Source organism: Microbacterium sp. WHRI 7836 (assembly GCF_040223885.2).
In the GTDB taxonomy this organism is placed as follows: domain Bacteria; phylum Actinomycetota; class Actinomycetes; order Actinomycetales; family Microbacteriaceae; genus Microbacterium; species Microbacterium oxydans.
In genome coordinates this window covers 1,802,277-1,914,348 of sequence record NZ_CP168171.1, presented here as the reverse complement: position 1 = coordinate 1,914,348, position 112,072 = coordinate 1,802,277, and the positions used below count along the sequence as shown (strand labels likewise).

General features: G+C 67.8%; 114 protein-coding genes, 5 tRNA genes and 1 pseudogene (2 of these 120 only partly in view). 53 read left to right on the top strand and 67 right to left on the bottom strand.

The features are described from left to right. The 4 genes in view from gatB to ABRP18_RS09195 are tightly spaced (at most 47 nt apart) and all read left to right on the top strand, a layout consistent with a single transcriptional unit that may run on beyond the window. Positions 1–134: the end of an Asp-tRNA(Asn)/Glu-tRNA(Gln) amidotransferase subunit GatB gene (gene gatB, locus ABRP18_RS09210; protein ID WP_349884524.1), read on the top strand. It extends 1,381 nt beyond the left edge of the window; 134 of the gene's 1,515 nt are visible here — the last part of the coding sequence; its start codon lies off the left edge, out of view; the stop codon is at positions 132–134. A 47-nt stretch (positions 135–181) separates the two neighbouring features. After that, positions 182–1,438, top strand: coding sequence for a DNA polymerase IV (dinB, locus tag ABRP18_RS09205; RefSeq protein ID WP_349884523.1), 1,257 nt, complete (start codon positions 182–184; stop codon positions 1,436–1,438). 37 nt (positions 1,439–1,475) lie between these two features. After that, complete coding sequence (locus tag ABRP18_RS09200; RefSeq protein WP_046747046.1) at positions 1,476–1,793, top strand: hypothetical protein; 318 nt, start codon at positions 1,476–1,478, stop codon at positions 1,791–1,793. Then, the gene (locus ABRP18_RS09195) at positions 1,777–2,358 is read left to right on the top strand and encodes a hypothetical protein (RefSeq protein WP_082738362.1); all 582 of its coding nucleotides are present in this window, start codon (positions 1,777–1,779) and stop codon (positions 2,356–2,358) included. The genes ABRP18_RS09200 and ABRP18_RS09195 overlap by 17 nt, the downstream gene beginning before the upstream one ends. Here the strand turns inward: ABRP18_RS09195 and ABRP18_RS09190 are convergent, their stop codons facing one another. The 6 genes from ABRP18_RS09190 to orn form a co-directional block, all read right to left on the bottom strand. Continuing rightward, positions 2,359–2,856, bottom strand: a complete 498-nt coding sequence (locus ABRP18_RS09190) for a DUF2017 family protein (RefSeq protein ID WP_193761796.1) — start codon at positions 2,854–2,856, stop codon at positions 2,359–2,361. Next, positions 2,853–3,149: an ATP-dependent Clp protease adapter ClpS gene (gene clpS, locus ABRP18_RS09185; RefSeq protein ID WP_046747044.1), complete on the bottom strand. Its 297-nt coding sequence runs from the start codon at positions 3,147–3,149 to the stop codon at positions 2,853–2,855. Before clpS ends, ABRP18_RS09190 begins: the two co-directional genes overlap by 4 nt. Next, the gene (locus ABRP18_RS09180; RefSeq protein ID WP_046747043.1) at positions 3,146–3,493 is read right to left on the bottom strand and encodes a metallopeptidase family protein; all 348 of its coding nucleotides are present in this window, start codon (positions 3,491–3,493) and stop codon (positions 3,146–3,148) included. Before ABRP18_RS09180 ends, clpS begins: the two co-directional genes overlap by 4 nt. 26 nt (positions 3,494–3,519) lie before the next feature. Continuing rightward, positions 3,520–4,149 carry a LysE family transporter gene (locus ABRP18_RS09175; protein WP_349884522.1) on the bottom strand — a complete coding sequence of 210 codons (630 nt, stop codon included), beginning with the start codon at positions 4,147–4,149 and terminating at the stop codon, positions 3,520–3,522. Between the two features lie 89 nt (positions 4,150–4,238). Next, positions 4,239–4,313 (bottom strand) — tRNA-His (locus ABRP18_RS09170). Between the two features lie 35 nt (positions 4,314–4,348). After that, on the bottom strand, positions 4,349–4,975 hold the full coding sequence (gene orn, locus ABRP18_RS09165) for an oligoribonuclease (protein ID WP_113681940.1): 627 nt from the start codon (positions 4,973–4,975) through the stop codon (positions 4,349–4,351). Positions 4,976–5,062: 87 nt separating this feature from the next. On the opposite strand from orn, the gene ABRP18_RS09160 reads away from it, so the two are divergent. Continuing rightward, positions 5,063–5,138: transfer RNA gene (locus ABRP18_RS09160), tRNA-Arg, on the top strand. Between the two features lie 55 nt (positions 5,139–5,193). Here the strand turns inward: ABRP18_RS09160 and ABRP18_RS09155 are convergent. After that, complete coding sequence (locus tag ABRP18_RS09155; RefSeq protein WP_052748636.1) at positions 5,194–5,463, bottom strand: hypothetical protein; 270 nt, start codon at positions 5,461–5,463, stop codon at positions 5,194–5,196. A gap of 205 nt (positions 5,464–5,668) precedes the next feature. Between ABRP18_RS09155 and ABRP18_RS09150 the strand changes: the two genes are divergently transcribed. The 4 genes from ABRP18_RS09150 to ABRP18_RS09135 all read left to right on the top strand — a co-directional run bounded on the left by ABRP18_RS09150 (position 5,669) and on the right by ABRP18_RS09135 (position 9,003). Further along, positions 5,669–6,175, top strand: coding sequence for a single-stranded DNA-binding protein (locus ABRP18_RS09150; protein WP_179516019.1), 507 nt, complete (start codon positions 5,669–5,671; stop codon positions 6,173–6,175). 94 nt (positions 6,176–6,269) lie between these two features. Beyond that, positions 6,270–6,767 carry a hypothetical protein gene (locus ABRP18_RS09145; RefSeq protein ID WP_058631141.1) on the top strand — a complete coding sequence of 166 codons (498 nt, stop codon included), beginning with the start codon at positions 6,270–6,272 and terminating at the stop codon, positions 6,765–6,767. A gap of 63 nt (positions 6,768–6,830) precedes the next feature. Continuing rightward, a complete protein-coding gene (ettA, locus tag ABRP18_RS09140; protein WP_046747038.1) occupies positions 6,831–8,510 on the top strand; it encodes an energy-dependent translational throttle protein EttA in 1,680 nt (559 codons plus the stop codon). Between the two features lie 7 nt (positions 8,511–8,517). Then, a complete protein-coding gene (locus tag ABRP18_RS09135) occupies positions 8,518–9,003 on the top strand; it encodes a thioesterase family protein (RefSeq protein WP_046747037.1) in 486 nt (161 codons plus the stop codon). Between the two features lie 113 nt (positions 9,004–9,116). Here ABRP18_RS09135 and ABRP18_RS09130 read toward each other — a convergent pair whose 3' ends face one another. Continuing rightward, on the bottom strand, positions 9,117–10,007 hold the full coding sequence (locus ABRP18_RS09130; protein ID WP_349884521.1) for an acyl-CoA thioesterase II: 891 nt from the start codon (positions 10,005–10,007) through the stop codon (positions 9,117–9,119). A gap of 50 nt (positions 10,008–10,057) precedes the next feature. On the opposite strand from ABRP18_RS09130, the gene ABRP18_RS09125 reads away from it, so the two are divergent. Further along, positions 10,058–10,723: a hypothetical protein gene (locus ABRP18_RS09125; protein ID WP_046747035.1), complete on the top strand. Its 666-nt coding sequence runs from the start codon at positions 10,058–10,060 to the stop codon at positions 10,721–10,723. Here ABRP18_RS09125 and ABRP18_RS09120 read toward each other — a convergent pair. The 5 genes from ABRP18_RS09120 to pepN all read right to left on the bottom strand — a co-directional run bounded on the left by ABRP18_RS09120 (position 10,654) and on the right by pepN (position 18,153). Next, positions 10,654–12,153, bottom strand: coding sequence for a serine hydrolase domain-containing protein (locus tag ABRP18_RS09120; RefSeq protein ID WP_349884520.1), 1,500 nt, complete (start codon positions 12,151–12,153; stop codon positions 10,654–10,656). The genes ABRP18_RS09125 and ABRP18_RS09120 overlap by 70 nt on opposite strands. Before the next feature lie 119 nt (positions 12,154–12,272). Next, positions 12,273–13,937, bottom strand: a complete 1,665-nt coding sequence (locus tag ABRP18_RS09115; RefSeq protein ID WP_349884519.1) for an FAD-binding dehydrogenase — start codon at positions 13,935–13,937, stop codon at positions 12,273–12,275. Continuing rightward, positions 13,934–14,383 carry a globin gene (locus tag ABRP18_RS09110; protein WP_141369589.1) on the bottom strand — a complete coding sequence of 150 codons (450 nt, stop codon included), beginning with the start codon at positions 14,381–14,383 and terminating at the stop codon, positions 13,934–13,936. The genes ABRP18_RS09115 and ABRP18_RS09110 overlap by 4 nt, the downstream gene beginning before the upstream one ends. Beyond that, the gene (locus ABRP18_RS09105; protein WP_058631146.1) at positions 14,380–15,453 is read right to left on the bottom strand and encodes a mechanosensitive ion channel family protein; all 1,074 of its coding nucleotides are present in this window, start codon (positions 15,451–15,453) and stop codon (positions 14,380–14,382) included. Before ABRP18_RS09105 ends, ABRP18_RS09110 begins: the two co-directional genes overlap by 4 nt. Before the next feature lie 147 nt (positions 15,454–15,600). Further along, positions 15,601–18,153, bottom strand: a complete 2,553-nt coding sequence (gene pepN / locus ABRP18_RS09100) for an aminopeptidase N (RefSeq protein ID WP_349884518.1) — start codon at positions 18,151–18,153, stop codon at positions 15,601–15,603. A gap of 179 nt (positions 18,154–18,332) precedes the next feature. On the opposite strand from pepN, the gene ABRP18_RS09095 reads away from it, so the two are divergent. Genes ABRP18_RS09095 through ABRP18_RS09075 form a run of 5 tightly spaced genes read left to right on the top strand, consistent with a single transcriptional unit; the run spans position 18,333 to position 23,220 of the window. Next, entirely contained in the window at positions 18,333–19,517 is a 1,185-nt protein-coding gene (locus tag ABRP18_RS09095; protein WP_061016723.1) for a ferrochelatase, read from the top strand. A gap of 38 nt (positions 19,518–19,555) precedes the next feature. Next, positions 19,556–20,041, top strand: a complete 486-nt coding sequence (locus tag ABRP18_RS09090) for a ribose-5-phosphate isomerase (RefSeq protein WP_061016721.1) — start codon at positions 19,556–19,558, stop codon at positions 20,039–20,041. 1 nt (position 20,042) lies between these two features. Beyond that, positions 20,043–21,041: an Fpg/Nei family DNA glycosylase gene (locus ABRP18_RS09085; RefSeq protein WP_061016718.1), complete on the top strand. Its 999-nt coding sequence runs from the start codon at positions 20,043–20,045 to the stop codon at positions 21,039–21,041. Positions 21,042–21,079: 38 nt separating this feature from the next. Further along, positions 21,080–21,727: an FMN-binding negative transcriptional regulator gene (locus tag ABRP18_RS09080; protein WP_046747028.1), complete on the top strand. Its 648-nt coding sequence runs from the start codon at positions 21,080–21,082 to the stop codon at positions 21,725–21,727. Then, positions 21,724–23,220 carry an amidohydrolase gene (locus ABRP18_RS09075; protein WP_061016717.1) on the top strand — a complete coding sequence of 499 codons (1,497 nt, stop codon included), beginning with the start codon at positions 21,724–21,726 and terminating at the stop codon, positions 23,218–23,220. The genes ABRP18_RS09080 and ABRP18_RS09075 overlap by 4 nt, the downstream gene beginning before the upstream one ends. Before the next feature lie 75 nt (positions 23,221–23,295). Here ABRP18_RS09075 and ABRP18_RS09070 read toward each other — a convergent pair whose 3' ends face one another. After that, positions 23,296–23,781: a Dps family protein gene (locus ABRP18_RS09070; protein ID WP_046747026.1), complete on the bottom strand. Its 486-nt coding sequence runs from the start codon at positions 23,779–23,781 to the stop codon at positions 23,296–23,298. A gap of 130 nt (positions 23,782–23,911) precedes the next feature. On the opposite strand from ABRP18_RS09070, the gene ABRP18_RS09065 reads away from it, so the two are divergent. The 3 genes from ABRP18_RS09065 (at position 23,912) to ABRP18_RS09055 (ending at position 24,915) form a co-directional block, all read left to right on the top strand. Further along, a complete protein-coding gene (locus tag ABRP18_RS09065) occupies positions 23,912–24,448 on the top strand; it encodes a gamma carbonic anhydrase family protein (RefSeq protein WP_061016715.1) in 537 nt (178 codons plus the stop codon). A 30-nt stretch (positions 24,449–24,478) separates the two neighbouring features. Further along, a tRNA-Ile gene (locus ABRP18_RS09060) sits at positions 24,479–24,552 on the top strand. Positions 24,553–24,606: 54 nt separating this feature from the next. Continuing rightward, positions 24,607–24,915, top strand: a complete 309-nt coding sequence (locus ABRP18_RS09055) for a hypothetical protein (RefSeq protein ID WP_349885378.1) — start codon at positions 24,607–24,609, stop codon at positions 24,913–24,915. A 90-nt stretch (positions 24,916–25,005) separates the two neighbouring features. Here the strand turns inward: ABRP18_RS09055 and ABRP18_RS09050 are convergent. Beyond that, positions 25,006–25,179, bottom strand: a pseudogene (locus ABRP18_RS09050) (helix-turn-helix domain-containing protein); the annotation flags it as partial. A 106-nt stretch (positions 25,180–25,285) separates the two neighbouring features. Between ABRP18_RS09050 and ABRP18_RS09045 the strand changes: the two are divergent. Next, on the top strand, positions 25,286–26,530 hold the full coding sequence (locus ABRP18_RS09045; RefSeq protein WP_265333148.1) for a globin domain-containing protein: 1,245 nt from the start codon (positions 25,286–25,288) through the stop codon (positions 26,528–26,530). 116 nt (positions 26,531–26,646) lie between these two features. After that, positions 26,647–26,907, top strand: a complete 261-nt coding sequence (locus ABRP18_RS09040) for a DUF6458 family protein (RefSeq protein WP_046747022.1) — start codon at positions 26,647–26,649, stop codon at positions 26,905–26,907. 111 nt (positions 26,908–27,018) lie between these two features. On the opposite strand, the gene ABRP18_RS09035 is transcribed toward ABRP18_RS09040, so the two are convergent. Together ABRP18_RS09035 and ABRP18_RS09030 are read right to left on the bottom strand one after the other, a co-directional pair. Then, positions 27,019–27,336: a hypothetical protein gene (locus ABRP18_RS09035; protein WP_046747021.1), complete on the bottom strand. Its 318-nt coding sequence runs from the start codon at positions 27,334–27,336 to the stop codon at positions 27,019–27,021. A 217-nt stretch (positions 27,337–27,553) separates the two neighbouring features. After that, entirely contained in the window at positions 27,554–28,465 is a 912-nt protein-coding gene (locus ABRP18_RS09030) for a helix-turn-helix transcriptional regulator (protein ID WP_061016708.1), read from the bottom strand. Positions 28,466–28,603: 138 nt separating this feature from the next. Here ABRP18_RS09030 and ABRP18_RS09025 point away from each other — a divergent pair, with 138 nt between their 5' ends. Beyond that, positions 28,604–29,503 carry an alpha/beta fold hydrolase gene (locus ABRP18_RS09025; RefSeq protein ID WP_058631156.1) on the top strand — a complete coding sequence of 300 codons (900 nt, stop codon included), beginning with the start codon at positions 28,604–28,606 and terminating at the stop codon, positions 29,501–29,503. Here the strand turns inward: ABRP18_RS09025 and ABRP18_RS09020 are convergent. Next, entirely contained in the window at positions 29,475–29,948 is a 474-nt protein-coding gene (locus tag ABRP18_RS09020) for an Lrp/AsnC family transcriptional regulator (protein ID WP_045265266.1), read from the bottom strand. The genes ABRP18_RS09025 and ABRP18_RS09020 overlap by 29 nt on opposite strands. A 171-nt stretch (positions 29,949–30,119) precedes the next feature. On the opposite strand from ABRP18_RS09020, the gene pdhA reads away from it, so the two are divergent. Genes pdhA through ABRP18_RS09005 form a run of 3 tightly spaced genes read left to right on the top strand, consistent with a single transcriptional unit; the run spans position 30,120 to position 33,609 of the window. Beyond that, positions 30,120–31,235: a pyruvate dehydrogenase (acetyl-transferring) E1 component subunit alpha gene (gene pdhA, locus ABRP18_RS09015; protein WP_058631157.1), complete on the top strand. Its 1,116-nt coding sequence runs from the start codon at positions 30,120–30,122 to the stop codon at positions 31,233–31,235. 2 nt (positions 31,236–31,237) lie between these two features. Beyond that, the gene (locus ABRP18_RS09010) at positions 31,238–32,248 is read left to right on the top strand and encodes an alpha-ketoacid dehydrogenase subunit beta (protein ID WP_045265268.1); all 1,011 of its coding nucleotides are present in this window, start codon (positions 31,238–31,240) and stop codon (positions 32,246–32,248) included. Further along, positions 32,245–33,609: a dihydrolipoamide acetyltransferase family protein gene (locus ABRP18_RS09005; RefSeq protein ID WP_349884517.1), complete on the top strand. Its 1,365-nt coding sequence runs from the start codon at positions 32,245–32,247 to the stop codon at positions 33,607–33,609. The genes ABRP18_RS09010 and ABRP18_RS09005 overlap by 4 nt, the downstream gene beginning before the upstream one ends. Here the strand turns inward: ABRP18_RS09005 and ABRP18_RS09000 are convergent. Then, positions 33,602–34,210: a TetR/AcrR family transcriptional regulator gene (locus ABRP18_RS09000; RefSeq protein WP_058631159.1), complete on the bottom strand. Its 609-nt coding sequence runs from the start codon at positions 34,208–34,210 to the stop codon at positions 33,602–33,604. The genes ABRP18_RS09005 and ABRP18_RS09000 overlap by 8 nt on opposite strands. Before the next feature lie 112 nt (positions 34,211–34,322). On the opposite strand from ABRP18_RS09000, the gene ABRP18_RS08995 reads away from it, so the two are divergent. Genes ABRP18_RS08995 through ABRP18_RS08975 form a run of 5 tightly spaced genes read left to right on the top strand, consistent with a single transcriptional unit; the run spans position 34,323 to position 40,271 of the window. Continuing rightward, positions 34,323–35,876, top strand: a complete 1,554-nt coding sequence (locus ABRP18_RS08995; RefSeq protein ID WP_349884516.1) for a carboxyl transferase domain-containing protein — start codon at positions 34,323–34,325, stop codon at positions 35,874–35,876. 11 nt (positions 35,877–35,887) lie between these two features. Then, positions 35,888–37,819 carry a biotin carboxylase N-terminal domain-containing protein gene (locus ABRP18_RS08990; protein WP_374168977.1) on the top strand — a complete coding sequence of 644 codons (1,932 nt, stop codon included), beginning with the start codon at positions 35,888–35,890 and terminating at the stop codon, positions 37,817–37,819. Positions 37,820–37,821: 2 nt separating this feature from the next. Continuing rightward, entirely contained in the window at positions 37,822–38,970 is a 1,149-nt protein-coding gene (locus ABRP18_RS08985) for an acyl-CoA dehydrogenase family protein (RefSeq protein ID WP_374168976.1), read from the top strand. A 9-nt stretch (positions 38,971–38,979) separates the two neighbouring features. Then, positions 38,980–39,468: a MaoC family dehydratase gene (locus ABRP18_RS08980; RefSeq protein ID WP_061015221.1), complete on the top strand. Its 489-nt coding sequence runs from the start codon at positions 38,980–38,982 to the stop codon at positions 39,466–39,468. After that, positions 39,465–40,271 carry a CoA ester lyase gene (locus ABRP18_RS08975; RefSeq protein WP_349884514.1) on the top strand — a complete coding sequence of 269 codons (807 nt, stop codon included), beginning with the start codon at positions 39,465–39,467 and terminating at the stop codon, positions 40,269–40,271. Before ABRP18_RS08980 ends, ABRP18_RS08975 begins: the two co-directional genes overlap by 4 nt. Here ABRP18_RS08975 and ABRP18_RS08970 read toward each other — a convergent pair whose 3' ends face one another. Next, positions 40,272–40,859 (bottom strand): histidine phosphatase family protein, encoded by a 588-nt coding sequence (locus ABRP18_RS08970; RefSeq protein ID WP_046747010.1) that lies wholly within the window; start codon positions 40,857–40,859, stop codon positions 40,272–40,274. After that, complete coding sequence (locus ABRP18_RS08965; protein WP_308431926.1) at positions 40,856–41,689, bottom strand: Sir2 family NAD-dependent protein deacetylase; 834 nt, start codon at positions 41,687–41,689, stop codon at positions 40,856–40,858. Before ABRP18_RS08965 ends, ABRP18_RS08970 begins: the two co-directional genes overlap by 4 nt. 120 nt (positions 41,690–41,809) lie before the next feature. Between ABRP18_RS08965 and ABRP18_RS08960 the strand changes: the two genes are divergently transcribed. Continuing rightward, the gene (locus ABRP18_RS08960; protein WP_061015224.1) at positions 41,810–42,610 is read left to right on the top strand and encodes an RNA methyltransferase; all 801 of its coding nucleotides are present in this window, start codon (positions 41,810–41,812) and stop codon (positions 42,608–42,610) included. A 3-nt stretch (positions 42,611–42,613) separates the two neighbouring features. On the opposite strand, the gene ABRP18_RS08955 is transcribed toward ABRP18_RS08960, so the two are convergent. Then, the gene (locus ABRP18_RS08955; protein WP_058631166.1) at positions 42,614–43,441 is read right to left on the bottom strand and encodes an SGNH/GDSL hydrolase family protein; all 828 of its coding nucleotides are present in this window, start codon (positions 43,439–43,441) and stop codon (positions 42,614–42,616) included. Positions 43,442–43,588: 147 nt separating this feature from the next. Between ABRP18_RS08955 and ABRP18_RS08950 the strand changes: the two genes are divergently transcribed. Further along, entirely contained in the window at positions 43,589–45,331 is a 1,743-nt protein-coding gene (locus ABRP18_RS08950; protein WP_349884513.1) for a DEAD/DEAH box helicase, read from the top strand. A gap of 146 nt (positions 45,332–45,477) precedes the next feature. Next, the gene (locus ABRP18_RS08945) at positions 45,478–46,575 is read left to right on the top strand and encodes a VIT1/CCC1 family protein (RefSeq protein WP_058631167.1); all 1,098 of its coding nucleotides are present in this window, start codon (positions 45,478–45,480) and stop codon (positions 46,573–46,575) included. Positions 46,576–46,687: 112 nt separating this feature from the next. Here ABRP18_RS08945 and ABRP18_RS08940 read toward each other — a convergent pair. Beyond that, a tRNA-Leu gene (locus ABRP18_RS08940) sits at positions 46,688–46,770 on the bottom strand. Positions 46,771–46,881: 111 nt separating this feature from the next. On the opposite strand from ABRP18_RS08940, the gene ABRP18_RS08935 reads away from it, so the two are divergent. Both ABRP18_RS08935 and ABRP18_RS08930 read left to right on the top strand, forming a co-directional pair. Further along, positions 46,882–48,177: a M20/M25/M40 family metallo-hydrolase gene (locus ABRP18_RS08935; RefSeq protein WP_193761807.1), complete on the top strand. Its 1,296-nt coding sequence runs from the start codon at positions 46,882–46,884 to the stop codon at positions 48,175–48,177. 41 nt (positions 48,178–48,218) lie between these two features. Beyond that, positions 48,219–49,043: an undecaprenyl-diphosphate phosphatase gene (locus tag ABRP18_RS08930; protein WP_017830635.1), complete on the top strand. Its 825-nt coding sequence runs from the start codon at positions 48,219–48,221 to the stop codon at positions 49,041–49,043. Between the two features lie 7 nt (positions 49,044–49,050). Here the strand turns inward: ABRP18_RS08930 and ABRP18_RS08925 are convergent, their stop codons facing one another. Then, entirely contained in the window at positions 49,051–49,899 is an 849-nt protein-coding gene (locus ABRP18_RS08925) for a PAC2 family protein (protein ID WP_349884512.1), read from the bottom strand. An 80-nt stretch (positions 49,900–49,979) separates the two neighbouring features. Here ABRP18_RS08925 and ABRP18_RS08920 point away from each other — a divergent pair, with 80 nt between their 5' ends. From ABRP18_RS08920 to lnt, 9 genes are read left to right on the top strand one after another with little or no spacing between them, the layout of a single operon-like run. Next, on the top strand, positions 49,980–50,672 hold the full coding sequence (locus tag ABRP18_RS08920; protein ID WP_371861856.1) for an HAD family phosphatase: 693 nt from the start codon (positions 49,980–49,982) through the stop codon (positions 50,670–50,672). Then, positions 50,669–51,688, top strand: coding sequence for a tRNA (adenine-N1)-methyltransferase (locus ABRP18_RS08915; RefSeq protein WP_058631169.1), 1,020 nt, complete (start codon positions 50,669–50,671; stop codon positions 51,686–51,688). The genes ABRP18_RS08920 and ABRP18_RS08915 overlap by 4 nt, the downstream gene beginning before the upstream one ends. Before the next feature lie 10 nt (positions 51,689–51,698). Continuing rightward, positions 51,699–52,610, top strand: coding sequence for a hypothetical protein (locus ABRP18_RS08910; RefSeq protein ID WP_282846624.1), 912 nt, complete (start codon positions 51,699–51,701; stop codon positions 52,608–52,610). Further along, on the top strand, positions 52,610–53,602 hold the full coding sequence (locus ABRP18_RS08905) for a YafY family protein (RefSeq protein ID WP_058631171.1): 993 nt from the start codon (positions 52,610–52,612) through the stop codon (positions 53,600–53,602). The genes ABRP18_RS08910 and ABRP18_RS08905 overlap by 1 nt, the downstream gene beginning before the upstream one ends. After that, a complete protein-coding gene (locus ABRP18_RS08900) occupies positions 53,599–54,582 on the top strand; it encodes a WYL domain-containing protein (protein ID WP_349884511.1) in 984 nt (327 codons plus the stop codon). The genes ABRP18_RS08905 and ABRP18_RS08900 overlap by 4 nt, the downstream gene beginning before the upstream one ends. 44 nt (positions 54,583–54,626) lie before the next feature. After that, positions 54,627–54,863, top strand: a complete 237-nt coding sequence (tatA, locus tag ABRP18_RS08895) for a Sec-independent protein translocase subunit TatA (RefSeq protein ID WP_021200561.1) — start codon at positions 54,627–54,629, stop codon at positions 54,861–54,863. Between the two features lie 57 nt (positions 54,864–54,920). Beyond that, positions 54,921–55,679 carry a twin-arginine translocase subunit TatC gene (tatC, locus tag ABRP18_RS08890; protein WP_045265395.1) on the top strand — a complete coding sequence of 253 codons (759 nt, stop codon included), beginning with the start codon at positions 54,921–54,923 and terminating at the stop codon, positions 55,677–55,679. After that, positions 55,676–58,150: an RNA helicase gene (locus ABRP18_RS08885; protein ID WP_058631173.1), complete on the top strand. Its 2,475-nt coding sequence runs from the start codon at positions 55,676–55,678 to the stop codon at positions 58,148–58,150. The genes tatC and ABRP18_RS08885 overlap by 4 nt, the downstream gene beginning before the upstream one ends. A gap of 1 nt (position 58,151) precedes the next feature. Further along, on the top strand, positions 58,152–59,684 hold the full coding sequence (lnt, locus tag ABRP18_RS08880) for an apolipoprotein N-acyltransferase (RefSeq protein ID WP_374168975.1): 1,533 nt from the start codon (positions 58,152–58,154) through the stop codon (positions 59,682–59,684). Here the strand turns inward: lnt and ABRP18_RS08875 are convergent. From ABRP18_RS08875 to ABRP18_RS08860, 4 genes are all read right to left on the bottom strand, one after another. Continuing rightward, a complete protein-coding gene (locus ABRP18_RS08875) occupies positions 59,681–60,064 on the bottom strand; it encodes an RNA polymerase-binding protein RbpA (protein WP_021200565.1) in 384 nt (127 codons plus the stop codon). The genes lnt and ABRP18_RS08875 overlap by 4 nt on opposite strands. A 123-nt stretch (positions 60,065–60,187) precedes the next feature. Then, on the bottom strand, positions 60,188–60,964 hold the full coding sequence (locus ABRP18_RS08870) for a glycerophosphodiester phosphodiesterase family protein (protein WP_113681958.1): 777 nt from the start codon (positions 60,962–60,964) through the stop codon (positions 60,188–60,190). Beyond that, positions 60,961–61,890: an SPFH domain-containing protein gene (locus ABRP18_RS08865; RefSeq protein WP_046746996.1), complete on the bottom strand. Its 930-nt coding sequence runs from the start codon at positions 61,888–61,890 to the stop codon at positions 60,961–60,963. The genes ABRP18_RS08870 and ABRP18_RS08865 overlap by 4 nt, the downstream gene beginning before the upstream one ends. 9 nt (positions 61,891–61,899) lie before the next feature. Further along, positions 61,900–62,373 (bottom strand): NfeD family protein, encoded by a 474-nt coding sequence (locus ABRP18_RS08860; protein WP_046746995.1) that lies wholly within the window; start codon positions 62,371–62,373, stop codon positions 61,900–61,902. Positions 62,374–62,496: 123 nt separating this feature from the next. Between ABRP18_RS08860 and ABRP18_RS08855 the strand changes: the two genes are divergently transcribed. Then, complete coding sequence (locus tag ABRP18_RS08855) at positions 62,497–63,261, top strand: SDR family oxidoreductase (protein ID WP_046746994.1); 765 nt, start codon at positions 62,497–62,499, stop codon at positions 63,259–63,261. A gap of 67 nt (positions 63,262–63,328) precedes the next feature. Here ABRP18_RS08855 and ABRP18_RS08850 read toward each other — a convergent pair whose 3' ends face one another. Continuing rightward, positions 63,329–63,925: an HdeD family acid-resistance protein gene (locus tag ABRP18_RS08850; RefSeq protein ID WP_046746993.1), complete on the bottom strand. Its 597-nt coding sequence runs from the start codon at positions 63,923–63,925 to the stop codon at positions 63,329–63,331. 195 nt (positions 63,926–64,120) lie between these two features. On the opposite strand from ABRP18_RS08850, the gene ABRP18_RS08845 reads away from it, so the two are divergent. Genes ABRP18_RS08845 through ABRP18_RS08830 form a run of 4 tightly spaced genes read left to right on the top strand, consistent with a single transcriptional unit; the run spans position 64,121 to position 67,811 of the window. After that, complete coding sequence (locus tag ABRP18_RS08845) at positions 64,121–64,519, top strand: helix-turn-helix transcriptional regulator (protein WP_349885348.1); 399 nt, start codon at positions 64,121–64,123, stop codon at positions 64,517–64,519. 5 nt (positions 64,520–64,524) lie between these two features. Then, positions 64,525–64,935 carry a VOC family protein gene (locus tag ABRP18_RS08840; protein ID WP_113681959.1) on the top strand — a complete coding sequence of 137 codons (411 nt, stop codon included), beginning with the start codon at positions 64,525–64,527 and terminating at the stop codon, positions 64,933–64,935. A 43-nt stretch (positions 64,936–64,978) separates the two neighbouring features. Beyond that, positions 64,979–67,336, top strand: a complete 2,358-nt coding sequence (locus ABRP18_RS08835) for an excinuclease ABC subunit UvrA (protein WP_349884509.1) — start codon at positions 64,979–64,981, stop codon at positions 67,334–67,336. A gap of 4 nt (positions 67,337–67,340) precedes the next feature. Next, on the top strand, positions 67,341–67,811 hold the full coding sequence (locus ABRP18_RS08830) for an NUDIX domain-containing protein (RefSeq protein WP_193761810.1): 471 nt from the start codon (positions 67,341–67,343) through the stop codon (positions 67,809–67,811). A 104-nt stretch (positions 67,812–67,915) separates the two neighbouring features. On the opposite strand, the gene ABRP18_RS08825 is transcribed toward ABRP18_RS08830, so the two are convergent. Then, positions 67,916–68,455: an MOSC domain-containing protein gene (locus ABRP18_RS08825; RefSeq protein ID WP_061015923.1), complete on the bottom strand. Its 540-nt coding sequence runs from the start codon at positions 68,453–68,455 to the stop codon at positions 67,916–67,918. A 64-nt stretch (positions 68,456–68,519) separates the two neighbouring features. Here ABRP18_RS08825 and ABRP18_RS08820 point away from each other — a divergent pair, with 64 nt between their 5' ends. Together ABRP18_RS08820 and ABRP18_RS08815 are read left to right on the top strand one after the other, a co-directional pair. Beyond that, positions 68,520–68,990 (top strand): HIT family protein, encoded by a 471-nt coding sequence (locus ABRP18_RS08820; RefSeq protein WP_374168974.1) that lies wholly within the window; start codon positions 68,520–68,522, stop codon positions 68,988–68,990. A 37-nt stretch (positions 68,991–69,027) separates the two neighbouring features. Next, entirely contained in the window at positions 69,028–69,576 is a 549-nt protein-coding gene (locus tag ABRP18_RS08815) for an AAA family ATPase (protein WP_349884507.1), read from the top strand. Between the two features lie 72 nt (positions 69,577–69,648). On the opposite strand, the gene ABRP18_RS08810 is transcribed toward ABRP18_RS08815, so the two are convergent. Both ABRP18_RS08810 and ABRP18_RS08805 read right to left on the bottom strand, forming a co-directional pair. Beyond that, positions 69,649–70,104 (bottom strand): GNAT family N-acetyltransferase, encoded by a 456-nt coding sequence (locus ABRP18_RS08810; RefSeq protein ID WP_349884506.1) that lies wholly within the window; start codon positions 70,102–70,104, stop codon positions 69,649–69,651. 48 nt (positions 70,105–70,152) lie between these two features. Next, positions 70,153–70,521, bottom strand: a complete 369-nt coding sequence (locus ABRP18_RS08805) for a VOC family protein (protein ID WP_046747108.1) — start codon at positions 70,519–70,521, stop codon at positions 70,153–70,155. Positions 70,522–70,593: 72 nt separating this feature from the next. On the opposite strand from ABRP18_RS08805, the gene ABRP18_RS08800 reads away from it, so the two are divergent. Then, positions 70,594–71,919, top strand: a complete 1,326-nt coding sequence (locus ABRP18_RS08800; RefSeq protein ID WP_058631184.1) for a nitrate/nitrite transporter — start codon at positions 70,594–70,596, stop codon at positions 71,917–71,919. 27 nt (positions 71,920–71,946) lie between these two features. Here ABRP18_RS08800 and ABRP18_RS08795 read toward each other — a convergent pair whose 3' ends face one another. The 7 genes from ABRP18_RS08795 to polA all read right to left on the bottom strand — a co-directional run bounded on the left by ABRP18_RS08795 (position 71,947) and on the right by polA (position 81,270). Beyond that, a complete protein-coding gene (locus ABRP18_RS08795) occupies positions 71,947–72,759 on the bottom strand; it encodes an arginase family protein (protein WP_349884505.1) in 813 nt (270 codons plus the stop codon). Between the two features lie 81 nt (positions 72,760–72,840). Next, positions 72,841–73,587: an SUMF1/EgtB/PvdO family nonheme iron enzyme gene (locus ABRP18_RS08790; protein WP_349884504.1), complete on the bottom strand. Its 747-nt coding sequence runs from the start codon at positions 73,585–73,587 to the stop codon at positions 72,841–72,843. Positions 73,588–73,612: 25 nt separating this feature from the next. Beyond that, on the bottom strand, positions 73,613–74,368 hold the full coding sequence (locus ABRP18_RS08785; RefSeq protein WP_174799774.1) for an SGNH/GDSL hydrolase family protein: 756 nt from the start codon (positions 74,366–74,368) through the stop codon (positions 73,613–73,615). Positions 74,369–74,429: 61 nt separating this feature from the next. Beyond that, positions 74,430–75,782 (bottom strand): MFS transporter, encoded by a 1,353-nt coding sequence (locus ABRP18_RS08780; protein WP_061015916.1) that lies wholly within the window; start codon positions 75,780–75,782, stop codon positions 74,430–74,432. A gap of 47 nt (positions 75,783–75,829) precedes the next feature. Next, positions 75,830–76,864 (bottom strand): LLM class flavin-dependent oxidoreductase, encoded by a 1,035-nt coding sequence (locus tag ABRP18_RS08775; RefSeq protein ID WP_349884503.1) that lies wholly within the window; start codon positions 76,862–76,864, stop codon positions 75,830–75,832. Positions 76,865–76,918: 54 nt separating this feature from the next. After that, complete coding sequence (locus tag ABRP18_RS08770) at positions 76,919–78,595, bottom strand: DUF885 domain-containing protein (RefSeq protein WP_349884502.1); 1,677 nt, start codon at positions 78,593–78,595, stop codon at positions 76,919–76,921. A gap of 41 nt (positions 78,596–78,636) precedes the next feature. Beyond that, positions 78,637–81,270, bottom strand: coding sequence for a DNA polymerase I (gene polA / locus ABRP18_RS08765; RefSeq protein WP_179516028.1), 2,634 nt, complete (start codon positions 81,268–81,270; stop codon positions 78,637–78,639). Positions 81,271–81,315: 45 nt separating this feature from the next. Here polA and ABRP18_RS08760 point away from each other — a divergent pair, with 45 nt between their 5' ends. After that, positions 81,316–81,744 carry a hotdog fold thioesterase gene (locus ABRP18_RS08760; RefSeq protein WP_349884501.1) on the top strand — a complete coding sequence of 143 codons (429 nt, stop codon included), beginning with the start codon at positions 81,316–81,318 and terminating at the stop codon, positions 81,742–81,744. On the opposite strand, the gene ABRP18_RS08755 is transcribed toward ABRP18_RS08760, so the two are convergent. Together ABRP18_RS08755 and ABRP18_RS08750 are read right to left on the bottom strand one after the other, a co-directional pair. After that, positions 81,719–82,294 carry a GNAT family N-acetyltransferase gene (locus ABRP18_RS08755; RefSeq protein WP_113681967.1) on the bottom strand — a complete coding sequence of 192 codons (576 nt, stop codon included), beginning with the start codon at positions 82,292–82,294 and terminating at the stop codon, positions 81,719–81,721. The two genes, ABRP18_RS08760 and ABRP18_RS08755, sit on opposite strands and share 26 nt — an antisense overlap. A gap of 2 nt (positions 82,295–82,296) precedes the next feature. Next, positions 82,297–82,917, bottom strand: a complete 621-nt coding sequence (locus tag ABRP18_RS08750; protein WP_017830602.1) for an ANTAR domain-containing response regulator — start codon at positions 82,915–82,917, stop codon at positions 82,297–82,299. A 101-nt stretch (positions 82,918–83,018) separates the two neighbouring features. On the opposite strand from ABRP18_RS08750, the gene ABRP18_RS08745 reads away from it, so the two are divergent. Further along, a tRNA-Leu gene (locus ABRP18_RS08745) sits at positions 83,019–83,101 on the top strand. A 51-nt stretch (positions 83,102–83,152) separates the two neighbouring features. On the opposite strand, the gene ABRP18_RS08740 is transcribed toward ABRP18_RS08745, so the two are convergent. The 26 genes from ABRP18_RS08740 to ABRP18_RS08615 all read right to left on the bottom strand — a co-directional run. Then, positions 83,153–83,809, bottom strand: coding sequence for an alpha/beta hydrolase (locus ABRP18_RS08740; protein ID WP_349884500.1), 657 nt, complete (start codon positions 83,807–83,809; stop codon positions 83,153–83,155). A gap of 109 nt (positions 83,810–83,918) precedes the next feature. Next, positions 83,919–85,367 (bottom strand): pyruvate kinase, encoded by a 1,449-nt coding sequence (gene pyk, locus ABRP18_RS08735; RefSeq protein ID WP_193761818.1) that lies wholly within the window; start codon positions 85,365–85,367, stop codon positions 83,919–83,921. Positions 85,368–85,425: 58 nt separating this feature from the next. After that, on the bottom strand, positions 85,426–86,892 hold the full coding sequence (locus ABRP18_RS08730; RefSeq protein ID WP_046747120.1) for a glutamate synthase subunit beta: 1,467 nt from the start codon (positions 86,890–86,892) through the stop codon (positions 85,426–85,428). Then, positions 86,885–91,408 (bottom strand): glutamate synthase large subunit, encoded by a 4,524-nt coding sequence (gene gltB, locus ABRP18_RS08725; RefSeq protein WP_349885347.1) that lies wholly within the window; start codon positions 91,406–91,408, stop codon positions 86,885–86,887. Before gltB ends, ABRP18_RS08730 begins: the two co-directional genes overlap by 8 nt. A 143-nt stretch (positions 91,409–91,551) precedes the next feature. After that, positions 91,552–92,577: a prolipoprotein diacylglyceryl transferase gene (gene lgt, locus ABRP18_RS08720; RefSeq protein ID WP_113681970.1), complete on the bottom strand. Its 1,026-nt coding sequence runs from the start codon at positions 92,575–92,577 to the stop codon at positions 91,552–91,554. Positions 92,578–92,587: 10 nt separating this feature from the next. Then, positions 92,588–93,391, bottom strand: a complete 804-nt coding sequence (gene trpA / locus ABRP18_RS08715; protein WP_046747123.1) for a tryptophan synthase subunit alpha — start codon at positions 93,389–93,391, stop codon at positions 92,588–92,590. Next, positions 93,388–94,656 carry a tryptophan synthase subunit beta gene (trpB, locus tag ABRP18_RS08710; RefSeq protein WP_046747124.1) on the bottom strand — a complete coding sequence of 423 codons (1,269 nt, stop codon included), beginning with the start codon at positions 94,654–94,656 and terminating at the stop codon, positions 93,388–93,390. The genes trpA and trpB overlap by 4 nt, the downstream gene beginning before the upstream one ends. After that, on the bottom strand, positions 94,656–95,426 hold the full coding sequence (trpC, locus tag ABRP18_RS08705) for an indole-3-glycerol phosphate synthase TrpC (protein ID WP_171010952.1): 771 nt from the start codon (positions 95,424–95,426) through the stop codon (positions 94,656–94,658). Before trpC ends, trpB begins: the two co-directional genes overlap by 1 nt. Positions 95,427–95,428: 2 nt before the next feature. Next, the gene (locus tag ABRP18_RS08700) at positions 95,429–95,659 is read right to left on the bottom strand and encodes an HGxxPAAW family protein (protein ID WP_046747126.1); all 231 of its coding nucleotides are present in this window, start codon (positions 95,657–95,659) and stop codon (positions 95,429–95,431) included. Positions 95,660–95,706: 47 nt separating this feature from the next. After that, positions 95,707–96,294 (bottom strand): Trp biosynthesis-associated membrane protein, encoded by a 588-nt coding sequence (locus ABRP18_RS08695; RefSeq protein ID WP_113681972.1) that lies wholly within the window; start codon positions 96,292–96,294, stop codon positions 95,707–95,709. Next, a complete protein-coding gene (hisI, locus tag ABRP18_RS08690) occupies positions 96,291–96,671 on the bottom strand; it encodes a phosphoribosyl-AMP cyclohydrolase (RefSeq protein ID WP_349884499.1) in 381 nt (126 codons plus the stop codon). Before hisI ends, ABRP18_RS08695 begins: the two co-directional genes overlap by 4 nt. After that, positions 96,668–97,429, bottom strand: coding sequence for an imidazole glycerol phosphate synthase subunit HisF (gene hisF, locus ABRP18_RS08685; RefSeq protein WP_349884498.1), 762 nt, complete (start codon positions 97,427–97,429; stop codon positions 96,668–96,670). Before hisF ends, hisI begins: the two co-directional genes overlap by 4 nt. Next, positions 97,429–98,271, bottom strand: coding sequence for an ATP phosphoribosyltransferase (gene hisG, locus ABRP18_RS08680; protein WP_046747130.1), 843 nt, complete (start codon positions 98,269–98,271; stop codon positions 97,429–97,431). The genes hisF and hisG overlap by 1 nt, the downstream gene beginning before the upstream one ends. 38 nt (positions 98,272–98,309) lie before the next feature. Next, positions 98,310–98,573 carry a phosphoribosyl-ATP diphosphatase gene (locus ABRP18_RS08675; protein WP_045265324.1) on the bottom strand — a complete coding sequence of 88 codons (264 nt, stop codon included), beginning with the start codon at positions 98,571–98,573 and terminating at the stop codon, positions 98,310–98,312. Continuing rightward, entirely contained in the window at positions 98,570–99,250 is a 681-nt protein-coding gene (gene rpe / locus ABRP18_RS08670) for a ribulose-phosphate 3-epimerase (protein WP_046747131.1), read from the bottom strand. The genes ABRP18_RS08675 and rpe overlap by 4 nt, the downstream gene beginning before the upstream one ends. Before the next feature lie 4 nt (positions 99,251–99,254). Beyond that, positions 99,255–100,754: a transcription antitermination factor NusB gene (locus ABRP18_RS08665; protein WP_349884497.1), complete on the bottom strand. Its 1,500-nt coding sequence runs from the start codon at positions 100,752–100,754 to the stop codon at positions 99,255–99,257. Next, positions 100,751–101,671, bottom strand: coding sequence for a methionyl-tRNA formyltransferase (fmt, locus tag ABRP18_RS08660; protein ID WP_349884496.1), 921 nt, complete (start codon positions 101,669–101,671; stop codon positions 100,751–100,753). Before fmt ends, ABRP18_RS08665 begins: the two co-directional genes overlap by 4 nt. Before the next feature lie 18 nt (positions 101,672–101,689). Next, positions 101,690–103,648: a hypothetical protein gene (locus ABRP18_RS08655; protein WP_046747133.1), complete on the bottom strand. Its 1,959-nt coding sequence runs from the start codon at positions 103,646–103,648 to the stop codon at positions 101,690–101,692. A 16-nt stretch (positions 103,649–103,664) separates the two neighbouring features. After that, the gene (gene metK / locus ABRP18_RS08650) at positions 103,665–104,858 is read right to left on the bottom strand and encodes a methionine adenosyltransferase (protein WP_046747134.1); all 1,194 of its coding nucleotides are present in this window, start codon (positions 104,856–104,858) and stop codon (positions 103,665–103,667) included. Between the two features lie 88 nt (positions 104,859–104,946). Continuing rightward, the gene (gene rpoZ, locus ABRP18_RS08645) at positions 104,947–105,201 is read right to left on the bottom strand and encodes a DNA-directed RNA polymerase subunit omega (protein ID WP_017204385.1); all 255 of its coding nucleotides are present in this window, start codon (positions 105,199–105,201) and stop codon (positions 104,947–104,949) included. Positions 105,202–105,266: 65 nt separating this feature from the next. Then, positions 105,267–106,178 carry a guanylate kinase gene (gmk, locus tag ABRP18_RS08640; protein ID WP_058631200.1) on the bottom strand — a complete coding sequence of 304 codons (912 nt, stop codon included), beginning with the start codon at positions 106,176–106,178 and terminating at the stop codon, positions 105,267–105,269. After that, positions 106,171–107,016, bottom strand: a complete 846-nt coding sequence (pyrF, locus tag ABRP18_RS08635) for an orotidine-5'-phosphate decarboxylase (RefSeq protein WP_141369551.1) — start codon at positions 107,014–107,016, stop codon at positions 106,171–106,173. The genes gmk and pyrF overlap by 8 nt, the downstream gene beginning before the upstream one ends. Beyond that, positions 107,013–110,300, bottom strand: coding sequence for a carbamoyl-phosphate synthase large subunit (carB, locus tag ABRP18_RS08630; RefSeq protein WP_046747137.1), 3,288 nt, complete (start codon positions 110,298–110,300; stop codon positions 107,013–107,015). The genes pyrF and carB overlap by 4 nt, the downstream gene beginning before the upstream one ends. Further along, a complete protein-coding gene (gene carA, locus ABRP18_RS08625) occupies positions 110,300–111,478 on the bottom strand; it encodes a glutamine-hydrolyzing carbamoyl-phosphate synthase small subunit (protein WP_046747138.1) in 1,179 nt (392 codons plus the stop codon). Before carA ends, carB begins: the two co-directional genes overlap by 1 nt. Continuing rightward, positions 111,475–111,987 carry a hypothetical protein gene (locus tag ABRP18_RS08620; RefSeq protein WP_046747139.1) on the bottom strand — a complete coding sequence of 171 codons (513 nt, stop codon included), beginning with the start codon at positions 111,985–111,987 and terminating at the stop codon, positions 111,475–111,477. The genes carA and ABRP18_RS08620 overlap by 4 nt, the downstream gene beginning before the upstream one ends. Then, positions 111,984–112,072, bottom strand: partial view of a dihydroorotase gene (locus tag ABRP18_RS08615; protein ID WP_058631202.1) — the final stretch only. 1,216 nt of this gene lie beyond the right edge of the window; 89 of the gene's 1,305 nt are visible here — the last part of the coding sequence; the start codon falls outside the window, past its right edge; its stop codon occupies positions 111,984–111,986. Before ABRP18_RS08615 ends, ABRP18_RS08620 begins: the two co-directional genes overlap by 4 nt.

Here is a 112,072-nt window from a genome sequence, read left to right as displayed (position 1 = left end):
ATGTGATGGCCAAGATCAAGGACGGTAAGGTGCAGGCCGCCGGCGCCGTGATCGGGGCCGTCATGAAGGCGATGAAGGGCCAGGCGGACGCCGCCCGTGTCCGTGAGCTCATTCTCGAGCGCGCTGCGCAGTAGCGCGCCGTCCCGGGCCTCGTGTCGGAGGCCCGGGGGAGAATGGTCGTATGGGACACGGTGACGGGCGGGGGCGGATCGTATCCGCCCCCGACGCCGACGACTCCGGCACGCGGATTCTCCATGTCGACATGGACGCGTTCTACGCCGCCGTGGAGGTGCTCGACGATCCTTCCCTCCGCGGACTGCCTCTGATCATCGGAGCTCCCGATGGGCGTTCCGTGGTGTCGAGCGCATCGTACGAGGCGAGACGCTACGGCGTCCGGGCGGCGATGCCGGTGTCGCAGGCCCTTCGACTGTGCCCGACCGCGCGCATCGTCCCGCCGCACTTCCACCGCTACCAGGAGGTCTCCCGGCAGGTCATGGCGATCTTCGAGTCGTTCACCCCGCTGGTCGAGCCGCTGTCCGTCGATGAGGCGTTCCTCGATGTGCAGGGTGTGCGTCGACTCTGGGGGAGCCCTGCACGCATCGCCGAGCTCATCCGACAACGAGTCCTCGACGAGGTGGGAATCACCTGCAGCGTGGGAGTGGCGGCGACCAAGCACGTCGCGAAGATGGCCTCGACGATCGCCAAGCCCGACGGGATGCTCGTGGTCGCAGCGAGGGACACCCTCGACTTCCTGGCGCCGAGATCGGTCCGGGCCATGTGGGGCGTCGGTCCGAAAGCCGCGGAGGCTCTGGAGGCGCGTGGTATCCGCACGGTGCAGGACGTCCGCGATGCGCGCCCCGGTATGGTCGAACGCGCCGTGGGCACGGCCCTCAGCATGCGTCTCGGAGAACTCGCGAGGGGGGAAGACCCGCGAGCGGTGCACACGGAGCGGGTGGAGAAGAGCATCGGCCACGAGGAGACGTTCGACCACGACATCCTCGACCGTCCGTTCCTGCGAGCCGAACTGCTGCGGCTGGCCGACCGGGTCGCGGCTCGGCTCCGGCGCGCGGAGTGGGAGACCTCGACCGTCGCCGTCAAGATCCGCTTCGACGACTTCCGCACGGTGAACCGCTCCCAGACCTTGAGCGAACCCACCGCGGTGGGGCAACGCATCGGCGAGGCCGCGCAGTCGCTGTTCGAGCTGATCGATCGGCGAGACCCCGTCCGGCTCGTCGGTGTTCGCGCCGAGAACCTGCGTGCTGCCGGCGGCGGGGGCCTGGCTCTCTGGGACGAAGACGAGGACTGGCGCAAAGTCGAGGGGGCCGTCGACGAGGCCGTCGCTCGGTTCGGCACGGCGACGATCAGTCGCGCGCGGCACATAGGTCGCGGAGACGGTCGGGGAGCCGCTCAGCATCCGAAGGCCCATGGCGTGAATTGATCCCGCACCGGCGCGGTTCCTGGACTAGCGTGGGGGTATGCCGAACATTGCACTGGAACTCGGAAAGCAGGCTGCGTCCTTCGGCGTGAAGAGCGCATACGGAGAACCACAGGACGTCGGTGGAGTGAGTATCACCCCGGTGGCGTTCACGTACTCCGGTTTCGGTGGCGGCAGCGGCGACGGCGGCGAGGGTGGCGGCGGCGGTGGCGTCTCCGTTCCGGTCGGCGTGTACGTGCGTCGCGAGGAGGGTCTGCGCTTCGAGCCCAACATCATCACGCTGCTCGTGGTCGCTGTCCCCTTCGTCTGGGTCGCCGGACGGGCGCTCACTCGCATCATCCGTGCCCTCAAGAAGTGACGATCCGGTCGCGGCTGCACTGGAGCACGCCGCGGCACTGATCGAGCAGGACGTCCGTGCCGTGGCCGCGGCGAACCCGGTCGTCCTCATCGACGGCGGCAGCGGGGCCGGCAAGTCCTCTCTCGCGGCATTGCTGGTGAGACGTTGGCCCGTGGTCGGGCACGTGCAGCTCATCGCCCTGGATTCCCTCTATCCGGGGTGGGACGGACTCGACGGCGGCGCGGAGCGCGCCCGCGAGTGGATCCTCGGTCCGCACGGACGCGGCTACATCGGCATCTGGCGCCGCTGGGATTGGGAAGAGCAGTCCGAGGCGGAGAGTCATGCCGTCGACCCCTCCCTCGGAATGATCATCGAGGGGAGCGGCATCCTTCGCCCCTCCACGGCGGGTCTCGCCGATGTCAGAGTCTGGGTGGAGTCGGGGGAAGCCTCGCGGAAGGCGCGCGCCCTCGCTCGCGACGGGGACACCTATCGCCCGCACTGGGACCGCTGGGCCGCGCAGGAACGCCGTCACATCGAGCGGGATGATCCTCGCTCCCTGGCGACGCGTATCGTCGAGGTTCCCTGACTACGCGCCCGACTCGGCTTCGTCTGCTGCCTGGATGAGAAGCTCCAGGCGATAGCCCAGCCAGTCGTACACGTCGTGACGTCTGTCCGACATCGCGTGCTGGTCCGTCGTGATCCCCAGACGATCAGCGATCACGAGGCGCAGGGCCGTCACGGTGCGGAGCCACGATTCCAGATCGCCCAGGGTGATGGAGAGGTCACGAGTGCGAACCGCTTCTGCATCCGTGAGGCCCGCAGTGGGGGCAGAGACCTCTTCAAGCGCAGCACGCATGCGACGCGCGTCCGCGAGGCGCCGATCGAGCAGATCCTTCCGCGTGCTCCCGGCGAAATCGGCAGCGGCGTCGGGGTCATCGGGATACGGGTTGGGCGCCAGGCGGTCGACGGCCGGGTCCTCGCCGTTCCGCGATTCACCGATGAGCTCGATGAAGTCGTCGAGCAGCATCGCCAGGTGATGCTCCTCGATGGCGCTGATCGTGACGGTGATGCGGTCTGAGGTCATGGGGAGGCTCTTCTGACCGTCGCCCAGAGGCCGTAGTCGTGCATCGCCTGCGCGTGGACCTCCATGGTCTCCCGGGGACCCGTGGCCACGATCGCGTGCCCGTCGTTGTGCACCGCGAGCATGAGCGCTGTCGCGTGGTCGAGCGAGTAGCCGAAGTACTTCCGGAAGACGCGGACGACGTAGCTCATGAGGTTCACCGGATCATTCCAGACGACGACCTGCCACGGCTCCAGAGGTGCGGCACTGAGTTCGATCGTCTCCTCGAGATCGGGGACTGCCGTGGGCATCGTCATGCCCAGCCCAACTCGTGCAGCTGCGCATCATCGATCCCGTAGAAGTGCGCGATCTCATGCACCAACGTCGTGTGGATCTCGTCGCGGAGTTCTTGCTCCGTCTCGCACTGCGCAAGATGCGGTTCGCGGTAGACGACGATGCGATCGGGGAGTTCGCCCATCCCGTACTGCGTCCGCTCCGTCAGCGCCAGTCCGTCATAGAGACCGAGCAGATCGAGGCTGCCGTCCTCCGGGCGGTCCTCCACCACGAACACCACGTTGTCGAGCCCTTCGACCATGTCGTCGGGGAGCAGATCGAGCTCGTCGATCACGAGCTCTTCGAAGGCGGCCGCATCCATGTCCATCCCCTCCAGCCTAGGGGCGACAGCCCTCAGTGGAGGAGAACGAGAATCGCGGCGACCGCTATGAAGAGCGTGCCGAAGACCGTGTTGAGCACTCGCTGTCCGCGCGCGGTTCGCGTGAGGCGACGGAACGGACGCGCGGCTGCTGCGAAGAACCCCCACATCACGATCACGTCCACCACGATCACGGTCGCGATGAGCGTGAGGTACTGGGGGAGCGGGGGCTGATCCAGTCTGACGAATTGGGGGATGAACGCAATGAAGAACACGATCGCCTTGGGATTGAGCAGGTTCACCCAGAAGCCGCGGCGGATCATCGACCACGGGCTCTCACGGGAGTCGACCGGAACGGGTGCGTCCTCGACCGCCACGGTCGGCTTCGTCAGGATCAGCCGGACGCCGAGAAACACGAGGTAGGCCGCTCCGGCGTAGCGGATCCCGTTGAAGAGAAGCTCCGAACGGGACACGAGGAGCCCGACTCCCGCGGCGACGACCGCCACATGGACGATCAGGGCGATCTGCTGCCCGACGATGCCCCAGATGGAACGACGCCATCCCTGATTCATCGCATTCGACATCGTGTTGATCGCGCCGGCCCCCGGCGTGAAGCTGATGACGACGGAAGCGGTCAGCAACGAGAACCAGACCGCGAGCGACACGTCGTCAGTCTAGGGCTTCGCGGGGGCGCATCATACGAGGCACAGATGCGAAGAAGGCCCGAACCTTGCGATTCGGGCCTTCTTCTGGAGGGTGAGTAACGGGACTCGAACCCGCGACATCCGGCACCACAAGCCAGCGCTCTACCAGCTGAGCTATACCCACCATGTGCCCACCGGAGCGGGCAACCATACGAGTCTATTACATGTTCGGAGTGAACTCCGACACCGTACGCGAAGCGATCTCGCGAGCCTCGTCGCTGGACGGACCCGGCTCATCGACGAACACGGCCTCCCGGTAGTAGCGGAGCTCCCTGATCGACTCCAGGATGTCAGCAAGGGCGCGGTGACCGCCGTCCTTCGGGGGAGCCTGGAAGAACACCCGCGGATACCAGCGGCGCGACAGCTCCTTGATGCTCGACACGTCGACGTTGCGGTAATGCAGCCACTGATCGACCTGGGGCATGTACTTTGCCAGGAACATCCTGTCCGTGCCGATCGTGTTGCCTGCCAGAGGAGCCTTCCGCTCGAGCGGAACGAAGCGCTTGATATAGGCGAGAGTCTGCGCCTCCGCCTCTTCGAGCGAGAGACCGCCTGCGATCTCGTCGATGAGCCCCGAGGTCTCGTGCATGTTCGTGACGAAGTCATTCATGTGATCGAGGGCCGCTTCGCTGGCTCTGATCACCACCTGGAACCCCGCATCGACGGGGTTGAGTTCGAAGTCGGTGATCACGACCGCAATCTCCACGAGTTCGTCGACTGCGAGATCGAGGCCCGTCATCTCGCAGTCGATCCATACGAGACGGTCGTTCTCGGACGCAGATACCATGTCGCCATCCTATCGACGGTCCCGACATCCCCGACCGGAACCGGCGTCATGATCGTTCGGCAGGAGCGCGATACTCTAGACGCGTGCGCCTCCGTAGCTCAGGGGATAGAGCAGGAGCCTTCTAATCTCTTGGTCGCAGGTTCGAATCCTGCCGGGGGCACCACGCAGCATCGAATCCCGGTGAGAGACGCGGAAGGGGACCGGCCTCCTGGCCGTCGTCAGGAAGCACGCAGAGCCGCGACCGCGTCGTCCACACGCCAGAACTCGCCGACGACGCGGAACACGCCCGTCGCGAGGTGCAGCCGTTCGGCGCGGTACCGAAGCCCCAGCGGATCGGCGACGATCCGGAGATGACCCAGGATGTGCTCCCGGCGATCCTGGACCCTCCAGAGGTGATCGGCAGCGCGGACCAGATGCTCGCGCGCAGAGGAGAGTCGAGGCGTGGCGAACGGGACGTCGGGTAGGGAGGTGGTCAGGTGGTCGGACATCGGTACTCCTTTCATGATTCGAAGATATGACCGACCACCGACATTCGCCGTCGCAGGTTCCGTCGCTGTCATCGGGGCTTTCTCTCCACCGTCCGCGCGATCTGCAATCTGTCCACCGGTTGCGTCTTCACCGCATCCGCGGCCCGAGGCTCCCGCGCAAGCTGGAGAAAGCCGGAAGAGACCCGGCGATCGAGAGGATACGAACATGATCGACACCCTGACCATCGTGGGACGAGTCGCCACCGACCCGGCGCAGACACAGACAGGCGGAGGGGTCCCTGTCACCAACTTCCGCCTTGCCACCACGCACCGTCGCTTCGATGCCGCGACGCAGACGTGGACGGATTCGGGCACCAACTGGTACTCGGTGGCGGCGTTCCGCCACCTCGGAGAGAACGCCAAGGCGTCGCTGCGCACGGGAGACAGCGTCATCGTGACGGGGCGTCTCAAGATCCGCAACTGGGAGAGCAACGGGAAGCACGGCACCAGTGTCGACATCGAGGCAGATGCGATCGGCCATGATCTGCGGTGGGGAACCACGGCGTATCGCCCGCAGCCGCGTCCGCAGACGGGTACTCCCGACACGTCGACCGAATCACCGGATACGCGTGTCTCCGAGGATGACGTCGATGCGCTGGGCTCGGGGAGCGATTCATCCGCGTTCGCACTCTCCTGGTCGGCACCGGACGTAGAGGTGGCCGGGAGCGCGTGACGGGCGCTGCCTCGGCGACGGCGCACGGCTGCGCGCGTGAACGGGGGCACGAGGACGGCGCAGGTGTGATGAGAAGGCGACGTAGACTCGGCACGTGCTTCGTCGATCGGTCCTTCCTCCGCCGCGCACAGCCGGTGCACTAGCCGCCGCCGCTGTCGTCGCCATGCTCCTCTCCGGCTGCACGCCGACCGCCGCACCGTCTCCCTCCGCCACGGCCTCCGCCTCACCGGACGCGGAATCGACGGCACCCGTCGGGCCCGTTCTCGTGCCGGATGGCAGCGCCGGCGACAATCTGCCGCTGTTCACCGCTACCGCGGAGGGCGTTTGGGCGACCGAGCAGCGCGGCGAAGGTCGGGCATACATCGACGCGCTGATCGGCGCAGGATTCGATCGCGATTCGATGCAGGTGACCCAGGACCTGACCACGGTGGGCAACCCGGCGGAGAGTCTGCAGTTCTCGGTCCGCTGGGGCAATGACGAGTGCCTCGTCGGCCAGGTCGGTCCTTCCACCGGTCAGGTCGTCACGGCGGTTCTCCCGCAGCTCGCGGAGGGGCGCTGTCTCGTCGGCACCACACGTCCGATCGACTGGTGAGATGCCAGGGGGCCGGTAGGCTGGAGTGTCGATCTTCGACGCCAACAGAAGGAGCGGTTTTCGGTGGCTGAGTACATCTACTCGATGGTTCGTGCGCGCAAGGCGGTGGGCGAGAAGCTCATCCTCGACGACGTGACCATGGCGTTCCTCCCCGGGGCCAAGATCGGCATGGTCGGTCCGAACGGCGCGGGTAAGTCGACCATCCTCAAGATCATGGCAGGACTCGACACCCCGTCGAACGGCGAGGCGAAGCTCTCCCCGGGCTTCACGGTCGGCATCCTGATGCAGGAACCTGAACTCGACGAGACCAAGACCGTTCTGGAGAACATCCAGGACGGGATCGCGATCAAGGCCAAGCTCGACCGGTTCAACGAGATCTCCGCTCTGATGGCGGATCCCGATGCCGACTTCGACGCTCTCCTCGCTGAGATGGGCTCGCTTCAGGAGGAGATCGACGCGGCAGACGGTTGGGACCTCGACTCGCAGCTCGAGCAGGCCATGGACGCCCTCCGCACCCCTCCGGGAGACGCGGCCATCGCACCCCTGTCGGGTGGAGAGAAGCGTCGTGTGGCGCTGGCGAAGCTGCTCCTCCAGAAGCCCGATCTGCTGCTGCTGGACGAGCCGACCAACCACCTCGACGCCGAGAGCGTGCTCTGGCTCGAGCAGCACCTCCAGGCATACAAGGGCGCCGTCATCGCCATCACCCACGACCGGTACTTCCTCGACCACGTGGCCGAGTGGATCGCCGAGGTCGACCGCGGCCGTCTGATCGGCTACGAGGGCAACTACTCGACGTACCTGGAGAAGAAGGGCGAACGCCTCGAGATCCAGGGCAAGAAGGACGCCAAGCTCGCCAAGCGCCTCAAGGAGGAGTTGGAGTGGGTGCGTTCCAGCGCGAAGGGTCGCCAGACCAAGTCGAAGGCGCGTCTCGCCCGATACGAGGAGATGGCTTCCGAGGCCGAGCGGACCAGGAAGCTTGACTTCGAGGAGATCCAGATTCCGGCGGGCCCGCGTCTCGGAAGCGTGGTCATCGAGGCCAAGAACCTGAAGAAGGGCTTCGACGGGCGCTCGCTCATCGATGGACTCAGCTTCAGCCTCCCGCCGAACGGCATCGTCGGCGTCATCGGGCCGAACGGTGTGGGAAAGACCACCCTGTTCAAGACCATCGTCGGGCTCGAGCCGCTCGACGGCGGAGACCTGAAGATCGGTGAGACGGTCAAGATCAGCTACGTCGACCAGTCCCGCTCCAACATCGACCCGAACAAGACGCTGTGGGAGGTCGTCTCCGACGGCCTCGACTACATCACGGTCGGCAAGACCGAGATCCCGTCGCGCGCCTACGTGTCGAAGTTCGGCTTCAAGGGCCCCGATCAGCAGAAGAAGGCCGGCGTGCTCTCCGGTGGTGAGCGCAACCGCCTCAACCTGGCGTTGACCCTCAAGGAGGGTGGCAACCTGCTTCTTCTCGACGAGCCCACGAACGACCTCGACGTCGAGACCCTGAGCTCGCTGGAGAACGCGCTGCTCGAGTTCCCCGGCTGCGCCGTGGTGATCACCCACGACCGGTGGTTCCTCGACCGCATCGCCACGCACATCCTCGCCTACGAAGGAACCGACGAGAAGCCGGACCAGTGGTATTGGTTCGAGGGCAACTTCGAGGCGTACGAGGAGAACAAGATCGAGCGTCTCGGAGCCGATGCCGCCAAGCCGCACCGCTCGACCCACCGCAAGCTGACGCGCGACTGACTCCGTCATGACCGCGACGCCGGGGCCCCGCCTGCACATCCCGATCCAGCTCCGCTGGGGCGATCTGGATGCGTTCAACCACGTCAACAACACCTCGATGCTGAAACTGCTCGAGGAGGCTCGCGTGCGAGCGTTCTGGCGTGCGGGCCCCGGCGAGGAGGCTCCATCGACGGCGGTGCTCGATTCGGGCATCGAAGAGGGGATCCTCACGCTGATCGCGCGCCAGGAGATCGAATACCTCGCGCCGGTGCCGTATCAGCGGCGACCGCTCGAGGTGCAGATGTGGTTCGGCAAGCTCGGCGGATCCAGCGTCGAGGTCTGCTACGAGGTACACAACGATCCGACGGCGGAACCTCGTCAGATCTACGCGCGCTCGACGGCGATCATCGTCCTGGTCGACGCGCAGACCGGTCGCCCGACCCGCCTGACCCAGGAGATGCGCGACGTCTGGGAGCCGTACGTCGGCGAATCGATCGAGTACACCCACCGCTGACACCGGCCGCGGTCCCGGTCGCAGCGCGCCTCGACCGAAGCTGCCAGCTCTTCAAGCCGGTCGGGCCAGTCAAACCCGGCAGACGCTTCAGCGCTGCTGGTCAGTGCTGCTCGTCAGTCCTGATCGTCAGGGAAGCGGATCATGATCTCCTGCGCGACGCTCGCCACGAACTCGCCGTCTCGGGTGAAGATCCGGCCGGTGGCGAGTCCCCGTCCGCCGCGCGCGTTCGGCGACTCCTGCACGTACAGGAGCCACTCGTCCACCCGCGCGGGCCGGTGCCACCACATCGCGTGATCGAGGCTCGCGACTTTGAGACCGGGAAGCGCCCAGTACACGCCGTGCGCCCGAAGGATGGACTCCTGGATCGTCATGTCGCTGAGGTAGGCGAGGGCTGCGCGATGCAGACGCGGGTCGTCGGGGAGCGGAGCCCGCAGGCGCATCCACACGGCCTGCTGCGGTATGCGCTCGTCGTCACTGGGCAGATATAACGGCGAGTCGACGTGACGGATGTCCGCTGCTCGCTCGCTCAGCATCCGGGCCGTCCCGCCGGGGAGCCCCTGCACGCGGGCCTCGTCCGGAGCCAGGTCTTCCGGTGCGGGAATGCCCTCCGGCATCGATGCCGCATGTTCGACACCGGGGTCCGCGTCCTGGAAGGAAGCGATCATCGAGAAGATCGGCACACCGTTCTGGTACGCCTGGGCACGGCGCGTCGAGAAGGAACGTCCGTCGTGGATGCGGTCCACAGAGATCGTGATGCCCTGGCTCGCGTCGCCGGGGCGCAGGAAGTAGCCGTGCATCGAGTGCGCAGCCCGATCCTCGGGGAGCGTGCGTTCGGCAGCCAGGAGCGCCTGAGCGAGGACCTGGCCACCGTAGATCCGTCCGCTCGGCATCGGGTGCGAAGAACCCGTGAAGATGTCCTCCGTGGTCCGTGCCTGCGTCGAATCGAGATCGAGCACCTCGAGCAGTCGCTCGACGGTCCGGGTGGCGTGCTCGTCCGTGCTCATCTGTTCCTCTCCGCGCCCCGAGGCGCCGCTCCGTTGGTAGTTTAGAACGCGTGCCGCATCACCTCCTCCTCGCCGACCCGGACACAGCGAAGGACGTCCTCACGTTCGTGGGACGCGCGTCACGGATCACGGACGAGGGAGTACGGTTGCAGGCGGGGAACGGTGTGCTCGCCCTCACGACCGCGGCGCTCGCTCCCCATGGACTCTTCGACCAGACACCGACGATCCTCGCGATGCGGATCGTGCACGCCGACCCCGAGCTCGAGTGCGACATCGTGGTCGACCAGCTTTCGCAGACCGATGAGCCGCAGCGGCTCGGTCTCCCGGAGACCGGGATGTCGCCCGCCTGGGCCGGGGTGGCTCCGCCCCGTGGCTCTTGGGAGCCCGTAGGGGAGCTCGACGCATCTGTGATCGCGCAGCGCGCGCAGTGGGGAATCTCCGCCGTCGCCCGCGGCGCAGCCCCGGGATCCGGCGAAGAGGCCGTACGCGCCCTGCGTGCGGCGATCTGGGGCGAACCCGACGAGGACCTCGACGGCCTCCCTCGGGGAATCGCCTTCGCTGCCGACGCGATGGGGTTCATCTCCGGTGAGGAGCAGGTCCGCGTGTCGAAGTCGGGGCGGTGGACACGTCTCGCCTTCCGACGTGGTCACGTGCTCTCGCGCGGTCCCGTCGCATCGGGTCTCACGAGCGTCCGGGACACCGGCTCCGCGGGCTGAGATCCTCCGGGCGCCCGCGAGTCCAACCGCAGCGCCACGATCCTGCTCACCAGCGCGCTTGTGCCACCCAGTACGAGCACGAGTCCTAGAGCGTCCAGGAGCGGGAACAGCCAGAGGTCGATCACCCAGTACTGCCAGTTGACGGATCCCCCGAGCAGCCCTGGCACCAGGGGGACGAAGAACCCCGCCACGATGACGAGCGCGAACGGAACGAGCCGGACACCGGCACGCGACCTCCCCTCTCCGCGCATCCGCCTGGCCCAACGCGGAGCCCTCAGCGCCGTGACGAGCAGAACGATCGACGCGAACGCTGTGACACCCAGGAGGATCCTGTTCGCGATATCCAGCGGATTCTCGTACGTCGCCGCGGACGCGTCGCCTTCGATCAGGTGACGCACCAGCTCGCCGGGGGAGCCCACCCCGTTCGTCAGCACCACGGCTGCGGTACCGGTGGTGGTGTCGAAGGCCATCGACCCGCCGAACGTCGCGAGAGTACCCCCGTGCGACAGGACGCCGGGCGCTGGTGCTCCGTCCGGACCGAGGTTCTGCCATCCCAGGGCATACGACACGGCGCCCGGTTGCACAGAATGCAGTTCCTCCCGCAGCACCGGATCCAGGATGTCCGCACCGACGTCACCCTGGTTGAAACCCAGCCATTGCACCATGTCGGAAAGCGTCGAGACCACACCACCGTTCCCGCCGCACCGGCCCGGCATCTCCGGCATGACATAGGCGACCCCGAGCACCACGGAGTAGCCGGGTGTGAGCCCGTCGACGCTCTGATCACAGGCGTCGACGCTTCGAGAGTCGAGCATCCCGAGCGGGGCGAAAAGCCGCTGACGGAGGAACTCGTCGAGGCTCTGCCCGGAGACGACCTCGACGATGCGGGCCGCGAGCGAGTAGTTCGTGTTGTGGTATTCGAAACGAGCACCCGGATCCGCGACGAGTCGTCGTCCTGTGAGTTCAGCCACCACCGCCCGCGTGTTGCGCGGCGCCGGCAGCGAGAACTCGTCGTTCGTCTGCAGCGAGAGCCCCGACGTATGAGACAAGAGCTGTCTGATCGTGATGTCCCGATGCCTGGGGTCGGCCATCGTGAATTCAGGGAGCCGCTCGACGACGAGGTCGTCGAGCGCCAGCGCTCCATCCTGCACGAGGAGCATGATCGCGGTCGCCGTGATCGACTTGCTCATCGACGCGATCCGGAACGGCGTCTGCGGAGTGATCGGGTCGCCCGCTCCGTCACGGCCGTGCACGATCAGGTCGACGTCACCATTCGAGATGACCGCTGCCGCGACCCCGGGCGTCGCGAACGCCTCGGCGTAGCTCCTGACCGCGCTTTCATGCGCCGTCGACGCATCGGCGGCGGCAGCGGAGAGCGTACCGCCGAGGATCGATGCCGAGACGAGACCGAGGATGCAGAGGATGCGCACGAGTCCACGGTAGGGAGCGGGACGCGACGACTCGAGACCCGCCGCCGCCGCTTCGGGTTACCCCGAACAAGCAGGATGGATGCCCCGAAGAGGTTCACCCGGAAAGCCCGGGACCGAGATCATCCGGCCAGAGCCGCAGCCCGTCCGGCGATGCGGCCGGAGAACAGACACCCGCCGAGGAACGTCCCCTCGAGCGCACGGTAGCCGTGCACTCCGCCACCGCCGAAACCGCTCGCCTCGCCACCGGCGTACAACCCGGGGATCGGCTCGCCGACCGCGTTCAGCGCGCGCCCATGGAGGTCGGTGTTGATGCCGCCGAGCGACTTGCGGGTGAGCACGTGCAGCTTCACCGCGACGAGCGGCCCCGCGGCCGGATCCTGAAGGCGATGCGGAGCCGCCGTTCGGATGAGCTTGTCGCCTCGATAGCTGCGCATGGAACGGAGCATGCCGATCTGCGCGTCCTTCGTGAAGTCGTTCTCCATCTCCCGATCGCGGGCGAGCACCTCGCGCCGCACGTTGTCGATGTCCAGCACCTCGCCGCCGGCGTGCCTCTGCATCTGCTCCAGCAGCGAATCGAGGTCGTTCTCCACGATGAAGTCCTCACCCTCGTCGAGGAACGCCTGCACCGGCCCTGTGGGCCCCTTCGCCAGGCGGGACTTCAACAGGAGGCCCACGTCCTTCCCGGTGAGGTCGGGGTTCTGCTCGCTTCCGGAGAGGGCGAATTCCTTCTCGACGATCTGGCGCGACGTGACGAACCAGGAGTGGTCGTGCCCGGTCGTGCGCAGATGAGCGAGAGTTCCGAGAGTGTCGAATCCGGGGAACAGCGGCACGGGCAGGCGAGTGCCGGTCGCGTCGAACCACAGCGAAGACGGCCCGGGGAGGATGCGGATCCCGTGCGACGGCCACACCGGATCCCAGTTGGCGATGCCTTCGACGTAGTGCCACATGCGATCGCCGTTGATCAGCCGGGCACCGGCGGCTTCGCTCACACCGTGCATCGAGCCGTCGACATACGCGGGCACCCCGGTGAGCATGTGCTCCGGTGCAGTGCCGAGGCGCGCGGGCCAAGCGGCGCGTACAAGGTCGTGGTTTCCACCGATGCCGCCCGACGAGACGATGGTCGCTGTCGCCGTGATCTCGAAATCGTCGACGACGTCGCGCGATGAAGGCTCACCGCGCTTCGACCCGCTCGTCGCGAGGATCTGCCCGCGTGCCCCGGTGACGGTTCCGTCGGTCACCAGCAGCTCGGAGACGCGGTGGCGGGGGAGCACGGTCAGGCGCCCCTCTCGCTCCCCTTGCTCGACAGCTGCGGCGAATGGCGCGACGATTCCCGGGCCGGTGCCCCACGTGATGTGGAAGCGGGGCACGGAGTTGCCAGGTCCGATAGCGCCGTAGCCGCCGCGCTCCGCCCAGCCGACGACGGGGAAGAAGCCGACCCCACGTTCACGGAGCCACGCGCGCTTCTCGCCGGCGGCGAACTGCAGGTACGCCTCGGCCCATCGCCGGGGCCACTCGTCTTCCGGGCGATCGAATCCGGCGTTGCCCAACCAGTCCTGGGTCGCCAGTTCCAACGAGTCCTTGATGCCGAGGCGCCGCTGCTCGGGGGAGTCGATGAAGAACAGCCCTCCGAACGACCACCAGGCCTGCCCACCGAGGTTCGTGCGCGGTTCCTGATCCACCAGGATGACACGCCGCCCGGCATCGAGCGCCTCGGCGGCGGCGACCAGGCCCGCCAACCCCCATCCGATCACCAGGACGTCTGCGGACAGGGGCGTTGTCGTCATGGGGTCTCCGTTGATTCCTGACGTGAGCGGGTCTCGAGCGTGGGCCGGCCGCCGGGTCCGGCGCCGATCCCGGAAGGTTCGCGTGTGTTCACCATGGCATAGGCCGCGCGCTCCAGGTAGTCCCACAGCGTGGTTTCGTGCAGGGGAGACAACTGCGCCTCGTCGAGCGCGGTGCGCATGTGACGAAGCCAACGGTCTCGCGCATCCGCATCGACGTGGAACGGCATGTGCCTCATGCGCAGACGCGGATGCCCGCGGGTCTCACCGTACGTCGTGGGGCCGCCCCAGTACTGCTCGAGGAACATCCGAAGACGGTCTTCGGCAGGGCCGAGGTCTTCCTCCGGGTACATCGGCTTCATGACGGGGTCCAGCGCGACCTCGCGGTAGAACACGGAGACGATCTTCCGGAAGGTCTCGTGCCCGCCGATCTCGTCGTAGAAGGTCACTTCTGGGTGCTCCCGTCGTCGTTCGGCTTCTTCCGCCGCCAGATACCTCGGTCGGGGACCACCGGCACGCCGGTCACCGCGTTCGGGCGCGTTCTGGGCGGGTTCGCACCGCGGACCCGCCGTGCACCGTCGAGCCCCGTCGGCACCACGTCGACCATGCGGGGCACCCCGATCTCCTTCTCGAGGAGGGCGGCACGCAGGCGGCGACGCAGCTCCTGGGCCACGTCGTCCTTGGCATTGGCCCTGGCCTTGATGACGATACGCACCACGAGCGCGTCTCCGTCGATGGACTCCAAGCCCCACAGCTCGGGCTTCTCGATGATGCGCGTACGCCACTTCGGGTCCTTCGACAGTCCCTGCGCGGTCTCGAGCATGATGTGCTCGACCTGTTCGAGGTCGGAGTCGGCCGGCACGCCGATGTCGATGATGGAGCGCGCCCACCCCTGCGACATGTTGCCGATCCGGGTCACCTCACCGTTGCGCACGTACCAGAGCGTGCCGTTGACGTCGCGCACCTGGGTGATGCGCACACTCACGTATTCGACCACACCGCTCGCGAGACCGAGATCCACCACATCGCCGATGCCGATCTGGTCCTCGGCCACGAGGAACATACCGTTGAGCACGTCCTTGACGATGTTCTGGGCGCCGAAACCGAGACCAGCGCCGACCGCAGCGGTCAGGAGGGTCAGCGAGCCGAGCAGACTCGAATCGAGCGCGTTCACGATCAGCACGATCGCGATCACGACCAGCATCACGTTCACGATGTTCTGCAGGATGGTGCCGAGCGTGCGTGTGCGCTGCACCAGGCGCATATCCGCGAGCGGAGAGCGCTCGAGTGCCTGAGTGTCGTCGACCGACGCCTTGTTCTTCGCGCTGTCGACGATGCGGTGCACCACACGTCGGATGACGAGCCGCAGGACGAGCCCGATCACGATGCAGCTGACGATGATGATGGCGACCGTCAGGGCATTCATGCCGACCTGGCCGAGCCAGGCGAGCAGCGCCTTCACCCAGTCGGGGAGGGGGATCTCCGCAGGCGGTTCGGTGACAGTGGAGGGAAGAATCATCACCTCCGATCCTAGCGAGCGGGCCTCTGTGCGGGCTGGGTGGAACCCCGCGTCAAAACGGAGACCATCCGGCCCGACCGCAGCGTGTCATTGGTGGACACACGGGGATCAGAGCGGATGGTCTCCGTTTTCGCTGGTGTTCGGGTATCAGTCCTCGGCGTCGCGGGCCTGCGCGGCCAGGGCGCGCTCGACATCGGCGAGGTTCTCGAGCACGAGGCGTCGCAGAGCAGGGGCGACATCCTGGTGCTCCGAGAGCCAGCCGCGGGTCGCGTCGCGCAGGGCGATGTCCGCCAGTGCGGTCGGGAACAGCCCCACGATCAGGTACTGCGCGATCTGGTAGGTCCGCGACTCCCAGATCGGCAGCAGCATGTCGAAGTACGCCGGGACGAACTCCTCGAGCACCGCAGCTCCCGCCGGGTGGGTGAACCCGAGTGCTGCGGAGCGCACGATCGTGTTCGGAGCATCATCGCGCTCGATCAACGACGCCCACGCGGCCTTCTTGGAGGCGGAGTCCGGCAGGGACGCGCGTGCCTGAGCCGCGAACTCCCCGCCCTTCGCGGTGTTGTCCGCGGCGAGAGCGGCATCGATCGTGGCGGCGTCCGTCGCGCCGATCGTGGCGAGCCCGGCGAGCAGCTGCCAGTTCAGGTCAGCGTCGATCTCCAGCCCGGGGAGCGTGTCCTCACCGGAGCGCAGACGTCCGACGATGCCCGCGTGCTCAGGAGTGACCAGAGCGTTGGCGAAGGCCGTGACGAACTGCAGCTGGCTGTCGCTGCCGGGGTCGGCCGACTCTGCCAGGCTCCACAGACCATCCGCCACCTTGAGGCGCGCGGCCTCGCGGTCGTCCGGTGCGACGTAGAGGTTCGCCGCGGTGCGCAGTTGCGCGAGCGTGGTGCGCACCGTCGTCGACTCGGTCTCACGCCCGATGTTGCCGAGCACGAGGTCGATGTACTCGGAAGCGCCGGTCTCGGCGTCGCGGGTCTGATCCCATGCCGCGCCCCAGACGAGCGAACGGGCGAGCGGGTCGTGGATGTCGGCGAGGTGTGCGATCGCGGTGGCCAGAGACTTCTCGTCGAGGCGGATCTTCGCGTAGGCGAGGTCGTTGTCGTTGAGGAGCACGAGGTCGGGGCGGGTGAGACCCTGCAGCTCGGGGATCTCGGTGCGGTCGCCGTCGACGTCCACTTCGAGGTAGTGCGTGCGGGTGAGCGAGCCGTCCGTGAGGGTGTAGAAGCCGATGCCGAGACGGTGCGGACGGATGGTCGGGTAGTCGGCCGGAGCGGTCTGCGTGATCGCGAAGCGCGAGATCGTGCCGTCGTGGCCCTCGGCGATGACCGGCTCCAGCGTGTTCACGCCGGCGGTCTCCAGCCACTTCTTGGACCACGTGCCGAGGTCGCGGCCGCTGGTGGCTTCGAGCTCGGTGAGCAGGTCGCTGAGCTCCGTGTTGCCCCAGGAGTGCTTCTGGAAGTACTGCGAGACGCCCGAGAAGAACGCCTCGATACCGACCCAGGCGGCCAGCTGCTTCAGGACGGAGCCGCCCTTGGCGTAGGTGATCCCATCGAAGTTCACCTGCACGTCTTCGAGGTCGTTGATCTCGGCGACGATCGGGTGGGTCGAGGGGAGCTGGTCCTGGCGGTAGGCCCAGGTCTTCTCCATGGCGTTGAACGTGGTCCATGCCTCGGTCCACTCGGTGGCCTCCGCCGTGGCGATGGTCGAGGCCCACTCGGCGAACGACTCGTTCAGCCAGAGGTCGTTCCACCACTTCATGGTGACGAGGTCGCCGAACCACATGTGAGCGAGCTCGTGCAGGATCGTGACGACGCGACGTTCCTTGACGGCGTCCGTCACCTTGCTGCGGAAGACGTAGGTCTCGGTGAAGGTGACGGCTCCCGCGTTCTCCATGGCGCCGGCGTTGAACTCCGGCACGAAGAGCTGGTCGTACTTGGCGAACGGGTACGGCACGCCGAACTTCGACTCGAAGTAGGCGAAGCCCTCGCGGGTCTTGTCGAAGATGTAGTCGGCGTCGAGGTGCTGCCACAGGCTCTTGCGGCCGTACACGCCGAGGGGGATGACGCGGCCGGAGGCGCTCGTCAGCTCCGAGAAGGTCGACTCGTAGGGACCGGCGACCAACGCCGTGATGTACGAGGAGATGCGCGGCGTCGGCTCGAAGCCCCACGTGGCGGTGACGTCATCGTCGTGCACGATGGGCTCGGGGGTGGGCGAGTTGGAGACGACCTTCCATGCGGCCGGTGCGGTCACGGTGAACTGGAACGTCGCTTTGAGGTCGGGCTGCTCGAAGACCGCGAACACCCGACGCGAGTCGGGCACCTCGAACTGCGAGTAGAGGTAGACCTCGCCATCGACGGGATCGACGAAACGGTGCAGGCCCTCGCCGGTGTTCGTGTACTCGCAGTCGGCGTCCACGACGAGGACGTTCTCCGCCTGCAGTCCCTCGAGCGTGATGCGCGAGTCGGCGAAGACCTCGTTGGGGTCGAGCTGCTCCCCGTTGAGGGAGATCTCACGGACCTCCCGCGCGATCAGATCGATGAAGGTGAAGCTCTCGGGCGTGGCGGTGAAGCGGACGACGCTCCGAGAGCCGAAGACCTCGGCGCCCTTGGTCAGATCGAGGGCGACTTCGTAGGACTGCGTGTCGACGACGTCGCGGCGCTCCTGCGCTTCGATACGGGTGAGGTTCTCTCCAGGCACAGCTGTACTCCCAGGGGTGAGGGGATGTCACCGGGGCTGGGCGCAGTTGGCGCCGACGGCAACCCTGACAGCCTACGCCAGTGCGGGGAATGCCCGATCTCCATCGCGGTGCAGGGGAATCGGATAGAAACGGTGCTCGCGCGCGCTCCGGCACTCCGTAGAAGTGGGAGGATGGACGGGTGACTGCGATCGAGCCGAATGTCGTCCCCTTTGCCTCGCCTGCTGCCTCCGGTGGTGCACCTTTCGTGACCGCACCGGTCGCCTATGACGCGATCCTTCTCGCCGGATTCGGCGGGCCCGAGGGCCAGGAGGATGTGATCCCGTTCCTCAGGAACGTGACGCGCGGCCGCGGCATCCCCGACGAGCGGCTCGAGGAAGTCGCGCACCACTACCGCCACTTCGGCGGAGTGAGTCCGATCAACGGTCAGAACCGCGTGCTCAAGGAGGCGCTGCAGAACGCTCTCGCCGAGCGGGGCATCACGCTCCCGGTCTACTGGGGCAACCGCAACTGGGCGCCGTACCTGGAAGAGGTCGTGACCGAGGCATCGGGCAACGGGCACAACACCCTGCTCGCCTTCGCCACGAGTGCGTACAGCTCGTTCTCCAGCTGCCGCCAGTACCGGGAGGACTTCGCCCGCATCCTGGAGGAGACCGGCCTGGGCGAGACCGTCACGATCGACAAGATCCGCCCGTTCTACGATCACCCCGGCTTCGTCGAGGCGTTCGAGACCGGTGTCCGTGAGGCCATCGAGAACTTCCTCGCCGAAGGCATCGCAGCCGCGGACATCCAGATCCTCTTCTCGACGCACAGCATCCCCACCGCCGACGCCGAGCGCTCGGGTGCCCGCGACATCGAGTGGGGTGAGGGTGGCGCCTATGCCGCGCAGCACCTGGCCGTCGCCGCGTGGGTCATGGATCGCGTCCGCCAGACCGTCCCGGCGGCCGCCGACGTGTCGTGGGAGCTCGTCTACCAGTCCCGCTCCGGTCCCGCCTCGCAGCCGTGGCTCGAGCCCGATGTCTGCGACGTGATCGGCGAGCTGCCCGAGCGCGGACGCAAGGCCGTCGCCGTCGTGCCGGTGGGATTCATGAGCGACCACATGGAGGTCCTGTGGGACCTCGACACCGAGGCGGCGGAGGCCGCGGAGGAAGCGGGACTCTCCTTCACCCGTACTCCGACCCCCGGCGTATCGCCGGCATTCGTCGCGGGCATCGTCGATCTGATCGAGGAGCGCCTCCAGGGGCGTCCCAACGAGGAACGCGCTCACGTCACTTCCCTTCCCGGCGGGTTCGACGTCTGCCGCCCCGGTTGTTGCGAGAACATCCGGGCGGGCTTCAAGCCGGCTGCCGCAGGCGTCGCTCCGTGACCTCTCGGTGACCGGCGCGCGCTTCTAGGATGGGACACATGCGCATCCATATCGCCACCGACCACGCGGGCCTCGACTTCTCCACGCAGCTGCAGGACCATCTGCGCGCCGCCGGGCACGAGGTCGTCGATCACGGCCCCGTCGAGTACGACGCGGTCGACGACTACCCGGCGTTCTGCATCCGCGCGGCGCAGGCCGTCATCGCCGATCGGCGTGCGGGCGTCGAGGCGCTCGGCGTCGTCTTCGGCGGCTCCGGAAACGGCGAGCAGATCGCCGCGAACAAGGTCGAGGGCGTACGTGCGGCGCTCGTCTGGAACCTCTCGACCGCGGAGCTGGCCCGCGAGCACAACGATGCGAACGTGATCTCCATCGGCGCGCGTCAGCACACGTACGACGAGGTCACCTCGTTCATCGACCGCTTCATCACGACCCCGTTCTCGGGCGACGAGCGCCACGTGCGGCGCATCGGACAGATCGCCGACTTCGAACGCGACGGCTCACTGCTCCCGGACCCGCGGGCCTGACATGCCCGAGGGTCATTCCGTCCACCGGATCGCTCGGCAGTTCGACCGCAACTTCGTCGGCAAGACGCTGAGCGCTTCCAGCCCGCAGGGTCGGTTCGCCGAAGGAGCATCCCTGCTCGACGGCCGTGCCGCGGTGAGCGTGCAGGCGGTCGGCAAGCAGATGTTCCTGGAGACGGAAGGCGACCTGTGGCTCCGGGTGCATCTCGGCCTGTATGGAGCGTGGGACTTCGCCGGTGAGATCGTCGTCGACCCGACCATCGCCTCCGCCAACGGCCGCATGGGCCAGACCAATCAGCGGGGCACGATCCTCGAGGACCCGATCCTCGATGATGCGGGGGAGAACTCGCTGTCCTCGATCGGTGCGCCCCGACGCACGCGGGTGCACGTGCGCATGTCCGAGCAGACGAAGGGGCTCGCTGATGAGGGCATGGAGTGGCCGCCGCCGGTGGTCGGTCAGGTTCGACTGCGTCTGATGACCGACATCACTGCGGCCGACCTCCGAGGGCCGACCGCGTGCGTCCTGCAGACACCTGAGGAGATGTTCGCGACCGTCGCAAAACTGGGCCCTGACCCCCTGGTCGGCGATCCGGTCGAGAACGAGGAGCGTTTCGTCCGCGCTGTCAGGAAGAAGCCGACGGTGATCGCACTCCTGCTCATGGACCAGTCGGTCGTGAGCGGCATCGGGAACGTCTACCGCGCCGAGATGCTGTTCCGGCAGAGGCTGAACCCGCACACGCCGGGTCGCGACGTTCCCGAAGACGTCGTGCGCGCGCTCTGGCACGACTGGGTGCGTCTGCTCGCCATCGGTGTGGAGACGGGGCAGATGATGACGATGGACGGTCTGACCGGCGCGGACTACCGCGCCGCCATGGCCAACCGGGACGATCGTCACTGGGTCTATCACCGCGCTGGTCTGCCCTGCCGTATCTGCGGGACCGAGATCGCGCTGGAGGAGATCGGCGCTCGGAAGCTCTACTGGTGCCCGCGTTGCCAAGCGTGATCCGCCCGCGCCGCCACCACCGGATCTAGGCTGATCGAATGCGACAGAATCCCAGCTTCACGCTGGCCGATGTGCCCGAGATCCGCCGCGTGATCGAGGCGAACCCCTGGGCGACGATCATGAGCTCTGGCGGAGAGGGGCTCGTGGCCTCGCACTACGCCGTCCTGCTAGATGACGCCCACGACGACCTCACCGTCGTGGGTCACGTGGGTCGTCCTGACGACCTCATCCACGGGCTGGGGGAGGACCGAGAGATGCTGGTGGCCTTCCAGGGCCCGCACGGCTACATCTCGCCCGGATGGTACGGCGATGTGCCCGCGGTGCCGACCTGGAACTACACCGCTGTCCATCTGTCCGGCGTTCCCGAGATCCTGAGCGCCGAGGAGAACCTCGTCGTGCTCGACCGCCTCGTCGCGCACTTCGAATCCCTGATGCCGGAACCGCGACGCATGTGGGAGCGCCCCAACGACGCGGCCTACGTGGAGCGGCTGGCCGCGGGAACGGTGGGTTTCCGGTTGACACCGACACGAGTCGTCGCCAAGAGGAAGCTCAGCCAGAACAAGGCGCCGGAGACGATCGAGACGGTGATCGAGGAGCTCTCCGGCGACGGACCCTATGCGAACCCGGCCCTCGCCGCGGAGATGCGGCGCGCGCAGGACGCACGCCGAGGAGGGGTACAGCAGTGACCGAACGCGGCGCCGCCATCGACACCATCACAGCCGTGCGGATCGCCGGACCAGGACGCGAGTTCCTGATGGACGACGAACCGGTCGACATCTTCATCGCCGATGGACGCATAGTCGACATCGCCCCGACCGGTGCTCTGTCCGCCCGCGGCCGCGCCCTCGCCGCCGACGGCGCCTGGGCGGTTCCCGGTCTCTGGGACAACCACGTCCACACCGTCCAATGGGCGCTGACATCGGAGCGCGCGCCGCTCGGACACGCGGAATCCGCAGCGGCCGCCGCGGGTGCGATGAGTGGTGTTCCCCCGCTGGCGGACGGTCGACGCGTCGGGACCGGTTTCCGAGATGCGCTGTGGCCGGATCGTCCGTCACTCGAACTCCTGGACACAGCCACCGGCGGCGTTCCCACCTACCTCATCAACGCCGACGTCCACAGCGTCTGGTTGAACAGCGCTGCACTCGCTCGTGAGGGCTTCCGCAGCGAGGACGGCGTGCTGCGCGAGACCGATGCTTTCGAGATCTCGCGGCGCCTCAATGCCGTCGACGCCGCTCATGGTGACCGTGCGATGGTGCGGGCAGGGGAGCAGGCCGCGGCACGAGGTGTCACCGGCCTCGTCGACTTCGACATGGCGTGGAGTGCGGAAGCGTGGCCGCGACGGGTGCAGGCGGGCTTCGCCTCCCATCGCGTTGAGTTCGCGGTGTACCCGTTCGACCTCGAACGCGCCATCGACGCCGGGCTCCGCACGGGTGAACTCCATGAACTGACCGAGACTCCGGCCCGCGGGGCGGGGCTCGTGCGCGTCGGGCCGCTGAAGATCATCACAGACGGTTCCCTGGGCACTCGGACAGCCGCGTGCTCGCACGCCTACCCGGGAGATCCCGGCAACTTCGGCATGCTCACGGTGCCCTCCGACGAGTTGGTCGACCTCCTCACCCGCGCGACCGGCGCAGGACTGGGGGTGGCGGTGCACGCGATCGGCGACAGGGCCATCACCTCGGCGCTGGATGCCTTCACCACCACGGGCGCAGCCGGATCGATAGAGCATGTCCAGCTCGTGCGACACACCGACCTCGCGCGGTTCGCTCGCCTCGGTGTGATCGCCAGCGTTCAGCCGCAGCACGCCGTCGATGATCGCGATCTGGTGGACCGGCACTGGTCGGAGCAGACCTCGATCGGCTATCCCCTCGCATCACTGCGCGCATCAGGGGCACAGTTGCGCTTCGGTTCCGACGCCCCGGTGGCCCCGCTTGATCCGTGGCAGGCCATCTCCGCAGCGGTGTCCCGGACGGCCGACGCGCGAGCAGCATGGCATCCGGAAGAGCGGATCACGGTCGCCCAGGCACTGGAAGCGAGCGTGCGTACTTCGCTGCGGCCGGGTGAGCCCGCCGACATCGTCCTGTGTGCGGCGGACCCGCTGACGTCGACGGGGCCGGCTCTGCGCTCGATGAGCGTGCTCTCCACCGTCTTGCGGGGATACGTCACACACGCGCACTGATGGGTTACTCGTGCAGCAAGGGCGGCCCTCGGAGAACCGAGGACCGCCCTTGCCACGTTCAGACGATGTCTGCGATCAGGCCGCGATGTGCGAGACGAGGAACCAACGGTCCTTCTCGAGGCCGCGCTGGATCTCGATCGCGACGTCCTGGCTGGTGAGGTCGACCTCGTCGAGGCCTTCCACAGCGGCCTTGACGTCGACGAGGATGGCGTCGATGTCGGAGATCACCGCGCGGATCAGCTCGTCGGACTGTGCGAAGCCGGCCGCGACCGACGTCGAGCCCGCCTTCTCCGCGACGGCGCTCACGCGTGCATCGATCGGCAGACCGAGAGCGACGATACGCTCAGCGGCGGTGTCGGCGAAGTCGCCGGCGTGGGCGACGATCGTGTCGAGCAGCTCGTGCACGCCGACGAAGTTCGCGCCGCGGACATGCCAGTGGGCCTGCTTGCCGTTGATGGTCAGTGCCTGGAGACCGAGGACGACAGGGGAGAGGAACTGGGCCGCCCCTGCAGCCACGGTCGGGTCGATGGCGGTGGTGGAAACGGTCTGTGCCTTGCTCATCTTGTGCTCCTCCGGAACGGTTTCTCGTATCTGATGAAGACAACGCTACTCAGCGTCAGACATTCCGCAAGCAAGCTGAGGCTCGGCTCACTTCCGCGTGATTCCGCGGAAGTGAGGGTAGTCTCGCCTCATGAGCATCGCGTCCGGAGCCTCCATCCTCGCCCTGCCGAACAGTACGCCGTCGATCGACGCGACGGCATTCGTCGCCGACGGCGCTCGCATCGTCGGCGACGTCAGCCTCGCGGCGGGCTCCAGCGTCTGGTACAACGCCGTCCTTCGCGGGGATTCGGCGCAGATCGTCATCGGCCCCGGCTCCAATCTCCAGGACAACGTTTCCGTCCACGTCGATGCAGCGCATCCTGTGGTGATCGGCTCCAAGGTCTCGGTCGGACACAACGCGGTCGTGCACGGCTGCACGATCGGCGACGGAAGCCTGGTGGGAATGGGGGCGGTGATACTCAGCGGTGCCGTCATCGGCGAAGGATGTCTCATCGCCGGAGGAGCGGTCGTCCTCGGCGGGACGGAGATCCCCGCAGGCTCTCTCGTCGCCGGCGTGCCGGCGAAGGTGCGTCGAGCGCTCAGCGAAGAGGAGCGAGCGGAACTCCTGGCCAACGCCGACATCTATCTCGGACACTCGCAGACGCACTCGGCGGCGACGCGGGTGTGAGCGCCCCGGCCGCTAGGCTGGGACCCGTACGGGGCGGTGGCCAAGCTGGTTAAGGCAGTGGGCTCATAACCCAACGATCGTCGGTTCAAGTCCGACCCGCCCTACTCGCGATCCTCAGCGGATCCCTGGTCGCTCGATGACAGCAGCAGCGTGCAGCGATGCGGCGTCACGAACGGATCGAGTCGCCGCATCTCCAGAGGACCATCGCCCAGTCGGAGCACATCGCGCACGAGTTGCGCATGCACGGCGCATACGAGCGCCTGATCCTCGGCGAGCAGGCCGCGGTACCGGCAGGGAGCAAGATCGAATCGGAGCGTTTCCTCGTCGACGACGGGGTTCAGACCGGCATCGTCGAGGTGCTCGTACAGGACGTCAACCTGCCGGAGGGCCTGGTCGCCGAGGCGCGGACTCTCCGACGTCACGGCGCGGAGCATGCGGCCCCTCACATCGGCGCCTTCGACCCGTGACCGTGCTCTCTGGCTCGACGATGTCTCACGCACAGGGTGGAAGACGAGGGGTGGACGACCGCGATGGCCGGTGTTGACGGGCTCACTGCGAATCAGGCCTTCGTCTTCGAGCACCCGCAGGTGGTCACGTGCGGTGTTCAACGGGATCCCGCTCTCCTCGGCGAGCGCGCCGGCGTCCCGGCCGGGCCTCTCCTGGATGGAGCGGAGCAGGCGCAGGCGCCGCGGTTGGGTCAGACCTCGGAAGTCATGGGCTCGACGGGGCATGGGGCGAGGATAAGCACGCCGGCAGAGAGGAGGGCGCGTTTCGGCCGGAAATAACCCGGTGAAAGGGCGCGCGCACTCCGTCTGGTCCGGCGATGGTGGAACGACCATGACGCTGAAGAGAAGGGAAGTCATGAAGCTCTCAACGGAGTCCGAGGCGGTCGTACGTGCGACCGCAGGAGTCGTAGCCGCGCACGCGGATGAGATCACCACGCTGTTCTACCGGGAGATGTTCACCGCGCACCCCGAACTGCTGCGGGTGTTCAACCGTGCGAACCAGGCTATCGGCGAGCAGCCGCGAGCTCTGGCCGCGTCGGTCGTCGCCTTCGCCGTGCACCTCATCGACCCGGACGCCCCCGACTTCACGCCGATCATGAGTCGGATCGCCCACAAACACGTCTCGCTGGGTGTCCAGGCACGCCAGTACACGATCGTCGGCCACTACCTCCTCGATGCGGTGCAGACGGTGCTCGGCGATGCGGTGACCACAGAGGTCAGAGCCGCCTGGGACGAGGTCTACTGGCTCTTCGGGTGCTCCCTCATCGCCGAAGAGGCGAAGCTGTACGCGCAGGGCGGCACCGATCCCGCCCATCCGTGGCGCAAACATCGGGTGGTGGAGCGCGTCGTCGAGTCGGACGACGTCATCTCGCTCCTCCTCGCGCCTGTCGACGGCGTCGTCGCGTCACATCGGACGGGGCAGTACGTCGCCATCGCGGTGGACCTGCCGGACGGGTCCAGACAGCCCCGCCAGTACACGATCTCCTCCGGTCCGCGAGGCGATGCGCTGCGCGTGACCGTCAAGCGCGTCCGCGGCAGTGCAGGCGTCCCCGACGGTCAGGTCTCGACCTGGCTCCACGAGCACGCCCACCCCGGCACCGTGCTCGATGTGTCCCAACCAGCAGGTGACGTCGTGCTCGATGACACCGGGCATCCCCTCGTCCTCGTCTCCGCAGGCATCGGCATCACACCGATCACCGCAATCGTCGAGGATCTGTCCCGTCGCGCCCCGGACCGCACCATCCGACTCTTCCATGCCGACCGGAACCACGACGCCCATGTGCTGTATCCCTCCTTGCGGCGACAGGTGCTCGCGATGAAGGATGCCAAGGCGCAGAACTGGTACGCGGACGGGGCGGACGCGGCCCCGACCCTCCACCCCGCGCTCCCCGGGCGGATGGACCTCTCGAATGTCGAGCTCCCGGACGACGCGGTCGTCTTCATGTGCGGCCCTCTCGAGTTCATGCGCTCTGTCCGGGCGACTCTGATCGGCCGGGGGATACCTGCGGAGCGGATCGCCTACGAGGTCTTCGGCCCCGACCTCTGGCTGCAGCAGCCGACCGTCGACGCCGCCTGACGCGCGGAGCGCCGCGGAGGAGAAGGGTTCGCGCCGATGTCAAGCCCCTCCTCGGCGCCGCGACCCCACGCCATGCTTCCGGAGTGCGGCACCGCGCCGCAGAGACAGGAGGAACAATGAGCATCGGCAGCGGAATCGCGCTCTTCGTGATCGGGGCGATCCTCGTCTTCGCGATCAACGTCGACGTTCCCTGGGTCGACCTCGACATGGTCGGCTACATCCTGATGGGAGCAGGAGTCATCATCTTCCTCATCGGCATCGTGCTGCTCGCGCGTCGCCGGCGAACGGAGACGGTCTCACGCACATACGTCGACCCCGCCACGGGGGAGCCGACCACTCGTCGCTCCGTGAGCTCCAGCGGCGACGAGGCCCTGTGAGTTGCGCCGCCCTGTGAGTTGCGCCGCCCTGTGAGCGACACCGGCTTCTGAGTACACGCACTGACGGCGTCGGTCACCACAGTGTCCGACGCCGTCAGTGCGAGGCGGTGATCAGTCCGGCGCGATGGTCTCGAGGTGCTCCTCGACCAGGACGATGCCGCCGCTCGAACTCGCCGAGTGCGCGAGCTCCTCGATCCACCTCCGGCTCAGATCGGGAGACTCCGGTTCCTGGAAGACGAACCTCAGAGGAATCGACGGGTGGAGCCAGAGGGTCGATCGCCCAGGGGCCTCACCCTCGGGGTGACGCCAGGAGAGGGTGAAGCTCTCGTTCCGGCGGAGCTTGGTGGCGATGACCACCTTGAGGTGCGCCAAAGCGCGATCCTCGATGTAGATCGGCGTCGATGTGTCGCCGTAGTACAGGCTGCCCATCAGCAGTGGCGGCGGGACACGACGGTCAGGGGGCGGGCCATGGTTCTCCTCGATGGCGTGCTCGACGGACCGGGAAGTGGTCCGGGAATTCGAACTCTAGCCAACAAATCGACGCGCACCCTGCGCCTGACGCCCCACATTGCGCTGAGCGAACAATCTGTTCGCTCAGTGTCACGTTCACAAGGCGAGTGTCACGTTCACAAGGCGAGCGTCACGATCACGAGGCGAGGACGGGCGCTGCACCGTAGGCGTCACGATACGCCGCAGTGAAGCGAGACGAGTTGCTGAAGCCCCAGCGGCGCGCGATCTCGGCGACCGATCGGCCCTCGCCGTTGCGGAGATCACGGTGCGCCCCGTCGAGGCGCGCCCGCCGCAGAGCGTCGGCGGGCGTCATGTCCAACGCTCGTCGAAAGGCGTACTGCAGTCCCCGTGTGGAGATGTACGACGCGGCGGCGACGTCATCGATGGTGATCGCCAGGTGCGCATTCGCGTCGATGTAGGCGAGCGCACGACGGACCGAGGCCGGCGCTCCGGCTCGCTGTGCCGGCCGCCTGAGGGAGTCGGTGAATGTGGTCGGGAACGCCGAAAGCGTCATCGTCAGGGCGTGCCGTTCGAGTTCGGCGAGGAGCAGATGATCGGTCGGCCCCGCGTTCACGGACTGATCCACGTACTCGAACATCCGCTCCCAGCGCCGAGCGTCGGCAGGGGAGTGCGGCACGAACCCCGTCGTGCGCAACTCCCGTCGGTCATCACCCGTGATCTGCCTCGCGCGCGCCTGGGCGGCGCGGTGATCGAACACGAACGCCCGTACGCGCGCTGTCCGGTCCCATCGGGCTTCGACCTCGGTGCCGTCGGACATCCAGGCCGAGCCTGCATCCAGGGACTCGCGTCCCGACCAGACACGCGCATCGGGAGCGTCGACCCGACACACCAGCAGCTGCTCCTGAGGTTCTGCCCGAGAGTGCACCTTGGCGGTGAGTCGGTAGTCGATCAGGGACGCGGTGCCGAGTTCCTCGGATCGCCAGTCGAAGCGGAAGCTGCGCGGATCCGCATCCTGCAGCGACGACGACGGAACGTACTGCTGCCATGTGGACTCCACCTGGGCCAGATCGGTGGACGTGAACTGCATGGGCTACTCCTCGTGCTACGCGCGTCGATCCCACTCGAAAGCGCACGATCAGGAGCGTATCCCACGATGCCTGAGCCTCCGCCGTGCAGGTCTCCGGGATGCACCAGAACCCGCGAGGCCGCTCGTAGACTCGGGAGTATGAGCGTGCCTTCCCCGTATGCGGACCGTCTTCGTCGCCTTCCCGTGCAGCGTCGCGAGGTCGAGGTGCATGGGGGGACCACGGCCTACTGGGCGTACGGCCCCGACGACGCAGACACCACCGTCGTCGCGGTGCACGGTTTCCGAGGGGAGCACCACGGCCTCGAACCGGTGCTCGCGTTCCTGCCCGAGGTGCGGGTGATCGCGCCGGATCTTCCCGGTTTCGGCGAGTCTGCCCCTGTGCCACGACGCACGCATGATCTCGACGAGTATGCGGAGTGGCTCACCGACTTCGTCGCCGAAGTCGCCCCAGGTGCCGTGATCCTCGGCCATTCCTTCGGTTCGATCGTGGCCTCAGCCGCCGTGGCACGCGGACTGCAGACCCCGCGCCTGATCCTGCTGAACCCCATCGGTGCGCCGGCGCTCGAGGGGCCGAAGGGACTGATGACACGACTTGCGGTCCTCTACTACGCTCTCGGCGCCAGGCTCCCCGAGAAGGTCGGGACGGCCCTGCTGCGCAACCGGATCATCGTCCGCGTGATGAGCATCACGATGGCCAAGACGAGGGATCCGGAACTCCGCCGGTTCATCCACGACCAGCACGACACCTATTTCTCCCGATTCTCGGATCGGGATGTACTCCGGGACGCCTTCGTCACGAGCGTTTCGCACGACGTACGCGAGTTCGCCCCCGAGATCGACGTTCCGACACTGCTCGTCGCAGCAGAGCGGGACGACATCACACCCATCGAAGCGGAGCGGAGGCTGGCGACGATGTTCCCGGACGCCCGCCTCGTCGAGATCGCGCACGTCGGACACCTGATCCACTACGAGACCCCGGCCGAAGCTGCGGGAGCCGTTCGCCGCTTCCTCAGGATTCCCGTCGCGCGAGGCCGATGAGGCCGGCGACACGGAACGGGATGACCTCACCCATCGCCAACGACGTCTCCGTGCGTTCGACGCCCTCGATGGACAGGATGCGCGCGTCCGTGTCGAAGAGGTGTCGCGCATCGCGGCAGGCCACGCGCGCGAGCAGATCGATCGATCCGCTGAGGCCGTGCGCCTGCACGACCTCAGGGATCCGGGAAAGCTCGTTGATGATGCGGGGCAGTTCCGTCTGACGGACCCCGATGCTCACGAAGGCCTGCAAGGGGAAACCGAGCACATCGGGCGAGAAGGACCGCTCGTAGGACAGGAAGATCCCGCTCTGCTCCAACCGCGCCATCCGCGCCTGGATCGTGTTGCGCGAGAGCCCCAGGTTCTCCGCGAGCGCGACGATCGTCGTGCGCGGGTCGTCGGCGAGCGCGGCGAGAAGCTCGAGATCTATGCGGTCCAGTCCTGGCATAGTGCCAAACCTTAGCAGCACTCTCTCGAGCGAAATTGAGCAACATGCTCAAGCGCTCTTGGAATGCTTGAGCGAGGTGTTGACCGGACGTACTCTCAGACCATGCCGGTGATGACGCTGGCATCAGTGCGCGGAGCCTCACGAGGGCCGCCGAGGACGAGGAGGACGACGATGTCACCGCAGGCCACGCCCATCGCAGACACGGCACAGGATCTGGAGCTCTCGGAGCGCCTCCTGAACCCCGACGGAAGCCGCATCCCGAACCCCCGGCTGGACCCGTTCGTCGCCGACGTCGATGCCGAGCAGCTGCGTTCTCTGCTCCGGGACATGGTCATCCTCCGCCGCATCGATGCCGAGGGTGTCGCGCTTCAGCGCCAGGGACAGCTCGGACTCTGGGCGCCCTGCCAGGGACAGGAAGCGACGCAGATCGGGACGGCCCGCGCCCTCGCTCCCGAGGACTTCGTGTTCCCCAGCTACCGGGAGACCGGAGTCATCTACGCGCGGGGCGCGGAGCCCGGAGACTACGTGCGCATGTGGCGCGGTGAGGAAGGTGCGGCTCACGATCCCGCCGACCTCGGTGTCGCTCCCTTGCAGATCATCATCGGAGCGCAGACACTGCACGCGGTCGGCTACGCGCTCGGCATCCAGCACGACGGCGCTGACGAGGTGGCGGTGACCTACTTCGGTGACGGAGCCACCAGCCAGGGTGACGTGAACGAGGCGATGATCTTCGCCGCGTCGTACCAGGCGCCGGTCGTCTTCGTATGCCAGAACAACCACTGGGCGATCTCCGAGCCGGTCGCCGTGCAGTCGCAGTATCCGATCGCGGGAAGGGCGCCAGGATTCGGCATCCCCAGCCTGCGGGTGGACGGCAACGACGTGCTCGCCTGCATGGCGGCCATGCGCTGGGCTCTCGACCACGCGCGGTCCGGCAAGGGCCCCGCCTACATCGAAGCCGTCACTTATCGCATGGGTCCGCACACCACGGCCGACGATCCGACCCGCTACCGCGACCAGGAGGAACTGGATTCCTGGCGCCGCCGCGATCCGATCGCGCGGTTGGAGGCACACCTGCGCGCCAGCGGGGAGCTCGCCGAAGAGCACGTCGCCGAGACCCAGTCCGCAGCCGATCTCGTCGCCAAGGAGATGCGTGCCGCGTGCCTCGGCATGGTCACACGGCCGGCACTCGCCGTGTTCGACGGCGTCTACGCGGAGCCGCACACCGGACTCGAGCGGCAGCGCGATGAGTACGCCTCGTACCTCGCCACCTTCGAGAGCGAGGTGTGACCATGACCGAGCTGACTCTCGGGAAGGCCCTCGGAGCCGGTCTCCGCCAGGCGATGCGCGATGACGACAAGGTCGTGCTGCTCGGGGAGGACATCGGCAAGCTGGGAGGCGTCTTCCGCATCACCGACGGACTGCTCGACGAGTTCGGCGCTGCGCGCGTGATCGACACGCCGCTCGCCGAGTCCGGAATCGTCGGCACGGCGGTGGGCCTCGCATTCCGCGGCTACCGACCCGTCGTCGAGATCCAGTTCGACGGCTTCGTGTATCCCGCCTTCGATCAGATCGTCGCTCAGGTCGCGAAGCTGCACTACCGCACTCAGGGCCGGGTGAAGATGCCCATCACCATCCGGATCCCGTGGGCGGGCGGCATCGGCGCTGCCGAGCATCACTCGGAGTCTCCGGAGGCCTACTTCGTGCACACGGCAGGACTGCGCGTGATCGCGGTCTCGAACCCGGAGGACGCGTATCGAAGCCTGCGACAGGCCATCGCCTCCGACGACCCCGTGATCTTCTTCGAGCCGAAGCGGCTGTACCACCACAAGGGCGAGGTCGACCTCGAAGCCCCGCTGGCCGACGCGCCGCCGATGGGTCTCGCGCGCGTGGTGCGGACCGGGACGGATGCGACCCTCATCACGTACGGCGCCATGGTGTCCACCGCGCTGCAGGCAGCGGACGCCGCGGCGGATGAGGGAACGTCGCTCGAGGTCATCGATCTCCGTTCCCTCTCGCCCGTCGACTATGACTCCGTCGCGGCTTCGGTGCGGAAGACGGGCCGCGTCGTGGTCGCTCACGAGGCGTCGCGGGAAGCGGGAGTGGCCGCGGAAGTGATCGCGAGCATCACGGAGCGCTGTTTCGAGTACCTCGAGTCGGCTCCACTGCGGGTCACCGGCCACGACATCCCCTACCCGCCCGCGAAGCTCGAGAAGTACCACCTCCCGGACCTGGATCGACTGCTCGACGCCGTCGACCGGGTATTGGACCGGCCGAACAGCCTGACGGGAGCAGAGGCATGATCGCGGAGTTCCGCCTTCCCGACCTCGGGGAAGGACTGACAGAAGCCGAGGTCGTGACCTGGCTCGTCGCTCCCGGCGACAGCGTCACTCTCAACCAGACGCTCGCAGAAGTCGAGACCGCGAAAGCGGTCGTCGAGCTGCCCTCGCCCTACGAGGGCATCGTCTCGACGTTGCACGCGGAAGCAGGACAGACCATCGCCGTCGGTGCTCCTCTGATCGCCTTCGATGTCGTGGGGGAGGAGCCGGCGGCCCCGTCGCCCTCCTCGGAGCCTGGGGAGAAGGCCGAGCCGAACCTGGTGGGGTACGGCGCCGCGCCCACGAGCTCAGGGCGACCAGCGCGGCGGGCACGGAGGATCGGCGCGTCCGCTCCGGCCACCATCGACACGGCCGTTCTCGAGGCGGCACCGCACGACGCTGCTCCGTCAGCCGTCGACGCCGTGATCGAGCGCCCACGCTCGACGCCCCCGGTGCGCGCCCACGCGAAGAGGCTCGGCATCGATCTCGTGCTGGTTGCGGCAGAAGTGGGCGACCGCCTCATCACCCGCAACGATGTAGACGCCTATGCGGAACGCGTCGGCGCGCACGATCGCGCCGGCGGCGGCGTGCATTCCACGTCGTCCGCTGCACTTCCGGCCAGCCCTGCCGCACTCGCCGGCGAGGAGCGCGAGACCCGGATCCCCATCCGCGGAGTGCGCAAGCACACGGCGGCGGCGATGGTCCAGAGCGCCTTCACGGCCCCGCACGTCACCGTCTTCCATACCGTCGACGTGACCGCGACCATGGATCTGCTGTCGAGTCTCCGCGAAGATCGATCGCTGAGCGCACATCGGATCGGGCCGCTCGCCGTGGTGGCGAAGGCGGTGTGCCTCGCTCTCGGGCGGGCTCCTGGCCTCAACTCGCGTTGGGATGAGGCCGCCGGCGAGATCGTCCAGCACAACTACGTCGATCTCGGGATCGCGGCGGCGACGGAGCGCGGACTGATCGTCCCCATGATCAGAGATGCCGAGCGGCTGACACTCACCGAACTCGCGGACGCCGTGAAATCCCTCGCCGAGGTCGCGCGTTCGGGGAAGACCTCGCCGGCGGAGCTCGCGGGCGGCACCTTCTCGATCTCCAACATCGGCGTGTTCGGTGTCGATGCCGGTACGCCGATCCTTCCCCCCGGTCAGTCCGGGATCCTGGCCGTGGGCGCGGTACGTCGTCAGCCCTGGGAACACCGGGGCGAGATCGCGCTGCGGCAGCTGATGACCCTCAGTCTCTCTTTCGACCACCGGATGGTCGACGGCGCGGAGGGCGCCCGGTTCTTGAAGGATGTGGCCGACCTCCTCGAGGAGCCGGGGCGGGCGATGCTCCTCAGCTAGTCGCGCGCACGGCAGCATCCGCCATCGCGATCAACACGGTCGCGGTGGCGGAGTGCCGTCTGGCCGCCGCACGCGTGCTGTGCGGCGTGGAGTTGATGAGTCCGAAGCAGGCCTGCACGCGCAGACGCAGCTCGTCCGGATCGGCGCCGTCCGTGCCGCCTCGATGCAACGGAGCCAGGGCCGCCATCCACAATTCGATGTAGGCGCGTTGCAGGCGGCGTACCTCGGCGCGGTCGGCATCGGACAGGAACGCGACATCGCGGTCCTGCACCTGGATCACCTCGGCGTTACCCAGGGCGAAGTCCACGTGGAACTCGATCAGGGCACGCATCCGCGCGTCGGGCGTCGGGGCTTCGTCAGCGACGCGGCGTCCGCCGTGGATGAGGTCCTGACTGACTTTGACGAGGACCGCTCCCAGCAGAGCCTGCTTACCGGCGAAATGACGATAGACGGCCGGGCCGGACACACCGACGGCAGCGCCGATGTCCTCCAGGCTCACGCCGCTGTACCCGCGCGCGGCGAACAGTCGCGCTGCGGCGTGCAGGATCGCATCGGACCGTTCGGCCTTGGCGCGGTCTCGGGCGGTGACCGGGCTTGTCATCTCAGTTAATCCTCGCTAACCTGAATCAACGGGTTAGTGAACACTAACCGAAAGTGCATGCACCGCGCCAGGGTTCGGCCCAGGGCGGACGTGGGTCGAGGAGGACATCACGATGCCGACATCCCAGGAGTCGCTCGCGCACGAACTGCGAGACCGCCTCGCCGCCGCCGCGCGCGGAGGACCGGACGCTTCTCGCGAGCGTCACCTGGCGCGAGGGAAGCTGCTCCCTCGCGATCGCGTCACCCGTGTGCTCGATGAGGGCAGCCCCTTCCTCGAGGTCGCGCCCCTCGCGGCTGACGGCCTGTACGGGGGAGAGGCGCCGGGCGCGGGCGTGATCGCCGGTATCGGTCTCGTGCACGGGCGGCACGTCATGGTGGTCTGCAACGACGCGACGGTCAAGGGCGGCACGTACTTCCCCCTCACCGTCAAGAAGCATCTTCGCGCGCAGGAGATCGCGCTGGAGAATCGCCTTCCCTGTCTCTACCTCGTCGATTCGGGGGGCGCGTTCCTCCCCAAGCAGGACGAGGTCTTCCCGGACCGCGAGCACTTCGGGCGGATCTTCTTCAATCAGGCGCGCATGTCCGCGGAGGGCATCCCTCAACTCGCCGCCGTTCTCGGCTCGTGCACCGCCGGCGGCGCCTACGTACCGGCGATGAGCGACGAGACCGTCATCGTGCGCGGCCAGGGGACCATCTTCCTCGGTGGCCCCCCGCTCGTGAAGGCCGCCATCGGGGAGATCGTCACGGCGGAGGAACTCGGCGGCGGCGAGCTGCACGCACGACGCAGCGGCGTCGTCGACCATCTCGCCGAAGACGACGAGCACGCCCTCGAGATCCTGCGCGACATCGTGGCCACGCTCCCTCCTCCCGCCGCCCCGGCCTGGGAGGTGCTCGGCAGCCGCGCTCCCTCCGAGCTGTCCAGCCTCTACGACGCCGTCCCTGTCGACGTCAATGCCGCGTACGACGTGCACGAGGTCATCTCGCGGTTGGTCGACGGCGACTCGTTCCTCGAGTTCAAGCCCGAGTACGGCACGACCCTGGTCACCGGCTTCGCCCGTCTCCACGGTCACCCCGTCGGCATCGTCGCGAACAACGGCGTACTCTTCAGCGAGTCGGCGCTCAAGGGCGCCCACTTCATCGAGCTCTGCGACCAGCGGGGGATCCCTCTGCTCTTCCTGCAGAACATCACCGGTTTCATGGTCGGCTCCGACGCGGAGGCCGGCGGCATCGCCAAGGACGGCGCCAAGATGGTCACGGCCGTCGCCAGCACCCGTGTACCGAAGCTCACCGTCATCATCGGGGGATCGTTCGGAGCCGGGAACTATTCGATGTGCGGGCGCGCGTACTCGCCGCGGTTCCTGTGGACCTGGCCCGCCAGCCGCATCTCCGTGATGGGGGGCGCGCAGGCCGCGTCGGTGCTCGCCACTGTCAAGGAGGACCAGCTCTCCGCACGCGGCGGCTCCTGGACGGCGGAGGAGCGAGCAGCCTTCGAGGCCCCGGTCCGGGAACAGTACGAGCACCAGGGCGAGCCGTACTACGCGACCGCGCGGCTCTGGGACGACGGCATCGTCGACCCCGCCCAGACCCGCGACCTCCTCGGCCTCGCCCTCGACGTCGTCTCCCGCAGCCCGCTGCCCGAACCGCGCTTCGGCATCTTCCGGATGTGAGTGCCTTGTCCATGAATCCGGCACCGACGTCGTCCGACGTCCTTTTCCACACCGTCCTCGTCGCCAACCGCGGGGAGATCGCCCGCAGGGTGATCCGCACGCTGCGGGCGCTCGGCATCCGCAGCGTCGCCGTCTACAGCGACGCCGATGCGACGAGCCCTCATGTCCGCGAGGCCGATCTGGCCGTGCGGATCGGGCCAGCGCCCGCTGCCGACTCCTACCTCGACATCGACGCCGTCATCGCCGCGGCGCGCGCCACCGGTGCGCAGGCCATCCACCCCGGCTACGGCTTCCTCTCCGAGAGCGTCGGACTCGCCGAGGCCTGCGAGGAGAGCGGGGTCGTCTTCATCGGTCCCTCCGTCGACGCGCTGCAGATCATGGGAGACAAGGCCCGCGCCCGCGATCATGTGCTGCGGTACGGGGTCCCCGTCGTCCCCGGCTTCGATGCCAAGGGACTGTCCGACACCGAGATCGCCGAAGAGGCCGAGACCGTCGGATATCCGCTGCTGGTCAAGCCCAGCGCAGGGGGAGGGGGAAAGGGCATGGAGGTCGTCGCCGACGCGGCGGGGCTCCGCGGCGCTCTCGCCTCCGCCCGCCGGGTCGCGTCCGCCGCTTTCAGGGACGACGCGCTCATCCTCGAGCGGCTGATCAGACGACCACGGCACATCGAGGTACAGGTCTTCGGCGACGTGCACGGCACCGTCATCGCCCTCGGCGAACGCGAGTGCACGTTGCAGCGCCGGCATCAGAAGGTCATCGAGGAGGCCCCGTCGGCGGGGATCCCGGCCGACACGCGCGAGCGCCTGCTCTCCGCCGCGGTGCTCGCCGCCGAGAGCGTCTCCTACGTGGGGGCCGGCACGGTCGAGTTCCTCGTGGATGCCGACGCGCCGAACGAGGTCTTCTTCATCGAGATGAACACGCGGCTCCAGGTGGAGCACCCCGTCACCGAGGAGGTCACCGGACTCGACCTCGTCGCGCTTCAGCTCCGCGCGGCAGCGGGTCTTCCCCTGGACGTCACACCTCGCCTGCGCGGCCACGCGGTCGAGGCTCGGGTGTACGCGGAGGCCCCTGAGCGCGGCTTCCTTCCGTCCACGGGGACGGTGCTCCTCTTCGACCCACCGCCGGGTGTCCGCGTGGATGCGGCCATCGAGAGCGGCAGCGAGGTCACCGGATTCTACGACCCGATGATCGCGAAGGTGATCGCCTTCGCCGATGACCGCGCCACGGCACTGGCACGACTGGACCGAGCACTCGCGAGCACCGTCGTGCTGGGCGTCGAGACCAACATCGCGTTCCTGCGGATGCTGTGCCAGGACGCGCGGGTCATCGAAGGCGATCTCGACACCGGTCTCATCGAGTCCCTGCTTCCCCTCGAGACGGTGAAGCCTTCGGCGTCTCAGTTGGCTGCGGCGCGGGACGCCGCTTCGGATCCCCCCGCATCGGTGCGCACCAGCCCGCTGTGGCGTGAGCTGCCCGGGTGGCGCCTGGGGACCCAGGACGCGCCGCATGCTCCGTTCGTCGCGCTCACGGACGACGGCGACGAGGTCGAGCTCGATGAAGCGTCTCCTTCCCCCTCCAGAGCGGGCGTGCTGGCCGCAGTCGATGCCGAGGGAGCGGTCTGGGTCGCGGAGGAAGGTCGCACGATACGCCTGCGCCCTCTCGACAGGCGACAGCGGATGCAGCGCCGGTTGTCCGCACGCGACGCGGGAGCTGCGGCGACCGAGCCGGAGGGCCGCGCCCCCATGCCGGGCAGCGTCGTGGCGGTGCACGTGACCGACGGCGACACGGTGTCCGCGGGAGAAGCCCTCGTCTCGATCGAGGCTATGAAGATGGAGCACCCGGTACTGGCACCGCACGACGGTGTGGTGCATCTGCTGGTCGCGGTCGGCGACCAGGTGCGGCGTGACCAGCCGGTCGCCCGCGTGACGACGGAGGAGAGCTGAACATGGAAGAGCTGACCGACGAGGAGCGCGAGCTCGCCGCCATGGTGCGCGAATTCGCCGACACGGTCGTCGCACCGCAGGCCTACGAGGCCGATCGCACGCACACGCTGTCGATGGACGTCGTTCGCCAGATGGGCGATCTCGGATTGTTCGGTCTACCGTTCCTCGAGGAGTACGGCGGACAGGGCGGCGACTACATGGCACTCGGCATCGCGATCGAGGCGCTCGCGCGCGTCGACCAGTCCATCGCGATCACGCTCGAAGCAGGGGTCAGCCTCGGCGCGATGCCGATCTACCGCTTCGGCTCGGAGGAGCAGCGCCAGGAGCTGCTGCCGGACCTGCTCGCCGGGCGAGCCCTGGCGGGCTTCGGCCTCACGGAGCCGGAGGCCGGCAGCGATGCCGGTGCGACCAGGACCACGGCGCGCCTCGACGGCGACGAGTGGGTGATCGACGGCTCGAAGCAGTTCATCACGAACTCCGGGACCCCCATCACGCGGTTCGTCACGGTCACGGCGGTGACCGGGAACGAGGATGGGCGCAAGGAGATCTCCACCATCATCGTGCCGAACGGGACACCGGGGTTCACGGTCGAAGCGCCGTACGACAAGGTCGGGTGGAACGCGTCGGACACACATCCCCTCACCTTCGACGGCGCGCGGGTTCCCGCCTCCAACCTGTTGGGTACGCGGGGGAGCGGCTTCCGCAGCTTCCTCAGCATCCTCGACGAAGGACGCATCGCGATCGCGGCCCTCTCGACCGGCGCCGCCGAAGGATGCCTGGAGGCCGCTGTCGAGTACGCCAAGAGCCGCACGATCTTCGGGGCCGCCCTGAGCACGCGGCAGAACGCGCAGTTCACTCTGGCCCGCATGCGCGCACGGGTGCACACGGCACGCCTCGCCTGGCATCACGCGGCACGACTCCGAGACGCGGGCAAGCCGTTCGCCGAAGCCGCGGCCATCGCCAAGCTGGTCGCGGGCGAGGCGGCGATGGACAACGCGAGAGACGCGACGCAGATCTTCGGCGGCAACGGCTTCATGAACGAGTTCTCCGTGGCACGGCACTACCGCGACTCCAAGATCCTCGAGATCGGCGAGGGCACGACCGAGGTGCAGCTGCTGGTCATCGCCCGCGGTCTCGGACTCGCCGGGTAGCGTGGCGGTATGAGCACGCACGACGTCGTCCAGAGGGGTCTGTACTACGAGGAGTTCGAGACCGACGCCCGCTACCTGCACCGCCCAGGACGAACTGCGACCGAAGCCGACAACGTGCTGTTCACCACCCTCACCATGAACACGCAGGCTCTGCACCTCGATGCGGCTTTCGCCGACGGTCAGGAGCCGTTCCGCGCGCGACTGATGAACTCGATGTGGACTCTGTCCACCATGGTGGGTTCGTCCGTCGCGCAGCTGACGCAGGGGACTCTCGTCGCACAGCTCGGCTTCGGCGATGTCGCGTTTCCGCATCCGCTGTTCGCGGGAGACACCCTCTACACCGAGAGCACGGTCGTCGAGAAGCGGCTCTCCTCCTCCCGGCCGGGGCAGGGGATCGTGAAGATCGCCCACACCGGCCGGAACCAGGACGGTACCGTCGTCGCCACGGCCGTCCGCTCGGTGCTCGTCCACTGCCGTCCGGAAGGATCCCCCGCATGACGTTCGACCTCGGTCCGGCGCTGTTGTTCTGCCCTGCCGACCGGCCGGAGCGCTTCCGGAAAGCCGCGGAGCGGGCTGATGCGATCATCCTCGATCTCGAGGACGCGGTGCTCCCGGAGGCGAAGGACGAAGCGCGCAGGAACGTGATCGCCGCCGATGTCGACCCCTCTCGAGTGGTCGTGCGCGTCAACGCCCCCGACACCGAGGCCTTCGCCGCAGACCTCGCGGCGCTGGCTCAGACCGACTTCCGCACCGTGATGGTGGCGAAGACCGAGCGTGCGGACAGCTTGTCGGCGTTCGACGAGAGGTACTCACTGATCGCCCTGTGCGAGACCGCCCGCGGCGTCCAAGCAGCCGACCGCATCGCCGCACACCCGCAGGTGTCCGCGTTGATGTGGGGGGCCGAGGATCTCGTCGCCTCCCTGGGAGGCACGTCTTCGCGCAACGCGGTCGGCGCGTATCGCGACATCGCCAGGTACGCCAGAGCGCGTGTCCTCCTCGAAGCCGGTGCGCACGGCAAAGCAGCCATCGACGCCGTGCACATCGACATCGATGACCTCACTGGACTCGAGGAGGAGGCGATCGACGCCGCCGCTTCGGGATTCCGTGCGACGGCCTGCATCCATCCGAACCAGGTGGCGACGATCCGTGCGGCGTACCGTCCGGACGACGCGCTGCTCACCTGGGCGCGCGCCGTGCTCACTGCGGCCGAGTCGCAGCGCGGCGTGTTCCGGTTCGATGGACGGATGATCGACGAGCCGGTCCTCCGTCACGCGCGTTCGGTCGTGTCCCGCGCCGTCTGATCAGAGGACGGGTGTCTCCTCCAGCAGACGGAGATAGCCCGGTGCGGCGACGAACCGGTGCGCCGAGCCGTTCTGCAGCACCTCGCCGTCGCGCGGGAGAGTGCCGCCGGAGACGTGGTCGATCACGGCGCGGATCACGCCACCATGAGCGACGACGATGACCGACTCCGCACGCGGGGAGGACCGACGCCGCGCCTCGCGAGCGATCGTGTGCAGTGCTTCGATCGCGCGTTCTCCCACCTCGTGCAGCGACTCCGCACCAGGAACCTCCGCGTGCCAGTCGCCATACGTCGCGATGTAGTCGGGCACGAGCATGCCCTCACCATCGCCGAACTCGCGCTCGCGGATGTCGGGGACGACGCCGGCGACTTCCAGCCCCAGGCGCTCCGCGATGATCTCCGCGGTCTCCTTGGCGCGCAGCAACGGGCTCGTGTAGACCGCGTGATGGGTTCCTGCCGCGAGCTTCTCCGCGGCCCATCGCGCGTCTTCGCGTCCCTTCTCGTTCAGGGGGATGTCGGTGGAGCCCTGGATGCGCCGCGCGAGGTTCCAGTCGGTCTGACCGTGGCGGACGAGGGTGAGGTGGGTCACGAGAGGAGTTCCTGGAGGGCGGGGAGCACGTCGCTGGTGCCCGCGGCGATGGTCACATGCGCCCAGGCATCCGCGCGCGTCGACTCACGGTTGACGATGATCAGGGGGATGTTACGTCGCCGCGCACGCTCGACGAGGCGGACACCGGAGTTGACCACGAGGGAGGAGCCCGCGACGATCAGGGCGGAGCTCGAACGCAGCAGCGACTCCGCTGCGCGGAAGCGATCCTGTGGCACGTACTCGCCGAAGAACACCACGTCAGGCTTGAGCATGCCCGCGCAGACGGTGCACACGGGGATGACGAAGCCTTCCGTGCTCTCCGGGAGCACGTCGCCGTCGGGGGCGAGAGCGACGTTCTCCGGCACGGTGATCCAGGGGTTGAGCTCCTCGATCTGCACGGCGACGTCGCGGCGATCGAAGACCTGACCGCACTGCAGACACAGCACGCGACGCATGGTCCCGTGGACCTCGATGACGTGCGAGCTCCCCGCCCGCAGATGCAGTCCGTCGACGTTCTGGGTGATCACGCCGGACACGTTCCCCGATGCTTCGAGTTGCGCCAGGGCGATGTGTCCCGCGTTCGGCTCGGCTCTCGCGAAAGCGCGCCAGCCCAGGTGCCCGCCGACCCAATAGCGCCGACGCGCCGCCTCGTCACCCAGATAGGTCTGGATCGTCATCGGATCGCTGCGCGTCCTCGCGCCTTCGCCACGGTAGGCGGGGATGCCGGAATCGGTGGAGATGCCGGCGCCGGTGAGGAGTGCGATGCGCTTCTCGCGCAGCAGCTCGGCGGCGTGGGCGATGGTGGCCGACAGCTCGGCGGGAATGGACACGCTCACAAGACCTCCTCGAGCGAGTCTACGGTGCCGAGGCCGACCAGGGCCTCCACGAGAGCCGCCGACGCCCCAGCGACCGGTGCTGCGCCGTGTCCTGACGGTGGCAGAGTGGACATCGTGGATCTCCTGCCTGTGACCGACGCCGCCGACCGACGTCTCGACGACTACCGCGGCCTCACCGATACCGCCCTACGGGCACTGTCGGAGCCGTCCGGTGGTCTCTACATCGCGGAATCGACGAAGGTGATCGCGCGCGCGGTCGCCTCCGGTCACCGTCCCCGCTCCGTCCTGGTGCAGGAGCGCAGGGTGGACGACATCCGTGCCATCGTCGGTGACCTCGACGTGCCGGTGTACGTCGTTCCGGACGAGGTGGCGGAGGCGGTGACGGGTTTCGCGGTGCACCGCGGCACCATCGCCTCCATGCACCGACCAGAGCTGCCCTCCGTCCGCGAGGTGATCGACGGCGCCTCCCTCGTGCTGATCCTGGAGAACATCGGGGATCACACCAACGTCGGAGCAGCCTTCCGTGCTGCAGCAGGTCTCGGCGCCGACGCGGTGCTGGTTTCTCCGGGCGGGGCCGATCCGCTGTACCGGCGCAGCGTCCGAGTCAGCATGGGCACCGTCTTCCAGGTGCCGTGGACGCGTATCACGGACTGGGAGTCCGCGATCGCGGATCTCCACACCGACGGCTTCGACATCGCCGCGCTGGCGCTGCGCGACGACGCGGTGACGCTCGACGCGTATGCGGCCGCACGTCCGGCGCGGGTCGCGCTGGTCATGGGGTCGGAAGGCGACGGACTCTCGCGCGAGGCCATGGACGGAGCGGACACCGTCGTCACGATCCCGATGTCCGGTGGGGTCGACTCCCTCAACGTGGCATCAGCGGCAGCGGTCGCACTCTGGGCGATGAAGGCCTGACGCTCAGTCCCTCCCGGGAAGGACGACGGGGGAGGGCTCCGGACGCTTCGCAGCGAGGTTGTCGCCAGATGACTGGTGACGGAGCCTTCTGAGCACCCACGGAACCAGGTGCTCCCTGGCCCAGCCCAGGTCTTCCGAGCGTGCCTCTCGCCAGGTGCGCAGCGGGAACGGCTCGGGCTGCATGGCCTCGAGATCGTTCGGCACGTTCAGGGCACGCAACGCCATGCGGGCCACCTCGTGATGGCCGAGCGCGTTATAGTGCAGTCGGTCATCGTCGAAGAAGCGCATGTCCTGCACGACCTTGAGCGCCCACTGGTCGGCCACGATGCAGTCGTATCGCTCGGCGATGGTGCGGACGTTCTCGTTGTAGATCGCGACCTTTCCGCGGAAGGCGCGGAAGACCGGCGTGAAGGCGGTGTCGATGCCCGTGAACAACAGCACGGCGGCGCCGGTGGAGGACAGCCGGGCGACGGCGTCGTCGAGCTGGCTCGCGATCGCATCCGGGTCGGTGCCGGGCCGGATCACATCGTTGCCGCCCGCACAGATGGAGACCAGATCGGGGCGCAGCGCGACGGCCGGCTCGATCTGGTCGGCGACGATCTGGGCGATCAGCTTGCCGCGGACGGCGAGGTTCGCGTAGGCGAAGTCGTCGACCTGCGCGGCGAGCACCTCGGCGACGCGGTCCGCCCACCCGCGGTGGCTCCCAGGATGCGCCGGATCGGGGTCGCCGATGCCCTCGGTGAACGAGTCGCCGACCGCGACGAATCGGCGCCACGGGTGCGCGGTCTCGTTCGGGATGTAAGGGGTCCGAGTCGAATCCTGGTCGGTCATCCAGCTCTCCTTCGCGAACGATCAGCGACGCGGCGGTGACCACGACGCAGTGACCGAGCCTACCCGCAGGGCTCGGTGCGGGGCAGGGCACGCGCGGGAATCGCGGGGAGTGATCCGGTGTCCCCGGCAGCGATTATCGTGGACTCGATGCTCTCTCCGTCCTTTCCTCAGCGTGCCCCATGGGGAACCGCGAACAAGCTGCGTGCCTGGCAGCAGGAGGCCCTCGAACAGTACTTCGCGGCGGATCAGCGCGACTTCCTCGTCGCCGCCACACCCGGCGCAGGCAAGACCACGTTCGCACTCACCCTCGCCGTCGAGCTCATGCGCATGGGCGAGGTCAACCGCATCATCGTGGTCGCACCGACCGAGCATCTCAAGACCCAGTGGGCGGACGCCGCGGCACGCGTGCACATCCGCCTCGACCCGCGCTTCCGCAACAGCGACTGGGCACCGGCTCGGCACTATCACGGCGCTGTCGTGACGTACGCGCAGGTCGCCGCGAAATCCTCGGTGCACCGGCATCTCACGGAGGACGCCAAGACCCTGGTGATCCTCGACGAGGTTCACCACGGCGGCGATGCGCTGAGCTGGGGCGACGCCATCCGAGACGCGTACGGGCCGGCGAAGAGGCGCCTGCTGCTGTCCGGCACGCCGTTCCGCAGCGACACGGCGCCCATCCCGTTCGTGGAGTACCACCCCGATGAGTCCGGCGCCCGCATCTCGCGCACCGACTACAACTACGGCTACGGCCGGGCACTGGCCGACGGCGTCGTCCGGCCCGTGCTCTTCCACATGTACGCCGGCAAGATGCGCTGGCGCACCACCACCGGCGACGAGCGCGAGACGCACTTGGGCCAGGACAACACCAAGGACGTGACGTCGCAGGCGTGGCGCACGGCGCTCGATCCCGAGGGCGAGTGGATGCCGGCCGTCCTGTCGGCCGCGGACAGACGGCTCACGGAGATCCGCCACCACGTCCCCGATGCCGGCGGTCTCGTACTGGCGACGGACCAGACGGTCGCGCGCGCGTATGCGAAGATCTTGCACAGCATCACGGGCCAGCAGGCCACGGTCGTGCTCTCGGATGATGCGACGGCGTCGGAGCGGATCGAGAAGTTCAGCGCCAACGACTCTCGCTGGATGGTGGCCGTGCGCATGGTGTCGGAGGGCGTCGACGTGCCGCGTCTCGCCGTGGGGGTCTATGCGACGTCGTCCTCGACTCCGCTGTTCTTCGCTCAGGCCATCGGCCGGTTCGTGCGAGCCCGGCGTCGTGGCGAGGCCGCGAGCGTGTTCCTTCCGCAGGTCCCCGTGCTCATGGGGCTTGCGAACGAGATGGACAAACAGCGCGACCATGCGCTCGACCGGCAGTCGAAGGAAGACGATGGCCTGGAGGATTCGCTGCTCGAGAGTGCGAACCGTGAGGAGGAGACCTCGGACGCGCTGACGCAGGAGTTCAGCTACCAGGCGCTCTCGTCCGTCGCCCACTTCGACCGCGTGGTCTTCGAAGGACAGGAGTTCGGTCAGCTGGCCGAACCGGGGACCCCGGAGGAGGAGGAGTTCATCGGCTTCCCCGGTCTCCTCGAGCCGGAGCACGTGCATGAGCTCCTCATGCAGCGTCAGTCCCGCCAGTCACGCCTGCGGGAGGCACGTGAGGCCTCCACACCGCCCGACGAGTCGACGACGCTTCCCCCGCCCCTGCACCGCACCCTCAAGGAGCAGAGGCAGCTGCTGAACAGCCTCGTCGGCCTCTACGCGCGCCAGAAGGGTGAGCCGCACGGCGCGGTGCATGCCGAGCTCCGCCGCATCTGCGGAGGACCGGCAGTCGCGCAGGCCACCGTGACGCAGCTGCAATCCCGCATCGAGGTTCTTCGGAAGCGCGTGCGGTCCTGACATGATCTGCGCCCCGTCCGTGCAGGGACGGCGCTTCGGATCCCCGAAATGCTGTCAATCCGCGCCTGGGTGAGGTCGTGCTGAGCATCCGCGGATAGCGTTGAACGGTTGCCCACGCATAGGGCGCCGCCATCTCTGGAGGATCCATGACAGCCCCCGCTGCCGCCACCCCGACCCCCGCCGATCGTCGGCGCTGGGCGCGCTACCTGGTCGAGGAGCGCGCCGAGGGCGCCGTCTATCAGAAGCTCGCTGCACGCCGAGAAGGCGAAGAGCGCGACATCCTGCTGAGCCTCGCCGATGCGGAACGTCGCCATGAGCAGCATTGGCTCGATCTCCTCGGTGAGGAACCGCGGCGTCTGCCCCGCGCCGGGGTCCGCTCGCGCCTACTCGGATGGATGGCCGGTCGTTTCGGATCGATCTTCGTGCTCGCCCTCGCACAGAGCGCTGAGGCACGGTCGCCCTACGATTCGGAGCAGTACGCCACTCCGGCCATGAGGGCAGACGAGAAGGTGCACTACGAGGTCGTGCGCGGACTCGCTGCGCGTGGTCGCAGGCGGTTGTCCGGTTCGTTCCGCGCGGCCGTGTTCGGCGCCAATGACGGCCTGGTGAGCAACCTCGCGCTGGTGCTCGGGATCGGCGCGACGGGCGTGAGCTCCGGCTTCGTGCTTTTCAGCGGGATCGCCGGTCTCCTGGCCGGCGCACTGTCGATGGGAGCAGGCGAGTTCGTCTCGGTACGTTCCCAGCGCGAACTGCTCGCGGCGACGGAGGCCAACGAGGACGCACACGCATCAGCGGGAGATCTCGACATCGACGAGAACGAGCTGGCTCTCGTCTACCGTGCCCGCGGCATGGAGCAGGAGGAATCCCTCGCGCGGGCACGCCGCATCGTGAAGGCGGCGCAGGCCGGCGTGCGTCAGGCGGCGACCGGTCCCGTGGACATCCAGCGCGGCGATGATCACGAGATCGTCGGCAGCGACTGGACGGCGGCCATCTCCAGCTTCCTCCTGTTCGCCTCCGGGGCGATCATCCCCGTGCTGCCGTGGATCTTCGGGCTTCAGGGCACCACGGCGATCATCGTCGCCCTCGTGCTCGTCGGCATCGCCCTCCTGAGCACAGGCGCGATGGTGGGAGTGCTGTCCGGGGGCCCGCCCCTTCGTCGAGCACTCCGCCAGCTCGCCATCGGGTTCGGGGCTGCCGCGATCACCTACGCGCTCGGTGTGCTGTTCGGCGTCGGCGCGGCCTGAACGATCCGCGATCCGGCGGGCGCTGCGTCCCCGCCGGATCGCGGAAGACGAACCGCATCGCGGAACGCGAAGAAGGCCCCGGATCCTGGGATCCGGGGCCTTCTTCTTCCTGTGCGCGGAGGGGGACTTGAACCCCCACGCCCTTACGGGCACTACGACCTCAACGTAGCGCGTCTACCATTCCGCCACCCGCGCAGGTTTTGGATGATCGTTGCCGACCGAAGAATGACATTACCATGTCCTCCGCGGCCTCTCGAACCGAGGCGCACGCCCGGGCGTGGCGCGACGTTTCGATAGCCTGGACCCATGACTGATCCGTCCCTCCCGGAGGTCGTGCGCATCGCGAGCGACCTGATCCGCTTCGACACCTCTAACTTCGGCGGCGGCAACGCGAAGGGCGAGCGGGAAGCCGCGGAGTATGTCGGGGCCTACCTGGAGGGGCTCGGACTCGAGGTCGAGTACTACGAGCCGATCCCGCGCCGCACGAACGTCATGGCACGAGTGGCGGGACGCGACAGGGAGAAGCCCGCACTCGTCGTGCACGGGCACCTCGATGTGGTCCCGGCCATGGCCGAGGATTGGAGCGTCGACCCGTTCGCCGGATTGGTGCAGGACGGGATGCTCTGGGGCCGTGGGGCCGTGGACATGAAGAACATGAACGCGATGATCCTCACCTCGGTCGCCGAGATCCTGCGTGCGGGTGAGCAGCCGGAGCGCGACCTCGTTCTCGCGTTCTTCGCCGACGAGGAGAACGGCGGGGTCGAGGGGTCGGCGCTCGTCGTGCAGAACCGCCCGGAATGGTTCGAGGGTGCCGCGGCCGCTATCAGCGAGGTCGGCGGCTACTCGATCACGGTCGACGACCGCCGCGCCTATCTGCTGCAGGTGGGGGAGAAGGCCCTGATCTGGATCCGTTTGGTGGCGAAGGGACGAGCGGGACACGGCAGCCGCCTGCACGACGACAACGCGGTCACGAAGCTCGCTGAGGCCGTCGCGGCGATCGGACGCACCCGGTGGCCGATCCGCCTGACTCCGACCACCAGAGCGCTGCTCGAGGGGCTGAGCACGCTGTCAGGTCGCAGCGCGGACGACCCTGACGCTCTCGCCGCAGCCGCAGGGCCGGCCGAGGCCTTCCTCCGCTCCTCGTTCCGCACCACCACGAACCCGACGGCGCTGACCGCGGGGTACAAGCACAACGTCATCCCGGAGCGGGCGGAGGCGCTCATCGACGTGCGAGTGATCCCCGGCACCGAGGACGAGGTCCTGGCCGAGCTCCAGCAGATCGTCGGAGACGAGATCGTCATCGAGACGGTCGTCCGTGACATCGGTATGGAGACGCCCTTCGAAGGGGATCTCGTCGAGGCGATGGTCGCCAGCATCGGTCGTCATGACCCCGGGGTTCCGGTGATCCCGTATCTGCTCGGTGCCGGTACCGACAACAAGGCGTTGGCGTACCTCGGGATCACGGGCTACGGCTTCGCACCTCTCAGGCTCCCGGCCGACCTCGACTTCACAGGCATGTTCCACGGAGTCGACGAGCGAGTACCCGTAGAATCGCTTGTCTTCGGCCAGCGGGTGCTGACCGATCTGCTGCGCACGTACTGAGCGCCGCGCGCTCCGTGCCTCCTCCGACCTGAAAGCCCTCCATGCACCTGCTCGAAGCACTGATCCTCGGCGTCGTCCAGGGACTCACCGAGTTCCTCCCGATCTCCTCCAGCGCACACCTGCGCATCCTCGGGACGTTCCTCCCCTCCGGTGAGGACCCGGGCGCGGCGTTCACCGCGATCACCCAGATCGGCACCGAGGCCGCAGTCGTCGTGTTCTTCTGGCGAGACATCGTACGCATCGTGACCCAGTGGTTCCGCTCCCTCGTGGGGAAAGCGCCTCGCAACGATCCGGACGCGAGGATGGGCTGGTTGATCATCATCGGCAGCATCCCGATCGTGGTGCTCGGGCTGCTCTTCCAGGATCAGATCGAGACCGTGTTGCGCTCGATGTGGATCGTCGCGGTCATGCTGATCGTCTTCGGAATCCTGCTCGGTGTGGCCGATTACGTGGGGGCGAAGCGCCGCAAGCTCGACGATCTGACCTACCCGCACGGCATCGCATTCGGTTTCGCGCAGGCGCTGGCCCTGATTCCCGGCGTCTCCCGTTCGGGCGGAACCATCACCATGGGCCTGTTCCTGGGCTACGAGCGCGCCGCGGCTGCGCGTTATGCGTTCTTGCTGGCGATCCCTGCGGTGTTCGGCAGCGGCTTCTACCAGGTGTTCAAGAGCTGGGACGAGCCCTCGTTCTTCTCCTTCGGCGACACCCTCGCCGCGACCGGCATCGCGTTCGTCGTCGCGCTCGGCGTGATCGCGTTCTTCATGAACTGGATCTCGAAGCGCAGCTTCCTGCCGTTCGTGATCTACCGCATCCTGCTCGGAACCGTGCTGCTCGTGCTGCTCGGCACCGGCGTGATCGCAGCCTGAGCGCGAATCAGCGCTTGCGGTCTCCCGGACCGTCGTCCCGTCGACGGAGGTAGCGCTCGAAGGCCTGCGCGATCGCGTCTCCGGACGCCTCGGGGGAGTCCCACGTGTCGCGCGTGCGCTCGAGCTGGCGGATGTACTCCGCCATGTCCTCATCCTCGGAAGCGGCGGCGTCGATGGACGCCTCCCACGCGGCAGCCTCCGTCCGCAGCGCCTGACGGTCGACATCGACGCCGGTGAGTTCCTCGAGCCGGTCCAGCAGCGCGAGGGTCACCTTCGGCGAGGGAGTCGCCGAAGCGACGTAGTGCGGCACACTCGCCCACAGGCTCGCTGTGGGGATTCCCGCATTCTCGGCGAAGTGCTCGAACACCGTGAGGATTCCCACCGGGCCCTCGTACATCGATCGTTCCAGGGCGTGCGCCTCGCGCACCTGCTCGTTCTGGCTGGAGGCGAAGATCGATATCGGTCGGGTGTGCGGCACGTCGGAGAGCATCGCACCGAGGGTCACCAGCCCGGTGATGTCGTCACGCAACGCGACGTCGATGAACTCGGAGGCGAACGCCTGCCACGTGCGCGCGGGCTCGGCGCCGGTGAGCAGCCAGATCTCGGGACCGGGCGCGGGATCGCGCGGCCGCCACAGTCCTGCTTCCGGCCAGGTCAGCTGGCGTCGTCCCTCGGCGTCCATGCGTGTCGATGGGCGCGTGTACTGGTAGTCGAAGTACAGCTCGGGGTCGACGGAATGCACGAGGTCGTACTCCGAGGATCTCCGCAGTGCCTCGATGGCGCCGCTCGCTGCTTCACCCGCATCGTTCCAGCCGTCGAAGGCGGCGATGACGATGCGCGGACCGAGAACATCCATCGAGGCTCCCTTCGAGATGGCGGTCGTGATCCTTCCAGGCTAGTCCGCGGAGGCGGGATGCGGGCGGCACCACGGCTAGCATGGGTTCAGTGAGCAGAAAGCCCAGCGCGGTCCTGTGGGACATGGATGGAACACTCGTCGACACCGAACCGTATTGGATGGCGGCCGAGACGGCGCTCGTCCAGTCGTTCGGAGGCTCCTGGACCCATGAGGATGCACTTCAGCTCGTGGGAAGCGGCCTGATCGACAGCGCGGTCATCCTGCAGAACGCCGGAGTCGCCATGGAAGCCGAGGCGATCGTCTCGCATCTCACCGACGTCGTGCAGGAGTCGCTGCGCACCCAGGGCGTCCCGTTCCGCCCCGGTGCGCGCGAACTGCTCCGCGACCTCCGCGACGCGGGGATCCCGACAGGGCTGGTGACGATGTCGTTGCGCCGCATGGCCCTCAACGTGGTCGACCTGATCGAGTTCGACGCGTTCGACATCGTGGTCGCGGGCGACGACGTGGACAACCCCAAGCCGCATCCCGAGCCTTACCTGCAGGCAGCGGCTCTTCTGGACGTCGACATCGCCGAGGTGATCGTCATCGAGGACTCGCCGACCGGGGTGCGAGCGGGCCTCGCCTCGGGCGCGCTCACCCTCGCAGTCCCGCACATCGTGCCTCTCGACCACCTCGGCGCTCACGAGCTGTGGGACACGCTGGACGGCCGAGGCGCGGTGGACCTGACCGATCTCTACGACAGCCGCGCAACCGCGACAGGAGCCGCCCGATGACCGAAGCCAGCCCGAACCGGCCGAGTGGCCCCTTCCGCGCCGGCGACCGCGTGCAGCTCACCGGCCCCAAGGGGCGCCTGCACACCGTGACGCTCCGCGAGGACGGCGAGCTGCACACGCATCAGGGCGTGCTCCGCCACCGCGACCTCATCGGACTTCCCGACGGCTCCGTCGTGGCGAACAGCTCGGGGCACGACTACCTGGCGCTGCGTCCGTTGCTGCGCGATTTCGCGATGTCGATGCCGCGCGGAGCGGCGATCGTGTACCCGAAGGACGCGGCGCAGATCGTGATGCAGGCCGACATCTTCCCCGGCTCGGTCGTGGTCGAGGCGGGTGTCGGCTCCGGCGCTCTCTCCCTTTCCCTCCTGCGAGCCGTGGGACCGGCGGGAACGCTGATCTCCTTCGAACGCCGCGAGGACTTCGCCGATGTCGCCCGCGGCAATGTGGAGACGTTCTTCGGGGAGCGCCCTGACACCTGGCGCGTCGTGGTCGGCGATCTCGTGGAATCCCTTCCCCGCGAGGTGACGCCGGCCTCCGTCGATCGGGTGGTGCTCGACATGCTCGCTCCGTGGGAGTGCATGGACGCCGTCGCCGATGCGCTGACCCCCGGTGGCGTCGTGCTCTGCTACGTGGCGACAGCCACTCAGCTCTCCCGTGTGGCGGAGTACATCCGCGCCACGGGTCTCTTCACCGAACCCGATGCCTCCGAGACGATGGTTCGCGGCTGGCATGTGGAGGGCCTCGCCGTGCGGCCTGATCACCGCATGGTCGCGCACACCGGCTTCCTGCTCACCGCGCGCAGGCTCGCGCCGGGTGCGGTCGCCCCCTCCGTGAAGCGACGGGCATCCAAGAGCAGCTATGGCGATGAGGACGTGGAGGCGTGGACCCCCGGTGCCGTGGGCGACCGCGAGATCAGCGACAAGAATCTCCGCAAGCGCGCACGGGAGGCGGAGAAGGCTGCGGAAGGCGCGCGCCTTGCCGCCGCATCGCGCGATTCCGGGCACGCGACGGAATAGACTGGAGCGCGTGCGTAAAACGTCCGCCGTTCTGGCCTCCCTCAGCCTCGCCGTCCTCGCCCTGACGGGCTGCACCGCGACCGCATCCGACGGTGTCGCCGCCTGTGATCGCGGTGGTGACGACAAGATCCTGAACGTCGCCGACGTGAGCGGTGACCTCGGTTCGCTGCCCGACGTCGAGGTCTTCGGGCCCGTCAAGTCCGACAAGACGGCCTTCGCCGATGTGACGGTCGGCGATGGCCTCGCGCTGGGCTCGAAGTTCCAGCCCGTGGTGCTCGATATCGCCTTCTACGGCGGCGACAGCGGCGAGAAGCTCTACCAGTCCGAGTTCAACGGCGACCAGAGCCGCGTGCACAGCATCGACTACTGGGCGCAGCGCTCTGCCGGTCTGTCCGATGTGCTGGAGTGCGCGACCGAGGGCAGTCGCGTCCTCGCCGTGCTCACCCCGGAGGACTTCGGCGAGCAGAACGTCCAGGCGTTCGGACTCGACAAGGGGGAGAACATCGTGGCGGTCATCGACGTGCTCGATGTGATGCCGGCGAAGGCATCCGGCGCGTTGCAGTTCAATGACGCGCGAGGACTCCCCACCGTGGTGCGCGCTCCCGACGGCACGCCGGGCGTCATCATCCCCGACGTTCCCGCCCCCAAGGAGATCACCACGCAGACGCTGATCAAGGGCGACGGTCCGAAGGTGAAGAAGGACGACATCGTCGTCACCAACATCATGGGCGTCGGTTGGGACGACAAGAAGGTCACCACGAGCTCCTGGGGTGCCGATGCCAGCGTCAGCGTGGCTGCCGAACAGCTCGTCGGAGCCACGGTCGGATCCCAGCTCCTCGTCGTCTTCCCCGCCGCCGAGAACGCTCCGGCCACTGCGGTCGTCGTCGACATCCTGGGCGCAGTGACGGCGCCCACGCCGTGATGGCAGCCCGGATCCCCGCGGAGGAGCGTCTGACGAATCTCGTCGTGGCGCTGATGGCCACGGAGATCGGGTTGACCAAGCAGCAGATCCTCGACAACGTCTCCGGCTACCGGCAGCGCGCCGAGGCCGGTACCCGGTCGGATGCGCTCGAGAAGATGTTCGAGCGCGACAAGGACGAGTTGCGCTCACTCGGCGTGCCCATCGAGACCATCGGGGACGCCGCGGATCCGAACGATCTCCGCGAGGCGCGCTATCGCATCCCGCAGGCGGAGTACGACCTCCCCAGCGACATCGAGTTCTCGCCGGCCGAGCTCGCGGTGCTACAGCTCGCAGGAAGCGTCTGGAGCTCCGAATCGGTCTCCGGGGACGCGCAGTCCGGCGTCCGCAAGATTCGCGCCCTCGGCATCGACGGCGACGAGCCGATCATCGGGTTCGCGCCGCGCATCACCGCGCGCGATGCGGCGTTCTCGCCTCTGCAGGATGCGATCGAGCGGTGCAGGGTGGTCACGTTCGAGTACTTGAAGCCCGGAGAGGATGCGCCGCGCCGCCGCCGTATCCGGCCGCTGGCTCTGGTCGACTACGAGGCACGGTGGCATGTCTACGGCATCGACGTCGATGTGGAGGAGGACCGCACCTTCCTGCTCAGCCGGATCGTCGGGGACGTACGCATGACTCCCCAGAGCTTCGATCCGGTGCTGCGCGACGGCGCAGGAGATCGCGCACTCGCCGGGCTGGAGCGCGTCGCCGCCGAGAACTCGGCCCTTCTGGAGGTCACCCCCGGCACGGAGGCGGCGTTGCGGCTGGGACGACGCGCCTCGCCGGCCACGCAGGGCATCAACGTGCCCTTCGTCGACCTGCACATCCTCGCCGACGAGCTCGCCTCGTACGGACCGGAAGTACGAGTGGTCGACCCGGCACCCTTGCGGGAAGCCGTGATCTCGCGGCTGCGTGCCGTCGTGAACGCCCACTCCGGAGCGGAGGAGACGAAGTGAGCGCGAGCTCGAAGCCCCTGCTCGCCGCCGATCGCGTGCGCCTGTATCTCACACTGGTTCCCTATCTCCTGGAGCACGGACAGGTCTCTCTCGAGGAGGCGGCCGCGGAGTTCGCCGTCACGCCGCAGGAGATGCGCGGGATGGTGGAGAAGCTCACCGTGATCGGTCTCCCCGGAGAAGCGGGGTACTGGCAGCAGCCGCAGGAGATGTTCGACATCAACTGGGACCTCCTCGATCTGGAAGACGTGATCGAGATCACGAACGATGTGGCTCTACGCCGCGTCCCGCGCTTCACCGCTCGCGAGGCTGCGGCGCTGCTCGCAGGGCTCCAGATGGTCGCGGCGGTCCCGGCCGTCTCGGACTCGGGTCTCGTCGCCGGACTGATCTCCAAGCTGTCCCGTGGCGCGGCGGACGCGCCCGCCGATGTCGTCGTCGCCCCCAGTGCCGTCGACGAGGTGCGCGAGGCGGTGGCCCGCGGACTGCATGAGGGCGTCGCGATCGCGTTCACGTATCAGGCTCCCGACGCCGCGCCGACCACTCGCACCGTGGATCCGATGCAGATCCTCATCACCAACGGTCAGTGGTACCTCCAGGGGTGGTGCCATCTGCGCAAGGCCATGCGCACTTTCCACCTCGACCGGGTCAGCGCGCCGGCGCTCACCGACATCCCGATCACGCATCAGGGAGATCACGTCCCCGAAGCCTTCGCAGGGCTCGAGGAGGAACGGACCGTCACGGTGCGGGTGCCGGAGAGGCTGGCTCCTCTGCTCGGCGGATTCGTGCCCACCGGAACCACCGACGCGGTGGACGGTACGGTCACAGCGCCGCTGCACCTCGCGGACCCGCGGGGTATCAAGCGGCTCGCTGCGCGCTTCGGCGGGGCGATGGAGGTGCTGGAGCCCGCGCTGGGCCGTACGGCGACGAGGGAGTGGGCTGCTGCGGGACTCGCGCTCTATCACCAGCCCGAAGCAGAGGTTTGATCTGTAGACTGGATCGAACGCTCACCGACGACGGGAAACCTGACATGTTCGCTGGAATGCAAGGCTGGCACCTGCTGATTGTGCTCGCCGTGATCCTCCTCCTGTTCGGTGCGGCCAAGTTGCCGGCTCTCGCGAAGAGCATGGGCCAGTCGGCTCGCGTGTTCAAGGGCGAGATGAAGGCCATGAAGGACGACGACGCCGCTCGCACCGACTCCGCAGCCGCCGAGCCGACCACGGTGAAGGACTCGGGCATCGACCCTGAGACCCCGCCCCGCGCCTGACCGGCCGTGGCAGCCATCGAACCGACCGTGATGCCGAAGGCGGATCGGGATCGACGGATGTCGCTCGGCGCGCATCTCGTCGAACTGCGCAAGCGCCTCATGTTCGCTGCGCTCGCCCTGCTCGTCGGAATGGTGATCGCCTTCCTCATCGCCGATCCGATCATCAACTTCATCACCGAACCGGTCCGCATCATCGCCGAGAAGCGCGGAGACGATTTCAGCGCGCTCAACTTCGGCACCGTCACGGCCGCGTTCGACATGCGCATGCGCATCGCGTTCTCGATCGGCATCTTCCTGTCCGCACCCGTGTGGCTGTGGCAGATCTGGGCGTTCATCATGCCCGGACTCACGCGCAAAGAGGTCAGGTACACCGTCGGCTTCGTGGTCGCCGCCGTTCCGCTGTTCTTCGCCGGCTGCTACCTCGGCGTCATGATCATGCCGCACATCATCGAGCTGATGTGGAGCTTCACCCCGGCAGGCGCGACGAACCTGTACTCGGCGCAGGAGTATTACGACTTCATCTTCAAGCTGATGATCGTGATCGGCATCTCCTTCGTGCTCCCGGTGTTCCTCGTCGCCCTCAACCTCGCAGGTGTGATGTCCGGACGGGCGATCCTCAAGGGATGGCGCGTCGCGATCATCATCGCGACGGTCTTCGCCGCGCTCGCGACACCCGCGGCAGACGTCGTCAGCATGCTGATGCTGGCCGGCATCCTCATCGTGCTGTTCTTCGCCGCTGCCGGTCTCTCGCTCATCTTCGACCGGCGCAAGCGCAAGCGTGACGAGGCATCAGGGCTTCTGCCGGATCCGGCATGAGCTCGCCTTCGGAGAAGTACGCTCGCGCGCGGGAAGCGGGGGAGCATCCGCAGTCAACGGCGTTCGCGGCGCTGCAGAAGTTCGATCTCGACCCGTTCCAGGTCGCGGGCTGTCATGCACTCGAGGGTGGACGAAGCGTGTTGGTCGCTGCTCCGACAGGTGCAGGCAAGACGATCGTCGGCGAGTTCGCGATCCATCTCGCGATGCAGACATCGAGCGACAAGGCCTTCTACACGACGCCGATGAAGGCACTGTCGAACCAGAAGTTCCGCGAGCTGGTCGACGTCTACGGGGCCGATCAGGTGGGCCTGCTCACCGGCGACACCAACATCAACGGCAATGCGCGGATCGTCGTCATGACGACAGAGGTCCTGCGCAACATGATCTACGCCGACTCGGCGGCGCTGAGGGATCTGCGCTACGTGGTCATGGACGAGGTGCACTACCTCGCTGACCGATTCCGTGGAGCGGTCTGGGAAGAGGTCATCATCCACCTCCCCGCCCGCGTCCGCCTGGTGTCGTTGAGCGCGACGGTGTCGAACGCGGAGGAGTTCGGCGACTGGCTGGACACGGTGCGCGGCGATACCGAGGTCATCGTCTCCGAGATCCGTCCCGTGCCGCTCGAACAGCACGTCCTCGTCCGTGACGACCTGCTGCCGCTGTTCGACGATCGGGCGGGTCTGGCCACCGCGCAGGTCAACCAGGAGCTCATGCGGATCCGCTCCGCGACGGGCACGACATACGAGAACAACCGGCAGGCACAGTCGTACCGCAGCGACCGCCATGCCGGACGTCAGGCGAAGCGTCCGCCGCGCGGGGGACGACGTCCGGTCCGTGCTGCCAACGCGCGCCGCATCGAGCGAATGGATCGGCCCGACGTCGTCCGTCTGCTCGAACGCGCGAATCTGCTCCCTGCCATCTTCTTCATCTTCAGCCGCGTGGGGTGCGATGCCGCGGTGCAGCAGGTGCGCCGCTCCGGTATCAGGCTCACGTCAAACGAGGAGCGCGCGGAGATCCGCGCCATCGTCGAGGAGCGCACGCGGACCCTCCAGGACGAAGACCTCGGTGTGCTCGGCTACTGGGAATGGCTCGACAACCTCGAACGCGGAATCGCCTCGCACCACGCGGGCTTGCTGCCCGCTTTCAAGGAGGTCGTCGAGGAGCTCTATCAGCGCAAGCTCGTGAAGGTGGTCTTCGCCACCGAGACGCTCGCCCTCGGCATCAACATGCCGGCGCGCACCGTCGTCCTCGAGAAGATGGAGAAGTTCAACGGCGAGGCCCGCGTCGCCATCACCTCGGGGGAGTACACCCAGCTCACCGGTCGCGCAGGGCGTCGCGGCATCGACGTCGAGGGCCACGCCGTCGTGCAGTGGACCGAGGGCATGGATCCGCAGGCGGTCGCCGCACTCGCGTCCCGGCGCACGTATCCGTTGAACTCCAGCTTCCGCCCGACCTACAACATGGCCGTGAACCTGATCGACATGTTCGGCAAGCCCAGGGCGCGGCAGATCCTGGAATCGTCGTTCGCGCAGTTCCAAGCAGATCGGGCCGTCGTCGGGCTCGCACGCCAGGTGCGCGAGGCCGAGGAGTCGTTGGCCGGTTACCAGAGCGCGATGGCCTGTGAGCACGGGGACTACCCCGAGTACGCGGCCATCCGGCGCGAACTGAGCGACCTCGAGAAGAAGAACCGGCAGGACTCGAACGCCCCTCGCGCTTCACGCGACAAGCGGATGAAGCGAATCCAGTCGTTGCGCACGCAGATGCAGCGGCACCCGTGCCATCGTTGTCCGGATCGCGAAGCTCACGCGCGGTGGGCGGAGCGGTATTGGAAGCTCAAGCGCCAGACCGATCGGATCCGCCGTCAGATCGAGACGCGCACCGGCACGGTCGCACGCGTCTTCGACCGCGTGGTCGAGGTACTGGAGACGCTCGACTACCTCACCGAAGTCGACGGAGAGACGGCGCTGACCGAAGCGGGACGCACCATGCGTCGCATCTACGGCGAGCGGGATCTGCTCGTCGCGGAGTCGCTCCGTCAGGGACTGTGGGCGGGGCTGGATGCTCCTTCACTCGCGGCGATGGCGTGCTGCCTCGTCTATGAGCCTCGCCGTGACGAGGCGAATTCGGGGGAGCGGGGTCTGCCCCGAGGCGCCTTCCGGGCCGCATACGAGAAGACGACGACGCTCTGGGCCGAGCTCGACGATCTGGAGCAGGATCACCACCTGCCCGGGAGTGAGCCGCTGGCGGCAGGGCTGGCCGGGGCGATGCACTCCTGGGCCCGCGGCGGCATGCTCGACCGCGTCCTGATCGACGCCGACATGGCTGCGGGAGACTTCGTGCGCTGGGCCAAGCAAACGATCGATCTGCTCGATCAGCTCTCCATCGTCGCGGAAGATGCCGCACTCGCACGAACGGCACGGGCCGCGCTCGATGGCGTGCGCCGCGGCATCGTCGCCTACTCGTCGATGTGAGATGGACGGAATGACCTCGAAAACCGCGCCACGACGCGCCCTCCTGCCCCTCTGGGCTGCTGTGCTCGCCGCCGGACTGGCCGCCCTGGTGATGAATCTGGCGTATCCGGAGGCTGCGATCTGGATCCTCGCCTTCCCAGCGACAGCTCTTCTGCTGCTCGCGCTGATAGGACGACGGTTCGGGGGTGCGCTGCTCGTCGGGCTGGTCTACGGCATCCTGTTCTTCGGGCTCCTGGTCTCCTGGACATCGCGATACCTCGGCCCCATCCCGTGGGCCGCCCTGAGCGTCGTCGAGGGCGTGCTGACGGCGATCGCCCTCATCCCGATTGCGCTCGCCTATCGCTGGCTCCCGAAAGCCTTCCCCGGGACAGCGGGGCGCCTTCTGGGGCTCCCGACGGTCGTCGCGGCCCTCTGGGTCGGCCGCGAGCTGTTCGTCGGCTCCTGGCCCTACGGCGGCTTCCCTTGGGCACGTATCGGCATGAGTCAGGCCGAGAGTCCCCTCGCGTCCGTCTCCTCCTGGGTCGGCGTGAGCGGGCTCAGCTTCCTCATGGTGCTCGTCGTGGCGATGCTGATCGAAGTCGTGCGGCTGCGCGCATGGCGCCGGCCCTTGCGGCTGATCGCGCCGGCAGCCCTCGTGGTGGTGCTGCTGTTCACCCCGCTCTTCCCGACCGCGACCAGCGGCTCGATGCGGATCGCCGCCGTGCAGGGGAACGGCCCGACGGGGTACTTCGACGATCGCGAGCCGTTCGCGGTGATCCAGGCGCAGACAGAGGCGACCGCCCCTCTTTACGGCGAAGACGTCGATCTGCTGGTCTGGCCGGAAGGGTCATTGGACGCGGACCCTTTTCAGAGCGATGCGCTGGCGCGGCGGATGACCCTCATCGCGAACCGGATCGACGCACCGCTCCTCGCCAACGCGCCAACAGGTCGTGACGACCGCTTCTTCAACACCTCGATGCTCTGGAACCTCGATGGCACCGCGAGGCAGCTGCACGACAAACGGCACCCCGTCCCCTTCGGCGAGTACGTGCCGGATCGCCCGTTCTTCAACGCGCTCGCCCCGGAGCTGATCGGTCTCATCCAACGGGAGTACACGCCGGGTTCGAACCCTCCGATCGTCGACGTCGACGGGGTCCGCGTCGGTCTCGCCATCTGCTTCGATGTGATCTACGACGATGTGATCTGGCAGGGCCTGAACGCGGGGGCAGAGGTGCTGGTGTTCCAGACGAACAATGCCGACTTCCGTGGCACGGACGAGAACCTGCAGCAGCTGGCCTTTGCACGCATGAGGGCCATCGAGACCGGCAGAAGCGTGGTGAACGTCTCGACCGTCGGCACGAGCCAGGTCATCCGTGCTGACGGCTCCACGGTCACGAGCCTGGACGCAGATGAGGCCGGAGCCATGCTCGAGGATGTCGAGCTGCGCTCCGGCCTCACGGCTGGTGTGGTGCTGGGCCCCTGGATCCAGGCAGTCGTGCTGTGGGGCGGTCTCGGCGCGCTCCTCGTCGGGTGGTGGCGCGCCAGGAGGCGCTAGGCGCCGATCTTCTCGCGGGTCGGGTCTTCTCCGGCACCGCGGCGGGCCCGGATGAAGGCGAGGCGCTCTTCCAGCAGCTCCTCGAGCTCGGCGCGCGTACGGCGCTCCAGCAGCATGTCCCAGTGGGTGCGGGCGGCCTTCTCGTCGCTCGCCTCGAGCGTGACGGCCTGGCCGTCGACGTTCAGTCGAGCCTCGGCACCGCAGGCGCGGCACTCCCAGGTCTGGGGCGGCTCGGCGTCCGCCGCGAACATCAGGTTCGTGACGTGGCCGCATGTGTCACAGGTGTAGGTGGTCTCACGGCGCTCCATGAAAACGACGCCCTCTTCGCTCTGTAGGCTCTGGGCGCCGAGTCGGATGCCGCGCAGGCTGCGATCTGCCATTGTGTGGTCCTCTCGTCGCTGTCAGGTATAACGCTCCAGCCTGTGGGCTTCATCCACGCGGGCGAGTTCTCGGCGGAACTCACAGGTTAATCCCAGCGGAGGAGGTTATGAGGCGGGTCGCCCCTAACGCGGGGCGAGAGTCTTCAGGGCGAGATCAGCGCGGTCCGACACGATGCCGTCGACACCGAGGTCGATGAGACGGCGCATGTCTGCGGCCTCGTTGACGGTCCAGATGTGCACCTCCACCCCGTGCCGGTGCGAGGCCTGAAGAAGAGCAGGAGTCAGCACCGTCAGCGCGCGGTGGCGCTCCGGGATCTGCAGAGCATCGATGCCGCGAAGGATGCGCGCGGGGGAGAGGCGGAGTGCCGAGAGCGCGCGCAGGGAGGCGATCGTCGCGCTGCCTCCGGACGTGGCCGGACGAAGCGCCGCCCCTGCCCGCAACACGGACGCCACCGTTCCCCGTCGATTGGCGTCGGAGAAGCTCGTCACGAGCACCCGGTGCGTGTCGTCGACCAGGATCTTCCCGAGAGGCTCGACAGCGGACGACGTCTTCACGTCGATGTTGAACCGCACGTCCGGGAAGGAATCGAGTGCTTCTGCGACGGTCAGCAGGCCCCCGTGCTCCTCGAACAGGGTGCGCAGCTCACGTGTACTCACCTCACCGACGGGCCGGGGGTCGCCGGTGAGTCGTGCGATGTCGTCATCGTGGAAGAGCACCACGTCGCCGCTCGCTGTGACCTGACAATCGGTCTCGATGTACTCGACGCCGGCGGCATGGGCGGCCGCGAAAGCCCCGGCGGAGTTCTCCCAGACGCCGGAGTCCTCGCCCGCCGCGGTGATCAGACCACGGTGGGCGAGGACTCGGGGATTCCGCGTCTTCGAGAAGTACGGGTGCGTCACGCGCCGGGAAGCGTGTTCGACGGGCCCTGGCCGGGCTTCGGCGTGAACGCGCTGCCGATGCCCTTGAGCGCCTCGGTGAGTTCGCTGGGGATGATCCAGAGCTTGTTGGACTGCCCCTCACTGATCTTCGGAAGCATCTGCAGGTACTGGTAGGCCAGAAGCTTGTCGTCCGGCTCGCCCTGGTGGATGGCGCTGAAGACGTTCTGGATGGCCTCGGCCTCACCCTGGGCGCGCAGCACTGCGGCTTGCTTGTCACCTTCCGCGCGGAGGATCTCCGCCTGCCGCGCACCCTCGGCTTCGAGGATCGCGGACTGCTTGGTCCCCTCAGCGGTCAGGATCGCGGCGCGGCGGTCACGCTCGGCTCGCATCTGCTTCTCCATCGAGTCCTGGATCGAGATGGGCGGGTCGATGGCCTTGAGCTCGACCCGGCCGACGCGGATGCCCCACTTGCCTGTCGCCTCGTCGAGGACGACTCGCAGTTGACCGTTGATGTTGTCACGGCTCGTGAGCGCTTCCTCGAGGTTGAGGCCACCGACCACGTTTCGAAGCGTGGTGGTCGTCAGCTGCTCGACGGCGCCCAGGTAGTTCGCGATCTCGTAGGTCGCCGCACGCGCGTCGGTCACCTGGAAGTAGACGACGGTGTCGATCGAGACCACGAGGTTGTCCTCGGTGATCACCGGCTGCGGCGGGAAGGACACGACCTGCTCGCGCATGTCGATCAGAGGCCGCAGCCTGTCGATGAACGGCACGAGCACGTTGAGGCCCGGCGTCAGTGTCTTGTGATAGCGCCCGAGACGCTCGACCACCCCGGCCGTGGCCTGCGGGATGATGCGGATCGCTCGCGCGACGGTGACCACCACGAAGATGATCACGGCGATCACGAGGATCCACAGGATCGCTGTGGGGATGAACGATGCGTCGTTCACGGGGTTCTCCTAGTCGTTCACGGGACGGACGATGGCCGTGGCGCCGTTGATCGCGGTCACGGCGACCGGGGCACCCTGGGGGATGGGAACGGGGGTGGCGGTGCGCGCGGTCCAGGTGTCGCCGTTCGCGAGCTTGGCCTGGCCGGAGATCTGCGTGATGTCATTCAGCGCGATCCCGCGAAGGTCTATGAGGGCGTCGACGTTCGACCTGGTCGGATCCTCGCCGCGGTGCAGGCGTCTGAGAAGGGGAGGGCGCAGGAACAGGATGAACAGGGCGGCAGCGGCGGCGGCGATGATCACCTGCAGCCACACGGGGACGCCGACCAGATCCGTGACGAGACCGACGACTCCGCCGAAGCTGAGCATGAGGAACGTGAAGTCCAGCGAGAGCATCTCGATCACCAGGAAGACGGCGATGAGAACCAGCCAGCCGATCCACGCCCATTGCTCGATGAACGTGACGAACGTCACGATGTTGTCCATGCGGCCTCCTTTGTGGTCAACGTATCACGCGCAGAGCGCTGGATCAGGGCGCCACTGCGTGCGCTTGGTAGGGTGTGAAGGCCGTGCGATCACGGCTTTTTTCGCGCATCATGAGGAGTCACCGTGACCGACGTTCTTCCCGCAGGATCCCTCGACGGCAAGGTCGCCCTTGTCACCGGTTCATCGCGGGGGATCGGCGCCGACACCGTCCGCTACCTGGCGGAGGCCGGTGCCGACGTCGTCATCAACTTCCGCAACAAGGCCCCGCGCGCCGAGAAGCTCGCCGCCCAGCTGCGGGAACTCGGTCGCCGTGCGCTCGTCGTGGGTGCCGACCTCACCGACCCCGAGTCCGTCGCTGCGATGTTCGAGGCTATCCGCGCCGAGTACGGCCGCCTGGACGTACTCGTGCTCAACGCCTCAGGGGGCATGGAGTCGGGCATGGCTGCGGACTACGCGCTCACCCTGAACCGCGACGCGCAGCTCAACGTGCTCGACGCCGCTACCCCGCTGCTCTCTGACGGAGCACGCGTGGTGTTCGTCACCAGCCACCAGGCGCACTTCATCCGCACCACACCGACCATGCCGGAGTACGAGCCCGTCGCCCTCTCCAAGCGTGCCGGAGAGGACGCCCTCCGGGAGCGCATCCCCGGCCTCGCCGAGAAGGGCATCGGCTTCACGGTCGTGTCGGGCGACATGATCGAGGGCACCATCACGGCGACGCTGTTGGAGCGCGCGAACCCGGGGGCGATCGCCGAGCGCCGGGAGTCGGCGGGCAAGCTCTACAACGTCTCGGAGTTCGCTGCCGAGGTCGCCAGGGCGGCCGTCGACGCGGTGCCCGCTGACAACACGCGCCTCGTCGGTGACGTGAGCGCTTTCGCGGCCGAGTAAGAGCACGAGAAGAGCGGCCCCGTCTTGCATCGCAAGTCGGGGCCGCTCTCGTTTCAGACGATGAGCGTCAGCTCGTCGCTCCGCCCTGAACGGCGGAGACGTACTCCTTCGCATCCCGACCGAGTGTGATGGCACGGACGATCTGGATGATTCCGAGCACGACCAGCGAGATCCCCAGCAGCAGCCAGAAGGCGAAGCCGGCGATCAGCGGCGAGAACAGCACGATGATTCCCGCGACGATGCTCAGGATCGCGTAGAGGACCGTCCAGACGCGCGATCCGTCGCTGCCCAGCAGGGACAGAGCGACGATGCCGTCGACGATCCAGCTGACACCGATGAAGATCACGACGACGAAGGCGAGCGTGGCCGCAGCGACGTTCAGGTTGAAGAACGCGATCACACCGGCAGCGATGTAGAGCAGTCCGAGGACGATGTGACCGACGCGCGCCCACCCGCCCTTGGCACTCGAGAAGATACCGAGGCCGACGTAGACGAGCCCGGCGACGATCAGGTACGAGGCGAAGATCGCCGTCACGATGACCGCGGACTTGACCGGCCAGACGAGGAGGACGATACCCGCGATCAGCGCGAGAACGCCGGCGACGGCCAGCGTGACGCGGATCGACTTGAACAACGACTTCGCCTCTGCGAGTGGTTCAGACATGGTGGGGACCCCTTTCTGAGAAAATCCTGTGAGGATGCCCCTCAGGGTAGCGCCCCTGAGGGCAGGAGCGGGGGAGAAGCGCCCGCCCGCGTTTCTCTTCGTCACGCCGGGAAACTCCCCGACACGATTCCCCGACGTGGCAAGATCATCCTCGTGACGGACCTCGACCACGCTCGGCTGCGCGAGCTCGCCGTCATGCGACGGGTCCGCGATCGCATCGATCGGGAGTACGCCCGACCTCTGGATGTCGAAGCGCTGGCGCGCGAAGTGCACATGTCGGCAGGGCACCTGAGCCGGCAGTTCCGCGAAGCCTACGGGGAGTCCCCGTACTCGTATCTGATGACGAGGCGGATCGAACGCGCCATGGCTCTGCTGCGGCGCGGCGACCTGACGGTGACGGAGGTGTGCTTCGAAGTCGGATGCTCCTCGCTCGGCACCTTCAGCACGAGGTTCTCGGAGCTCATCGGTGTCTCACCCAGCGTGTACCGTGAACGCGCCACCACCATCGAGGGAATACCGTCCTTCCAGGCGAAGCAGGTCACGAGACCGATCAGGAATAGAGAAGCGCCGCGCCCCGATGCCCACCTAACGTGAGAGCCATGAGAATCAGCATCCACTACGCATTCCTTCCACACACCGATGGGGAAGCCGCTCTCGCGTTCTACCGCGACGCTCTCGGATTCGAGGTGCGCAACGACGTCGGCTACGACGGACTGCGATGGCTCACCGTCGGCCCCGTCGGTCAGCCTGAGACGTCGATCGTCCTCCACCCGCCGGCAACAGATCCCGGCATCACCGATTCCGAGCGGCAGACGATCCTCGAGCTGATCGCGAAGGGCAGCTACGCTGCTCTCACCCTCGCCAGCGATGACCTCGACACGCTCTTCGAGAGCCTGGTCGAGCACGGCGCCGATGTCGTGCAGGAGCCGATGGACCAGCCCTACGGCGTGCGCGATTGCGCGTTCCGCGACCCGGCCGGGAATCTGCTCCGTATCAATCAGACCGCTTAGACCAGACCACCTGATATCTCCACCGCAGAACCGAAGGACCCCGATGAGCACCGAAGCGCACCCTGCCGACACCCATGACCTCATCCGCGTCCAGGGCGCGCGTGAGAACAACCTCAAAGAGGTCAGCGTCGACATCCCGAAGCGCCGGTTGACCGTCTTCACCGGTGTCTCCGGCTCGGGCAAGAGCTCGCTCGTCTTCGACACGATCGCCGCGGAATCGCGCCGCATGATCGACGAGACCTACAGCGCTTTCGTGCAGGGCTTCATGCCGTCGGTGCCGAGGCCCGACGTCGATGTCCTCGAGGGACTGACAACCGCGATCATCGTGGACCAGGAGCGGCTCGGCGCGAACCCGCGTTCGACGGTCGGCACGGTGACGGATGCCAACGCGATGCTGCGCATCCTGTTCAGCAAACTCGGGCAGCCGTACATCGGCGGACCCACCGCCTTCTCGTTCAACATCCCGACGCAGAGAGCCAGCGGGGTGATGACGGGCCCTGGCGGTGAGAAGAAGATCGTGAAGGACGCGATCTACCTCGGCGGCATGTGCCCGCGATGCGAAGGCAGGGGAGCGGTGTCCGACCTCGATCTCGCCCAGATCGTCGACGAGTCGCGGTCTCTCGACGAAGGGGCCATCATGGTTCCCGGCTACACGGCGGACGGCTGGATGGTGAAGGGCTTCTCTCAGTCGGGGTTCTATCCCGCCGATAAGCCGATCTCGCAGTTCACCGACAAACAGCGTCAGCTCTTCCTCTACGGAGAGGTCACGAAGGTCAAGATCTCCGGGATCAACATGACCTACGAAGGCCTCATCCCGAAGATCACCAAGTCGATGCTGTCGAAGGATCTCGATGCGTTGCAGCCGCACATCCGTGCTTTCGTCGAGCGCGTCGCCACCTTCGCGGTGTGCCCGGAGTGCGACGGCACGCGACTCACCGAGGGTGCACGGTCATCGAAGATCGAGGGCGTGAGCATCGCGGACGCATGCCGCATGCAGGTCACAGACCTCGCGGACTGGGTCCGGGTGCTCGACCTTCCCGGCGCGGGTCCACTACTTCAGGCGCTCAGCGCGAACCTCGATGCCTTCGTGACCCTGGGACTCGGCTATCTCAGTCTCGAACGGCCTTCGGGCACGCTGTCCGGGGGAGAGGCACAGCGCATCAAGATGCTGCGCCACCTCGGTTCCTCGCTCACCGACATCACCTACGTGTTCGACGAGCCGACCATCGGATTGCACCCGCACGATATCCAGCGCATGAACGGGCTCCTGCTGCAGCTGCGCGACAAGGGGAACACGGTGCTCGTGGTCGAGCACAAACCCGAGACGATCATGATCGGCGACCATGTCGTCGACCTGGGTCCCGGTGCGGGCAGCGCCGGCGGAGAGATCTGTTACGAGGGAACGGTCGAGGGTCTCAAGGCCAGCGGCACCAAGACCGGCGATCACCTCGAGGACCGGGCGCAGTTGAAGGAATCGGTGCGCACCGGCACCGGCGCGATCGACGTCAGAGGCGCGACGGCCAACAACCTGCAGGACGTCGACGTCGACATCCCGACGGGCGTGCTCACGGTCGTCACGGGCGTCGCGGGCTCGGGCAAGAGTTCCCTCATCCACGGGTCGGTCTCGAAGCGCGACGGCGTCGTGGCGATCGATCAGGCCGCGATCAAGGGCTCGCGACGAAGCAACCCCGCGACGTACACAGGCCTCCTGGAGCCGATCCGCAAGGCGTTCGCCAAGGCCAACGGCGTGAAGCCGGCTCTATTCAGCGCGAACTCAGAGGGCGCCTGCCCGTCGTGCAAGGGCGCCGGCGTGATCATCACGGAACTCGGATTCATGGACACGATCGAGACGCCCTGCGAGGACTGCGGCGGCAAGCGCTTCCAGGCAGCTGTTCTCGAGTACAAACTCGCCGGCAAGGACATCACCGAGGTGCTCGATCTGCCTGTGTCCGAAGCGCGGGTGTTCTTCGGTGAGGGCGAGGCGAAGCTCCCGGCGGCTTCCGCCATCCTCGGCCGGATGGAAGACGTGGGTCTCGGCTACCTGTCACTCGGGCAGCCGTTGTCGACCCTGTCGGGTGGTGAGCGCCAGCGGATCAAGCTCGCGATCCAGATGGGGGAGAAGGGCGACGTCTACGTGCTCGACGAACCCACGACCGGCCTGCACCTCGCCGATGTCGACAAGATCCTCGGGCTGCTCGATCGGCTCGTCGACGCCGGGAAGACGGTGATCGTCATCGAACATCATCAGGCGGTGATGGCCCATGCAGACTGGATCATCGATATCGGGCCCGGCGCCGGTCATGATGGCGGCAAGATCGTGTTCGAAGGGACACCTGCAGATTTGGTATCCCAAAAATCCACACTGACGGGGGAGCACCTCGCTGCCTACGTCGGAGCGTAGGGGCATGCCGGTCGACCGCTCCCACATTCGTGTCAAAGCCATGCTTGTGGCCACCCACAGCGACGGCGCTCGGCACCTCGTCAGCCAGCACGGTGCGACGGCGGAGAACCCGCTCGGCTTTCATCGGCTGATCGGCGGCGGTGTCGAACTCGGCGAGACACACGAGAAGGCGATACTCCGCGAAGTCCAGGAAGAGCTCCAAGCCGATGTGGTCGATCTGGCTTTCCTGGGCGTCGTTGAGAACATCTTCCGATACGACGGCGAGCTCGGTCATGAAATCGTTGCGCTGTACTGCGGCAGGCTGCACCCAGAACCTGCATTGGAGGGCGGCACCCTCACGGAGTCCGACGGATCGATCGTGCCGATCCTATGGCGCCCATTCGACGACGACGATGTGTCGGCACCGCTGTACCCGTCAGCGGCGAACCGCTGGATTCGCGACGTCGTCTCCCATGCAGCAGCCCAGGGAGCATGAGGGGCCCGAGAGCACAGAGTCCCATCTCTTCGCGCCACTCTCGACTCGTGAGCTATATCCGATAATGCACATTATGTCAGCTAGCAGAAAGCAGCCCGTCCCCCTCAGACTCGCGTGAGCGGGAGATGCGGGTGCGGTGGCAACTCGACATCGATCGGATCTCCCGCAGCCACGCGCCCACCCCGCGACACGATGCCCATCACGCCGGCGAGGCGGACGACCTTGCCGTCACCGGCGTTCCGCACCACCTGCTTGAGCAGCCCCGACTGGAATCCGTTGATCTGCTGGCACGGATTGCGAAGCCCCGTGACCGTCACCACAGTCTCTCCGATTCGCAGTCGTGATCCGACAGGCAGCGCGAGCAGATCGATGCCCTGCGTCGTGATGTTCTCGCCGAGGTCCCCTGGAGCCACGAGATGGCCACCCTCCTTCAGGGTCTCGAAGAGCTCGCCGTGGATCAGGTGCACCTGCCGGAGATTCGGTTGGGACGGATCGGCGGCCACCCGCGATCGGTGCTTGACCGTCGCTCCACAGTGCGCATCGCCGTCGACGCCCAGACCCTCTAGCAGCGAGATGGATCCCCGTGTCTCCTTGCTGAACGTGTGAGAAGCACTGGAATGGACCGCGACGACCCGAGCAAGCATGTCTTCATTGTTCCACGAGCCATCCAGCCGCTCACCGTGCGATGATCGGGGCGTGAGTCCCCCTATGCATGCGCCCGCGGGCTACGTCTGCCCGTTCTGCGCTTTCCTCGAGGGCACGCATGACGATCACAACCTGCCCACGGACGTGGTCGCTGTCACTGAACGCGCTTACGCCCGGATCGCTCCGAAGTGGTGGCCTGGGAACCCGGGCGCGGTGCTTGTCATCCCTCGGACGCATGTGGAGAACATCTACGACCTTTCGCCGTCGGACAGCGCGGCGGTGTGGGACATCACCCAGAGAGTCGCCATCGGCATCCGCTCCTCATACGCGTGTGAGGGCACCTCGATCCGCCAGCACAACGAACCCGCCGGAGGCCAGGACGTCTGGCATCTTCACGTTCACGTGTTCCCCCGCCACCCGGACGACCGTCTGTACCAGCGGCATGATGACGCGGAATGGGTCGATCCGGCTCACCGCCAAGCCTTCGCGACCAGGCTCAGGACAGCCCTCGGCATGCCGTTCCAGCTCACCTGACGCCCGTCAGACCCGAGAGCATTGCGAGAATGGCCCGATGGCTCTCACAGGCAGCGGCTCCACTCGTCTCGTCATCCTTCGCGGCGATGCGGCGTCGGGGAAGACGACCACGGCAACATCGTTGCGCACAGCGCTGGGCGCGCGCGTCGCTCTGATCTCTCAGGATCACTTCCGCCGCGAGCTCCTCCGTGAGCCGGATCGGCGGAAGCTCTCCCGCGACGCCAGTGTCCTCATCAGCACCACCGCCCGCCAGGCGCTCGACCTCGGGTATGACGTGATCCTCGACGGCGTGTTCAATCTGCGCGACTACTCGGAGGCGTTCGAACGGTTGTACCGAGACCACCTCGGGTCCACACGCATCTACCAGTTCGACGTCGGCCTCGAGGAGACGATCCGCCGCCACGCGGGCCGGCAGCTTGCCCAGGAATTCGGGGAGGACAAGATCCGCGAATGGCACGATGGGTGGCAGCCACTCCCCTGGTTCGATGAACGACGGATCGGCCCCGAGATCGGTACCGATGAGCTGGTATCGATCATCGTGGAGGATCTCAGGGGCCCGGCACTCCCCTCCCCTGGGCCGTCATAGGCTCGGCATACTCCATGCCCCTCTGTCAGGCGTGCAGCGCGCTGAACGTACCCCCGGAGGCGTCGGCTCCCCTCAGAGGCCGACACTGAACGTGATCATGGGCTCGCCGCCGAGCGGATGAGTGACCGGACCGGAAACAGGCCGGAATCCCTGCAGCTCATAGAGCCGGATGGCGGGGTTTCCTCGCCGCACAGCGAGCTCGACCGTGGAGTACCCGGCGTCCTTCGACGCCCGTATCGCGTCCTTCAACAGAGCTCTTCCCATCCCCTTGCCGGAGGAAGCAGGGAGCACAGCGATCCGCTCCAGCACTGCCGTAGTCTCGTCACCGGATTTCGGTGCCGTCAGAGCGAACCCAGCGAGAGGCTCCCCTGCCAACGCGAACCGCAGGAGAGGCCCGTCGAACAGCTTGCGCATGCGGGCGGCGACTGCGGCCGCGTCGACCTCTCCATCGCGGTATCGAAGAGCCTGCCCCCAGAGATCGACACATCTCGCGATGTCGTCGGTAGTACCCGCGGTGATGTCCGTCATACGGGCAATCGTCGCACGCTCGAAAGGTCCGACGCCGCGAACCGGGCGCTAGTGCGCGGACCACACTCCGAGCTCGGTGCCAGACGGATCCGCGAAGTGCAGCCGACGCCCACCCGGGAACTCATACGGCTCCTGCAGGATCTTGCCCCCGGCCGCCACGATGGCCTCCTTCGTGGCGTCGAGGTCCTCGGAGTAGAGCAGCACCAGAGGGCCGCCGGCGGGACGCACCTCGTCGGCGAGCAGCAGACCACCGGCCTCGTTCCCGTCGGCGCGCGGAGACACGATCCCCGCATAGCCCGGGCCGTAGTCGTTGAAATGCCAGCCGAACGCATCGGCGAAGAAGCGCTTCGAGACGTCGAGGTCGGTGACGACGAGCTCGACGTAATCGAGTGAGTGATGCAGAGGTGTGCTGGTCATGGCGTCAGGGTAGCTCCCACCTGCGACATCACAGATCTCATCTGCGACATCGCAGAGGAGTAGCGTTGAGGGGTGCCGCAGGTCTCCCACTCCCCCGTCTCCACACCGGGGTGGCGGGCCTGGCTGATCTGGTCGGTCGGCGTCGCCGCCTATGTGCTCGCGATCACCAACCGCACCTCGCTCGGGGCTGTCGGCGTCGAGGCGGCTGACCGGTTCCAGGCCGACGCTTCCACGCTGGCCCTGTTCGCCGTGGTCCAACTGGCGGTGTACGGCGGGATGCAGATCCCCGTGGGAATCCTGCTCGACCGTTTCGGATCCCGGCCGATCATGACGATCGGGATGCTGCTCATGGCCGCCGGCCAGTTGACCATGGCTCTCTCCCCCAGCATCGGCATCGCGATCGTCGCACGCGTTCTGCTCGGCGCCGGAGATGCCGCCATCTTCCCCGCCGTGCTGCGCCTGGTTGCCACCTGGTTCCCCGCGCAGCGAGGACCCCTCATGGTGCAGTTCACCGGCATCATCGGCCAGGCAGGGCAACTCATCGCGCTCGTCCCCGTCGCCGCGCTGCTGCACGCCACCACCTGGACGATCACCTTCGGCAGCATCGCCGGGCTCGGGGTGCTGTTCACGATCCTCGTGGCGCTCGTCATCCGCAACCACCCGGTCGAGCGCGGCGCCGATGTCACGGTGAACACCGACACGGGAGTCGTGCGCGTCGTCACCTCAGCGATAGATACCGGCGTCGGCATACGCGCCGCCTGGGCGCACCCAGGGACCCGCCTCGCCTTCTGGTCGCACTTCACCACGCCGTTCGCGGGAACCGCGTTCGTGCTCCTCTGGGGAATGCCGTTCCTCACAGCGGCGGAGGGCCTGGATGCTGCACACGCCGCGGGCATCATCTCCGTATATGTCGTTGCCGGAATGCTTCTCGGTCCCATCATCGGCGACCTCTCGCGTCGACTGCCGAACCATCGCTCTCTCGCCCTCGTGCTTCCGGCCGTGGGGGTTCAGATGGCAGCGTGGATCTCTGTCATCGCCCTCCCCGACACCGCACCGCTCTGGCTCCTCTACGTCCTGGCGATCGCTCTCGGGACCGGTGGTCCCGCCTCGATGATCGCCTTCGACCACGCCAGAACGCACAACCCGACGCACCGCCTCAGCACCGCCACCGGCGTCACGAACGCCGGAGGTTTCATCGCCGCGCTCATCGCCATCTTCCTCATCGGTCTCGCGCTCGATCTGCAGGGCGCCGGCACGCCGGAGACCTACTCGCTGGAAGCCTTCCGGATCGCATTTCTCATGCCGATCCCGCTCTGGATCATCGGCACCGTCTTCATCCTCGTCGAGCGCAAACGTACGCGTGTCCGTATGGGGCTCGACCCCGAGCGCCGTCGCTGACGCGGCACCCGGACAGCGTCCACAAAATCAGCGCAGGAGGTGCTGCAAAGTCTCGATCACGAGCTCCACGCTGAGACGCTCAGGGACTTCGGCGTCTCCCGCCTCGAACTCCGCGAGCTCCACCCCCTGCACGGCACCTACGGGCAGTGCGGCGAAGATCCCGGCGATCTGATGCGGCAGCAGCCCGCCCCCGATGCGATAGGCCGCGGGGATGTAACCGGGCTCGAGCACGTCCCAGTCGACGTGTATCCATACCGGTCGACCGGCGATGATGTCGACGATGCGTTCAGGCGTGCTCTCTGCCGGCCGAAGTACGGTGACCCCTGCCTCCGCCAGAAGGTCCCCCTCGGCGGGGTCGATGTCCCGGCCACCGACGACGATCACCTGCTTCGGGTCGATGCCGGAACCGTGGCCGCTGTCCCAGAGGCCGCACGCCGCGGCGAGCACCATGCCGCCGAGGTACCCCGACTCCGTCGTCTCCGGGGTGTTGAAGTCGCCGTGCGCGTCGATCCACAGCACCACCGCATCCGGGTGATGCTCCGCGACCGTGGGGAGCGTGCCGAGGCTCACAGCGCAGGTGTTGGTGATCAGCAGGGGTGTCGTCCCAGCGGCAAGGGCATCCTGCAGCGCCGCCCGGATCCCCTGGAGCGTCTGCTCCGCCTCCGGTAACGCCTTCGTCCAGTCATCGACGACACTCGGGGTCGGAGTGCCGATGGTCTGTGCTTCGATCGACATCAGGGACGACACCGCCTCGCCCACTCGGCGCGCGCCGATCAAGGCGCCGCCGGTACGGTCGGCCACCCGGCCCTGAGAGACGATGAGCGAATAGGAGGATGCCATGTCCCTCAGCCTGGCATCAGCACAGCCAGCGGGACAAATGCGCTCCTCTCGCACATGTCGCCGACGAAGAATCGGGGCGCCTCAGCCGCGGCGAGGAGTCCATCCCGATGGAAGCGGGCCATCCTGGAAAGCACGCTCTCGATCGCTTCGCGCCGACCAGCCCTGTGCCTGATCCGTGGTGTCGAAGGCGCCTCGAGCGAGCCTCAACCCCACGTCGTCGTGATGCATACGCGGCGCTCCCCCGCGACGAACGGATGCCCGAACGCTCCAGGCGTCGTCGGCGAAGCCACCTCCGCGGAACACCCGGTAGTCGTCGTAGCGGGCGGGGTCGAGCAGGTCCCAGCACCACTCCCAGACGTTGCCGAGCGTGTCGAAGAGCCCGTTGAGATTCGGGAGCTTCTCGCCCACGTCCTGTGGCGAGGCCACCCCGTCCGCCGCCGTCCAAGCCGCATCCGCGAGCGGCGCATAGTGAGGGCCCGTCGCGCCGGCACGACAGGCGAACTCCCACTCCGCCTCTGTGGGCAGCCGGTATCCGTCCGCGGTCGTATCCCACGTGACGACCTCGCCGTCGAACGAGTAGCTCCGTTCCAGCCCCTCCCACTCCGACGCGGCATTGCAGAAATGCACCGCTCGCAACCAGCTGAGATCCGCGGCGGGGCGGCGGGGATGCCGTGCGGGAATGCCGAGCACCTCGGCGAGCTGTTCCTCCGTCACCGGGTACACACCGATCTCGAATGGTTCGAGAGCGACATCGCGCCTCTCCTGCCTGCGAGCATCATGCAGCGACACGGTGCCGGCACTGATGGCCGCGAGCTCGAAGTCACTCACCGGATTCGGCAACTGTCGGACGACGTCATGCGGGAACCCGTTCTACCCACGACGGGTACTTCGCCGCGCGGCCGTCTCCCGACGACGTCCTGGTCACACGCCGCCGCACCCAGGGCCCGACGAACTCGCGGTAATAGGCAAGGCCGGAGGGGCCCGTACCGAGCCGATCGCTCGGCGCCCACCACGTCTCCGGAGGCTCATAGCCGAGAGCGTGCAGCACGCGGGCGGCCACACGGTGGTGACCCGATGCATTCATGTGCAGCCTGTCCTCCGCCCAGTACGCGCCGCGGGAGAGCTCACGGTCGGGCCAGTTGAGCGCACGGATCACGTCGGGACGATCTTCGACGCGACGCAGCACGGCCTCGGACAGCAGATCACCCCGCCGCTGCACGAGAGAGCCCATCGGGAGCTGACCACTCGGGTTCGCGCCGGAGAGCAGGATCATCGTCACCCCCTCCTCGTCGCATCGGCGCAGCACCCGGCTAAAGGCGTCGGCGATGTGCTCGACGTCGGTACGCGGGCGCAGCATGTCGTTGCCACCGCCGTTGAACGAGAGATGCGTGGGACGCAGGGCGAGCGCGGGTTCGAGCTGCTCTTCCACGATCGGCCAGGCGAGCTTGCCCCTGATCGCGAGGTTCGCGTACTGGATGGGGTGCCCGGCGGCGTCCGCCCACCCTTGAGCCGCCAGGTCGGCCCAGCCGCGCTCCCGTCCGTCCGGGAGGACATCACCCACACCCTCGGTAAACGAGTCGCCGATCGCCACGAACCGCACATCTGCCATTATCCCAGCCTATTGCGGGACGACGACGCACGGCGCCGGGACCGGATGGGTCGTCCCCGCCTCAGCGGTCGTCGAGAGCCTGGCCGCCGCGATCGACGAGTCCCCACGCCGCAGCCGCAGCACCGAGGAAACAGACGCCGAAGACCGCGAACAGGAGCGGCGCGCCGCCCCCGACCAGGAGGATCGGGACAGAGAGCGGTGCGACGATCGATGCGATGCGCCCCACTCCAGCGGCCCAGCCCGCGCCCGTGCCCCGCAACGAGGTCGGATAGATCTCCGGGGTCACCGCGTACAGGGCACCCCAGGCGCCGAGGTTGAAGAACGACAGCGCCATGCCGGCGGCGATGATGGTGCCCTCCGTCGTCGCCGTGCCGAAGACCACGGCAGAGACCGCCGAGCCGAGGAGGAAGACGGAGAGCGTCAGTCGACGGCCCCAGACCTCGATGAGCCACGCGGCCACCGCGTAGCCGGGGAGCTGAGCCAACGTGATGATGAGCGTGAACCCGAAAGACCGCACCAGATCGAACCCGGCATCGACGAGGATGCTCGGGATCCAGATGAACGCTCCGTAATAGGCGAAGTTCACACCGAGCCACACCAGCCAGAGACACAGTGTGCGCAGTCGGAACTCCCGATTCCAGAGTGTCGCCAACCGTGCGCGGGCCGTGACGGCGATCGCTCGTGATGCCGGCTCCTTCCTGATGGCCGGAGTCGCCTCCACCCGCGCCTCTGCCTCGAACGCGGAGACGATGCGGTCGGCCTCTGCGATCCGTCCCCGCGACGCGAGCCAGCGAGGCGACTCGGGCATCCGCCACCGCACGAAGAGTGCGTACACCGCCGGGATGGCCCCGAGGGCGAACGCCCAGCGCCAGCCATCCTCCGAAGCGGGTATGACCAGGAACCCGATGAGAGCAGCTGCCGTCCACCCGAGTGCCCAGAACGCCTCCAGTACGACGATCAGGCGACCGCGGATCCGGGCGGGGGCGAACTCGCTCACGTAGGTCGATGCCACAGGAAGCTCGGCGCCGAGCCCGAGGCCGACGAGGAATCGGAGAACCAGAAGCGCCGCAAGCCCGCCCACGAGCGCGCTGGCTCCGGTGGCGAGGCCATACACGAGCAACGTCAGAGCGAACACCTGCCGTCGTCCGTAGCGGTCCGCCAGGAGACCGCCGAGCGTCGCACCGATGGCCATGCCGATGAACCCGACGGAGGCGATCCAGCCCGCCTCGCCCTTGGACAGCCCCCACTGCTGCGTGAGGGCCGCGAGGATGAAGGAGATCAGACCCACGTCCATCGCGTCCAGCGCCCAGCCGAGACCGGAGCCCGTGAGCAAGCGGAGATGCCGGCGCGTGAAAGGCAGGACGTCCAGGCGCTCAGCCAACGATGAGCGGCTCGGCAAGGCGGTGTTGGCCATGCTTCTCATCGTAAAGCCGAGCGCCGGGCGTCCTGCGCTCGATGACGTCAGTCCTGCGAGGCGAGGATCCGCTTCACGCGCGGGATCACCTCGGTGCCATACAGCTCGATGCTGCGCATCATCGACTCGTGCGACAGGGTGCCCGTGGCGTACTTGAGGTCGAAACGCCCGAGGCCGAGCGTCGTGATGGTGTCGGCGATCTTCGCAGCGACCCGGTCCGGCGACCCTGCGTAGATCGCCCCCTCAGGTCCCACGTCGTTCTGGAAACGTGCACGGCTGTACGCCGGCCACCCGCGCTCTCGGCCGATGGTGTTGTTCATCGCCTCGAATCCGGAGTAAGCGGCATCCCAGGCTTCCGCGTCTGTCTCGGCGATGTGGCCAGGCGAGTGCACCGAGACGGGATGCGACGTGGTACCGAACGATGCGACCGAGCGATGGTACAGATCGACGAACGGCTTGAACCGCACCGCCGGCCCCCCGATGATCGCGAGCATGAGGCCGAGACCGTGGCGAGCGACACGGACGACCGACTCCGGGCTTCCGCCCACACCGACCCAGGTACGCAGACCCTTCTCGGTCTTCGGGAACACGTTCGCGTTCTCCAACGACGGACGCATCGTTCCCGACCAGGTCACCGGCTCCTCCTTCAGGAGCTCCACGAACAGTTCGAGCTTCTGCTCGAAGAGCGCGTCGTAGTCTCGCAGGTCATAGCCGAACAGGGGGAAGGACTCGATGAAGGAGCCGCGCCCGAGCACCACCTCGGCCCGGCCGTTCGACAGCGCGTCCAGCGTCGAGAAGCGCTCGAACACGCGTACGGGGTCGTCGGAGGACAGCACCGTGACCGCAGTGCCAAGCCGGATGTTCTCCGTGCGCGCGGCGATCGCCGCCAGCACCATCTCCGGGGCGGACACGGCGAACTCGGTGCGGTGATGCTCCCCGACCCCGAAGAAGTCCACGCCCACGGAGTCTGCGAGTTCCGCCTGCTGAACGATGTTGCGGATCGTCTGCGCCCCCGTGAGGAGCTCCCCGTCCGCATCTCGCGTGATGTCGCCGAACGTGTCCAGCCCGAATTCGATGCCCATGTCATCCCTTCCTATTCAGATGAATGAACACGTGACCGTCCGGCCGCATTCCCGTCAGCGCGGGAGCAGAGCGGTGCGCAACGTGTCGAGCCCGACGCCGCCCATATCGAGCGCCCGCTTGTGGAAGTCCTTGAACGAGAAGGCATCGCCTTCCGCCGCGCGAACACCATCGCGGACCTGCTCCCAGATGCGCTGGCCCACCTTGTACGACGGCGCCTGTCCCGGCCAACCCAGGTAGCGGTTCACCTCGAACTGCACGAACTGATCCGACATGTTCACGTTCGCGCGCATGAAGTCCAGCGCGTACTCCGCGTCCCACACACCTGTGCCGTCGAGACGGGGCTTGCCGAGGTGCACGCCGATGTCGAGCACCACACGGGCCGCCCGCATGCGCTGACCGTCGAGCATGCCGAGTCGATCGGCGGGGTCGTCGAGGTAGCCGAGCTGCTCCATGAGGCGCTCGGCGTAGAGCGCCCAGCCTTCTGCATGGCCGGACGTGCCTGCGAGCAGACGGCGCCAGGAGTTGAGCTCTGCCCGATTGTAGACGGCCTGCGCGATCTGCAGGTGATGTCCGGGGACGCCCTCGTGGAACACCGTGGTGAGCTCGCGCCAGGTGTCGAACTCGGTGACGCCTTCGGGGACCGACCACCACATGCGACCGGGACGCGAGAAATCGTCCGTGGGCCCCGTGTAGTAGATGCCACCCTCCTGGGTGGGAGCGATCATGCACTCGAGTGTGCGGATCGCCTCGGGAATGTCGAAGTGCGAGGCGCCCAGTTCAGCGACGGCCCTGTCGCTCGTCTCCTGCATCCACTTCTGCAATGCGTCGGTGCCGACGAGCTTGCGTGCGGGATCGGCCTCGAGATGGGCGACGGCCTCCTCGACCGACGCACCAGGGAGGATCTCGTTCGCGATGGCGGTCTGCTCCGCCACCATGCGGGCGAGCTCTTCACGACCCCATTCGTACGTCTCGTCGAGGTCGATCGTCGCGCCGAGGAAACGGCGGGAGTTGAGGGCGTACAGCTCGCGGCCGACGGCGTCGACCTCGCCCGCGACGGGGGCGAGCTCCTCGGCGAGGAAGCGGCGGAGTTCGTCGTAGGCGACGCGTGCAGCTGCCGAGTTGTCCGCGAGCGTGCGTGCGAGGGAGGCCGGGAGCTGGCCCGCCTCCGGGTCGGCCTCGGCGACGAAGGCGGCGAAGAACCCGTCGTCGGCCGTGTAGCGGTCGATCTGTGTCGCGACCTCGACCACCTGACGACGCGCCGGCGTCACTCCCTCAGCGATCCCGGTGCGGAGCGTCTCGACGTATCCGCGGAGCGCATCCGGAACCGCGGCGAGACGGGTCGCGATCACGTCCCAGTCCTCGACGGTCGCAGTGGGCATCAGGTCGAAGGCGGCGCGCACGTCCTGCGCCGCCGAGGCGATGACGTTGAGGTCACGAAGGTGCCACTTGGCATCGTGGAGTTCGAGATCGAGGCGGAGCTCGGCGCTGAGATCGGTCTTCGTCACCTCGTCGATCGCGTCGACGGGCTCGAGTGCCGAGAGACGGTCGAGTGTCGCGCGGGTGGCTGCAGCGATCTCTTCGTGCCCCTGCGGGCTCAGGTCGCCGAAGCGGTCGTTCACCTCGTCGCGGCCGATGTACGTCCCGAGTGTGGGAGCCAGTACCGCGATCGTGTCGACCCATTCATCGGCGACGGCGTCGATGGCAGAGGGGGTGCGAGGAGCTGAAGTCATACCTTTCAGCCTAATCCCCGGCCCCCTCCCACCGCCGGAGGTCAGTGCGCGGCTTCGTTCCAATCGCGACCCCGACCGACCTGCACATCGAGCGGCACGGACAGCTCGGCAGCATCGCCCATCCGCGCGCGGACGATCCGCTCCGTGGCGTCCCACTCCCCCGGCGCGACCTCGACCACGAGTTCGTCGTGGATCTGCAACAGCACCCGCGAGGAGAGGTTCTCGGACCGGAGGTCGTCGTGGATGTGCAGCAGCGCGATCTTCATGATGTCGGCGGCACTGCCCTGGATCGGAGCGTTGAGGGCGGCCCGCTCGGCGTTCTCGCGGAGCACGCGGTTCGGACTCGCGAGGTCGGGGAACGGTCGACGGCGGCCGAAGATGGTCTCGGTGTAGCCGACCTCCTTCGCCTTCATCACGGATGCACGCAGGTAGTCGCGCACGGCGCCGAACCGCGCGAAGTACTCGATCATGAGCTGCTTGGCCTCGGACTGCTCGATGCGCAGCTGCTTGGAGAGGCCGAACGCGGAGAGCCCATAGACCAGACCGTAGGACATCGCCTTGACCTTGGTGCGCATCGCCGCCGTGACATCGCTCGGCTCGACACCGAACACGCGCGCTCCGACGAAACGGTGCAGGTCTTCCCCGCTGTTGAAGGCCTCGATCAGCCCCTCGTCGCCGGAGAGGTGCGCCATGATGCGCATCTCGATCTGGGAGTAGTCAGCGGTGAGCAGAGCCTCATACCCTTGGCCCACCTCGAAAGCACTGCGGATGCGGCGTGACTCCTCGGTGCGCACCGGGATGTTCTGCAGGTTCGGGTCGGTGCTCGAGAGCCGTCCGGTCTGGCTTCCCGTCTGCACGTACGTGGTGTGCACACGGTGGTCGTCTCCGATCGCCGAATCGAGCGACTCGATGATCTGGCGCAGCTTCGTGGCCTCACGGTGCTGCAGCAGCAGGCTCAGGAACGGATGCGGGTTGCTCTCCTGCAGATCGGCGAGCACCGCAGCGTCGGTCGAGTAGCCGGTCTTGGTCTTGCGGGTCTTCGGCAGCTGCAGGTCTTCGAACAGCACCTCCTGCAGCTGCTTGGGCGAGCCGAGGTTGAACTCGCGGCCGACGACGGAGAACGCCTCCTGTGCGAGGCCCTCCGCTCGGGCCGCGAGCTCACCCGAGAAGGTCGACAGCACGTCGTGCGACACGGCGACACCCGCGACCTCCATGTCGGCGAGGGTGAGCAGCGTGGGCAGCTCGATGTCGTCGAGGACCTTCGCGACCGACTCCGGGATGTCCTCGCGGAGAGCATCGGCAACTCGCAGAGCGAACCACGCCTCCTGAGACGGCGTCGCACCCTCGGTCTCGGGGACGAGCTGGGAAGGATCGGCCTCGGGGAGCTTCTCCCCCAGGTAGCGCTCGACGAGGTCGGAGAGGGTCTTGTCGGGGAAGCTCGGTCGCAGCAGCCAGCCGGCCAGACTCGTGTCGTATGCGAGCCCGCGAAGGCGGATGCCCTGGCGGATCAGCGCCTTCACCTGCGGCTTCGCGTCGTGGAGCACCTTCGGTGCGTCGGACTCCAACCATCCGCGCAGAGCGCCCGCGGCCTCATCCGACCAATCGGCTTCACGTACTTCGGTCAGCGTGGCAACACCGATGCGTACGGGGACACCGCCCTGGGTCGTGACGCGGAGCGCGACATCGCCTTCCTGCGCCGCAGCCCAACTCGCGAGGTCGGCCGCAGGCGCCTCGACGGGCACCGGGAGCACCACGACGGAGGCAGGGTCGTCAGCGACGTCGCCGGCACCGACGGCCTCGAACACCCGCGGCAGCAGGGTGCGGAACTCGAGACGGGCGAAGATGTCGCGCACGGCCTGCGCATCGATCGGTGCGACGGCGAGGTCAGCCGGGCCCACCGGAAGCTCGACGTCGGTGAGCAGACGGTTGAGCTTGCGGTTGCGACGGACGTCTTCGATGTGGTCGCGGAGGTTGCCTCCGACGACGCCCTTGATCTCGTCGGCGCGGGCGATCAGTTCATCGAGCGAGCCGAACTGCGTGAGCCATTTGACCGCCGTCTTCTCGCCGACCTTCGGCACGCCGGGCAGATTGTCGCTGGTCTCGCCCACGAGCGCGGCGATATCCGGGTACTGCTCGGGTCGCACCCCGTAACGCTCCTGAACGGTCGCCGGGTCGTAGCGCTTGAGTTGGGAGACCCCCTGCACCGACGGATACAGCAGCGTGACGTCTTCGTTGACGAGCTGGATGGTGTCGCGGTCCCCCGAGACGACGAGCACTTCGAAGCCCTGTTCGGCGCCTTGGGACGCGAGGGTGGCGAGGATGTCGTCCGCCTCGATCCCCTCCTTCGTCAGGACCGGGATGGACATGGCGGCGAGGCAGTCCTGCAGCAGCGGGATCTGCCCCTTGAACTCCTGCGGCGACTCGGACCGTGTGGCCTTGTACTCGGGGTACTCATCGGTGCGGAAGGAGTGCCGCGAGGTGTCGAAGGCGATCGCGAGATGCGTCGGCTTCTCCGCCTTGATGAGGTTGACCAGCATCGACAGGAACCCGTAGATGCCGTTCGTGTGCTGCTTGTCCTTGGTCGTGAAGTTGTCGACCGGGAGCGCGAAGAAGGCGCGGTAGGCGAGCGAGTGGCCGTCGACGACCATGAGGGTAGGCTTTGCGGAGTCCGTCACCCTGTCAGCCTAACGAGGACGACGGACACCCGCTGAGGAGGATGCATGGGCGATGTCGCGATGAGCGAGGGACTCGACTGGGCGACGGCCCGGGGAATGGGCGCCCTCGCCGAGAAGATGGGCATGGAGTTCGTCGAGTTCAGCGTCGAGCGCTGCGTCGCGACGATGCCGGTCGAGGGCAACACCCAGCCCGTCGGACTCATGCACGGCGGGGCCTACGTCGTGCTCGGAGAGTCACTCGGCTCGATGGCTGCCAATCTGCACGCCGGTGCCGGAAGGCTCGCTGTCGGGGTGGACATCAATGCGACACACACGCGGTCGGCGACCTCTGGTCTGGTCACCGGCGTCTGCACGCCCGTGCACCTGGGACGGAGCATCACGGTGCACGAGATCGTGGTGACTGACGATCTGGGTCGTCGTTGCTCGACCATCCGCATCACCAACATGATCAAGGACCTTCCCGCCGGGCGCTGAGCGGTTCCTCCAGCAGGCGCTGGAACAGCAGATGATCCTGCCACTCCCCCGCGATCAGGAGGTACTTCGGCGCCATCCCGATGCGCTCGAATCCGTTTCCGAGCAGCACCCGCTGCGAGCCGAGGTTGTGCAGCAACGTGGCCGCCTGGAGTCGGTGCAGCCGCAGCTCGGTGCGGGAGTGCTCGATCACCCTCGCGACCGCGCGGCTCGCGAGCCCACGGTGCACGCGCGTCGCATCCACCCAGTAACCGAGGTCTGCGCTCCAGAACGCCCCGCGGACGATGTTGTTGAGGTTCATCCGTCCGCGGATCTCACCATCGTCGGACTCGATCACGAAGCGGATGCCGCGTCCGGCCGATGCGTCGTCCACACAGTGCTGTGCATGCGCCTCCTGCGAGGCAGCGGTGAAGAACGCCTCCGAGCGCGTCGGCTCCCACGGCGCGAGATGCTCGCGGTTCGCCAGATACGCACGCGAAAGGGCGGCACCGTCGCCCAGGCGCACGGGCCTGAGGATGTGCTCGGAATCGAGCCGGAAGGATCCGGCGCTCACCGCTACTTCTTGGGAGCCAGCTGCTCGATGATCGCCTTCGCGACGTCCTGCATCGTGAGACGACGGTCCATGGAGGCCTTCTGGATCCAGCGGAAGGCCTCGGGCTCGCTCAGCCCCATCTTCTCGTTGAGCAGACCCTTGGCCCGGTCGACGAGCTTGCGGGTCTCGAAGCGCTCGACCATGTCGGCGACCTCTGCCTCGAGCGTGATGATCTGCTCGTGGCGGGCCAGCGCGATCTCGATCGCCGGAAGGAGGTCGTTCGGCGTGAACGGCTTCACGACGTAGGCGAGGGCGCCGGCCTCGCTGGCACGCTCGACGAGCTCCTTCTGGCTGAACGCCGTCAGGAGCACGACCGGGGCGATGTTGCCCTTGTGCAGCTTCTCGGCCGCGCTGATGCCGTCGAGCTGAGGCATCTTGACATCCATGATGACCAGGTCGGGGCGGAGCTCAGTGGCCAGAGCGACCGCGGTCTCCCCGTCACCGGCCTCGCCGACCACATCGAAGCCGTTGTCGCGGAGGATCTCGACGATGTCGAGACGGATCAGCGACTCATCTTCGGCGACGACGACGCGTCGGGGTGCGGATGACGTGGGCTGCTCAGCCTGCTCTTCTTGCTCTGTCACACACCCATCCTAGTGGAGTGCCCCTGTCTGCAGGCCTCAGGCGCTCGGCGCGGACGGTCGCGCCTCCTGCTCTGCGCTAAAGTCGTAGACGCGACACACGAGCCGGCGTGGCGGAATGGCAGACGCGGAGCACTCAAAATGCTTTGTCCGAAAGGGCGTGTGGGTTCGAGTCCCACCGCCGGCACCCAACATCGATCGAACGAACGCGCGAATTCCGGCACGGGCGACTGATCGACTATTCCGCGAGCACCGCGAGCTCCGCCAGAACGCGTGGATGCGCGAGGATCCGGAAGTGCCCGCCCGTATCGAGGCGCACGTTCTTGGCGCCGGCCAGTTCGCTGCCATCGGGGATATGAGGGTCGAACGCCGCGTACACCGAGACGATCCGCTCGTTCACCGTCACCTGCTGCGCCATATCCACGATCGACGGGTCGCGCGGTGAGAACGCACGAAGCGTTCTGGAGAGCATCAACCGCGCATAGCGCGACCCGCCGAACGGTGCGGCGATCGCGAGCATCGACCGCACGCGCGTGCCCGCCGGACCGGTCATCACGGTCTTCCCCGCAAGGCCGCCCTTGCTGTGCGCGACGAGGATCACGTCTTCGAGCCCGCGCTCCTCGAGGAACGCCGCCACGACCGCGGCCATCTCGGCCACAGGACGCTCATTCCGGTGGAGCGCCTCGACGATGTGCACCGGATGACCACGTTCATGCATCGCGACGACGAGCGGCTGCAGGAACCGCCAGGTCTCGTAGACGCCGGGGAGCACGACGATGTGTGCAGCATCTCCGGAGACGAAAGACGACGGATCGGTGCGGTCGAATGCCGCACGGACCTGCCAGTACCCCGCGTACGCGTAATCGGCTATCCACCATCGCGCGTTCCTCAGCACGCCGATGACGGCCTCCTTCGACGGCGATGCGTTTCCATGCCTGAAAGCTACCCGAAGCGGACGACAGAGGGGGCAGGACCGAAGTCCCACCCCCTCTGGATGACGTACGTCAGACGCCGGCCTTGTAGATCGGCGCGGCACCGCGGATCGCATCGCCGACCTTGTGCACGCGAAGGTCGTTCGTGGATCCGACGATTCCGGGAGGGGAACCGGAGATCACGACGACCTTGTCCCCTTCTTCTGCCAGACCGTTGCCGAGCAGATACTCATCGACCTGGTGGTACATCAGGTCGGTGTGCTGGACCATGTCGACCAGCGTCGAGCGGATACCCCACGTAAGCGCCATGCGGCGACGGATGCCGGGCTCCGGGGTGAAGGCGATCATCGGGATGCGCGAGCGCAGACGCGACAGGCGACGGGCGGAGTCACCGGACTGCGTGAAGACGCAGAGGAACTTCGCGTCGACGAACTCGGCGACCTCGAGCGCGGCGAGGGTGATCGCACCACCCTGCGTGCGGGGCTTGGTCGTGAGCGGCGCGATGCGCTCCAGGCCGTGCTCCTCAGTCGACTCGATGATGCGCGCCATGGTCTCGACCACGACGACCGGGTAGTCTCCCACGCTGGTCTCGCCCGAGAGCATCACAGCGTCGGCGCCGTCGAGCACGGCATTCGCGACGTCAGACGTCTCGGCGCGAGTCGGCACAGGGCTGTTGATCATCGACTCGAGCATCTGCGTCGCGACGATGACCGGCTTCGCCATGCGGCGGGCGATCTCGACGGCGCGCTTCTGCACGATCGGGACTGCCTCGAGCGGCAGCTCGACGCCCAGGTCGCCGCGGGCCACCATGATCGAGTCGAACGCGTCGATGATCTCCTCGAGCGCGTCGACCGCCTGCGGCTTCTCGACCTTGGCGATGACGGGGACGCGGACGCCCTCCTCCGCCATGATCTCGTGGACGCGGATGACATCGGCGGCGTTGCGCACGAAGGACAGCGCGATCAGGTCGGCGCCGATGCGCAGACCCCAACGGAGGTCCTCCTCGTCCTTCTCGCTCAGCGCGGGGACGTTCACGGCGACGCCGGGCAGGTTGATGCCCTTGTTGTTCGAGACCGCTCCGGCGACGATGACCTTGGTGGTGACCGTCACACCGTCGGTCTCGACGACCTCGACGCGGACCTTGCCGTCGTCGATGAGGAGGAAGTCACCGGGCTTGACGTCCTGCGGGAGCCCCTTGAACGTCGTTCCGGAGATCTCCTTGTTGCCGATGATGTCCTCGGTGGTGATCTTGAAGATGTCGCCCTTGGCGAGTTCGTACGGTCCGCCTTCGAACTTGCCGAGACGGATCTTCGGACCCTGCAGGTCGACGAGGATCGCGACGGGGCGACCAGCGTCCTCAGCGGCACGGCGCACGTTGGCGTAGTTGTTCTCGTGCACGGAGTAGTCACCGTGGCTGAGGTTCAGTCGGGCGACGTCCACGCCCGCATCGATCAGTGCGCGCACCGTCTCATAGGTGGAGGTGGCGGGGCCCAGGGTGGCGACGATTTTCGCGCGTCTCAAAGATTGCTCCAGGGTAGAAGTGGGGGATGGTGAATCAGGCGACGGTGCCGGCCTCAGCCTACGCGGGCTGGAGTCCGATCGCGACATCGCTCGGACGCACCGGCTCCGGGAGCACGGTGGTGCCCATCAGGAACCGGTCGACGTTGGCCGCGGCTGCACGCCCCTCGGCGATGGCCCACACGATGAGCGACTGTCCACGGCCGGCGTCGCCGGCGACGAACACTCCCGGCACCGTCGACTCGTAGGAGGAGTCGCGCCGGAACGCACCCCGATCGGTCACCTGGGGAAGCGTCTCCTCGGTGTAGCCGTCCTGCTCCGGTCCGGTGAAGCCCATGGCGATCAGGATGAGATCGGCCGGGATCTCCCGCTCGGTGCCGCTCTTGGGCACACGCCGACCGTCGACGAACTCCGTCTCCGCCACGCGCAGTGCACGGACCTCGCCGACGTCGTTGCCGAGGAACTCGACGGTGGAGGCGAGGAACACGCGCTCTCCGCCCTCTTCGTGAGCGGAGGAGACTTCGAACAGGGTCGGCATCATCGGCCACGGCTGGTGGTCGGGACGGGTGTCGCCCGGCTGCTTGCCGATCGCGAGGTTGGTGACGCTGAGAGCGCCCTGCCGGTGCGCGGTTCCGATGCAGTCCGCACCCGTGTCGCCACCGCCGATCACGATGACGTGCTTGCCCTCGGCGCTGATCTGATCCGTGACCTTGTCGCCCGCCACCGCGTGGTTCGACTCGACGAGGTACTCCATGGCGAAATGGACGCCGTCCAGGTCGCGGCCGGGGATCGCGAGGTCACGCGGAACCGTGGAGCCTGTGGCGATCACCACCGCGTCGTACCGGGCGCGCAGGTCCGGCCAGGAGATGTCCTTGCCGATCTCGACGCCGGCCCGGAAGCGGGTGCCCTCCTCCTGCATCTGGCGAAGGCGGGACTCGAGCTGCGTCTTCTCCATCTTGAAGTCGGGGATGCCGTAGCGCAGCAGTCCGCCGATGCGGTCGTCACGCTCGAAGACCGCGACGGTGTGCCCGGCGCGGGTGAGCTGCTGGGCAGCGGCAAGCCCCGCAGGACCGGAACCGACCACCGCGACCGTCTTGCCCGTCAGCCGCTCCGGCGGCTCCGGCTCGACCCAGCCCTTCGAGAAGGCCTCGTCGATGATCGAGACCTCGATCTGCTTGATCGTCACAGCCGGCTGGTTGATACCGAGCACGCACGAGCTCTCGCACGGCGCAGGGCAGAGCCGCCCCGTGAACTCCGGGAAGTTGTTCGTCGCGTGCAGGCGCTCGATCGCCGCGCGACCCTCGCCTCGCCACGTCAAGTCGTTCCACTCCGGGATCAGGTTGCCGAGCGGGCACCCCTGATGGCAGAACGGCACGCCGCAGTCCATGCAACGCCCTGCCTGACGGCGCAGGACCTGCTTGTCGCCGGGCTCATAGACCTCTTTCCAGTCCATGATGCGCACGGGAACGGGACGACGCGCGGGAAGCTCCCGCTCGGTCACCTTCAGAAAGCCTTTGGGGTCAGCCACCGGTCACCTCCAGGATGCGGTTCCACACGATGTCGCCGTCGGGGTCGATCCCCTCGGCCAGCGCCTCCTCGCGCATGCTCCGCACGGCGGCGAAGTCACGAGGGAGCACCTTCACGAACTCTGCGGCGGCCGCCTCGAAGTTCTCGAGAAGACCCGCGGCCCGCGGCGACGCGGTGCGCTCGACGTGCGCGACCAGCAGGCTCCGCAGCACTTCGAGATCCGCGCGGTCGAGCGACTCGAGGAGCAGCTCGCCGCTCCCGAGCGACTGCGCGTTCACCTTGCTGGTGTCGAGGGCGTGCACGTAGGCCACTCCCCCGGACATCCCCGCGCCGAAGTTCCGCCCGGTCGAGCCGAGGATCACCGCGAGCCCACCGGTCATGTACTCCAGAGCGTGGTCGCCCACGCCCTCGACCACGGCGGTCGCACCCGAGTTGCGGACGAGGAAACGCTCGCCGACGACGCCCGAGATGAACATCGTCCCCGATGTCGCGCCGTAGCCGATCACGTTGCCGGCGATCACGTTCTCGTGCGGCGCGATCTTGGAGCCTCGCGGCGGACGGATCGTGATGTCGCCGCCCGAGAGTCCCTTGCCGACGTAGTCGTTGGCATCGCCCTCGAGCCGCAGGACAATACCCGGCGGCAGGAACGCCCCGAGCGACTGACCGGCGGTGCCGTGCAGAGTCACGTCGATGGTGCCCTGCGGCAGACCGGCTGCTCCGTGCCGTGACGTCACCTGATGACCGAGCATGGTTCCGACCGCACGTTCGGTGTTGGCGATGGGCAGCTCGACCACGACGGGCTCGCCGTTGAGCAGAGCGCCCTTCGCGATGTCGATCAGCTTCACGTCGAAGTGCTTCTCGAGCTCGTGGTCCTGGGTGCGTGCGCTGCGACGCGGTTCGCCAGCCGGGAACACCGGGCCTTCCAGCACCGGAGTGAGGTCGAGCCCCTCGGCCTTCCAGTGCTCGACCGCGGCGTTGACCTCGATGAGGTCGGCACGGCCGACGATCTCGTCGATCGAGCGGTAGCCGAGTTCGGCGAGGAGCTCGCGCACCTCTTCGGCGATGAACTCCATGAAGTTCACGACGAACTCGGGCTTGCCCGTGAACCGCTCGCGCAGAACCGGATTCTGCGTGGCGACACCGACGGGGCATGTGTCCAGGTGGCAGACGCGCATCATGATGCAGCCGCTGACGACGAGCGGAGCGGTGGCGAAGCCGAACTCCTCCGCGCCGAGCAGCGCACCGATGATGACGTCGCGGCCGGTCTTGAGCTGGCCGTCGACCTGCACCACGACGCGATCCCGCATGCCGTTGAGCATGAGCGTCTGCTGCGTCTCCGCGAGGCCGAGCTCCCACGGTGTGCCCGCGTGCTTCAGCGAGTTCAACGGGCTCGCACCTGTCCCGCCGTCGTGACCCGAGACCAGGATCACGTCGCTCAGCGCCTTCGCGACACCGGCCGACACCGCGCCGATACCCGACTGGCTCACCAGCTTGGTGTGGATGCGGGCCTCGGGGTTCGCCCTCTTCAGGTCGAAGATCAGCTGCTTCAGGTCTTCGATCGAGTAGATGTCGTGATGCGGCGGCGGGGAGATCAGTCCCACACCGGCCGTGGCATGACGGGTACGCGCGACCCAGGGGTACACCTTGGTCGGCGGCAGCTGGCCTCCCTCGCCGGGCTTGGCACCCTGGGCGAGCTTGATCTGGATGTCGTCCGCCTCGGTGAGGTACAGGCTCGTCACCCCGAACCGCCCCGACGCGACCTGCTTGATCGAGCTGCGACGCTCGGGGTCGACCAGGCGGTCCGGATCCTCGCCGCCCTCACCGGTGTTCGACTTCGCGCCGATGCTGTTCATCGCGACGGCGAGCGTCTCGTGCGCCTCCTTGGAGATGGAGCCGTAGCTCATCGCCCCCGTGGAGAAGCGCTTGACGATGGCGGAGACGGGCTCCACCTCGTCCAGCGGCACGGGCTTGCGAGTGCCGGTGCGCAGCGTGAACAGTCCGCGCAGGGTCTTCAGCTCGGCGGCCTGCTCATCGACGAGCTTCGTGTACTCGCGGAAGATGTCGTAACGTCGCGTCCGCGTCGAGTGCTGCAGCTTGAACACCGTCTCCGGATTGAAAAGGTGCGGAGAGCCGTCGCGGCGCCACTGGTACTCGCCGCCCGTCCAGAGCCTCTCGTGCGCACGTGCTGCCGCATCCTCCGGATAGGCGTAGTCGTGGCGCGCCTGGTTCTCGGCGAAGGTCTCCTCGATGCCGATGCCGCCGAGCTTCGACTCGGTACGCGTGAAGTACGCGTCGATGAACTCCTGGCTGAGGCCGACCGCCTCGAACACCTGAGCACCGGCATAGGACGACACGGTGGAGATGCCCATCTTCGACATGATCTTCAACACGCCCTTGCCGAGCGCGTAGATCAGGTTCTTGACGGCCTTCTCGGTCGTGATACCCGTGATGTAGCCGGTGCGCACGAGGTGCTCTACCGTCTCCATCGCGAGGTACGGGTTGACGGCGGAGGCACCGTAGCCGATCAGGGTCGCGACATGATGCACTTCGCGGACGTCTCCGGCTTCGACGATGAGACCGACCTTCATGCGGTTCTCGCGCCGGATGAGGTGGTGGTGGATCGCCGAGACCATGAGCAGTGACGGGATCGGTGTCAGATCCTTGTTCGAGTCACGGTCCGACAGGATGATGAACTCGGCACCGTTCTCGATGGCCTCGTCGACCTCGGCGCACATCTCGGTGAGCCGGTCGGCGAGCGTCTGAGGGCCGGCGTCGAAGTGGTAGAGGCCGCGGATCGTCGCGCTCGATCGACCGGGCATGGCCTTGTCGATGTGGCGGATCTTCGCGAGCTCGTCGTTGTCGATCACCGGGAAGTCCAGAGACACCGTACGCGTGTGCTCCGGCCCCCAGGTGAGCAGGTTGCTCTCCGGCCCGAGGCCCAGCTTGAGGCTCGTGACGACCTCTTCGCGGATCGAGTCGAGCGGCGGGTTGGTCACCTGGGCGAACTGCTGGGTGAAGTAGTCGAACAGCAACCGCGGACGCTTGCTGAGCACGGCGATCGGCGTGTCAGAGCCCATCGCGCCGAGCGGCTCGACACCGGTCTGACCCATCGGCGTGAGGAGGATGCGGACCTCTTCCTCGGTGTAGCCGAAGGTCCGCTGACGACGGGTGATCGACGCCGGCGGGTGCACGATGTGCTCACGCTCGGGAAGCTCGGCAAGACGCACGGCGCCGGCGTCGAGCCACTCCTGCCACGGGTGCATCGTGGCGAGATCGTGCTTGAGCTCGCTGTCCTCGATGATCCGACGCTGCGACGTGTCGACCAGGAACATCTTGCCCGGCTGCAGGCGGCCGCGACGCTTGATGCGCTCCGGTTCGAACTGGAGAACGCCGGTCTCGGATCCGATGACGACCAGTCCGTCGGTCGTCTCCGTCCAACGTCCAGGACGCAGTCCGTTGCGGTCGAGCGTCGCGCCGACGAGGGTCCCGTCCGTGAAGATGAGAGCGGCCGGTCCGTCCCACGGCTCCATCTGGTTGGAGTGGTACTCGTAGAACGAGCGCAGCTCCGGAGAGATGTCGGCCTGCTTCTCGTAGGCCTCCGGCACCATCATCATGATCGCGTGCGGCAGGCTGCGCCCGGTCAGCGTGAGCAGCTCGAGCACCTCGTCGAACGAGGCGGAGTCGCTGGCGCCGTCGGTGCAGATGGGAAGCAGCGGCGTGATGTCGCCGAGGAGCTCGGATTCCAGCTGCGATTGGCGGGCGCGCATCCAGTTGCGGTTGCCGCCGACGGTGTTGATCTCGCCGTTGTGGGCGAGCATGCGCAGCGGCTGCGCGAGCGGCCACGACGGGAAGGTGTTCGTGGAGTAGCGGGAGTGCACCACGGCGAGCTCCGAGGCGAAGCGCTCGTCCTGCAGGTCGGGATAGAACGGCTCGAGCTGCAGGGTGGTGACCATGCCCTTGTACCCGAGGGTGCGGGCGGAGAGCGAGACGAAGTAGGCACCGAGTTCGTGACCGGCGCGCTTGCGCAGACGGTAGGCGACGCGGTCGAGCGCGATCCCCGTGAGGGGCGCATCGGAGTGCGTCGCTCCGCCCGCGCTGACGAAGAGCTGCTCGAACGCGGGACGCGCCTCATCGGCGAGCTTGCCGAGGTTCTCGTTGGCCGTGGGCACCTCACGCCAGCCGAGGACGCGAAGCCCCTCGGAACGGGCGATCTTCTCGATGCCGGCCTTCTGCTGGCGGCGCTCGCTGGAATCGCGAGGCAAGAACGCCAGTCCTGCGGCGTACTCCCCTACCGGCGGCAGTTCGAACCCGACCACGGCGCGGAGGAACGCATCGGGCATCTGCGTCAGGATGCCGGCGCCGTCCCCGGTGCCCGCATCCGAGCCGATGGCTCCGCGGTGCTCCAGGTTGCGCAGGGCCTCGAGGGCCAACGCGATGATGTCATGCCCGGCTTCGCCGCGCAGGGTCGCGACCATGGCGAGGCCGCAGGCGTCCTTCTCGAACGCCGGGTTGTACATGCCCTGCTTCGGGGGGTATGCGCCGGAGGCGCCGTAAGGGGGCTGGAAGTACACCAGTTACCGTCCTCAGATCTTCGAGTGAAACCCGGGGACGACGTCGGCCCGCTCGTTCAGTGCAATGGTTCTCCCGCTACGAGGCGGCGTTATCGAGAGCCGCCCTCGCTCGTGGGAGCAGTGCTTGTGGCGGTGGCTCCTGCGGTGACTTCTTCGGCCGGAGGCTCGCTCACGTCTACGAAGTCAGAGGTATTGTCCTGCGATTGTACAACAGCGTCCGGGTCGGTCCGTTCGCGACCGGGCTGGTACGGCGACGGCTCCAGTCCGGGGTGACGACGCGTCTGCACGATGAGGATCGCGACACCGATGAGCACGCCGATGATGGCCGCGAGGACGTTGCTGCGCAGGCCCAGGATGATCTCGCTCGGATCGATGCGGATCGACTCCCAGAGGATGCGACCGGCGCTGTACCAGATCAGGTAGATCGCGAAGAGGCGACCCCACTGGAAGAAGAGCTTGCGACCGAGCCACAGCAGGACGATGACGCCGAGACCGTTCCAGATCACCTCGTACAGGAAGGTGGGATGGAACAGCGTGCCCTCGGGAAGTCCCGGGGGGAAGGCCGAGTTGGTGGACGGGATCTCCAGACCCCAGGGCAGATCGGTGGGAAGCCCGAAGAGTTCGTTGTTGAACCAGTTGCCGAAGCGACCCATGGCCTGTGCCAGCAGCAGACCGGGTGCCAGCGCGTCGGCGAACGTCCAGAAGCGGATGCCTGTCCAGCGGCACCCGAGGTACGCGCCGATGGCACCGCCGATGAGCGCGCCGAAGATCGCGATGCCGCCCTCCCAGATGGCCCAGACGGAGCCTGGCTGGAACGGGTTCCAGGTGTTGATACCCTCGCCGAAGTAGTCGTTCGGGTGGGTGAGCACGTGGAAGATGCGCGCGCCGATGATCGCCAGCGGCACGGCAAGGATCGAGATGTCGATCACGACCCACGGCTCCGCTCCACGCTTGGTGAGGCGGTGGTTGGTCAGGAACGTCGCGGCGATGATGCCGGCGATGATGCACAGCGCGTAGAAGTGGATCCGGATCGGCCCGAGGTCGAAATACGAGACCGTGGGGCTCGGGATGCTGGCGAGCACGTTCGTGAAGGTGCTGTGGAGCGCGAGTGACATGAGTGCGATTCTAGTTCTCGTGATCGGGGCGTGCCGACGAAGTGCCGGAGGCCAGGTTTCGGGTGACTTCTGCGAGGGCCGGTACTCCGCCGTCACGCAGAGCGCGGACGAGCGCTGTGCCGACGATGGCGCCGTCGGCGTACTCGGAGACTCCGGCGATCTGCTCGGCGGTGGAGATGCCGATTCCGACGCAGGCGCGGTGAGCTCCGTGCGCCCGCAGGCGCCCGACGAGGGTGCGGGCAGCGCGGTCGAGTTCGGCGCGCTCCCCCGTGATGCCCATCGTCGAGACCGTGTACACGAACCCCGTGGAGGACTTCACCACCAGGTCGAGTCGTTCATCGGAGGAGGTCGGCGCCGCCAGGAACACCCGGTCGAGGCCGGTCCGCTCGCTGGCTGCGATCCACTCCCCTGCCGCGTCCGGCGTGATGTCCGGCGTGATGAGCCCGGCACCGCCCGCGGCGAGCAGGTCATCCGCGTAGCGATCGATGCCGTACTGCAGAACAGGGTTCCAGTAGGTCATCACGAGCACGGGGACATCGGTGGCCGCCGTGATGGCGCGGATCGCCGTGAAGAGGTCGGCCATCCGGAAACCCGCAGCCAGAGCCTTGGTGGTCGCCTCCTGGATGATCGCGCCGTCCATCACCGGGTCGCTGTACGGCGGTCCCAGCTCGATGATGTCGACGCCGTTCTCGGCCAGGGCGATGGCTGCCTGGATGCTCGTCTCGAGATCGGGGAAGCCGACGGGCAGGTACCCGACGAAGGCGCTGCGGCCGGCGTCCTGCGCACGCTGGATGGCTTGTTCGACGCGGCTCACAGCTGCGGTTCCCCCTTCGCGATGCGTTCTTCCTCTTCGCTCTCCTGCTCGACGTCGTGGGCCAGCGCGGCCTCGTCGTAGAGCTGGAAGTAGCGGGCCGCGGTGTCCATGTCCTTGTCGCCGCGACCGGACAGGCAGACGGCGATCAAGCCGTCGGGACCGAGCTCGCGACCGATGCGCAGTGCCCCGGCGAGGGCGTGTGCCGATTCGATGGCGGGGATGATCCCCTCGGTCCGGCTGAGCAGACGCAACGCCTGCATCGCCTCGTCGTCGGTCGCCGGGATGTACTCGGCGCGACCGATGTCGGCGAGCCAGGAGTGCTCGGGGCCGACACCGGGGTAGTCGAGACCGGCCGAGATGGAGTGGGACTCGATCGTCTGGCCGTCGGCATCCTGGAGGACGTAGGTCTTCGCACCGTGGAGCACGCCAGGGCGGCCGCGCTCGATCGATGCCGCGTGCTTCTCGGTGTCGACGCCGTCGCCGGCGGCCTCGACCCCATAGAGTCGGACACCCTCGTCGTCGAGGAACGCGTCGAACATGCCGATCGCATTGGAGCCGCCGCCGACGCACGCCATCACCGCATCGGGAAGCCGTCCCACTTCGTCGAGCAGCTGCGCGCGGGCCTCTTCGCCGATGATCTTCTGGAAGTCGCGGACCATCGCCGGGAACGGGTGCGGACCCGCCGCCGTGCCGAAGATGTAGTTGGTGGTCTCCACCGAAGCGACCCAGTCGCGATAGGCGTCGTTGATCGCGTCCTTGAGCGTGCGCGAGCCGGAGGTCACCGGGACCACCTCGGCGCCGAGGAGGCGCATGCGAGCCACGTTGAGCGCCTGCCGTTCGGTGTCGACCTCGCCCATGTAGATGGTGCAGTCCAGACCGAACAGCGCTGCCGCCGTCGCCGTCGCCACGCCGTGCTGTCCGGCACCGGTCTCCGCGATCACGCGGGTCTTGCCGAGACGCTTGGTGAGCAGAGCCTGGCCGAGCACGTTGTTGATCTTGTGGGACCCGGTGTGGTTGAGGTCTTCGCGCTTGAGGAAGATGCGCGCACCGCCGGCATGTTCGGCGAATCTCGGGACCTCGGTGATCGCGGAGGGGCGCCCGGCATAGGAGCTGAGCAGATGCGCGAGCTCGTCGCGGAACGACGGGTCGACGATCGCGGCCTCGTAGGCCACCGTGAGCTCATCGATCGCCGCGATGAGCGACTCGGGCATGTACCGCCCGCCGAACTCGCCGAAGAAGGGGCCGTGCTGGTCGCGCAGGCTCATCATGCCTCCAGGAAACTCTTGAGGGTGGCGACGGGGTCGCCGGTCACGAGCGCCTCGCCGATCAGCACGACGTCGGCACCCGCGGAACGGTAGTGCACGACGTCAGCGGGAGTGAGCACCGCCGACTCCGCGATCTTGACCGCCGTGTCGGGGATGCGCTCGACCAGGCGCCCGAACAGGTCACGATCGAGTTCGAGGGTCTTCAGGTCCCGCGCGTTGACGCCGATCAGGGGGGCGCCGAGGTCGACCGCGGCTTCGAGCTCGTCAGCGGAATGCGTCTCGACGAGCGGCGTCATGCCCAGCTCGCCGATGAAGCCGAAGAGATCACGCAGCACGTCGGGCTCGAGGCCGGCGACGATGAGCAGCACGAGATCGGCGCCGGCTGCACGCGCCTCGAGCACCTGGTAGCGGGACGCGATGAAGTCCTTGCGCAGCACGGGGAGCGAGACCCGCGCCGTGACCGCCTCGAGGTCGGCGAGGCTGCCACCGAAACGACGCTCCTCCGTGAGCACGCTGATCGCGGACGCACCGCCCGTCTCATACAGCGATGCCTGAAGAGCCGGGTCGGGGATGTCGGCGAGTGCGCCTCTCGAGGGACTCGCACGCTTGACCTCGGCGATGATCTTCACGCGATCCGCAGGGGCGAGGAACGAGAGTGCGTCCTTCGCTGCGGGACGGGCGAGAGCGTCTCGCTCGAGGGCGGCCAGCGGTCGCGACAGGGCGCGACGCTCGGCGTCTGCGACAGCGCCGGCCGTCAGGTCGGCGAGCACCATTAGTGCGCCTTCGGAGCGTACTTCGGACCCTTCACGCCGTAACCGGCCTTTGCCAGCGCCCAGCCGACGATCGCGCCGATCGGGACGAGGGCCACCGAGGCGATGACGAGGACGGGCTGCTCGAAGCAGAACGCGACCGTGGCGGCGGCGAAGCCGACCAGCATGATGACCACAGCGGTCCAAGCGGCAGGCGAGTGTCCGTGGCCGGGATCGGCGATCGGGTTGGTCATGTTCTCCTCCGGGGGACGACGTGCGGTTCGGATTCAGTCTATCGGGGTCAGCGTGTCGGATCGGTTCCCCGGGACAGCTCGTCCCAGGAATCGACGGCATCGACGGGCCCGTCGTGCGGGACATCGACGCGGTCGGTGCGGTATCGGCGTCCACCGGCCTTCCACCCGCGCCACGTCGTGAGGACCACGACCGAGGCCGCCAGCAGGATCGCCCAGCCCACGAGCGCGATGTACGGCCAGGCCGAAGGCACGATGCTCGCGACCACCTCATGGACCGCCATACCTCCCGCCAATCCGGTCACCTCGGTCACGGTGGCCCCGACGGCGTCGAAGGGTTCGGAGAGCAGCAGCTGGAGAGTCGACCAACCGAGGAACACGGCTGTCGCCGCCGCGAGCACGCCGAACACGAGGCGCACCGGCTTGCCCGCGATCGACAGCGCGGCGCCGAGAGCGAGCACAGCCAGGCTGAGCGGGGCGAGAAGCACCAGGGCGGACGCCCCGGGGACCAGGATCGCCTCGCCCGCGTCGGCGCGCTCCACGGTCAGCCAGGTCTGAGTCGACGAGATGATGCCGATCGCCCCGGCGAGAAGGAAGCCGGAGACGGACAGCGCGCGACCGCGTTTCGCGAGGCTCATGAGCGATCCGTTCCGGTGACGGCCTCGAGGTCGTTCGTGTCGAAGCAGGTGCGCGTGCCGGTGTGGCAGGCGGGGCCGGTCTGGGCCACGAGGAGCAGGATCGCATCGCCGTCGCAGTCCAGACGCGCCTCGTGCACGACCTGGATGTGTCCGGACGTGTCGCCCTTGCGCCAGTACTCCCGGCGGGACCGGGACCAGTAGGTCGCCCGTCCGGAGGTCAGGGTGCGTCGCAGCGCCTCGGCGTCGACCCAGGCGAGCATCAGCACCTCGCGCGTGTCCCACTGCTGCACGATGACCGGCGCGAGCCCGTCGGCGTTGAAGGCGACCTGCGCGATGCGCTCGTCGACGGATGCCGTCTGTGCTTCCGCGTCGCTCATCGGACGAGAACCCCCTCCGCGCGAAGCGCGTCCTTGACGTCGCCGACCGTGAGCGCGCCGGTGTGGAACACACTGGCCGCGAGCACGGCGTCGCCACCGGCTTTGATGGCGGGCGCGAAGTCCGATGCCTTTCCGGCACCGCCCGACGCGATGACGGGCACGGACGCCGCCTCCCGCATCAGGCGCACGAGCTCCAGGTCGAAGCCGTCTCTGGTGCCGTCCGCATCGATCGAGTTGACGAGAAGCTCGCCCGCTCCGCGCTCCGCCGCCTCCCGCGCCCAGTCGAGGGCATCGAGAGTGGTCTGCGTGCGGCCGCCGTGCGTGGTGACGACGAAGCCCGAGTGGGTCGTGGGCGCGCGCTTCACGTCGAGCGAGAGCACGAGCACCTGCGCACCGAAGCGGTCGGCGATCTCGCCGATGAGCTCCGGGCGCGCGATGGCCGCCGAGTTCACGCCGACCTTGTCCGCGCCGACCGACAGCAGGCGCGCCACGTCGTCGACGCTGCGCACTCCCCCGCCGACGGTGAGCGGCACGAACACCTGCTCCGCCGTCCGCTGCACGACGTCATACGTCGTGGCGCGGGCGTCGACCGTCGCGGTGACATCGAGGAAGGTGATCTCGTCCGCACCCTGCGCCGCGTAGTGCCTGGCGAGCTCGACGGGGTCGCCCATGTCCCGCAGGTTCTCGAAGTTCACCCCTTTGACGACGCGCCCATCGGCGACGTCGAGACACGGGATGACACGGCTCGCGAGCGTCATCAGAGCCTCGCGTTGTGGATCGCGGTGACGAGGATGGCCCGTGCACCCAGCGCGTAGAGAGCGTCCATCACGGGGTTGACCCGGGAACGAGCCACCATGACGCGCACGGCCACCCACTCGGGGTCACGCAGCGGCGAGACCGTCGGCGACTCCACGCCCCCGGCGATCTTCACGGCGTCATCGAGGAGGGCGACCGGAAGGTCGTAATCGATCATGACGAAGCGTCGAGCGACCATCACACCGCGCAGGCGGCGAAGCAGCGTGTCCGCGCCCTCGGCGTCGACGGGTCCGGCGATGAGCACCGCTTCCGACTCCAGGATGACGGGGCCGAACACCTCGAGCCCGGCCTGACGCAGCGTCGTGCCGGTCTCGACGACATCGGCGACGGCGTCGGCGACCCCGAGGCGGACCGCGGACTCCACGGCGCCGTCGAGGGGCACCAGGTCGACGGCGATGTCACGCTCGTCGAGGAACGCGTCAACGAGGCCGGGGTACGACGTCGCGATGCGGAGCCCGTCGAGCTCGCTCACATCGGTGTAGCGTCCGGTCGGCGCGGCGAAGCGGAAAGTCGAGCCGGCGAAGCCGAGAGCTTCGATCTCGCGCGCACCGGGCATGCGTGCATCGAGCAGCAGGTCACGACCGGTGATGCCGACGTCGATCGCGCCGGAGCCGACATAGGTGGCGATGTCCTTGGGACGGAGGAAGAAGAACTCGACGTCGTTGTCGGCGTCGATGACGTGCAGGGTCTTGGGGTCTCGACGGCCGGCGTAGCCCGCCTCGGCGAGCATGTCGGCGGCGGTCTCGGAGAGCGAGCCCTTGTTGGGAACAGCGATGCGCAGCATGGATGGCTTTCAGTTCGAGGGGATCGGAACGGAGCGCATCACAGATGTCGATAGACGTCCTGCAGGCTGAGCCCCTTCGCGAGCATCATCACCTGGACGTGGTACAGCAGCTGGGAGATCTCCTCGGCGGCGGCCTCGTCGGACTCGTACTCCGACGCCATCCACACCTCGGCGGCCTCTTCCACGATCTTCTTGCCGATCGTGTGCACGCCGCCGTCGAGCTCGGCGACGGTGCCCGATCCGGCAGGGCGGGTCTCGGCCTTGACGCTGAGCTCGGCGAACAGCTCGTCGAAAGTCTTCACGCTTCCAGGCTAGCGGCTCGGGCGAGGTCTCTCAGCCGGGTGACGGCCGCCTCGATGTCGTCAGCCCCGTAGACGGCCGAGCCCGCGACGAATGTATCGGCGCCCGCGGAGGAGGCGATCTCGATCGTGCGGTCCGAGATGCCGCCGTCGACCTGGAGCCAGACACGGGAGCCGCGCCGACGGGCTTCTTCCGCGAGAGCGCGCAGCTTCGGCATCGTCTCCGGCATGAAGCTCTGCCCGCCGAAGCCGGGCTCCACGGTCATCACGAGGATCTGGTCGAACTCGTCGAGGACCTCGAAGAGCGATTCAACAGGTGTCGCCGGCTTCACCGCGACCCCGGCTCGAGAACCGATATCACGAAGACGACGGGCGAGAGCGACGGGCTCATCGGCGGCCTCGAGGTGGAAAGTCACGCTCGCGGCGCCGATCTCGGCATACTCGGGCGCCCACCGCTCGGGGTCCGTGATCATCAGGTGCACGTCGAGCGGGATCGGGCTGGTGGCCTGGATGCGTTCCACCATCTGCGGCCCGAACGTCAGGTTGGGCACGAAGTGGTTGTCCATCACGTCGACGTGCGCGAAGTCGGCGGTCGCGATCTTGGCGAGATCCGCCTGCATGTTCACGAAGTCGGCGGCGAGGATACTCGGGTTTATGCGCGGGGCGCGAGGGAGTTCCACAGTCCTAGTCTTCCTTCCCGGATGAGGTGTCGTCGATCGATGAGCGCTGCAGGAGCGCGAGGAACATCGCATCCGTCCCGTGACGGTGCGGCCAGAGCTGTGCGCTGCCGGAACCGACCCTGCCGTCCTCCGCGAGATCGATCGGGGCCATGGCGACATCCGCGATGACGGCCCGCGCATCGAGCTCGCGCACATCTGCACGGTCGCGGAGCACCTCCTTCACCACGCCCGTGGTCTCCGCGAGATGAGGAGAGCACGTGACATACGCGACGATCCCGCCAGGGGCGAGGGCATCGAGCGCGGCAGAGAGCAGCTCGACCTGGAGCGGCACGAGCTCGGCGACGTCGGCCGGGGACTTCCGCCACCTCGCTTCAGGGCGCCGCCGCAGCGCCCCCAGACCCGTGCAGGGGGCATCGACGAGGATGCGGTCGAACTCCCCCGGCCGGGATGCGGCCAGAGTCCGCCCGTCCTGCTCGTGCACCTCGATCTCGCCGGGGACGGCCCGCAATGCCTTGCGCACCAATCGGGCCCTCACCGGGACGACCTCGTTCGCCTCCAGAGTGACGTCATGCTCACGGGCGACAGCAGCGAGGAGCGCCGTCTTGCCACCTGGCCCCGCGCACAGGTCGAGCCAGCGCTCACCGGCGGTGATGGGCGCGGCGCCGGCCAAGGCCAGTGCCACGAGCTGGGATCCCTCGTCCTGCACGCGCACGGTCCCACTGGACGCCTCGACGGCATGCCGGGGGTCGCCGCCGGCCGAGGCGAAGGCCGTGGGCGCGTACGGCAGACGAGGCTCCCCCGGCTCGGCGAGCCCGGGGAGCGCGACGAGCGTGACATCGGGTGAGGCGTTGTCGGCCTCGAGAAGCGCCTCCAGCTCCTCGCTACGCCCCTCGGCGATCAGAGCACGACGCAGAGCGCGGATCACCCACACCGGGTGCGCGGAACGCAGGGCGAGTCGTTCGTCGTCGGAGCGTGCGCTGCTCTCGATGCGTTCCTGCCACTCGTCGCCTGATTCCCGGGCGATGCGACGGAGCACGGCGTTCGCGAAGCTCGATGCTCCACGCCCTGACTCCGTCGCGACCAGGTTCACCGACTCGTTCACCGCGGCGTGCGGAGCCACCCGCGTCGCCAGCAGCTGATGCACGGCGAGGCGCAGAGCGTCGAGGACGGCGGGATCGATGCTGTCGGGAGAACGATCCGCCGCCGCGGCGATGATCGCGTCGTAGGTGCCGAGCCGGCGCAGCGTGCCGTACGTCAGCTCGGTCGCGAGAGCAGCGTCCTGGGGGCTGAGTTGCGCTTCGGCGATCGCGGAGGGCAGCACGAGGTTCGCATAGGCATCGGTCTCGGAGACCGCACGCAGCACGCCGTACGCGACTCGTCTCGCGGGCTGCACGGTGCGGGCGGGACCGCGCTGCCCCCCGCGATGCACGTCTCCCGATCGCTGCGCGCCACGCGGACCGGCGTTCTTCGGTGCCGTCCTACGGTTCCGTCGTTCTTCGCTCATGAACCGGCCACCATTCCGTCGCCTCCACGCAGACCGCGCCACCAGTCGACAGCGTTCATCGCGCCCTTGCCTGCCGGCTGGACCCTGGTCACCGCGAGTGCACCGGTACCGGTGCCGATGTGGAGAGCCGTCTTGGTGCCGCGGAGCCGCCCCGGCGCGAGGGGATCGGCATCCGGGGCCGGCGTGGCTTCGAGCACCTTGAGGGGTTGACCTGCGACCGTGGTGTGCGCACCCGGTTCCGGGGTCACACCGCGGAAATGAGCGAACACGGTGTCGAGCGGCCGACTCCAATCGAGCAATCCGTCCGCGAGCGTGAGCTTGGCCGCGAAGGTGGGCTCTCCCTGCTGCGGTATCGACGACGCCGTACCCTCGGCGATCGCGGAGACCACCTCGGCGAGGAGCTGCGCGCCGTCGGCGGCGAGGAGCTCGAGTGCCTCCCCTGCGGTGGCTGCAGCGGGGACATCGACCTCGCGCATGGCGAAGACATCGCCGGCATCGAGTTCCGCGACCAGCTGGAAGACGCTCGCACCGAGCACCTGATCCCCCGCGATCAGCGCACGCTGGACAGGAGCGGCTCCGCGCCAGGCCGGCAGCAGCGAGAAGTGCAGATTGATCCACCCCGCGCGGGGCGCCGACAGCAGCGGCTCGCGCACGAGCCCGCCGTACGCCACGATCACCCCGAGGTCCGCCTCGAGCGCAGAGATCTCCGCTGTCGCCGCGTCGTCCAGGCGCGCCGTCTTGATCACGGGAAGACCCAGTCCGACAGCCGATTGCGCCACCGGAGACGGGGTCAGGGTGCGACGACGCCCCAGCGGGGCGTCGGGACGTGTGACGACCGCAGCGATGTCGTGGGACTCCGCGAGTCGCTGGAGGCTGGGGACTGCGGCGGCCGGTGTGCCGGCGAAGACGAGGCGCATGAATGTTCTCCGGAAGGGTCAGAGCTCTGGTTCGAGGATATCGAGGCGGACGGAGAGGGTGCTCTTGGTGGCGCGCCCCTTTCGGCGACGACCGCTCACGGCTTCGGCGACGACCGCCGCGCGCAGGGCCGTCGCCACCCGCGCTCCGGCACCGTAGTCGAAGCGCACGAGCGCACGCACCCGTGGGGGCACGTCGTCGGTCTCGACCGGGACGGGCCCGAGCACCGCGTCCGAGGGCAGGGCGAGATCGCTGAGTGCGGCGAGGGCATCGGCGACGGCGGGGACCGATCCCTGCACGAGCGCCACGCGCGTCGTCGGAGGCATGTGCAGAGGTGCTCTGCTCTCCAGCTCCGATCGGGCATGGCCGGCCTGGTTCCAGGTGGCCAGCGCCTTCGCAGCCGCCCCGTTGACGCCCACGAGATGCACGGGCGCGCCGGGAGCCGCCAGCGCGGCCGCGTTCGACCACCACCGCAGACAGGACTCGGCGACCCGCAGGTCGGGGGCCTGGAGCATCCTCGGCCCGTCGAGCAGCACGACGGCACGGTATCCCCCGTCGGCGATCGGCTCGGCACCACGGGTCGCGACGACCAGTGCGGGCTTCGCCGGAACCCGCTCCACCGGATGAGCGCCGTCCGCGACGATCACCCGCACACCGGGGAACGCGCGCCCCAGCTCGTCGGCCGTGCGCTCGCTGCCGGACGAAGCCAGGCGGAGCTTCGTCGACGAGCAGGCAGGACACGTCCAGGCACTGGCACCGCGTCCGCACCATCCGCACACCGGCACGGCACCGCGATGCTTCGCACCGAGTGGACCGCCGCAGTGGGCGCACCGGGCGGGCGCTCGACAGTCCGCGCACACCAGTGAGGGAGAGAATCCGGGGCGCGACACCTGCACGAGCACCGGGCCCTCCGCCGCCGCGGTGCGTGCGGCGAGGAACGCGGACGACGGCATCCGCTGAGCCGTCGGCTGCTCCATCTCCTGGGGTGTGCTGAGGACGACTCGCGGCAGCACTCGACGTGCTGCTCTGACGTCCTGCAGCCAGCCGAGGACGACCAGCCGTTCGACATCCGTCGTGCGCGTGTGGCCGGCGAAGAGCAGCGCCGACCCCTCCAGCTCTTGACGCAGCAGTGCCGCGTCCCGTGCATTCACATACGGGGCCAGCGGTTCCCCGAGAAGCGGGTCGCCGTCGTCCCAGATCGCGACCAGGCCTGCGACGACGGGTGAGTACACGGCCGAGCGGTTGCCCACCACGATGCACGGGGCGTCTTCGAGCGTGCGGAGGAAGCCACGATAACGGTCGGGGTTGGTCTGCCGGGAGTCGTGACGGACCACTGCGGCGGCGGGGACGAGCGCCTCCAGAGCCGCGAGGAGTCGGTCGAGATCGCGACTGTCCGGGACGACGATGATCGATGATCGCCCCGCGGCGAGCATCCGCGCTGCCGATGCCGCAAGCAGACGGGCCCAGCCCTGCACGCCGTCGACGAGCTGGGGAATCGCCTCGACCGCGGCGCGACCACCGGAGTCGAGAACGGCGCCGAGCCCCTCGTACAGATCGACTGTGCTCTCCGCCACGGCCAGAGCATCGGCGTCGGGGACCTCGGCGGGCGTATCGGCCGTCCACGCCTTCTCGACACGCACCTGACGTTTGGGGATCACCAGGCGCAACACGTCGGAGGCCGAGCCCGCTGCCCGGTCGGCGACGCGACGAGCGAGGGCGTGCAGACGCGTGGGAAGCACGGGCACCGGAGACACGACGCTCTCGACCTCCGAGAGCGCCCGGTCGGCATCGTCCTCCGCGTCGATGTCGACGACGTAGCCGTCGATCACGCGTCCGGCGGTACGCAGGGGCACGCGAACGCGAACTCCCAGGGGCACATCCCCCAGCTCAGGGGGAAGGGCGTAGTCGAAGAGCCGATCGAGTTGCGGAAGAGGGGAATCGAGGAGCACGCGCGCGATGCGCCGGCTCTCCGCAGGCATCAGGACCGCGGTCCCATCAGAGACCGGCGGCGCGGCGCAGCTCTTCGACGCGGTCGGTGCGCTCCCAGGTGAAGTCCGGGAGCTCACGGCCGAAGTGCCCGTAGGCCGCGGTCTGCGCGTAGATCGGGCGCAGGAGTTCGAGCTGCTCGATGATCGCCTGCGGGCGGAGATCGAACACCTCGTTGATCGCGCGGGTGATGATCTCGTCCGACACCTTGCCCGTGCCGAACGATTCCACGTACAGACCGACCGGGCGTGCGACGCCGATGGCGTAGGCCACCTGCACCTCGAGGCGGTCGGCCAGCCCCGCGGCGACGGCGTTCTTGGCGACCCACCGCGTTGCGTACGCGCCGGACCGGTCGACCTTCGACGGGTCCTTGCCGCTGAAGGCACCTCCCCCGTGACGCGAGGCTCCGCCGTAGGTGTCGATGATGATCTTGCGCCCGGTCAGACCCGCGTCCCCCTTGGGGCCGCCCGTGACGAAGGGCCCGGCGGGGTTGATGTACAGGGTGACGTCGTCGAGGTCGAGGCCTGTGGTCGCGAGCACGGGATCGATCACGTGTTCCCGGACCTGGGCCTTGACGTCATCCTGCGAGATGTCGGGGTGGTGCTGGGTCGAGACGACGACCGCATCGACGGTCTTCGGCGTGAAGCCGTCGTAGCCGAGCGTGACCTGTGTCTTGCCGTCGGGGCGCAGGAACGGCAGCTGGCCGTTGCGACGCACCTCGGTGAGCCGCTCGGCGAGGCGGTGTGCCGTCCAGGCGGCCATCGGCATCAGCTGCGGCGTCTCGTTCGTGGCGAAGCCGAACATGATGCCCTGGTCGCCGGCACCGAGCCCGTCCAGCGGATCGATAGAAGACCCGTCGCGGTGCTCCTGGGCGCTGTCGACGCCGTGGGCGATGTCGGTCGACTGCTCGCCCACCGAGACGCTGACACCGCAGGAGGAGCCATCGAAGCCGGTGTCGCTGGAGGTGTAGCCGATGCCGTTCACGACCTGGCGGACGATCGTGGGGATGTCGACGTAGGCCTCGGTGCGGATCTCGCCGGCCACGTGGACGAGACCGGTCGTGACGAGCGTCTCGACAGCGACGCGGGAGCCCTTGTCCTTCGCGATGAGCCCGTCGAGGATGCTGTCGGAGATCTGATCGCAGATCTTGTCCGGATGTCCCTCGGTGACGGACTCGGACGTGAACAGACGCAGGGCGCTCATCGATACTCCAGAACGGGACGGACAGAGAGAGGGTGTTGCACCCATTCTGGACCGCGCCTCCGACAGAACGGAGGCGCGGCCTGGAATATCACTCTGCGTGACGAAGGCGGAGCTTGTCCTCGTTGATCTCGTGCAGCGCGATCGTGAGCGGCTTGTCCTCGACGGACGAGTCCACGAGCGGGCCGACGTTGTCGAAGAGGTTTCCCTCGTGCAGGTCGGAGTAGTAGTCGTTGATCTGACGCGCGCGCTTCGCGGCGTAGATGACGAGCTCGTACTTCGAGTCGACGCGGTCGAGCAGGTTGTCGATGGGGGGATCGATGATGCCGTTGTTGTGTCCGGCCATGGTGAGACCTCCTGATCAGGCGACGGGATCGTCGCGAAGACGGTGCGAAAGGCGCGCGAAGACGCTCAGCGCGCAGAGCTTGTAGACAATTCTACGACCTCGCGGGCCGCAGTGGCGACGTCCTCGTTCACGATGAGGTGGTCGAACTCGTTCTGAGCGGCGAGTTCGACCTTCGCGGTACGCAGCCTCCTGGCCCTTTCCTCGGCGTCTTCCGTGCCCCTGCCGACCAGTCGATGCACCAGTTCGTCCCAGCTCGGAGGCAGCAGGAAGATCAGCGTCGCTGCCGGTTCGGCGGCACGCACCTGACGCGCGCCCTGCAGGTCGATCTCGAGCAGTACCGTCTTGCCTTCGGCGAGAGCGGCGTCGATCGGCGCCCGCGGCGTGCCGTACCGCGAGCGGTTGTGCACCACGGCGTACTCGAGCAGCTCCCCGTCGGCGATCAACCGGTCGAACTCGTCGTCGTCCACGAAGTAGTAGTGCACCCCGTCGATCTCGCCGGGACGCGGGGGCCGGGTCGTGGCCGAGACCGAGAGGTGGATCTCGGGGTTGTGCTCGCGGATGTGCGCGGCGACCGTGCCCTTTCCCACGGCGGTGGGACCGGCGAGAACCAAGAGCCGACTGCGTGCGCCGCGGGGAGCCGCGGGCGGGAACCGGGAGTCCAGCCAGGCCTCCAGCACCCGACGCTGCCGAGCACCGAGCCCTCCGAGACGCTTGACCGGCGAGATGTGCAGCTCTTCCAGCACGCGGTCGCGCTTGCCCGCACCGATCGCGGGGAGCGCCAGCAGGAAGTCGGTGATGCGCATCGATCCCTCAACCGAGTCGGCGTCCGCCGTCGCGCGGTGCAGTACCGTCTGCGGCGTCACCACGCGCATCGTGAGGTCGCGTTTCACCGACGCTCTCGCGCGTCGACGCTCCACGGCACGGCGTGCGGCGGCCGCCCTGTCGACCTCGGGAACCGTACGCTGCGCGTCAGGCACGCGCCACCTCCAAGTACTCGGCCGCGCGAGCGGTGATCGTGGCAACCAGATGATCGGGTCCGGCGCCGAGGATGCTGCGGCTCTCGCTCGCGATCACCGCATCCGACATGGGCCCGAAGCGCACCCGGAGGTCGGCAGGCGTTGCGCCCTGCGCGCCGAAGCCGGGAGCGAGGATGGGAGCCACGGGTCCGAACGGGTGGATTCCCGCGAGGTCCCAATCCACGGTCGCGCCGATCACGAAGCCGAAGCTGCCCCACTCCCCCGCGTCTGCCAGCGCGGCGTTGCGGGCGGAGACCTCGCCGATCACCGATCCGGAGACGGTCTCACCTGTCGAGGTGACTGCGCGCTGCAGCCCCTCGGCCTCGGGGTTGCTGGTCGCGGCGAGGACGAACACTCCCTTGCCGTGCTCCTCGGCGAGGGCGAACGCCCCGTCGAGGGCGCCCACGCCGAGGAAGGGGCTGACGGTGAGCGCGTCGGCTTCCAAGGGCGAGCCGGGTGTGAGCCATGCGCGCGCGTAGTCGCCCATGGTCGATCCGATGTCCCCGCGCTTGGCATCGGCGATCACGAGCAGATCGGCCGCCCGTGCGGCCGCGAGCACGTCTTCCATCGCGGCGACGCCCCGCGAGCCGAAGCGCTCGAAGAACGACACCTGGGGCTTCACGAGAGCCACTCGCCCCGCGGCCGCCTCGACCGTGCGCAGCCCGAAGTCCCGCACACCGCGCGCGTCGTCGGGGAGCCCCCACGCGGCGAGCAGGGCCGCGTGGGGGTCGATTCCGACGCAGAGAGGGCCGTGCGCGCGCAGCGCTGCCCGTACGCGTTCGCCGAAGCGTCGGCTCACAGTGCCGCCTTCCGGTCCAGCGCGTACTCCTGGAGGCTCTTCACCTGGAAGCCCTCATGGGCGGCGTCCATTCCGCTCACCGCTGCGCCGAGCACGGCGATCGTGGTGAACAGCGCCTTGTCGGCGGCGACGGCCGCAGCGCGGATCTCGTAGCCGTCGGCGCGAGCGGCGCCACCCGACGGAGTGTTCACGACGATGTCGATCTCCCCGTCGTTGATGAGGTCGACGATGTTCCGGGCGCCCGACTCCTGCGTCTCGCTGTACTTCTCGACGACCGTCACGGCGATGCCGTTGCGCGAGAGGATCTCCGCGGTGCCCTCGGTCGCGACGATCGTGAAGCCGAGCTGCTGCAGGCGGTGCGCGGGAAGGATGACCGCACGCTTGTCCGAGTCGGCCACCGAGATGAACACGGTGCCGGACGTCGGCATGCCCCCGTAGGCGGCAGCCTGGCTCTTGGCGAACGCCGTCGGGAAGTCACGGTCGATGCCCATGACCTCGCCGGTGGAGCGCATCTCCGGTCCGAGCACGGAATCGACCGTCTTGCCGTCGGCGGTGCGGAACCGCTTGAAGGGCAGCACAGCCTCCTTGACCGAGACCGGAGCGTCCAGCGGGACACGCGAGCCGTCCTGCTCCGGCAGCATGCCCTCGGCGCGCAGCTCGGCGACGGTGGAACCGGTCATGATGCGGCTCGCGGCCTTCGCCATCGGGATGCCCAGCGCCTTGGAGACGAACGGCACCGTGCGGCTGGCGCGCGGGTTCGCCTCGATCACGTAGAGCACGCCGGCGCTGATGGCGAACTGCACGTTGAGCAGTCCGCGCACGCCCACGCCCTTCGCGATGGCGAGGGTGGCCTCGCGCACGCGGTCGACGTCCGTGCGACCCAGCGAGACGGGAGGCAGCGTGCAGCTGGAGTCGCCGGAATGGATACCGGCCTCCTCCAGGTGCTCCATGACGCCGCCGATGTACAGCTCGGTGCCGTCGTAGAGGGCGTCCACGTCCAGCTCGATCGCATCGTCGAGGAATCGGTCCACCAGCAGCGGCTTGCCCTCCTCGATGACGACCTCGCCTGCGGTGCGCACGAAGTAGTCGCGCAGCGACGCCGTGTCGTAGACGATCTCCATGCCGCGCCCGCCGAGCACGAAGCTCGGACGCACGAGCACCGGGTAACCGATCTCCTCGGCGATGCTCACCGCTCCGTCGACGTCGATCGCCGTGCCGTTGCGCGGTGCGACGAGACCCGCCTCGTCGAGCAGACGGGAGAACAGCTCGCGCTCCTCGGCGAGGTCGATCGCCTCCGGACTCGTGCCGAGGACCGTGTAGCCGGCCGCTTCGATGCCCTTCGCGAGTCCCAGCGGCGTCTGGCCGCCCAGCTGGCACACGACGCCGAGGATGGTGCCGCTCGCCGCCTCCGCGTCGAGCACCTCGAGCACGTCCTCGAGCGTCAGCGGCTCGAAGTACAGGCGGTCGGAGGTGTCGTAGTCGGTCGAGACCGTCTCCGGGTTGCAGTTGACCATGATGGTCTCGAACCCGGCATCGGAGAGCGCGAACGACGCGTGCACGCACGAGTAGTCGAACTCGACGCCCTGACCGATGCGGTTCGGCCCAGAGCCGATGATGACCACCTTGGTGCGCTCGGACGGAGCGACCTCGGTCTCGAAGTCGTAGCTCGAGTAGTGGTAGGGCGTGAGTGCGGGGAACTCGCCGGCGCACGTGTCGACGGTCTTGTACACCGGGCGGATGCCGAGGCCATGGCGGACGCCGCGGACCTCGGTCTCGGACGTGCCGCGGAGCTCGGCGAGCTGCGCGTCGGAGAAACCGTGCTCCTTGGCGTAACGGAGAGTCGCGGCGTCCAGCTCGGGAGCCGTCCGCACGATCTCCGCGACCTCGTTGATCAGCACGATCTGGTCGAGGAACCACGGGTCCATGGCCGTCGACTCGAAGGCCTGCTCGACCGTCGCGCCCTTGCGCAGCGCCTGCTGCAGCGTGACGATCCGGCCGTCGGTCGGCGTCTTGGCGACCTCCAGGAGCTCTTCCACCGAACGGGTCTCCTCGCCCCAGTGGAAGCTGGAGCCGCGCTTCTCGAGCGAGCGCAGCGCCTTCTGCAGCGCGGTGGCGTAGTTGCGGCCGATGGCCATGGCCTCGCCGACCGACTTCATGGTCGTGGTGAGCGTGGCGTCCGCCGCCGGGAACTTCTCGAACGCGAAGCGAGGCACCTTGACGACGACGTAGTCGAGCGTCGGCTCGAAGCTCGCCGGCGTGACCCCGGTGATGTCGTTCGGGATCTCGTCGAGGCGGTAGCCGAGGGCGAGCTTCGCGGCGAGCTTCGCGATCGGGAAGCCGGTGGCCTTCGAGGCGAGGGCGCTCGAGCGCGAGACGCGCGGGTTCATCTCGATCACGATGATGCGCCCGTTCGCCGGGTCGACCGCGAACTGGATGTTGCAACCGCCGGTGTCGACGCCGACGGCGCGGATGATGTCGATGCCGATGTCGCGCATCTTCTGGTACTCGCGGTCGGTGAGGGTCAGCGCCGGGGCCACCGTGATCGAGTCACCCGTGTGCACGCCGACCGGGTCGACGTTCTCGATCGAGCAGACGACGACCGTGTTGTCGGCCGTGTCGCGCATGAGCTCGAGCTCGTACTCCTTCCAGCCGAGGATCGACTCCTCCAGGAGCACCTCGGTCGTCGGGGAGTCACGCAGACCGGCGCCTCCGATACGACGCAGGTCCTCCTCGTCGTAGGCGAAGCCGGAACCGAGGCCGCCCATCGTGAAGGACGGGCGCACCACGAGCGGGTAGCCGAGCTTCTCGGCACCGGCGAGGAGGTCGTCCATGGTGTGGGCGATGACGCTCTTCGCGACGTCGGCGCCCGCTTCGAGCACGAGCTCCTTGAAGACCTGGCGGTCCTCGCCCTTCTTGATCGCATCGACCTTGGCGCCGATGAGCTCGACGCCGTACTTCGCGAGGATGCCGCGCTCGTCGAGCGCCATGGCCGCGTTCAGAGCGGTCTGCCCACCGAGTGTCGGGAGGATGGCATCCGGCTTCTCCTTGGCGATGATCGTCTCGATGACCTCAGGGGTGATCGGTTCGATGTACGTCGCATCGGCGAAGTCCGGATCGGTCATGATCGTGGCCGGGTTGGAATTGACCAGGATGACCCTGACACCCTCCTCGCGCAGCACGCGGCACGCCTGGGTGCCGGAGTAGTCGAACTCGCAGGCCTGACCGATGACGATCGGGCCGGAGCCGATGACGAGGACGGAGTTGATGTCGTCGCGCTTGGGCATTACTTGGAGTCCTTCTGGCTGGCGATGACCAGGTCGCGGAACCTGTCGAAGAGGTAGTTGGCATCGTGGGGGCCCGCAGCCGCCTCGGGGTGGTATTGCACCGAGAAGGCCGGGATGTCGAGGGCGCGGAGTCCCTCCACGACGTTGTCGTTGAGGCCGACATGGCTGACTTCCACCTTGCCGTAGCCGTGGGGGCTGTCGAACGTGCCCTCGATCGGCGCCTCGACGGCGAAGCCGTGGTTGTGGGCGGTGATCTCGACCTTGCCCGTCTGCTTGTCGAGCACCGGCTGGTTGATGCCACGGTGTCCGAACGGCAGCTTGTAGGTGCCGAGGCCGAGAGCCCGACCGAGCAGCTGGTTGCCGAAGCAGATGCCGAAGAACGGGAGTCCTTCGTCGAGCACCGAGCGCAGCAGCTCGACGTGGTCACCCGATGCCGCGGGGTCGCCGGGCCCGTTCGAGTAGAAGACGGCGACGGGATCGACGGCGCGGATCTCGTCGATCGTCACGTTCTGCGGAAGCACGTGCACCTCGAACCCGCGAGCGGCCAGGTTGTCGATCGTCGCCTGCTTGACGCCGAGGTCGAGCACGGCGAGGTTGCCGATCCGCTCCCCCAGTGCCGTGGTCACGGTGGCGACGTCGACCGAGACCTCCGCCGACAGGTTGCGGCCGGCCATCTCGGGAGCCTCGCGGACGATGCGCACCTGCTCCTCCGGGTCGAGCGCGGCATCCGGACCGGAGAAGATGCCACCGCGCATGGAACCCGCCGAGCGGATGTGTCGGGTGACCGATCGGGTGTCGATACCGCTGATGCCCACGATGCCGTCCTCCACGAGAACGTCATCGAGCGAGGCGTTCGCACGCCAGTTCGACACGACCCTCGAGGGGTCGCGGACGATGTAGCCGGCGACCCAGATGCGACGCGATTCCGCGTCTTCGTCGTTCATGCCGGTGTTGCCGATGTGCGGTGCCGTCTGCAGCACGATCTGCCCCGCGTAGGACGGGTCGGTGATCGTCTCCTGGTAGCCGGACATGCCGGTCGAGAAGACCACCTCGCCCAGAGTGCGCCCACGGGCACCGTAGGCGCGGCCGATGTGGCGGGTGCCGTCTTCCAGGACGAGGACGGCAGGGTCGGGGAGCCGGGCCGCTGAGGCCTGCTCGGGGGTGGTGGAGAGTGTCATGACGTTGCTCCTGTGTCGGGGGCGGCGGGGACGAGCCGCTGCAGGTCGGAGATGAGGTTCTGAGGTTCGCCGGTGGCGACGCGCAGGTAGCTGTCGACGACAGTGTCGTCGTCGATGTTCCATGCGATGCGCACGAGACCACCCGGCTCGACGACACGGTCGATCGTGACCGTGGCGCGGTCGACGGCGACGAGACGGTCTTTCGCCAGGAAGACCGTCGGCGTGCCGTCGAGGCAGAGAGCGATGCCGCGATCCGTGACGGCTACCTCACCGCGGGCCCGGTATGCGAGAGGCGACACCGCGAGACGCTCGAGCGGCTGTCCGTGCCGTGTCGTCGACACGTACAGCACCTCGTCGCGGCGGGCGACCTCCGCATGCTCGGGCACACCCAGCGGGGCCGAGAACACGGAATCGCGGCGGATTCGTCGTCGCCAGGCACGCAGCATCACCAGCAGCACCAGGAGGGCGACCGCGATGGTGATCGCGACGGCGAGATCCCGAGCGCTCATGCGCCGAGCTCCTCGACGACGCTGCCCCCGTCGACCGTGAGGACGCCGCCGTGCACCGTGTACTCCACCCGCCCGGGAAGAGCAC

Coding starts and splice junctions, on each gene's coding strand:
- ABRP18_RS08915 (WP_058631169.1), top strand. CDS start 50,669: ATGACCGAAGCCAGCCCGAACCGGCCGAGTGGCCCCTTCCGCGCCGGC.
- ABRP18_RS09025 (WP_058631156.1), top strand. CDS start 28,604: ATGAGCGTGCCTTCCCCGTATGCGGACCGTCTTCGTCGCCTTCCCGTG.
- ABRP18_RS08995 (WP_349884516.1), top strand. CDS start 34,323: ATGCCGACATCCCAGGAGTCGCTCGCGCACGAACTGCGAGACCGCCTC.
- ABRP18_RS09020 (WP_045265266.1), bottom strand. CDS start 29,948: ATGCCAGGACTGGACCGCATAGATCTCGAGCTTCTCGCCGCGCTCGCC.
- ABRP18_RS08905 (WP_058631171.1), top strand. CDS start 52,610: ATGGCAGCCCGGATCCCCGCGGAGGAGCGTCTGACGAATCTCGTCGTG.
- ABRP18_RS08840 (WP_113681959.1), top strand. CDS start 64,525: ATGAGAATCAGCATCCACTACGCATTCCTTCCACACACCGATGGGGAA.
- ABRP18_RS09190 (WP_193761796.1), bottom strand. CDS start 2,856: ATGACCTCAGACCGCATCACCGTCACGATCAGCGCCATCGAGGAGCAT.
- ABRP18_RS09155 (WP_052748636.1), bottom strand. CDS start 5,463: ATGTCCGACCACCTGACCACCTCCCTACCCGACGTCCCGTTCGCCACG.
- tatA (WP_021200561.1), top strand. CDS start 54,627: ATGTTCGCTGGAATGCAAGGCTGGCACCTGCTGATTGTGCTCGCCGTG.
- ABRP18_RS08810 (WP_349884506.1), bottom strand. CDS start 70,104: ATGACGGACATCACCGCGGGTACTACCGACGACATCGCGAGATGTGTC.
- pdhA (WP_058631157.1), top strand. CDS start 30,120: ATGTCACCGCAGGCCACGCCCATCGCAGACACGGCACAGGATCTGGAG.
- ABRP18_RS09045 (WP_265333148.1), top strand. CDS start 25,286: ATGACGCTGAAGAGAAGGGAAGTCATGAAGCTCTCAACGGAGTCCGAG.
- ABRP18_RS08825 (WP_061015923.1), bottom strand. CDS start 68,455: ATGCTTGCTCGGGTCGTCGCGGTCCATTCCAGTGCTTCTCACACGTTC.
- ABRP18_RS09030 (WP_061016708.1), bottom strand. CDS start 28,465: ATGCAGTTCACGTCCACCGATCTGGCCCAGGTGGAGTCCACATGGCAG.
- lgt (WP_113681970.1), bottom strand. CDS start 92,577: ATGTCACTCGCGCTCCACAGCACCTTCACGAACGTGCTCGCCAGCATC.
- ABRP18_RS08780 (WP_061015916.1), bottom strand. CDS start 75,782: ATGGCCAACACCGCCTTGCCGAGCCGCTCATCGTTGGCTGAGCGCCTG.
- hisG (WP_046747130.1), bottom strand. CDS start 98,271: ATGCTGCGCATCGCTGTTCCCAACAAGGGCTCGCTCTCCGAGACCGCC.
- clpS (WP_046747044.1), bottom strand. CDS start 3,149: ATGACGATGCCCACGGCAGTCCCCGATCTCGAGGAGACGATCGAACTC.
- ABRP18_RS09070 (WP_046747026.1), bottom strand. CDS start 23,781: ATGAGCAAGGCACAGACCGTTTCCACCACCGCCATCGACCCGACCGTG.
- ABRP18_RS08820 (WP_374168974.1), top strand. CDS start 68,520: ATGCATGCGCCCGCGGGCTACGTCTGCCCGTTCTGCGCTTTCCTCGAG.
- ABRP18_RS09010 (WP_045265268.1), top strand. CDS start 31,238: ATGACCGAGCTGACTCTCGGGAAGGCCCTCGGAGCCGGTCTCCGCCAG.
- carA (WP_046747138.1), bottom strand. CDS start 111,478: ATGACACTCTCCACCACCCCCGAGCAGGCCTCAGCGGCCCGGCTCCCC.
- ABRP18_RS08935 (WP_193761807.1), top strand. CDS start 46,882: ATGACTGATCCGTCCCTCCCGGAGGTCGTGCGCATCGCGAGCGACCTG.
- tatC (WP_045265395.1), top strand. CDS start 54,921: ATGTCGCTCGGCGCGCATCTCGTCGAACTGCGCAAGCGCCTCATGTTC.
- ABRP18_RS09000 (WP_058631159.1), bottom strand. CDS start 34,210: ATGACAAGCCCGGTCACCGCCCGAGACCGCGCCAAGGCCGAACGGTCC.
- ABRP18_RS08785 (WP_174799774.1), bottom strand. CDS start 74,368: ATGGCAGATGTGCGGTTCGTGGCGATCGGCGACTCGTTTACCGAGGGT.
- ABRP18_RS08815 (WP_349884507.1), top strand. CDS start 69,028: ATGGCTCTCACAGGCAGCGGCTCCACTCGTCTCGTCATCCTTCGCGGC.
- ABRP18_RS08885 (WP_058631173.1), top strand. CDS start 55,676: ATGAGCTCGCCTTCGGAGAAGTACGCTCGCGCGCGGGAAGCGGGGGAG.
- ABRP18_RS09080 (WP_046747028.1), top strand. CDS start 21,080: ATGCGACAGAATCCCAGCTTCACGCTGGCCGATGTGCCCGAGATCCGC.
- ABRP18_RS08950 (WP_349884513.1), top strand. CDS start 43,589: ATGCTCTCTCCGTCCTTTCCTCAGCGTGCCCCATGGGGAACCGCGAAC.
- hisI (WP_349884499.1), bottom strand. CDS start 96,671: ATGAGCGACGCGGAAGCACAGACGGCATCCGTCGACGAGCGCATCGCG.
- ABRP18_RS08795 (WP_349884505.1), bottom strand. CDS start 72,759: ATGGCATCCTCCTATTCGCTCATCGTCTCTCAGGGCCGGGTGGCCGAC.
- ABRP18_RS09065 (WP_061016715.1), top strand. CDS start 23,912: ATGAGCATCGCGTCCGGAGCCTCCATCCTCGCCCTGCCGAACAGTACG.
- ABRP18_RS09135 (WP_046747037.1), top strand. CDS start 8,518: ATGACCGCGACGCCGGGGCCCCGCCTGCACATCCCGATCCAGCTCCGC.
- ABRP18_RS09180 (WP_046747043.1), bottom strand. CDS start 3,493: ATGGACATGGATGCGGCCGCCTTCGAAGAGCTCGTGATCGACGAGCTC.
- ABRP18_RS08920 (WP_371861856.1), top strand. CDS start 49,980: ATGGGTTCAGTGAGCAGAAAGCCCAGCGCGGTCCTGTGGGACATGGAT.
- ABRP18_RS08830 (WP_193761810.1), top strand. CDS start 67,341: ATGCCGGTCGACCGCTCCCACATTCGTGTCAAAGCCATGCTTGTGGCC.
- ABRP18_RS08700 (WP_046747126.1), bottom strand. CDS start 95,659: ATGACCAACCCGATCGCCGATCCCGGCCACGGACACTCGCCTGCCGCT.
- ABRP18_RS08850 (WP_046746993.1), bottom strand. CDS start 63,925: ATGTCTGAACCACTCGCAGAGGCGAAGTCGTTGTTCAAGTCGATCCGC.
- ABRP18_RS08770 (WP_349884502.1), bottom strand. CDS start 78,595: ATGACTTCAGCTCCTCGCACCCCCTCTGCCATCGACGCCGTCGCCGAT.
- ABRP18_RS08975 (WP_349884514.1), top strand. CDS start 39,465: ATGACGTTCGACCTCGGTCCGGCGCTGTTGTTCTGCCCTGCCGACCGG.
- ABRP18_RS08860 (WP_046746995.1), bottom strand. CDS start 62,373: ATGGACAACATCGTGACGTTCGTCACGTTCATCGAGCAATGGGCGTGG.
- ABRP18_RS09035 (WP_046747021.1), bottom strand. CDS start 27,336: ATGGGCAGCCTGTACTACGGCGACACATCGACGCCGATCTACATCGAG.
- ABRP18_RS08925 (WP_349884512.1), bottom strand. CDS start 49,899: ATGGATGTTCTCGGTCCGCGCATCGTCATCGCCGCCTTCGACGGCTGG.
- ABRP18_RS08805 (WP_046747108.1), bottom strand. CDS start 70,521: ATGACCAGCACACCTCTGCATCACTCACTCGATTACGTCGAGCTCGTC.
- trpB (WP_046747124.1), bottom strand. CDS start 94,656: ATGAGCCTGCGCGACCAGCACGGCCCCTTCTTCGGCGAGTTCGGCGGG.
- rpoZ (WP_017204385.1), bottom strand. CDS start 105,201: ATGGCCGGACACAACAACGGCATCATCGATCCCCCCATCGACAACCTG.
- ABRP18_RS08760 (WP_349884501.1), top strand. CDS start 81,316: ATGGGCGATGTCGCGATGAGCGAGGGACTCGACTGGGCGACGGCCCGG.
- ABRP18_RS09130 (WP_349884521.1), bottom strand. CDS start 10,007: ATGAGCACGGACGAGCACGCCACCCGGACCGTCGAGCGACTGCTCGAG.
- ABRP18_RS08955 (WP_058631166.1), bottom strand. CDS start 43,441: ATGACCGACCAGGATTCGACTCGGACCCCTTACATCCCGAACGAGACC.
- ABRP18_RS08620 (WP_046747139.1), bottom strand. CDS start 111,987: ATGAGCGCTCGGGATCTCGCCGTCGCGATCACCATCGCGGTCGCCCTC.
- ABRP18_RS08845 (WP_349885348.1), top strand. CDS start 64,121: ATGCGACGGGTCCGCGATCGCATCGATCGGGAGTACGCCCGACCTCTG.
- ABRP18_RS08980 (WP_061015221.1), top strand. CDS start 38,980: ATGAGCACGCACGACGTCGTCCAGAGGGGTCTGTACTACGAGGAGTTC.
- ABRP18_RS08875 (WP_021200565.1), bottom strand. CDS start 60,064: ATGGCAGATCGCAGCCTGCGCGGCATCCGACTCGGCGCCCAGAGCCTA.
- ABRP18_RS08990 (WP_374168977.1), top strand. CDS start 35,888: ATGAATCCGGCACCGACGTCGTCCGACGTCCTTTTCCACACCGTCCTC.
- ABRP18_RS09005 (WP_349884517.1), top strand. CDS start 32,245: ATGATCGCGGAGTTCCGCCTTCCCGACCTCGGGGAAGGACTGACAGAA.
- ABRP18_RS09055 (WP_349885378.1), top strand. CDS start 24,607: ATGCGGCGTCACGAACGGATCGAGTCGCCGCATCTCCAGAGGACCATC.
- ABRP18_RS08775 (WP_349884503.1), bottom strand. CDS start 76,864: ATGGGCATCGAATTCGGGCTGGACACGTTCGGCGACATCACGCGAGAT.
- ABRP18_RS09200 (WP_046747046.1), top strand. CDS start 1,476: ATGCCGAACATTGCACTGGAACTCGGAAAGCAGGCTGCGTCCTTCGGC.
- dinB (WP_349884523.1), top strand. CDS start 182: ATGGGACACGGTGACGGGCGGGGGCGGATCGTATCCGCCCCCGACGCC.
- ABRP18_RS08945 (WP_058631167.1), top strand. CDS start 45,478: ATGACAGCCCCCGCTGCCGCCACCCCGACCCCCGCCGATCGTCGGCGC.
- ABRP18_RS09040 (WP_046747022.1), top strand. CDS start 26,647: ATGAGCATCGGCAGCGGAATCGCGCTCTTCGTGATCGGGGCGATCCTC.
- carB (WP_046747137.1), bottom strand. CDS start 110,300: ATGCCCAAGCGCGACGACATCAACTCCGTCCTCGTCATCGGCTCCGGC.
- hisF (WP_349884498.1), bottom strand. CDS start 97,429: ATGACGCTCGCGAGCCGTGTCATCCCGTGTCTCGACGTCGCCGATGGG.
- ABRP18_RS09105 (WP_058631146.1), bottom strand. CDS start 15,453: ATGATTCTTCCCTCCACTGTCACCGAACCGCCTGCGGAGATCCCCCTC.
- ABRP18_RS08695 (WP_113681972.1), bottom strand. CDS start 96,294: ATGAGCCTCGCGAAACGCGGTCGCGCGCTGTCCGTCTCCGGCTTCCTT.
- orn (WP_113681940.1), bottom strand. CDS start 4,975: ATGGTATCTGCGTCCGAGAACGACCGTCTCGTATGGATCGACTGCGAG.
- ABRP18_RS09090 (WP_061016721.1), top strand. CDS start 19,556: ATGCGCATCCATATCGCCACCGACCACGCGGGCCTCGACTTCTCCACG.
- ABRP18_RS08655 (WP_046747133.1), bottom strand. CDS start 103,648: ATGCCTGCGGAGAGCCGGCGCATCGCGCGCGTGCTCCTCGATTCCCCT.
- lnt (WP_374168975.1), top strand. CDS start 58,152: ATGGACGGAATGACCTCGAAAACCGCGCCACGACGCGCCCTCCTGCCC.
- metK (WP_046747134.1), bottom strand. CDS start 104,858: ATGAGCGCCCTGCGTCTGTTCACGTCCGAGTCCGTCACCGAGGGACAT.
- ABRP18_RS09115 (WP_349884519.1), bottom strand. CDS start 13,937: ATGACGACAACGCCCCTGTCCGCAGACGTCCTGGTGATCGGATGGGGG.
- ABRP18_RS08930 (WP_017830635.1), top strand. CDS start 48,219: ATGCACCTGCTCGAAGCACTGATCCTCGGCGTCGTCCAGGGACTCACC.
- fmt (WP_349884496.1), bottom strand. CDS start 101,671: ATGCGCCTCGTCTTCGCCGGCACACCGGCCGCCGCAGTCCCCAGCCTC.
- ABRP18_RS08665 (WP_349884497.1), bottom strand. CDS start 100,754: ATGAGCGAAGAACGACGGAACCGTAGGACGGCACCGAAGAACGCCGGT.
- ABRP18_RS08985 (WP_374168976.1), top strand. CDS start 37,822: ATGGAAGAGCTGACCGACGAGGAGCGCGAGCTCGCCGCCATGGTGCGC.
- ABRP18_RS09085 (WP_061016718.1), top strand. CDS start 20,043: ATGCCCGAGGGTCATTCCGTCCACCGGATCGCTCGGCAGTTCGACCGC.
- ABRP18_RS08835 (WP_349884509.1), top strand. CDS start 64,979: ATGAGCACCGAAGCGCACCCTGCCGACACCCATGACCTCATCCGCGTC.
- ABRP18_RS09150 (WP_179516019.1), top strand. CDS start 5,669: ATGATCGACACCCTGACCATCGTGGGACGAGTCGCCACCGACCCGGCG.
- gltB (WP_349885347.1), bottom strand. CDS start 91,408: ATGTACAACCCGGCGTTCGAGAAGGACGCCTGCGGCCTCGCCATGGTC.